Origin of the sequence: Rhodanobacter sp. MP7CTX1 (assembly GCF_014205795.1) — a bacterium.
Lineage (GTDB): Bacteria > Pseudomonadota > Gammaproteobacteria > Xanthomonadales > Rhodanobacteraceae > Rhodanobacter.
In genome coordinates, this window is the sequence record NZ_JACHCN010000007.1 from 115,343 (window position 1) to 223,768 (window position 108,426).

83 protein-coding genes, 1 tRNA gene and 1 pseudogene (1 of these 85 running past the window's edge) are annotated in these 108,426 nt (G+C 60.1%); 50 read left to right on the forward strand and 35 right to left on the reverse strand.

What is annotated here, in order from left to right:
- From HDE77_RS20670 to HDE77_RS10970, 6 genes are all read right to left on the reverse strand, one after another.
- Window positions 1-1,902: the 5' portion of a pyridoxamine 5'-phosphate oxidase family protein gene (locus tag HDE77_RS20670; RefSeq protein WP_184417357.1), read on the reverse strand. Its footprint begins 162 nt before the window's first position; 1,902 of the gene's 2,064 nt are visible here — the first part of the coding sequence; its start codon is at window positions 1,900-1,902; the stop codon falls past the left edge of the window.
- 122 nt (window positions 1,903-2,024) lie between these two features.
- Window positions 2,025-3,734, reverse strand: a complete 1,710-nt coding sequence (locus HDE77_RS10950) for a thiamine pyrophosphate-dependent enzyme (RefSeq protein ID WP_184417358.1) — start codon at window positions 3,732-3,734, stop codon at window positions 2,025-2,027.
- Between the two features lie 42 nt (window positions 3,735-3,776).
- On the reverse strand, window positions 3,777-5,198 hold the full coding sequence (locus HDE77_RS10955; RefSeq protein ID WP_255482660.1) for a TolC family protein: 1,422 nt from the start codon (window positions 5,196-5,198) through the stop codon (window positions 3,777-3,779).
- Window positions 5,179-7,113, reverse strand: a complete 1,935-nt coding sequence (locus tag HDE77_RS10960; RefSeq protein ID WP_184417360.1) for an FUSC family protein — start codon at window positions 7,111-7,113, stop codon at window positions 5,179-5,181. Before HDE77_RS10960 ends, HDE77_RS10955 begins: the two co-directional genes overlap by 20 nt.
- On the reverse strand, window positions 7,110-8,123 hold the full coding sequence (locus HDE77_RS10965; RefSeq protein WP_184417361.1) for an HlyD family efflux transporter periplasmic adaptor subunit: 1,014 nt from the start codon (window positions 8,121-8,123) through the stop codon (window positions 7,110-7,112). Before HDE77_RS10965 ends, HDE77_RS10960 begins: the two co-directional genes overlap by 4 nt.
- A 14-nt stretch (window positions 8,124-8,137) precedes the next feature.
- A complete protein-coding gene (locus tag HDE77_RS10970) occupies window positions 8,138-8,446 on the reverse strand; it encodes a YtcA family lipoprotein (RefSeq protein ID WP_184417362.1) in 309 nt (102 codons plus the stop codon).
- Window positions 8,447-8,813: 367 nt separating this feature from the next.
- On the opposite strand from HDE77_RS10970, the gene HDE77_RS10975 reads away from it, so the two are divergent.
- From HDE77_RS10975 to fdhE, 5 genes are all read left to right on the forward strand, one after another.
- A complete protein-coding gene (locus tag HDE77_RS10975; RefSeq protein WP_184417363.1) occupies window positions 8,814-9,002 on the forward strand; it encodes a hypothetical protein in 189 nt (62 codons plus the stop codon).
- A 400-nt stretch (window positions 9,003-9,402) separates the two neighbouring features.
- A complete protein-coding gene (gene fdnG, locus HDE77_RS10980; protein WP_184417364.1) occupies window positions 9,403-12,474 on the forward strand; it encodes a formate dehydrogenase-N subunit alpha in 3,072 nt (1,023 codons plus the stop codon).
- Window positions 12,475-12,485: 11 nt separating this feature from the next.
- Window positions 12,486-13,403: a formate dehydrogenase subunit beta gene (gene fdxH / locus HDE77_RS10985; RefSeq protein ID WP_184417365.1), complete on the forward strand. Its 918-nt coding sequence runs from the start codon at window positions 12,486-12,488 to the stop codon at window positions 13,401-13,403.
- Window positions 13,400-14,059: a formate dehydrogenase subunit gamma gene (locus tag HDE77_RS10990; protein WP_184417366.1), complete on the forward strand. Its 660-nt coding sequence runs from the start codon at window positions 13,400-13,402 to the stop codon at window positions 14,057-14,059. The genes fdxH and HDE77_RS10990 overlap by 4 nt, the downstream gene beginning before the upstream one ends.
- On the forward strand, window positions 14,056-15,006 hold the full coding sequence (gene fdhE, locus HDE77_RS10995; RefSeq protein WP_343206095.1) for a formate dehydrogenase accessory protein FdhE: 951 nt from the start codon (window positions 14,056-14,058) through the stop codon (window positions 15,004-15,006). The genes HDE77_RS10990 and fdhE overlap by 4 nt, the downstream gene beginning before the upstream one ends.
- A 133-nt stretch (window positions 15,007-15,139) precedes the next feature.
- Here the strand turns inward: fdhE and HDE77_RS11000 are convergent, their stop codons facing one another.
- On the reverse strand, window positions 15,140-16,162 hold the full coding sequence (locus tag HDE77_RS11000; protein WP_221444232.1) for a permease: 1,023 nt from the start codon (window positions 16,160-16,162) through the stop codon (window positions 15,140-15,142).
- A gap of 325 nt (window positions 16,163-16,487) precedes the next feature.
- Here HDE77_RS11000 and selA point away from each other — a divergent pair, with 325 nt between their 5' ends.
- The 3 genes from selA to HDE77_RS11015 all read left to right on the forward strand — a co-directional run bounded on the left by selA (window position 16,488) and on the right by HDE77_RS11015 (window position 19,958).
- Entirely contained in the window at window positions 16,488-17,912 is a 1,425-nt protein-coding gene (gene selA / locus HDE77_RS11005; RefSeq protein WP_184417369.1) for an L-seryl-tRNA(Sec) selenium transferase, read from the forward strand.
- Window positions 17,909-19,843, forward strand: a complete 1,935-nt coding sequence (gene selB / locus HDE77_RS11010) for a selenocysteine-specific translation elongation factor (protein ID WP_184417370.1) — start codon at window positions 17,909-17,911, stop codon at window positions 19,841-19,843. Before selA ends, selB begins: the two co-directional genes overlap by 4 nt.
- Before the next feature lie 18 nt (window positions 19,844-19,861).
- Window positions 19,862-19,958: transfer RNA gene (locus HDE77_RS11015), tRNA-Sec, on the forward strand.
- 17 nt (window positions 19,959-19,975) lie between these two features.
- On the opposite strand, the gene selD is transcribed toward HDE77_RS11015, so the two are convergent.
- The 5 genes from selD to HDE77_RS11040 form a co-directional block, all read right to left on the reverse strand.
- Entirely contained in the window at window positions 19,976-21,016 is a 1,041-nt protein-coding gene (selD, locus tag HDE77_RS11020; RefSeq protein ID WP_184417371.1) for a selenide, water dikinase SelD, read from the reverse strand.
- Window positions 21,017-21,232: 216 nt separating this feature from the next.
- Window positions 21,233-22,930 (reverse strand): PQQ-dependent sugar dehydrogenase, encoded by a 1,698-nt coding sequence (locus tag HDE77_RS11025; protein WP_221444233.1) that lies wholly within the window; start codon window positions 22,928-22,930, stop codon window positions 21,233-21,235.
- A 372-nt stretch (window positions 22,931-23,302) separates the two neighbouring features.
- Window positions 23,303-24,073, reverse strand: coding sequence for an SDR family NAD(P)-dependent oxidoreductase (locus HDE77_RS11030; protein WP_184417372.1), 771 nt, complete (start codon window positions 24,071-24,073; stop codon window positions 23,303-23,305).
- Between the two features lie 60 nt (window positions 24,074-24,133).
- Window positions 24,134-25,333: an arabinose transporter gene (locus HDE77_RS11035; RefSeq protein ID WP_343206096.1), complete on the reverse strand. Its 1,200-nt coding sequence runs from the start codon at window positions 25,331-25,333 to the stop codon at window positions 24,134-24,136.
- Window positions 25,334-25,401: 68 nt separating this feature from the next.
- On the reverse strand, window positions 25,402-26,754 hold the full coding sequence (locus tag HDE77_RS11040) for an amidohydrolase family protein (protein WP_184417374.1): 1,353 nt from the start codon (window positions 26,752-26,754) through the stop codon (window positions 25,402-25,404).
- Between the two features lie 180 nt (window positions 26,755-26,934).
- Between HDE77_RS11040 and HDE77_RS11045 the strand changes: the two genes are divergently transcribed.
- Complete coding sequence (locus tag HDE77_RS11045) at window positions 26,935-27,837, forward strand: LysR family transcriptional regulator (RefSeq protein ID WP_184417375.1); 903 nt, start codon at window positions 26,935-26,937, stop codon at window positions 27,835-27,837.
- Between the two features lie 103 nt (window positions 27,838-27,940).
- Here HDE77_RS11045 and HDE77_RS11050 read toward each other — a convergent pair whose 3' ends face one another.
- Window positions 27,941-28,930 (reverse strand): aldo/keto reductase, encoded by a 990-nt coding sequence (locus HDE77_RS11050; protein WP_184417376.1) that lies wholly within the window; start codon window positions 28,928-28,930, stop codon window positions 27,941-27,943.
- 247 nt (window positions 28,931-29,177) lie between these two features.
- Here HDE77_RS11050 and HDE77_RS11055 point away from each other — a divergent pair, with 247 nt between their 5' ends.
- The 8 genes from HDE77_RS11055 (at window position 29,178) to HDE77_RS11095 (ending at window position 36,492) form a co-directional block, all read left to right on the forward strand.
- Window positions 29,178-30,431 (forward strand): acyl-CoA dehydrogenase family protein, encoded by a 1,254-nt coding sequence (locus HDE77_RS11055; RefSeq protein ID WP_184417377.1) that lies wholly within the window; start codon window positions 29,178-29,180, stop codon window positions 30,429-30,431.
- Complete coding sequence (locus tag HDE77_RS11060) at window positions 30,428-31,498, forward strand: phosphotransferase family protein (RefSeq protein ID WP_184417378.1); 1,071 nt, start codon at window positions 30,428-30,430, stop codon at window positions 31,496-31,498. Before HDE77_RS11055 ends, HDE77_RS11060 begins: the two co-directional genes overlap by 4 nt.
- Before the next feature lie 2 nt (window positions 31,499-31,500).
- Window positions 31,501-32,190, forward strand: a complete 690-nt coding sequence (locus tag HDE77_RS11065) for a histidine phosphatase family protein (RefSeq protein WP_184417379.1) — start codon at window positions 31,501-31,503, stop codon at window positions 32,188-32,190.
- A 494-nt stretch (window positions 32,191-32,684) separates the two neighbouring features.
- On the forward strand, window positions 32,685-33,182 hold the full coding sequence (locus HDE77_RS11070; protein ID WP_184417380.1) for a hypothetical protein: 498 nt from the start codon (window positions 32,685-32,687) through the stop codon (window positions 33,180-33,182).
- Window positions 33,163-33,786 carry an MBL fold metallo-hydrolase gene (locus HDE77_RS11075; RefSeq protein ID WP_343206098.1) on the forward strand — a complete coding sequence of 208 codons (624 nt, stop codon included), beginning with the start codon at window positions 33,163-33,165 and terminating at the stop codon, window positions 33,784-33,786. The genes HDE77_RS11070 and HDE77_RS11075 overlap by 20 nt, the downstream gene beginning before the upstream one ends.
- A 40-nt stretch (window positions 33,787-33,826) precedes the next feature.
- Window positions 33,827-34,447, forward strand: coding sequence for a hypothetical protein (locus tag HDE77_RS11080; protein ID WP_184417382.1), 621 nt, complete (start codon window positions 33,827-33,829; stop codon window positions 34,445-34,447).
- Between the two features lie 986 nt (window positions 34,448-35,433).
- Window positions 35,434-35,847: a response regulator transcription factor gene (locus tag HDE77_RS20675; protein WP_184417384.1), complete on the forward strand. Its 414-nt coding sequence runs from the start codon at window positions 35,434-35,436 to the stop codon at window positions 35,845-35,847.
- A 108-nt stretch (window positions 35,848-35,955) separates the two neighbouring features.
- Window positions 35,956-36,492 (forward strand): DUF4199 domain-containing protein, encoded by a 537-nt coding sequence (locus tag HDE77_RS11095; protein ID WP_184417385.1) that lies wholly within the window; start codon window positions 35,956-35,958, stop codon window positions 36,490-36,492.
- Between the two features lie 152 nt (window positions 36,493-36,644).
- Here HDE77_RS11095 and HDE77_RS11100 read toward each other — a convergent pair whose 3' ends face one another.
- Complete coding sequence (locus HDE77_RS11100; RefSeq protein ID WP_184417386.1) at window positions 36,645-36,938, reverse strand: hypothetical protein; 294 nt, start codon at window positions 36,936-36,938, stop codon at window positions 36,645-36,647.
- Window positions 36,939-37,194: 256 nt separating this feature from the next.
- Between HDE77_RS11100 and HDE77_RS11105 the strand changes: the two genes are divergently transcribed.
- Window positions 37,195-38,853, forward strand: a complete 1,659-nt coding sequence (locus tag HDE77_RS11105) for a hypothetical protein (RefSeq protein ID WP_184417387.1) — start codon at window positions 37,195-37,197, stop codon at window positions 38,851-38,853.
- A gap of 144 nt (window positions 38,854-38,997) precedes the next feature.
- Here HDE77_RS11105 and HDE77_RS11110 read toward each other — a convergent pair whose 3' ends face one another.
- Both HDE77_RS11110 and HDE77_RS11115 read right to left on the reverse strand, forming a co-directional pair.
- Window positions 38,998-40,707 (reverse strand): NAD-dependent malic enzyme, encoded by a 1,710-nt coding sequence (locus HDE77_RS11110; RefSeq protein ID WP_184417388.1) that lies wholly within the window; start codon window positions 40,705-40,707, stop codon window positions 38,998-39,000.
- Between the two features lie 147 nt (window positions 40,708-40,854).
- A complete protein-coding gene (locus HDE77_RS11115; RefSeq protein ID WP_184417389.1) occupies window positions 40,855-42,324 on the reverse strand; it encodes an MFS transporter in 1,470 nt (489 codons plus the stop codon).
- A 355-nt stretch (window positions 42,325-42,679) separates the two neighbouring features.
- Here HDE77_RS11115 and HDE77_RS11120 point away from each other — a divergent pair, with 355 nt between their 5' ends.
- From HDE77_RS11120 to HDE77_RS11140, 5 genes are all read left to right on the forward strand, one after another.
- Complete coding sequence (locus tag HDE77_RS11120; RefSeq protein ID WP_184417390.1) at window positions 42,680-43,693, forward strand: LacI family DNA-binding transcriptional regulator; 1,014 nt, start codon at window positions 42,680-42,682, stop codon at window positions 43,691-43,693.
- 166 nt (window positions 43,694-43,859) lie between these two features.
- Window positions 43,860-46,382, forward strand: a complete 2,523-nt coding sequence (locus HDE77_RS11125) for a glycoside hydrolase family 3 protein (protein WP_184417391.1) — start codon at window positions 43,860-43,862, stop codon at window positions 46,380-46,382.
- The gene (locus tag HDE77_RS11130; protein ID WP_184417392.1) at window positions 46,379-46,645 is read left to right on the forward strand and encodes a hypothetical protein; all 267 of its coding nucleotides are present in this window, start codon (window positions 46,379-46,381) and stop codon (window positions 46,643-46,645) included. Before HDE77_RS11125 ends, HDE77_RS11130 begins: the two co-directional genes overlap by 4 nt.
- A gap of 187 nt (window positions 46,646-46,832) precedes the next feature.
- Window positions 46,833-49,265, forward strand: coding sequence for a TonB-dependent receptor (locus tag HDE77_RS11135; protein WP_184417393.1), 2,433 nt, complete (start codon window positions 46,833-46,835; stop codon window positions 49,263-49,265).
- Between the two features lie 258 nt (window positions 49,266-49,523).
- Entirely contained in the window at window positions 49,524-51,119 is a 1,596-nt protein-coding gene (locus HDE77_RS11140) for a tryptophan halogenase family protein (protein ID WP_184417394.1), read from the forward strand.
- Between the two features lie 348 nt (window positions 51,120-51,467).
- On the opposite strand, the gene HDE77_RS11145 is transcribed toward HDE77_RS11140, so the two are convergent.
- Entirely contained in the window at window positions 51,468-51,830 is a 363-nt protein-coding gene (locus tag HDE77_RS11145; protein WP_221444234.1) for a cupredoxin family copper-binding protein, read from the reverse strand.
- Window positions 51,831-51,864: 34 nt separating this feature from the next.
- Window positions 51,865-52,827, reverse strand: a complete 963-nt coding sequence (locus tag HDE77_RS11150; protein WP_184417395.1) for a metallophosphoesterase — start codon at window positions 52,825-52,827, stop codon at window positions 51,865-51,867.
- 942 nt (window positions 52,828-53,769) lie between these two features.
- On the opposite strand from HDE77_RS11150, the gene HDE77_RS11160 reads away from it, so the two are divergent.
- The 3 genes from HDE77_RS11160 (at window position 53,770) to HDE77_RS11170 (ending at window position 55,876) form a co-directional block, all read left to right on the forward strand.
- Entirely contained in the window at window positions 53,770-54,081 is a 312-nt protein-coding gene (locus tag HDE77_RS11160; RefSeq protein WP_184417396.1) for a hypothetical protein, read from the forward strand.
- A gap of 147 nt (window positions 54,082-54,228) precedes the next feature.
- Window positions 54,229-55,515, forward strand: a complete 1,287-nt coding sequence (locus HDE77_RS11165) for a molybdopterin-dependent oxidoreductase (protein WP_255482663.1) — start codon at window positions 54,229-54,231, stop codon at window positions 55,513-55,515.
- A gap of 10 nt (window positions 55,516-55,525) precedes the next feature.
- Window positions 55,526-55,876, forward strand: coding sequence for a cytochrome c (locus HDE77_RS11170; protein ID WP_184417397.1), 351 nt, complete (start codon window positions 55,526-55,528; stop codon window positions 55,874-55,876).
- A 52-nt stretch (window positions 55,877-55,928) separates the two neighbouring features.
- On the opposite strand, the gene HDE77_RS11175 is transcribed toward HDE77_RS11170, so the two are convergent.
- Complete coding sequence (locus HDE77_RS11175; RefSeq protein ID WP_184417398.1) at window positions 55,929-56,273, reverse strand: hypothetical protein; 345 nt, start codon at window positions 56,271-56,273, stop codon at window positions 55,929-55,931.
- 297 nt (window positions 56,274-56,570) lie between these two features.
- Window positions 56,571-57,023: a hypothetical protein gene (locus HDE77_RS11180; protein WP_184417399.1), complete on the reverse strand. Its 453-nt coding sequence runs from the start codon at window positions 57,021-57,023 to the stop codon at window positions 56,571-56,573.
- Between the two features lie 519 nt (window positions 57,024-57,542).
- On the opposite strand from HDE77_RS11180, the gene HDE77_RS11185 reads away from it, so the two are divergent.
- From HDE77_RS11185 to HDE77_RS11220, 8 genes are read left to right on the forward strand one after another with little or no spacing between them, the layout of a single operon-like run.
- A complete protein-coding gene (locus tag HDE77_RS11185; protein WP_184417400.1) occupies window positions 57,543-59,162 on the forward strand; it encodes a methyl-accepting chemotaxis protein in 1,620 nt (539 codons plus the stop codon).
- 60 nt (window positions 59,163-59,222) lie between these two features.
- Window positions 59,223-59,681, forward strand: coding sequence for a chemotaxis protein CheW (locus tag HDE77_RS11190; protein WP_184417401.1), 459 nt, complete (start codon window positions 59,223-59,225; stop codon window positions 59,679-59,681).
- Entirely contained in the window at window positions 59,681-60,922 is a 1,242-nt protein-coding gene (locus HDE77_RS11195) for a CheR family methyltransferase (RefSeq protein ID WP_184417402.1), read from the forward strand. The genes HDE77_RS11190 and HDE77_RS11195 overlap by 1 nt, the downstream gene beginning before the upstream one ends.
- 1 nt (window position 60,923) lies before the next feature.
- Window positions 60,924-61,514, forward strand: a complete 591-nt coding sequence (locus HDE77_RS11200; RefSeq protein ID WP_184417403.1) for a chemotaxis protein CheW — start codon at window positions 60,924-60,926, stop codon at window positions 61,512-61,514.
- Between the two features lie 44 nt (window positions 61,515-61,558).
- Entirely contained in the window at window positions 61,559-63,733 is a 2,175-nt protein-coding gene (locus HDE77_RS11205) for a hybrid sensor histidine kinase/response regulator (RefSeq protein ID WP_343206099.1), read from the forward strand.
- Window positions 63,730-64,749, forward strand: coding sequence for a chemotaxis response regulator protein-glutamate methylesterase (locus HDE77_RS11210; protein WP_184417405.1), 1,020 nt, complete (start codon window positions 63,730-63,732; stop codon window positions 64,747-64,749). Before HDE77_RS11205 ends, HDE77_RS11210 begins: the two co-directional genes overlap by 4 nt.
- A 44-nt stretch (window positions 64,750-64,793) precedes the next feature.
- Entirely contained in the window at window positions 64,794-65,771 is a 978-nt protein-coding gene (locus HDE77_RS11215) for a diguanylate cyclase (RefSeq protein ID WP_343206097.1), read from the forward strand.
- Window positions 65,772-65,811: 40 nt separating this feature from the next.
- Window positions 65,812-65,955 (forward strand): hypothetical protein, encoded by a 144-nt coding sequence (locus tag HDE77_RS11220; RefSeq protein WP_184417407.1) that lies wholly within the window; start codon window positions 65,812-65,814, stop codon window positions 65,953-65,955.
- A 1,644-nt stretch (window positions 65,956-67,599) separates the two neighbouring features.
- Here the strand turns inward: HDE77_RS11220 and HDE77_RS11225 are convergent.
- Together HDE77_RS11225 and HDE77_RS11230 are read right to left on the reverse strand one after the other, a co-directional pair.
- Window positions 67,600-67,797 (reverse strand): hypothetical protein, encoded by a 198-nt coding sequence (locus HDE77_RS11225; protein WP_184417408.1) that lies wholly within the window; start codon window positions 67,795-67,797, stop codon window positions 67,600-67,602.
- A 346-nt stretch (window positions 67,798-68,143) separates the two neighbouring features.
- The gene (locus HDE77_RS11230; protein ID WP_184417409.1) at window positions 68,144-68,338 is read right to left on the reverse strand and encodes a hypothetical protein; all 195 of its coding nucleotides are present in this window, start codon (window positions 68,336-68,338) and stop codon (window positions 68,144-68,146) included.
- Window positions 68,339-68,616: 278 nt separating this feature from the next.
- On the opposite strand from HDE77_RS11230, the gene fumC reads away from it, so the two are divergent.
- The 5 genes from fumC to HDE77_RS11255 all read left to right on the forward strand — a co-directional run bounded on the left by fumC (window position 68,617) and on the right by HDE77_RS11255 (window position 74,748).
- Window positions 68,617-70,074, forward strand: a complete 1,458-nt coding sequence (gene fumC / locus HDE77_RS11235; RefSeq protein WP_184417410.1) for a class II fumarate hydratase — start codon at window positions 68,617-68,619, stop codon at window positions 70,072-70,074.
- 58 nt (window positions 70,075-70,132) lie between these two features.
- The gene (locus HDE77_RS11240) at window positions 70,133-70,531 is read left to right on the forward strand and encodes a hypothetical protein (protein WP_184417411.1); all 399 of its coding nucleotides are present in this window, start codon (window positions 70,133-70,135) and stop codon (window positions 70,529-70,531) included.
- A 29-nt stretch (window positions 70,532-70,560) separates the two neighbouring features.
- Window positions 70,561-72,096 carry a malate dehydrogenase (quinone) gene (gene mqo / locus HDE77_RS11245; RefSeq protein ID WP_184417412.1) on the forward strand — a complete coding sequence of 512 codons (1,536 nt, stop codon included), beginning with the start codon at window positions 70,561-70,563 and terminating at the stop codon, window positions 72,094-72,096.
- Between the two features lie 144 nt (window positions 72,097-72,240).
- On the forward strand, window positions 72,241-73,494 hold the full coding sequence (locus HDE77_RS11250; protein WP_184417413.1) for a threonine/serine exporter family protein: 1,254 nt from the start codon (window positions 72,241-72,243) through the stop codon (window positions 73,492-73,494).
- A 591-nt stretch (window positions 73,495-74,085) separates the two neighbouring features.
- On the forward strand, window positions 74,086-74,748 hold the full coding sequence (locus HDE77_RS11255) for a TIGR02466 family protein (protein WP_255482664.1): 663 nt from the start codon (window positions 74,086-74,088) through the stop codon (window positions 74,746-74,748).
- Between the two features lie 128 nt (window positions 74,749-74,876).
- Here the strand turns inward: HDE77_RS11255 and HDE77_RS11260 are convergent, their stop codons facing one another.
- The 4 genes from HDE77_RS11260 to HDE77_RS11275 form a co-directional block, all read right to left on the reverse strand.
- Window positions 74,877-76,406 carry a CehA/McbA family metallohydrolase gene (locus tag HDE77_RS11260; protein ID WP_184417414.1) on the reverse strand — a complete coding sequence of 510 codons (1,530 nt, stop codon included), beginning with the start codon at window positions 76,404-76,406 and terminating at the stop codon, window positions 74,877-74,879.
- 18 nt (window positions 76,407-76,424) lie between these two features.
- Entirely contained in the window at window positions 76,425-79,229 is a 2,805-nt protein-coding gene (locus tag HDE77_RS11265) for a TonB-dependent receptor (protein ID WP_184417415.1), read from the reverse strand.
- A gap of 130 nt (window positions 79,230-79,359) precedes the next feature.
- Complete coding sequence (locus HDE77_RS11270; RefSeq protein ID WP_184417416.1) at window positions 79,360-80,499, reverse strand: FecR domain-containing protein; 1,140 nt, start codon at window positions 80,497-80,499, stop codon at window positions 79,360-79,362.
- Window positions 80,492-81,007, reverse strand: a complete 516-nt coding sequence (locus HDE77_RS11275) for an RNA polymerase sigma factor (RefSeq protein WP_184417417.1) — start codon at window positions 81,005-81,007, stop codon at window positions 80,492-80,494. Before HDE77_RS11275 ends, HDE77_RS11270 begins: the two co-directional genes overlap by 8 nt.
- A gap of 972 nt (window positions 81,008-81,979) precedes the next feature.
- Here HDE77_RS11275 and HDE77_RS11280 point away from each other — a divergent pair.
- Complete coding sequence (locus HDE77_RS11280) at window positions 81,980-82,192, forward strand: AbrB/MazE/SpoVT family DNA-binding domain-containing protein (protein WP_184417418.1); 213 nt, start codon at window positions 81,980-81,982, stop codon at window positions 82,190-82,192.
- A gap of 34 nt (window positions 82,193-82,226) precedes the next feature.
- Window positions 82,227-83,177 carry a D-2-hydroxyacid dehydrogenase family protein gene (locus tag HDE77_RS11285; protein WP_184417419.1) on the forward strand — a complete coding sequence of 317 codons (951 nt, stop codon included), beginning with the start codon at window positions 82,227-82,229 and terminating at the stop codon, window positions 83,175-83,177.
- Window positions 83,178-83,488: 311 nt separating this feature from the next.
- Here HDE77_RS11285 and HDE77_RS11290 read toward each other — a convergent pair whose 3' ends face one another.
- The 3 genes from HDE77_RS11290 to HDE77_RS11300 all read right to left on the reverse strand — a co-directional run bounded on the left by HDE77_RS11290 (window position 83,489) and on the right by HDE77_RS11300 (window position 85,895).
- A complete protein-coding gene (locus HDE77_RS11290; protein WP_221444235.1) occupies window positions 83,489-83,920 on the reverse strand; it encodes a chloride channel protein in 432 nt (143 codons plus the stop codon).
- Between the two features lie 146 nt (window positions 83,921-84,066).
- Window positions 84,067-84,903, reverse strand: coding sequence for a plasmid replication/partition related protein (locus HDE77_RS11295; RefSeq protein ID WP_184417420.1), 837 nt, complete (start codon window positions 84,901-84,903; stop codon window positions 84,067-84,069).
- A gap of 314 nt (window positions 84,904-85,217) precedes the next feature.
- Complete coding sequence (locus HDE77_RS11300) at window positions 85,218-85,895, reverse strand: zinc-binding alcohol dehydrogenase family protein (RefSeq protein WP_184417421.1); 678 nt, start codon at window positions 85,893-85,895, stop codon at window positions 85,218-85,220.
- A 9-nt stretch (window positions 85,896-85,904) separates the two neighbouring features.
- On the opposite strand from HDE77_RS11300, the gene HDE77_RS11305 reads away from it, so the two are divergent.
- From HDE77_RS11305 to HDE77_RS20530, 3 genes and pseudogenes are all read left to right on the forward strand, one after another.
- Window positions 85,905-86,399, forward strand: coding sequence for a hypothetical protein (locus HDE77_RS11305; RefSeq protein WP_184417422.1), 495 nt, complete (start codon window positions 85,905-85,907; stop codon window positions 86,397-86,399).
- 176 nt (window positions 86,400-86,575) lie between these two features.
- On the forward strand, window positions 86,576-86,992 hold the full coding sequence (locus HDE77_RS11310) for a hypothetical protein (protein WP_184417423.1): 417 nt from the start codon (window positions 86,576-86,578) through the stop codon (window positions 86,990-86,992).
- 306 nt (window positions 86,993-87,298) lie between these two features.
- Window positions 87,299-87,925 (forward strand): annotated as a pseudogene (locus tag HDE77_RS20530) (YoaK family protein); the annotation flags it as partial.
- A 30-nt stretch (window positions 87,926-87,955) separates the two neighbouring features.
- On the opposite strand, the gene HDE77_RS20295 reads toward HDE77_RS20530, so the two are convergent.
- The 4 genes from HDE77_RS20295 to HDE77_RS20300 all read right to left on the reverse strand — a co-directional run bounded on the left by HDE77_RS20295 (window position 87,956) and on the right by HDE77_RS20300 (window position 91,155).
- A complete protein-coding gene (locus HDE77_RS20295; RefSeq protein ID WP_221444236.1) occupies window positions 87,956-88,993 on the reverse strand; it encodes an FUSC family protein in 1,038 nt (345 codons plus the stop codon).
- A 234-nt stretch (window positions 88,994-89,227) separates the two neighbouring features.
- A complete protein-coding gene (locus tag HDE77_RS11320; protein ID WP_184417424.1) occupies window positions 89,228-90,004 on the reverse strand; it encodes an alpha/beta hydrolase in 777 nt (258 codons plus the stop codon).
- A 173-nt stretch (window positions 90,005-90,177) separates the two neighbouring features.
- Entirely contained in the window at window positions 90,178-90,744 is a 567-nt protein-coding gene (locus HDE77_RS11325) for a cysteine hydrolase (RefSeq protein ID WP_184417425.1), read from the reverse strand.
- Window positions 90,745-90,984: 240 nt separating this feature from the next.
- Window positions 90,985-91,155 (reverse strand): hypothetical protein, encoded by a 171-nt coding sequence (locus HDE77_RS20300; protein ID WP_221444237.1) that lies wholly within the window; start codon window positions 91,153-91,155, stop codon window positions 90,985-90,987.
- Between the two features lie 34 nt (window positions 91,156-91,189).
- Here HDE77_RS20300 and HDE77_RS11330 point away from each other — a divergent pair, with 34 nt between their 5' ends.
- Together HDE77_RS11330 and HDE77_RS11335 are read left to right on the forward strand one after the other, a co-directional pair.
- Window positions 91,190-91,999 carry an isocitrate lyase/phosphoenolpyruvate mutase family protein gene (locus HDE77_RS11330; RefSeq protein ID WP_221444238.1) on the forward strand — a complete coding sequence of 270 codons (810 nt, stop codon included), beginning with the start codon at window positions 91,190-91,192 and terminating at the stop codon, window positions 91,997-91,999.
- Window positions 92,000-92,038: 39 nt separating this feature from the next.
- Entirely contained in the window at window positions 92,039-92,632 is a 594-nt protein-coding gene (locus HDE77_RS11335; protein WP_184417426.1) for an isochorismatase family cysteine hydrolase, read from the forward strand.
- A 986-nt stretch (window positions 92,633-93,618) separates the two neighbouring features.
- Here the strand turns inward: HDE77_RS11335 and HDE77_RS11340 are convergent.
- Together HDE77_RS11340 and HDE77_RS11345 are read right to left on the reverse strand one after the other, a co-directional pair.
- Complete coding sequence (locus HDE77_RS11340) at window positions 93,619-94,257, reverse strand: response regulator transcription factor (protein WP_184417427.1); 639 nt, start codon at window positions 94,255-94,257, stop codon at window positions 93,619-93,621.
- Window positions 94,254-97,256 (reverse strand): sensor histidine kinase, encoded by a 3,003-nt coding sequence (locus HDE77_RS11345; RefSeq protein ID WP_184417428.1) that lies wholly within the window; start codon window positions 97,254-97,256, stop codon window positions 94,254-94,256. The genes HDE77_RS11340 and HDE77_RS11345 overlap by 4 nt, the downstream gene beginning before the upstream one ends.
- A 476-nt stretch (window positions 97,257-97,732) precedes the next feature.
- Between HDE77_RS11345 and HDE77_RS11350 the strand changes: the two genes are divergently transcribed.
- The 4 genes from HDE77_RS11350 to HDE77_RS11365 form a co-directional block, all read left to right on the forward strand.
- Window positions 97,733-100,627, forward strand: a complete 2,895-nt coding sequence (locus HDE77_RS11350; RefSeq protein ID WP_184417429.1) for a TonB-dependent receptor — start codon at window positions 97,733-97,735, stop codon at window positions 100,625-100,627.
- A 203-nt stretch (window positions 100,628-100,830) separates the two neighbouring features.
- Window positions 100,831-101,127, forward strand: a complete 297-nt coding sequence (locus HDE77_RS11355; RefSeq protein ID WP_184417430.1) for a hypothetical protein — start codon at window positions 100,831-100,833, stop codon at window positions 101,125-101,127.
- Window positions 101,128-101,812: 685 nt separating this feature from the next.
- Window positions 101,813-103,696, forward strand: coding sequence for a protease pro-enzyme activation domain-containing protein (locus HDE77_RS11360; protein ID WP_184417431.1), 1,884 nt, complete (start codon window positions 101,813-101,815; stop codon window positions 103,694-103,696).
- A 92-nt stretch (window positions 103,697-103,788) separates the two neighbouring features.
- Window positions 103,789-108,426: hypothetical protein (locus tag HDE77_RS11365; protein WP_184417432.1), on the forward strand; the 4,638-nt coding region annotated here is incomplete at its 3' end.

The window sequence follows — 108,426 nt, forward strand, 5'->3', positions numbered from 1 at the left end:
GTATTCGGGTGACAGGCCCTGAGACTCGGCCAACTCCAGCAGTGAGCCACTGTCCGGTGTCCACTGCGCGTCTTTTCCCGATTTCATAAAAACGACGGCGACATCCTTGTCGGAAGGAGGAGGATATTCGACTCGTGGCCTGCCCAGGTCCGCCGTGCGGCGCAGGCTGACGGGGCCGAACGCCTCTGCAAAGATCCGGTCGTCGGCGATACGCAGCGCGCGTAGTTGGTCGTACAAGGATTGTATGAATTCGGGTGGGCCGCAGAGATAGAAGTCGTAGTCGTCGAACGGCAGAACATGTTTCAAGACTTTGATGTCGATACGACCGGAAAAATCGTAGTCTCGGCCTGGTTGCGCGTCGCTGCCAGGATCGCTCAGCACACGGACAAGAATGGCTTTTCCGTTGGCAGCTTTGATCAGCTCGGCAAGCTCCGCGTCAAAGGGGCGTTGCTTCAGCGTGCGGGAGCCGTGAATGAAGTAGATAGGCCGAAAGTGTCGGGTCCGCATGCCTTCGTACACAATGTGTCGAAACATCGCCAACATGGGGGTAATGCCAACACCCGCTGAAATCAGGACGGCAGGGCGGTGTGCGGATGCATCAATCGTGAATTGACCATCCGGCGCACGAACTTCAAGAGTGTCTCCTTCTTTCAAATGGTCGTGGAGATACGACGACACCGTACCTTGCCGTCTGACGGATATCCGATACACCGCATCGGAGGGCGCAGACGAAAGCGTGTATGTCCTGATCGTGGGCGCGGCTTCTTCGTTTAGTCGCAATCGGATCGGCAAGTGCTGTCCCGCCCCGTGTGGCATCAAACCCAGGCCATCATCGGGTGTCAGGTGAAAACTTCGGACGGTGGAGCTCTCATCAACGATCCGTTTGACTCGGAAAGTCCGCCACTCACGACTCCTGGCTACGGCCTGAAGACGTGCTGCAGCCTCCGTCCAGGATCCTGTCAGAAGTGAGTTTGGCGAGTAATCCAGGAAAGCGAAGTGCGTCTGAATCGCCGATCTCCGGCGTATCATTTTCCGAACCCTCAACGTGAATAGGCGTTCGGCGCCCTGGAAGGCAGATATCTCATCGGAATCAAAATCGATCGCGGTGTCCCCGATAAGTTGGAGAACATCGCCTCGGCTGAAGTCGACGAACAACAGCCCCGCACGGCGAGTCTCGATGAGATTGCCCAACGTGTTGAAGTGCAGGTTGCCTGCAAAGTCCGGGATGGTGAGCAAGTCATCCTCGACTCGGATAAACCCGCTCCGTCCCCCACGATGCGACACATCCACCTGTCGTCGTGACTTCTGGTCATCCGGATCCGTATAGCTCGCGATAAAAAATGTGTCGGCGCTTGTTATGGTGGCCGTAGCTTCTTCGTCAAGACTTTCTCTGATTTCGGGCGCAACAGGTGGCGATGCGGCGCCACCCCCGGCAACCACGTCGCGAGTCTGGATATATTGCGGGCAGTTGCCGAACGAATGCTCGACCGCCACCGCGAAGCCATCGCCAAACACTCGTGTGACCTGGCCATTCATTCGATTGCGGCGCCGGGTTTGAAACTCCAGTCCGAGTAACCCTACCGGCGTACCGGGTGAAAGCAAGCCGCTTGCCGGATCGCCTTGGGCGGGCAGCGCACGAATTTCCAGCAGCCGTGGGTCGGGCGATACAGCGAAGCCGGGTGGCCCTTCCAGCATGGTCGCCCACGGCCAACCATCCTCATCGACGACGCCCATGAGCAAGGTGGGAAGTTGTGCATAGAAGTCACGGTGTTGGTCCGGCATAAAGTCGCGGATGACCTTTCGGCCGATGGCTTCCATGCGCTCGGCAATGCCCAGACGCTTCTGGATCTCCCGCTCTCCCCAGTTCCAGGGGGATGGCTTGCTTTGATGGTTCTGTGACATGGAGCTTCGTTCCAGAGGCAGAGTGTTGGCTCGCGCGGCACGCTGCCAAGCTCGCAGCGATTCGCTACATCAGGATAGACCCTGGAATGGCCTCTGGCTCCTGGCACCCCAGCTTCGAAAGCTCAGATGTTTTCGCGGATCATTTCCACGATGTCAGCTCCGCGCCCATGAAGTACGGCTCGAGTGGTATACAAAGCCATGCCGATAACGGGTTTTAGCTCCATAAACGGCGGCTTGGTCAACTCAAGCGGATTGACCCTCACGTTGAGCAGGGCAGGGCCGGGCTGGGAGAGCCACTCGTCGATGGCGGCATCCAGCTCAGATGCCTTGTTGACCGTTTTTCCCCACAGGCCAATGGCCTGGGCCACGTGCCCAAAGTCGGGATTCTTCAGGCGCGTAAACGTGTCGAGCATGCCTTCTGCCATCTGTTCTATTTCGACAAAGCCAAGTTTGCTGTTGTCATAGACCACAATCTTGACGGGTATGTCTTCTTGTATGGTCGTCAGCAGCTCACCAAGCAGCATCGACAGGCCGCCGTCTCCGCAGAGCGCGATGACTTGACGTTCGGGCGCGGCCTTTTTTATTCCAAGCGAACCCGCAAGTGCTGTCGCCATCGTGCCGTGAAGCAGGCTTCCAAAAACGCGTCGCTTTCCGTTCGTGTCGATGCAGCGGGTAGCCCAAAAAATCGGCGTACCGTCATCGCCGGTAAAAAGCGCATCGTCAGCGGCGCGCTGGCTTATGACAGAGGTGAGATACGATCCCGGAATGGTGTCGTCATGGCCCGGGGCTAGATGCTTTTTCCAGGATGCCACGTGCTCGTGATAACGGTCGACATAGGTTTTCTGGAAGGCACCGTCACTCTTCTGTTCTAAAAAAGGAAGCAATGAGCGCAGGCTGGGCTTGATATCGCCGACGGCACCCAGCGTCACATGATGACGTCGGCCAAGGTGGGTGGGGTCGAGGTCGATCTGTACGATTTTGGCGTGGTCAGGGTAGAACTGACGCCAGGCGAAGTCGGCTCCCAGCAGGAGCAGGGTGTCGCAGTCCAGCACGGCTTTGTAGCCCGCCTCGTTTCCCAGAATACCCGTCATGCCAACGTTGTACGGGTTGTCGTGTTCAAGGAAGCTCTTCCCTCGTGACGTATGGGCGACAGGTGCTTTGAGGCGTTCGGCGACAGCAACGATTTCGTTCAGCGCATCTTCGCAACCTGATCCGGCGTAGATGGTGACTTTCTTTCCGGCATTGAGGATCTTGGCGATTTCCGCGATTTCATCGTCGTTGGGACGAATGGTCGGACGCGGAAAATGAACGCGATAAGGGAAGTCTTCGTGGACTTCACCATGCGATATGTCGACGGGAACGATCAGCACGGCAACGCCGCGCTTGGCGATGGCAGCCTGGCAGGCCATGACCGTTTTCTTGCGGGCTTGGTCCGCGGTAAGAATCATGTCGCAGAAGATCGAGCAATCTTTAAACACTGATTTGAAATCGACCTCCTGGATAAACTCAAATCCCATTTCGCTCAGCAGGATGCTGCTGGCAATCAGCACAACGGGTGAGCGATTGCGGTTGGCCTCGTACAACCCATTGATGAAATGCAGGCTGCCCGGGCCACAGCTACCGGCGCACGCGGTCAACTGGCCAGTAAAGGCCGCTTCGCAGCCAGCGGCGAAAGCACCTGCTTCTTCATGCCGAACATGCACCCACTCAATCGAGCTTTTTTCGAGATGTTCGGCGATCAGATTCAGGGTGTCGCCGACGATGCCGTAGCAGCGCTTGACACCCGCTTGTTCGAGGACTTCCACGATGATTTCAGCGACTTTCTTGCTCATGGCACACTCCACTGATTAAGTGAGTACGGCGAAAGCGAAACGTTATGGCGACACAGGCTGATGACCGAGTGCGAGATCAAGCGCGGCCCTGGCAATTTGGACGTCGGCATCGGCGTCCTCCTGGTCAGCCTGTGCCTGCGCGAGAACTGCCTCGTTGTTCGTGAGATCCGTGATGCTGCTGAGACCGTGTCGATACGAGTCCAATGTCGCTTGATAGGCGATATCGGAAGCCTTCGTGTAGGTCATCGCCTGGGTGCGATTGTCGAGGCTCGTTTTGAGACGGTTGTAGGCCTGCACGACTTGCAGGGAAGAGCCGTTCCTGGCGACTGCCAGCGAATCCTCCGCGGCCGACTTTTCCGAGAGCGCGAGCGACACGTTGGTCGCTCGCGCGCCGCCGTCGGACAGGGCCCATTCGAACGAGACGAACAGCGCATTGCCGGTACGGTCGATCGACGAATAGGGGCTGCCGTCACTGCTGATTTCGCCGACGTTCTGAAACACCTGCGCAGATAGACTAATCGTGGGGCGATACGCGGCCCTCGCCGTGTCGATTTTGGCTTCCGATGCAGCCACCTTGTCCTTGGCAGCGAGAATGTCCGGTCGCGATTCGAGCGCTTCATCGATCAACGCTTTCAGCGTTTGCAGGGGTGCTTGGGGGGCGATGTCCTCCGGGGCGGCGATTTCAAAGTGGCTCTCGGGCGGCAAACCGACCGTTGCGACCAAGCCTGCAAACGCAATGTCTGCGGCGCCGGAAACTTTGGTCAATGCCAAATGCATGGCGGCGGTCTGACGCTGGGCTTCGGCCACCTGGACCGACGTGGCGCGGCCATGATGGCTTTGATCGAGGACGGCCTGCTCGGTGAGTCCGGCGGCGTCGAGTGCCTTTTCCGCGGCTCGAATGCGGCCTTGCATCGAGACAGTCTCAAAGTAGGCGTCCGAGACATCGTAGATCAGCTTTTCCTGCGCGCCCATGACCGCCGACTGCGCGGCATCGGCGTTGTGTTGCGCCTCTTCGACGGCGCCTTTGCGTCGGCCGAAATCGGCCAGCAGCCATTTCATTTCCAGGGTGGGGAAGATCTCACGCGTCGACGAAACGAAGTAACCCTTCGGCGCGACCGTCGGCGGAATGGCCAGAGGCGTTCGCTGGATGCCGCCCAGCGCCTTGATACTGACCTGAGGTGCGTATTGGCTCCTGGCCAGCCGCGTCGCCAGGTTTGCCTGGTAGGCCTGTTCTTCGGTTTCCCGTGTTTGCGGGTTGATCGACAATGCCAGCTTCAACAATTCAGGCAACGAATAGATTCGATCTTCGATGGCGGGCGCATCTACGGCGGTCAGTGCGGTGGATGTTTGCGCCCCCGCCCACGAAACGGGCGCGTCGTTCGCGATGGCGGGTGTGAGTTGCCCCCAAAGCGCAATGGCGACGCTGCACCCGCCAAACAGCGATTTATAGGAGGTGCGACGCATGATCGATCTCTTCGTTTAGGCGTAATCGTGCTCGGCCGACAAGAGGCGTTGGATCCGGCATGTCAAGGTCCGGCGAATCGGGCGCCGCTCCCTTGGAAAGCGCGAGCAAGCGTTGCGACGTGTGGATATCGGCGACAGCGGGGAAGGGAACCGGAGAGTGGAGGCGCTGGAGAATAAATGCCGAGTAGGCCAATCGTTCCATGGCGGCAGCCTGGAGTTCAGCTGAGTGGGCTGGTCGCTGGGTCGAGACCAGCTGCCGTTCAAATGCCGAACGCGACTTCAACAAGGCAGCTTGTTGGGTTTTGGTGTTGACCGCCAGCCGGAGGTCGGCGGCGGCGTGTGCCGTCGGCGCGACGAGGAGCTCACCGAGTTTTTCAAGCGAAGACGACCAAAGATTGCGCGCTTGCTGAAGTGCACTGACGGGCCAAAGGCTCGTGAAAAAGACACTGATCCAGACGTTGCCGATGACGATACCGACAACTCGATCCCTGAGTACCGTCAAGTCGCTTGCTGGTGCGTAACCCTGCAACACTCCAAGAAAAAACGCGAAGGCCATCTGCATGCCGGCGTAAGCAATATTCTCGCTACTCGTGGAGACCCAGGCGAAAAGCGCTGAGACGGCGCCGACGAGCAGACAAAGTTGACCAATATCGGTGAGCGACGGAATGACGAAGACAAGGCACAAACCGGCCAGGACGCCTCCCATCAATGCTCCCGAAATTCGCAGGGTCAGCTTATGAGCGCTCTCGCCGAAGGTGGTCAGCGAAACAAAGAAGCAGGTTGTAACGGCGGTGCGAATGCCTGGCCAAGCCAGCAGGGTGTAGGTGGCGTAGGAGGCTAGAACGGCGAGAGTCACTTTGAGCGCGTAGCGCACGTGCGCCGGATTGCGGAAAGCATCCGGCACAAAGAGTTGCCGGGGCGTGGTGGTGCCGGCATCTGGAGCGCCGGCATTGGAGTTTCCGCTGGCTTCATTGTGCAAGTCACGCAGTGCCAGACGGAGGGCCTCGCAGGCGGGTTCGGGCTCTGTTTCCATGCCGTCTTGAACTGTCGGAACGATCGCAACGTCGATGCCTCTTCGCTCGAGAAAGAGCGCTCGGCTTTGGCGAATGCTCAAGGCCAATGCATGTCTGGAGGTCGCCGCCAGCTGCGGCGTCAAGGCGCGGGCGATCTGGAGTATCTCGAGCATGAGCCCAAACAGCCGCTGGTCTTCTTGCGCGAACACCTTGAGCCTTTTTTCCCAGAGGAAGGCTTTCCCCTTTAGCTGGTTAAGCGCCACGAGCTTTTCGCGCAGCAGGGACGGATTTTGGGAGAGTGGTAGTTCGATATAGTCCGCGACGGCTTCCATCAAGGCCGCAGCTCGTTGGCGGGAAAGTGCAACTGGGCTCTCTCCGGTAAGCACATTGATCATAATGACAGTGAAGACGGGCGTTGCCACCACAAGCCAAAGCCAAAGTACGGCGTGTGTAAGCACCTCGGTGTTCGGTATGTCATCGATGAGTGTCTGCGACAGGACCAGGACGAAGCCCGAGAGAAAGGCGATAGGCCCTAGCGTGCTGGTGCGCGAAAGGTAGGAGCCTATGAACGTGCTCAGAGCCAGCAACGGAATCCGCAGCGCGGGTTCCGACGCGTCGAAGACGTAGAACAGGAGTGAAAGCGCGATCGCTAGCGTTGCGGCAACCAACCCACCAATCGAGCTGACAAGCGTCGAAGCGGTGTCTTCCTGGCTAAGCAGAAAGATCAGATACGCCACGTAAGCAGGCAGCGGAATTTGAAATACCATGGCCACTGCCACCGCGATGGCCGTTCCTGTAACGATGCGCGCGATGGAGCGAATCCGCCGCGTATCAAGCTGGAGCTCGCGACGCAGTAGCGCGGTCAGTGCTCCCGAGGTCGTGCTGTCGCTCGCAAGGGTCATTTCACCACCTTGACCGAAGCGGTGGCGCCGATGCGCAAGAAGCCCGCATCGTGACGATCCAGGCGCACCCATACGGGGAAGCGTTGCGCCACCACGACCCAATTGAGATTTCGATCGACCATGGGCAATCCAGGGCCCGACTGTCCCTCTGGCTGAACACCGGATCCAAGGCTTTCCACCACGCCTTGCAGCGGATGCTCGTCGTGACCCATCACCCAGACGGTGGCGCGATCGCCTGGCTGGAGATGCCGCAGATCCGTTTCCCGGAAATTGGCGATGGCGTACCAATGAGTGTTGTCGATCAGCGTAAAGAGCGGGTGGCCCTCCACAGCGAATGAGCCGATCGACAGATTGAAGCCAGCGATACGTCCATCGACCGGCGCCCGAATCACCGTCTCGCGAACGTCACGCGCGGCCAGGGATTGGACCGCTTGCGCGCCGAGCAGCTGCGCCTTGAGACTGTCCACGTCGCCGATGGCTTCCTTGGCTTGCGAGGCTTGTTGAACGGCGGCCGCCAACTGTGCATTGGCCGTCCGCTCGTTCGTGCGCGCTTCGTCCATTTGCTGGGCCGTCACAAAATTCTTTGCGAGCAGAGGCGCCATGCGTTCGACCGTGTTGTGCGCCAGCGCAAGTTGTTGGCGTGCGCGATCGACTTCGCGAGCCGCCGCCTGCGCGCCCGAGCCCTGCGCGGTCACTTGACGGCCGGTCAGGTCGATCTCGGCCTGTAACGCAGCGACCTGTGCATTGGCCTGACGAAGCTTCAGGTCAAACGGCTCGGGATCTATGCGTAGCAGCACGTCGCCTTTGTGGACAAACTGATCGTTCTGAATGCTGGACTCGACGACGCGTCCGCTTACCTCGGGAGTGATGCCTGCGCTGTAGGCAAAGACATAGGCATCATGAGTGCGAGGGCGCTGGTCCAGGACAATCATCGTGGTGATCAGCATGACCATCGCGCCAACGATCGCCACGACCGCGATGATTCGACCCAGAGTGTTGTTCTCGGACATGCGCGGTGTCTCCTTCATCCCAGCCATAGCAGCCAGATCGCCAGGGTCACGGCCAACCACGTACAGAGGTAGACGACCACCGGCATGGGAAGCGTCGCGTCAACGCCGGTCTTTCCGAGCACGACGCGCAGAATCACGACACCGACCAGACCTAACAATGCGCAGATCATCCAGGTCGGAAAATAAGATCCCAAAATGTTCCGTGAGGGTGACGCGCTACATGCCGTCAATACGGCAACCGAGGTCAGGATCAGCGCGACACGCAGCGAACCTCCTGCCTGCGCGAACAAAAGCCGGAACTTCGGGCATCGACGTGAATTCATGACGCGTTATTTCCTGGTGTTAGCCACATGGCGCGAGGGTCATCGACAGGTTTGGCCACCCATGATTGAGCAGGCACTTTTTCGCCAACTTGCGACTTGTCCGACGTCCAAAGTCGTTTGTTGGATTGCCCAGTGGGGCCTGACAAAGCGCACGATATCCGCAGTGTTCTGGTCTGACACACGATCGGCGATAGGATGCGTCGTGAACTGCGTGGAAGCCCGCGAGGTACTGGAACTGATGCCTCCTGTCGGCACGACATGGACGAACGACATGGGCTCGTGGTCGAGGACCACCGGGTTGCCGGCCACCGCGGGAAAGACGTAGACCGGTTTCACCGCAAGCATGAAATTTGCAGAATGTGCTTGCATGTCCACGCCAGTCACGCGCGCGCAGGAGCGGGAGGGCTTTGCCGGATGGAGTGCGTCGCCGTTGCCATGGGTAGTCACCTCTGCGCCACGCGAGCTTTCCTGGGGTTTCCTTCGACCGGGGCACGGCAATATCTACGCGCAGCATAACGAGGATGTACTGCGCTGGCTTCAGCAAAACATGGAATAAGTGACAGTAGAAATACTGATGAAACGGAGCTCCACGGCCCAATCCCGTTAGAAAAGGGTCTGCCAAGCAAGGTCGCCATCCTGTAACGGGTTCCCGCCGTTGTCATCTTGCCGATTTTTGTAGGGCCCGGGTCCGCGGAGGGCGAACGCCGCAAGTTCTTTCTTGCGAAAGGCTATTTTTGGCGTTACGGCGCCTTTGGGGGGAGTGCCTGGCCCCCAGTCCGAGGCCATGGCATGTCGGACGGGAAATGCAAAAGCGTGACCGATCCCGCGCTGAATTCATGCTACATTTCGGAGCAGGCAGCGGGGTCATTCCCGTCGTCTGCACGGAGATTTTCGAGCCACGTTCACGCCCCTTCAGCGGGCGGTATGTTTAGCCAGATTTCCCGGGAGCGCTAGCGATGGAAATGACTCGCCGCGAGTTCATCAAGTTCACAGGCGTAGGCTTGGCAGCATCGAGCCTTGGCCTGCTCGGCTTCGGGGCCTCAGGCGAGGCACAAGCCGCAGCTGTACGCCCCTTCAAGCTCACGCACGCGACTGAAACGCGCAACACCTGCACGTATTGCTCAGTCGCCTGCGGCATTCTGATTTACAGCATGGGCGACCGAGCCAAGAATGCGCGCTCGAACATCATCCACATCGAGGGTGATCCGGATCATCCGGTGAACCGCGGCACCTTGTGCCCGAAGGGTTCGGCGCTACTGGACATCGTGCACGCGCCCACTAGGCTGCGGGCGCCACGTTATCGGTCGCCGGGCGGTACCGAGTTCAAGGAAGTTTCCTGGGACTTCGCCCTGGATCGCATCGCCCGACTGATGAAGGACGATCGTGACAAGAATTTCATCGCGAAGAATAAAACCGGCGACACGGTAAATCGTTGGACCAGCGTCGGCATGTTGGCGGCCTCGGCGTCGTCCAGTGAAACGTCCTATCTCACGTGGAAGGCTGTCCGCTCGATGGGCATGGTGGTGTTCGACAACCAGGCGCGCGTCTGACACGGACCGACGGTGGCCAGTCTGGCCCCATCATTCGGTCGCGGTGCAATGACCAACACCTGGCAGGACATCAAGAACGCCAACGTCGTTATTGTCATGGGTGGCAACGCCGCCGAAGCGCACCCGTGCGGCTTCAAATGGGTAATCGAGGCGAAGATCGAAAACGGCGCCAAGCTCGTCGTGGTCGACCCGCGCTTCACCCGTACAGCCTCGGTGGCCGACTACTACGCACCGATTCGTCCGGGAACGGACATCGCGTTCCTCAGCGGCGTGATCCGCTATCTGCTGGAGAAGGACGCCATCCAGCACGAATACGTGCGTGCATATACCAACGCCAGCCTGATCGTGAAAGACGATTTCACGTTCAAAGACGGCTTGTTCAGCGGCTACAACGAGGACACCCACAGCTACGACAAATCGAGCTGGGACTACGAGCTGGGCAATGACGGTTTTGCCACGTTCGACGACACCTGGCAGAACCCACGTTGCGTCATCAACCTGCTCAAGGATCACGTTTCCCGTTACACGCCGCAGATGGTGTCGCGCATCTGCGGCACGCCGCAGGACAAGTTTCTGCATGTGTGCGAGCTCATCGCCAGCACGTCCGCGCCAGACAAGGCCATGACCAGCCTCTTCGCGCTGGGCTGGACGCAGCACTCGGTAGGCGCACAGAACATCCGCAACATGGCGATGATCCAGCTGCTGCTGGGCAACATCGGCGTGGCCGGTGGCGGCATGAATGCCTTGCGTGGGCACTCCAACATCCAGGGACTGACCGACGTCGGCCTGCTTTCCAATCAGATGCCGGGCTACATGAACCTGCCCACCGACAAGGAAACCGACTTCGACATTTACATGTCGACCAGGCAGTTCAAGCCGTTGCGTCCCGGCCAGATCAGCTACTACCAGAACACGCGCAAGCTCTTCGTGAGCCTGATGAAGGCGCTGTATGGCGATGCCGCCACGCAGGAGAACAACTGGGCCTTCGACTGGTTGCCCAAGCTCGACATACCGCTGTACGACATCATCAAGGCGTTCGAGATGATGAACAACGATCAGATGACGGGTTACATCTGCCAAGGGTTCAATCCGCTGCAGGCGTTCCCGGATCGCGGCAAGATTCGTCGGGGTTTGAGCAAGCTGAAGTTCCTGGTCACCATGGATCCGCTGGATACCGAGACCTCGCGTTTCTGGCAGGACTTTGGCCCGCAAAACCCAGCCAACTCCGCGCAGATCCAGACCGAAGTATTCCAATTGCCCACGACGTGCTTCGCCGAGGAAAACGGCTCGCTGGTCAATTCGGCGCGCTGGCTGCAATGGCATTGGAAGGCCGCGGACGCGCCCGGCATTGCGATGTCTGACATCTGGATCATGAGCGGCATCTTCCATCGCGTGCGCGAGCTCTATCGCAAGGAAGGCGGCGTCTTCCCCGATCCCATACTCAACCTCACGTGGAAGTACACCGACCCCATCAGCCCCGATCCGGAAGACCTGGCCAAGGAAATGAACGGCCGCGCGCTGGCCGATCTCACCGATGCGGCTAGCGGTGGGGTAACCAAGGCCGGTACGCTGCTGGACGGCTTTGCGCAATTGCGTGACGACGGCACCACGTCGTCCGGGTGCTGGATTTTCTCGGGCTCGTTCACCGAGAAGGGCAACCAGATGGCGCGCCGCGACGCCACCGATCCACGCGAGCAGGGCATTGCCCCGAACTGGGCGTGGGCATGGCCGGCCAACCGGCGCATCTTGTACAACCGCGCCAGCGCCGATCCGTCCGGCAAGCCGTGGAACCCGGCCAAGCCAGTCATTTCATGGAACGGCACGCGCTGGGTGGGTATCGATGTGCCCGACTACACGCCTACCTTGAATCCATCGGCGGGCGCGAGTCCCTTCATCATGAACGACGAAGGTCTGGGCCGCCTGTTCGCCCGCAAGCTGATGGTGGAAGGGCCGTTCCCGGAGCACTACGAGCCGCTGGAGTCCCCGGTGGAAAACGTGCTGCATCCCAAGGTGCCCAATAACCCGGTGGCACGCGTGTTCGCCGATGATCGCGCGGCGTTTGGCAGTCCAAAGAACTTCCCGTACGTGGCGACCACCTATCGTCTCACCGAGCACTTCCACTTCTGGACCAAGCATGCGCTGATCAACGCGATTCTCCAGCCGGAGGAGTTCGTCGAGGTTGGTGAGGTCCTGGCCAAAGAGAAAGGCATCAAGCAAGGAGGCTGGGTGAAGGTGTCCTCCAAGCGTGGCGAAGTGATATGCAAGGCCTATGTGACCAAGCGCATCACGCCACTCACGGTCGACGGCAAGCCGACCCACGTCATCGGCGTGCCCCTGCACTGGGGCTTCACCGGCCAAGCGAGGAAGGGCTACGGCGCCAACACGCTGACGCCGTCCGTTGGCGACGCCAACACCCAGACGCCCGAGTTCAAGGCGTTTCTGGTCAACATTGAAAAGACCACTGCACCGGCAACCTGAGGACAACAGTCATGTCAGATTTGCAATCGCAAGACTATGTCCGCCGCTCCGCGTCGACGATGACGCCGCCCATGGCGCGCAGCCATGAGGATCAGGTCGCCAAGCTGATCGACGTCACCCGTTGCATTGGCTGCAAGGCTTGCCAATCGGCGTGCATGGAGTGGAACGACCTGCGGCCGGAAATCGGTCACTTCGAAGGGTCCTACGAAAATCCCATGGACCTGGGTCCCAGCGTATGGACCCTGATGAAATTCGCCGAGTACGAGAACGAGCAGGGCAACCTCGAGTGGCTGATCCGCAAAGACGGCTGCATGCACTGCGAGGATCCGGGCTGCCTGAAAGCGTGTCCTGCGCCGGGCGCCATCGTGCAGTACGCGAACGGCATCGTCGACTTCATCAGCGACAAGTGCATCGGATGCGGCTACTGCGTGAAGGGTTGCCCGTTCGATATCCCGCGGATCAGCAAGAAGGATCACAAGTCATATAAATGCACGCTGTGTTCCGATCGCGTATCGGTCGGGCTGGAGCCTGCTTGCGTCAAGGCATGCCCCACCGGAGCGATCATGTTCGGCACCAAGACCGACATGAAGGACTGGGCGCAGGAGCGCATCGTCGATCTGAAATCCCGCGGCTTCGAAAAGGCCGGCCTGTACGACCCGCCGGAAGTGGGCGGCACTCACGTGATGTACGTGCTGCATCACGCGGACAAGCCCTCGCTGTACTCGGGGCTGCCCGACAAGCCGCACATCAGCGCGGTCGTCGAGGCGTGGAAGGGCTTCATCAAGCCGCTGGCCCTGTTTGGTATCGCCGCCGCCGCCCTTGCCGGTTTCTTCCACGCGATCACCATTGGCCCGAACGAGGTCACTGAAGCGGATGAGATCGAGGGCGCGCGCGTCTTGCGTGAATCGGAATCGGAGAAGTCACCATGACCCGCCCGAACACCGTGATCATCCGTTACACCATGGCGAACCGTGTCAATCACTGGATCACCGCGATCTGCTTCGTGTTGCTGGTGTTGTCAGGCCTGTCGATGTTCCATCCGATGCTGTTTTTTCTGTCCGGCTTGTTCGGTGGCGGGCAGTGGACGCGGGCGGTGCATCCGTGGATCGGTTGCGTGCTGCTGATCAGTTATCTCGGCCTGATCATTCAGTTCTGGCGCGCGAACCTCGTGAACAGGGACGACGCCGCCTGGATGAAGTCGATCAAGGAGGTGTTGGTCAACGACGAAGATCACGTGCCACCGGTAGGCCGAAACAATGCCGGCCAGAAATTCGTGTTCTGGTCGATGACCTTGCTGATTCCGGTGTTGTTCTTCACTGGCCTGGTGATATGGGAGGTGTACTTTGGCGAAGCCACCTCGATCCCGGTGCAGCGTGTCGCCGTGTTGATCCACAGCATGGCGGCGATTGCGGCGATCCTGGTCTGGATTACGCATGTATACGCGGCCATCTGGGTTCGCAACTCGGTACGTGGCATGACGCAGGGTTATGTCACTCCGGGCTGGGCCTGGCGCCATCACCGCAAATGGCTGTCGGAACTGGCTTCCGGCCAGCACGGCAAGACCACCATCAGGAAGCGTCCGTGAAGCAAGCCGAAGCACCACCCGACGCCAAATGGACCGGACCGTCACACGCCGGCGTCAAGGCGCCCGAACCCATCCTGCTGGCCGATCCGGCCAAGCGTTTCGCCGCCACCGCGCAACGCCTGGAACGCCTCGCCGAAGGGCATCCGCTGGATGCATGGCTACGCTTCATGGCCAAGCTGTCCCGGGCTCAGCACACCGTGGCAACCACGCTCGCACCTGCCGTCACGCTCAATGCGGACATCGTGGCTCAGGCTACCGAGGCGCGCTTGCCGCCGTTGGCGGCCGATGGTCATCACCGCGAAACGTCCTGGCGCGAAGGGCTCAGCTTGCTGCTCGACCGTATCGATACTGGCGAGCTGCCGCCAGCTGCGTTGCAGGCGATGGAGCAATTGCGGCGCTGCGATGCCATCGCACTGGAGCAACTGGCTGACGATTTCCTGCGTGGCGAGGTGGCATCCGTCGATGCGGGCGCGGCCGTCTATGTGGCCGCTGCCCTGCAGGTCTATTTCACCGGCTCGGCGGCGCAGCTCAAGGCCGAGGACTTGCGGCTGCTCGAAGAACGATCGCTATGCCCATGCTGCGGCTCGCCTTCGGTATCCGGCGTGATCACGGCCACCGGACTGACACCCGGCAGCCGTTACCTCTATTGCTCGCTGTGTTCCACCGCATGGAACCACGTGCGCGCCGTGTGCATCACTTGCGGTGGCACGCGTCGGCTATCCCTGCAAGGTATCGAAGGTGACCCTGGCGTGGTCAAGGCCGAGACCTGCGGTGACTGCCACACGTACGCCAAGCAGCTCTATCAGATGCTCGACATGCAGGTCGATCCGTATGCAGACGATTTCGCCTCGCTGGGGCTGGACATACTGGTAGCCGAAGCGGGCTTCGCTCGGCACGCGCCGAATCCGTTGCTGCTGGTTGGCGATGGCGAAACCGTGGTCGAGTAGATGCGAGAGGCATCGGGTGTAGGAGCACACCCTGTGCGCGATCAATGCTTGCGATAAAGCAAATCGCGCACAGGGCGCGCTCCTACAAGAGAAATTCGCGCACAGCCGGCAGGCGGGTCAGGGTGCAAGCGGATCAGTGCAATCCCAGCAACGACGCAAGCGCTCCCGCGAGAACTCCGAAGCCAACCACCGCCGCGGCAATTGCCACCAGCAAACGAGCAGGAAACGAACGCCAAAGCATCGCCAGCGACGGCAGGCTCACCGGGGGCAAGGTCATCAGCAAGGCAGCAGCAGGGCCGCCACCCAACCCCAAGGCGAGCATGGCCTGCACGATCGGTACTTCGCCCGCCGTCGGAATCACGAACAGCATTCCCGCCAGCGACAAGGCCACGATCCAGAACCACGGGTCACCCATCGCTGGTCCGATGTGGGGGAACATCCATGCACGCACCGCACCCAGCAGCAAGACGATCACCACGTATTCGGGAATCAGACGCACCGTCATCCGCACGAAGATCTGTGCCCAGCGCTTACCCACCTCAGCCAGTGAGCGCGGCTCGGGCTCGGTCGGTAGCAACTCCGTCGGCACCCGTGGGCTTGATGTCGTCATGCGGTTGGCCAGATAGCCCAGTCCGAACACCATCGGCACACTCAACAGCACGCGTAGCAGTGTCCAGTTCCAGCCCAGCACGAAGCCGGTGAATATCAAGGTCGCAGGATTCAACATCGTATTGCCCAGCCAGAACGCGACCGAAGCCCCTGGTGAGGCTTGGTGTTTGCGCAAGCCCACGACGACGGGTGCCGCGCAGCAGGTGCACATCATGCCCGGCAGGGCAAACAGGCCGCCGGCCATCACGCTGCCGAAGCCGCGACCGCCCAGTACGCGCTGCACCCAGTTCACCGGAAGCAGGGCCTGGACGCCCGAACCGAGCAACAAGCCCAGCACCATCGCCTTCCAGATGGCGTTGCCGTAAGCCAACGCATAGCCAAGCGCGGCACTCCAGGACGGCGCCGGCGCGCTTGCCTGGTCACCCATCAGGATCGAATGGCCAATGGAGTGCGACGAAGCAGCCACGAAAGCCCGTCCGTAGTACGGATACCACTTCACATAGAACAAGCCGGCGACGGCCAGCAACACGAAAATGAACCAGCGCATGTGGCGCGAGCTTTGCGAAGCGGCGGGCATAGATACCCCTGCGGACAGTTCGGGACATTAAGGCCCTACAGGGCACGATGTTGCCGCCGAATGCCGTAGGCCTGCTGCGCTGCGGAGGGGCAAGACTGTCGAATGGCTGCAAGTGCAGCTGCGTCGCGAAGCATGCTACGGCGTTCGGCCAAAGTCACTAGGGTTGGCGACAGGGTGCTTCCGTTCGCCTTGACCCCAATCGGTCCGCACCGCAGCATAAGGACAACTCCGAGCCTTCGCCGCCGCGCTCTCGAATCCAAGCCCGAGTGTTCGGCGACGTCACTGGATAAGCGCCATGGCCGAACCCGAGGCAATGTCTCTGCGTCAGCTCCCTGCGGTTGCCACCGTGCTGGCGACGGCTGAGGCAACCTTGCTGCTTGAGCGCCACGGGCGCGTCGCCACCACCGATGCCATCCGACAGGCTATCGACGAAGCGCGTGAAGTACTGCGCGCAGCTCCCGCGACGGCGCCGAGCGCTACCGAATTAGCCCAGCTGGCCAGGGAACGGTTGGAGGCACGCACGCCCGGTCTTCGTCCGGTGTTCAATCTCACTGGCACCGTGCTGCACACCAATCTCGGTCGTGCTGTGCTGGCGGAAGCGGCGATCGATGCCGCGGTGGAAGCGATGCGCCACCCGGTAGCGCTGGAATACGACCTGGACGACGGCGCGCGCGGAGAACGCGACGATCACTTGCGTTCTCTGCTGCGCGAATTGACAGGCGCGGAAGATGCCACCGTGGTCAACAACAACGCCGCCGCCGTGCTGCTTTGCCTCAACACGTTCGCGCTCGGGCGCGAGGTGGTGGTGTCGCGCGGCGAGTTGATCGAGATCGGCGGTGCCTTCCGCATGCCCGACATCATGGCGCGGGCCGGCGCACGCATGGTCGAAGTGGGCACCACCAACCGCACCCATCCAGCCGACTACCGCAACGCTCTCAACGAATACAGCGGCCTCGTGCTCAAGGTGCATACCTCGAACTACCGTATCCAGGGCTTTACCGCGGAAGTCGGCGCGCGTGAGCTGGCTGCGATCGCCGATGCCGCCGGTGTGCCGCTGTTGAACGATCTGGGCTCCGGCAGCCTCGTCGATCTGTCCCGCTACGGGCTCGCCAAAGAACCCACCGTGCGGCAAGCGGTGGGCGAGGGCGCACGGCTGGTCACCTTTTCCGGCGACAAGCTTCTTGGCGGTCCGCAGGCGGGCTTCATCGTCGGGGATAGCACGCTCATTGAACAGATCAATCGCAATCCGCTAAAGCGCGCGCTGCGCGTGGACAAGCTTCGCCTGGCTGCGATCGAGGCCACGCTGAAGCTGTATCGCGATCCCGACCGTCTCGCTGAACGACTGCCCACGTTGCGCTTCCTGGCCCGGGGCAAGGCAGACATCGAGGCTCAGGCGCGCCGATTGCAGCCCGCGGTGGCCGAGCGGATCGGCGACGCCTTCGTGGTCGAGGTCGGCGACTGCCTCAGTCAGGTCGGCTCCGGCGCACTGCCACTGGATACCCTCGGCAGCGCCGCACTGATCATTCGCCCGCGCGGTAGCCAGAGCGGCTTGGAGCGGCTGGCTGCGGCGCTGCGTGCGTTGGCGCGTCCCATCATTGGCCGCATTGCCGATGGTGCTCTGCGCCTGGATTTGCGCTGCCTGGCCGAAGCCGACGAAACGCTGTTCCTGGCGGCTCTGGCCCAGCTCGACGCCACCGGCCTGGCCGCGCGCACCCCATGATCGTTGGCACCGCCGGCCATATCGACCACGGCAAGACTTCGCTGGTCAGGGCTTTGACCGGCGTCGACTGCGACCGCCTGAAAGAAGAAAAAGTCCGCGGTATTACCATCGATCTGGGCTTCGCCTTCCTGCCATGGGACGACAACCTCACCCTCGGCTTCATTGACGTGCCCGGTCATGAGCGTTTCGTGCACACCATGGTGGCCGGTGCCAGCGGCATCGACATCGCCTTGTTGGTGGTGGCGGCCGACGATGGCGTGATGCCGCAGACGCTGGAGCATTTGGCGATCCTGGATTTGCTGGGCATCGGGCGAGGCTTGATCGCGCTCACCAAGGCTGACCTGGTAACGCCCGAACGGCTGGCCGAAGTGAGCACGCAGATCCGCGCAGTCACCGCGGGCACCGTGCTCGAAGACGCCGCTATCCTGCCGGTTTCCGCAACCACCGGTCTGGGCATCGACGCGTTGCGCGATAGGCTCGCCGCCGAGGCACGCACGCTGGGCGATCGCGCCGCCGACGGTCGCTTCCGCCTTGCTGTCGATCGTGTATTCATCCTGCCCGGCATCGGTGTAGTGGTGACCGGCACCTTGCTGTCCGGCGTGGTGCGCGTGAAGGACCAGGTCCTGCTCAGCCCTTCGGGGCTGAGCGCGCGAGTGCGCTCCCTGCATGCGCAGAACCAAGAGGTAGAAAGTGGAAGGGCGGGTGACCGCTGCGCACTCAACCTCGCCGGCGAGGGCATTGCCAAGGATGCGATCCATCGCGGTGACATGGTCGTCGATCCATTCCTGCACGCGCCAACCGACCGTATAGACGCACGCTTGCATCTCTTGCTCGGCGAACCCAAACCCATCGGCCAATGGTTCTCGGCTCGACTGCACCATGGCGCCGTCGAGGTCGGCGCCCGTGTCATATTGCTCGAAGGCGAGCAATTGCTGCCCGGCTGCACAGCCGACGTTCAACTGGTGCTGAGCCGGCCGATCGCCGCCGCTGCACTTGATCGCTTCGTGCTGCGCGACGTCTCTGCTCAGCGCACGATCGGCGGCGGCCAGTTTTTCGATCTGCGCGCGCCTTCGCGCCAGCGCCGCACCGTCGAGCGCGAGGCGGTACGCGCGGCGCTAGCCCTCGCCGATTCACAGGATGCCTTCGCCGCGTTGCTCGAGATACCTCCATTCGCTTGGGATCTCTCGGCCCTCGCGCGGGATCGGGCACTGTCCGCCGAGAAGCTCGCTGGCATCATCAGCGCGCTCTCGCCGGTGGTCTTTCACGTTGGCGAGGAACGCATCGCGGTCAGCCAGAAGCATTGGCAATCCTTGGTTACCAGTCTGATCGAGTGTCTTGAGAGCTTCCACGCGACGTATCCAGATTTGCAAGGCATGGGCCGGGAGAAACTGCGGTTGGCATTGCAACCCAGGCTGTCTGCTGCCGCCTTCGCGCTGGCACTTCACCATGCGGACTTTGCTGGCCGTGTGGTGCGCGATGGGGCCTTTGTGCGGTTGGCCAGCCACTCACTGCAGTTGAGCCCGGAACGCGAGGCGTTATGGCAAACGATCGCACCGCTGCTGGGCGGCGATGCCCGTTTTCGCCCGCCGCGAGTGCGCGACATCGCCGGGGTGCTTGCACGTTCGGAGCAGAACATCAGGCAGTTGATGATATTCGCGGCGCGACTGGGCCTGGTCGACGAAGTGGCGCACGATCATTTCTTTCTGCGCACGACGATGCACGAGATGGTGCTGATCGTCGCCGACATCGCCGCACAGGCGGCGGACGGCCGGTTTACCGCCGCACAGTTTCGCGATCGAATCGACAGCGGTCGAAAAGTAGCGATCCAGATACTAGAATTCTTCGACCGGCAAGGCGTCACGCTCAATCGCGGCACCTTGCGCCGGATTCAGGCACGTTACCTCGACTTGTTCGAATCCACTCCGCGCTGAATGGAAGAGAATCGTTTTGGAAGAGAATCGTCTCCGGTGGGGCGTCCGGACTTCAAATCCGGGTGAGGCAGATAAGACTGTCTCGGGTGGGTTCGACTCCCATTCTCTTCCGCCACGTCACTGGCGGCTTTGTCAGATGACCTCGATGCCTGGAGCGCCCGCCGTTACCGCGCCGATGACGCTCGCGCGGGGATAGCCTGCGGCTTCGATCATCGCCCGAATCGCCTCGGCCCGTTCCGCTTTGCATGCGACCAGCAAGCCGCCAGACGTCTGTGGATCGGTCAACAAGTCGCGGCGCCATGGAGGGAGGTCAGCGGGCAGGGCAATGCCATCGCTGTAGCTGTTCCAGTTTCGCTTGGACGCGCCCGTGACGTAACCAGCTTGGGCCAAAGCCTCAGCCTGGGAAAAAAAGGGAACGCGTACCTGTTCAATCCTGAGTCGCAGACCACTGCCGCGAGCCAACTCCAGGCCGTGCCCCAACAGGCCAAAACCGGTGACATCCGTAATCGCATGCACGTCCTCATCCTTGGCCAGCTCGTGGCCGATGCGGTTGAGCTGCGTTGTCGAGGCCAGCATCTCCGCATACGCATTCGCCGGTAGGGCCTGCTTCTTGAATGCCGCCGAATAGATGCCTACACCGATGCCCTTGGTCAGGATCAGCGCGTCACCTGCTTGCGCCGTGGAGTTGCGGCGTACATCGGCGGGCGCGCAAAGCCCGATCACTGCGAGACCATAGATCGGCTCGGCCGAATCAATCGAATGGCCGCCGGCAACGGGAATCCCCGCCTGCGCACAGACCGCTTCGCCCCCGGCAAGGATCGCGCGCACCGTCTCCACGTCCAGTTTGTCCAGCGGCATCCCCAGGATCGCCAGGGCCATGATCGGCTTGCCGCCCATGGCGTACACGTCTGACAGCGCATTGGCCGCGGCAATGCAGCCGAAATCATAAGGATCGTCGACCACCGGCATGAAGAAGTCAGTCGTAGCGATCAGGCAGGTGCGCTCATCCACCTGCCACACGGCCGCATCGTCGCTGGACTCTGTACCAACCAATAGCTGCGCGAATGGCATCGCTGCCGGCTTGTTGGCGAGCAATTGCTGCAGCACGGAGGGCGCGAGCTTGCAGCCACAACCTCCACCGTGGGCGAGGTCGGTCAAACGAACGGAGGTCATATCAGATCCTGCGAAAGTCCCGATAGAGCAGCGGCCAGTTCCGCGCAGCATAGCGGCAAGACCGCGGGATTGAGTAAAAGGGGACGGGTGGTTGACGAGACTTTACTTGCTCCGTTCCGGCCTCGTTCCCGCTCAATCACTAAGCCACTTGATGTCGCTTGCACCATCCACGTGCCACACCCATCACCGTGCATGGATGGCTACATCCGCCCGTGCTCACGGTTTCTGGTAGCTCACGCGCCAGATGCTGTTTGAGCCGTCGTCACTCACGAGCAGCGAACCATCGCTGGCCGCGGTGATACCGACGGGGCGCCCCCACACCTGACCGCTGGGCAGCACGAAACCGGTGAGGAAGTCCTGATACTCGCCGGTAGCGCGGTTGCTGTCGTGACGTGGGACGCGTATCACTTCGTAGCCTACGCGCGCTGAACGGTTCCATGAGCCGTGCTCTGACGCGAAGATGTCGCCGTGATATTCCGCTGGGAATTGCTCGCCCGTATAGAACATGAGCTGCAGCGACGCATTGTGGGGATTAAGCAGCACGTCGGGCACGATCGCCTTGCTCGCCAATTCCGGATGCTTGTCGGCGTGGCGTGGATCCTGGTGAGCGCCCATGTACCACCAGGGCCAGCCATAGAAGCCGCCTTCTTGCACATGCGTGATGTAGTCGGGCACGAGGTTGTCGCCGAGTCCGTCGCGCTCGTTCACCGAGCACCAGAGCTCGCCGGTTTTCGGATCGATGGCTAAGCCAACAGCGTTGCGTATCCCATAGGCGTACACCTGCATGTCGGAGCCATCCGGGCGAAACACCAGAATATCGGCACGATTTTTCTCTCCCGGTGTCGTATCGGGATCGTCGACGTTGGAAGCGGAGCCCACCGACACGTACATGCGCTTGCCATCGGGAGAGAAGCTTACGTCGCGCGTGGAGTGTCCATCGTTGCTATGTGGCAGGTCGGCGACGTGCTCTGGTTTCGCTTCCGCCTGCAGATCGCCATTCTTGTAGGGAATGCGCACAACCTGGTCGGTATTGCCGATATAGATCCACTGCGGGTACGGCCCTGCTGGATAGAAAGCGATGCCGAACGGCTTGTTGAGGCCGCTGGCGAAGACGTGGGTTTCCTTGGGACGGCCATCGGCTGTCATGCCACGGAACATGGTGATGCGTCCTGCACGCGTTTCCGCCACGAAGACATCGCCATTGGGTGCGGTACGCAGCAATCGCGGGTTCTCTAGACCGTTGGCAAACAGTTCCACCTTGAAGCCGGGCGGTGCCTTGGGCCATGCATCGGGGGGACGCGCCACGAGTTGCGGAGCATTGCCGGCGGACGCCGTGGCGTAAGGCGCGGGTAGATCGGCCACAACGATTTTGCGGCTGGTGCCGGGCGATTCGTAGCGGAAATCGGTGAACGGTGCCTTGGGCTTCGGCCAATTCCCGGGTGTCATGGACGCGGTTGCCGCTGGAGCAGCTGGGGTGCTGGACGCGGCACCTAGCGATTGTACGAAGCTCACCAGATTCCAGCGTTGTTGCTCGGGCAGGGTGTTCCAGGCGGGCATGCCGTCGTTGATGTCGCCCTTGCTGATAAACCAGAAGAGGGCACCAGGGGAGGCGTGCTTGACCTTGGCGCCCGTCAGGGCCGGCACATTGCCAGTACCCTGTGCGGATGCGCCGTGGCACGCCGCGCAATGCGTGGCATAAAGCGCCCTGCCTGCATTGACCGCGTTTGCCTGAGTGGCGAAAGGGTTGTGAACGTCGTCGACGGACAAGGGTGCGTGATGAAAGCGTGAGGTGTCGTCCTGTGCGAGTGCATGCAAGGGAAAGCCTCCACCGGTGACTGCACCAAGCACAGCCATGCAGGTCGTGAGCTTTGCGGCAGGGAAGCGTCGGATCAATACGTACGAGAGGCGATTCATGTCGTTCTTCTCTGGACATTCATGGGTGTGGCGTACGTTACACCTTGCCCGCAGCGGAGACCTTCGGATCAGGCATTAGGCAAAGTCGGACCGCTGCCGGCGCCGCTGCAATATCAATTGTTCATATTGATAGGCTGTGAGGTATTTGGTTGGTCGACGCGAAAAAGTGAGTCGGTAAAAAGGGTGATTTGAAAAAAGTGCAAGGTTGCGGGCTTTCCGTGCGGGGGGCTGGTCGGATTGGAGAAAAGCCCGCAACATGCCAGCCCTCGCAGCAGATCGTCTCAATACCCTTGTTCGGTGACGAGGCGAAGTGGGCAGCGGGCTTCTGAAAAGCGTCAGACTCCATTATTTCAAGAATGACATCGTCAGAGTTCAAGTTGGCAGCGTTACGCCTGAAATTTCAGCGCAAATGGCCAGAAGGCGATTTTGCAACACCGTGTCATGGGCCTGTGGGTTCGGCTTCATCCGCTTGAGGTGATAGAAGTATTTCCCTGTGACTCGCGCCTCAGGATTGTCGTTTGCTGCTAGCCAAGCCTGGGTGCGGTGCGCTTCGTCGATGTCGTCAGGCGCACCAGGTCCGCCCATCTGGGTCGGCACCCAGCCTGGCTCTAAGGCATTCGAAAGAACATGCGTCCAGCGCCGTGCGACAGCGAAGGCAAGCATCACATCGTGGAGCTTGCTTTCGGCATAGGCGGAAGAGCCATTCCAGCGACGCTGCCTCCAGAGGATGTCGTCCAGCTGAGCATCGACATGATGATGCATGCCAGAGCCGAGATAGACGAGGCGTTTCGGACGCTCAATCAATGCAGTGAGTAGGTAGGCTGATAAGGTGTTGACCGCGAAGACATGCGGCAAGCCATCGGAGGTCATGCAGTATCCCTCACGGTACCCCACGGCCGCGTTGTGGATGACCGCATCGAAGCGCCCGAGTGCGTTGACTTGCGTTGCAACGTCCGTCGCGCCTGCCATGGTTTCAAGGTCACCGATGACGATGGCCTCTGCCTCAGGCAGGGAACATGCAGCATCCTCGGCGCGATTGGCATTGCGCGCGTGGATGACGACCTTGTGGCCTTCGCCTGAAAGCAGTTCGGCCGTCATCAAGCCAAGGCCGGTTGACGAACCTGAAATAAAGATGCGCGACATGTTTGTTTCTCCTGGGACCGACACCAGCTAGCGGTGGCTTGCTGGCCCGGCATTAATGTTTCAACGTTGCGGCGTGCGAGCGGTGAGCACGAGCCCCGCGCCAGTCAGCGCGCAGGCCGCACCGAAGAGATAGACGGCGGCATAACCGAAATGTCCGGCGACGATGCCCGCCGTAGGACCGGATATCCCATAAGCGATGTCGAGAAAGGCGACGAAAGCGCCCATGGCGCTGCCACGATTGGCCGGCAGCACTCGCTTGAGCGTTTCCACGCCAAGCGCCGGAAATACGAGGGCGCAGCCGAGGCCAGTGACTAGCGCTCCGGCGAGGGCGACGACTTCATAAGGAGCAATCCACAGCATGGTCTGACCGATCATCTCGACGACCAACGACCAGAACGCGACACGATAGCCGCTCATTTTGTCCGGCAAGTGCCCGAGTACGAGGCGCACGAAAATGAAGCCGATGCCGAAAGCCGTCATGACCCAACCAGCATTGCTCCAGGTTCGCGCCGCGAAATAAAGGGATGCGAAGGCGGTGAGACCCGACAAGCCAACGCCCTGGAGCATGAGGCCCAACCCTTCTCGCCAGATCTGGCCGACAACCCGATAGAACGGCAGGCGCTGGCCAGCCGAGCTTGAATAGGATCGCTCGCGAAACGCAATCACTGCAGCGGTGAGCGGCGCGACGATACATGCAATCATCGCAGTTTGAAGCCCATAGTTTTGATACAGCGCCATGCCGATCGGTGCACCGATAGCGAGCGCCGCAAACATCGCGATGCCGGTCCAGGACATGGACATCCCGGCGCGCTGGGGACCCACCGATGCGATCGACCAGGAGACGCATCCGGTGACGAACTGACTCTCGCCGAACCCAGCGACCAGACGTCCAACGATGACCACGGCAAGACTGGTCGCCGGCGACAGACCCCGCATCGCTGCAATGAGATAAAGAAGCCCGCCGAGTGCGCACACTACCGCGCCCTGGAGAGCGGATCGCTTGCCGCCGTAGTGATCGGTCAGTCGACCGGCATAACCCCGCGTCAGTACGGCAGCGAGGAACTGGATGCCGATGACGAGCCCGACGATGAAATTACTGAAGTCGAGCTTCTCGTGAATGAAAAGCGGCATGACCGGCAACGGTAGACCGACAGATAGATAGCCACAGAACAATGCAGCAATGATGCCGGGTGCGGGGCGAGACAGATGAGTCGGCGCTCCCTGAGGCCGGCTCATATCAGTTAAAGCGGGCGCTGACATAACAGCCTCCACGATCTCGGTTGATGAAGATCGAGGCGTCGCCAGTTTCCTTGGGCGACGCCTTCGAATCAGGCCGGAACTTCACTGTTCAAGGCGGACGTACGCAAGAGCTCGGGGCGATACCCACTCGCTTTGAGCAAATAGTTCCGGGAAGCAACGACATCAGCCGACAGTTGCGCCAGATCGACGCCCACCAACTTGCCTGCACGCTTACGGATCTTGCCTGCGACCATCACGGTGTCGACGTCCGAGCGCTCGACGGCTTGTACGACGGTGCCGATCGCGTTCGTGGCCGGGAATACCGCAGCACCGTCCGTTCGAATCATGATGATGTCGGCCTGTTTGCCGGGTGTCAGCGTGCCGATCGAGCCTTCAAGACCCGCGGCCCGTGCGCCATTGACCGTTGCCGCTTCCAGCACCGCATTCACCGAGATCGGAGCCGGCACGTTGGCCTCCTCGCGGAAGCGTCGATAACGCATGGCCGAGCGCTGCTGTCCGAAAAGAGCGTGCATTTCGCCGAACAGATCGCTGCCGAAGGCAGTGTCCAGATCAATGCCAAGCGCAGGCCTCAGGCCGTAGTCGATGGCCTTCTGATAAGCGAATGTCTCGTCATCGAAGCCAAACAGCGCATCCGAACGTGGATTGACGGTGATGTTGACGCCCGCTTCTGCGAACAGCTTCCATGTCTCTTCCGGTACGCGCGTGCAATGGTTGAAGATGTTGTGCGGACCAAGCACGCCAGGTCGTGCGAACTCCGGTGAAAGCTTGGCAAGGTCACCGATGAACTCGCTCAGAATGCGCATGTCGAGTTCGCGCGCGACCTTCCACCAGTCGAGATTGAATTGCCCGAACAAGCCAACCCGGACGAGACCATCACCATAGTTCCAATTCAGTGCGAGACGTTCGAGATCGTGCGGCAAGTGCGCCGTCGAGGCCTGCTTGTCCATGGCGGCGCCCACCATATGCAACGCTCGGATGCCCGCGTTCTCAAGCGCATCCAGGGCCGCGTCAGTGTGCTCGGGGGTGCGCGAACTGTGGCAGGCGTCGATGATGGTGGTGATGCCTGCGTCGAGGGACGCGGTGGCCGTCAGCTTCGTGCTCAGATACATGTCCAGCGGGCGGTAGTGCGCGCCCAGCTTCTCGGCAACGACGTCGATGTAAGCGAAGAGATCATCAACGTCGGGCATGAGCCGACGCATCACGCCGAGCCATGCATGATGATGCGCATCGATCAGGCCCGGAAGGACAATACTGCCCGACGCTTCAATGATCTCCGCATCGTCGGCTCGAATGTCAGGGCCAATGGCTGCGATGCGGTCTCCATGGACCAGGACGTCGCCGATTGCCAGGTTGGAAACCTTGGCATCCATCGTCAGGATGGTGCCGCCTTTGAAAAGGGTAGTGCGTGCTGGACCAGACATAGGAAGGTCTCCCCTTTGTCGATGAGTGAATCAATCAATGCGCCGTAGCGGTAACGGCCTGGAGTCCTTGTCAGTCCTCCCCCTGGCGTACCGTTGGGCGCAAAGATAGGATGTGGCTCATCTTTGATAAAGATAGAGTCACTCAAATTATTTTTGCTTAAAATCACAAATGGAGGCGCCATGAGCTTCGATGGGCGGTTGCTTTCCGGGATGAGCGTTTTGGCTGCGGTCGTAGAGGCTGGCAGCTTTAGTCGTGCTGGCGAGATTCTTGGGCTATCGGCGTCCGGGGTTAGCCGGTCGGTTGCGAGGCTCGAAGAGCGACTGGGCGTACGCCTGTTGAATCGCACAACGCGCAGGCTGCACCTTACGGATGAGGGGCTTCGCCTGTACGAGCGCGCTGCACCGCATCTTGAAGGCATCGAGGAAGCCGCCAATTTTGCTTCTGGGGCCGCCGCGACAGTGCGAGGTGCGCTACGGGTAAGTCTCAATCCCATCTTTGCGCGCCATGTACTCGCGCCGAAGCTGCCTCTTTTGCGAGAGCGCTACCCAGGACTCGAACTGACGATTTTTCAGCACCCGGATGTCGGCGATCTGATCTCCGAAGGCATTGACGTTGCGGTGCGCTTCGGGCCGCAACCGCCTTCTACGATGTCGTCGCGGCTGTTGCTCGAAACGCGAGTCCTGACGGTTGCGTCGCCCGCCTACATCGCCCGGCATGGACAACCCAAAACACCCACCAAACTCCTGGAGCACGATTGCATTCAGTACATCGATCCTCGACATGGCAAGCCATTCCACTGGGAGTTTCAACGGGGCCGTGAGGTGCTCCCCGTCGAAACAAAAGGTCACCTGACGCTCACGGATGTCGACACGATGGTGCAAGCGTGTGTGGCCGGAGCTGGCATAGCGCAGCTGCTATACCTGGGTATCGAACATTTGATCTCCAGCGGCGCACTCGTCGAATTGTTCCCCGATTGGCCGGGAGAGACGTTTCCGCTTTATATCGTTCGACCATCGCGCCGCTTGGCCCCAGCGGCAGTCGAAGCATTCCTGGAATTTTGTCGAGAAATCTGTGCGGAATAGCGCGAACGACCGGCGATAGTCATATGCCGCTTAATCGTGTCAGCGCTGCCTTGAAGTTGGCAGTGGTATGCCTCGATTCATCCACGACAGCAAATTTGGTACGTCAACGATCGATCAACCCCATCATCTTTTCGTTGTAGCGCGGGCCAGAAATTTTTTCGGGTGCCAAGGCGTCGTCGAGCGCCTTCATCTTTGCGTCATCGAGAGTTATGGCGGCGGCGGCCACGTTCTCTTCCAGATATTTCCGGCGCTTGGTACCGGGGATCGGCACCACGTGATCGCCTTTGTGGAGTAACCACGCAAGCGCTATCTGTCCGGGTGTGGCGTGGAGTCCCAGTGCTATGTCACGTACCGCCTGTGCGGCTTTCACATTGGCATCGTAATTTGCGCCCTGATAGCGCGGATCGTTGCGTCGGAAATCATCCTCCGGGTATTCCTCTGCACGCTTGACCTCGCCTGTAAGGAAGCCGCGCCCGAGGGGCGAGAAGGGCACCAGTCCGATCTTGAGTTCGTGCAGTACGGGAATCACGTCACGTTCCAGGTTGCGTTCCCACAGCGAGTATTCGCTCTGGAGTGCCGAGACCGGATGAACGGCATGAGCGCGACGGATGTTGGTCACGCTTGCCTCGGAGAGACCAAAAAACCTCACCTTGCCTTGCTTTACCAGATCACTGACTGTGCCAGCCACGTCTTCGATGGGTACATGGCGATCGACGCGGTGTTGGTAAAGCAGATCAATGTGGTCGGTACGCAACCGCTTGAGGGAGGCATCGATAGCCTCACGAATGTGTTCAGGTCGGCTGTTGGTGCCGTGGCTCTTGCCTCCCTCGAAGTTGAATCCGAACTTCGTCGCGATCATGACCTGATCGCGCTTGCCGGCCAGGGCGCGACCGAGCAGATCTTCGTTGGTGAAGGGGCCGTAGACTTCGGCGGTGTCGAGGAAAGTGCAACCGAGCTCGATCGCTCGATGCAGTGTCGCGATGGATTCGGCTTCGTCAGCGGGACCGTAGGATTGGCTCATCCCCATGCAGCCCAAGCCCATAGCCGACACCTCGAGTCCTTGTTGGCCGAGTTTTCGTGTGCGTAGTGTCATGAAGATGTCCTCATATGACTTGCAGTGCTGGCTTCTTCAGCCGCCCACTGGCACTGGAATGAGTTGCTATTGCATTTGGATGCCTGCTCACGACCGGGACGATTCTTGATGGGGTCGAGAGATATCCAGGCATGCTGCGTTGTACTAGTCGGTATATTAACGTGGCTGATAAGTTATTCGTGTCACTGACGGATACCGACCGAAGCACGCTTCGGCGATACTCACGCACATTGGCAGGAGATGCTAGATGGATTTCGCACATTCCGAGCGTTCACGCGCGCTGGCCGAGACACTCAATCGCTTCATGCGAGATGAGGTCGACCCAGCCGAAAGTATCGTCGCCGCTGAGCTGACCGGCAGTAGAGACTGGCGTACGTGGCATCAGCCCGCTGTGATGGAGATGCTCAAGGCCAAGGCGAAAGAGGCTGGCCTGTGGAACCTGTTTCTGTCCGAGCCCGAGTACGGCGCGGGCCTCAGCAACGTCGACTACGCGCCGCTGGCCGAGATCATGGGCCACTCGTTCATCGCGCCGGAAATCTTCAACTGCAGTGCACCGGATACCGGCAATATGGAGGTGCTGCTGCGCTACGGCTCGGACATGCACAAGTCGCGCTGGCTGAAGCCATTGCTGGACGGTGAAATCCGCTCCGCGTTTTGCATGACCGAGCCAGATGTGGCGTCGTCCGATGCCACCAATATGCAGGCGACGGCGACGGTTGACGGCGACCACATCGTACTCAACGGACGTAAATGGTGGTCCACCGGTATCGGTCATCCGCACTGCCGCGTGGTCATTTTCATGGGCCTCAGTCATCCCGATGCGCTACCGCATCAGCGCCATACGATGGTGGTATGCCCGCTCGATGCGCCTGGCGTGAAGGTCGAGCGCATGCTGCCGGTGTTCCATGCGTACGACGAGCCGTCAGGCCACGGTGAGGTCAGCTTCACGAATGTACGGCTACCGCTCGATCACGTAATTGTTGGTACCGGCCGGGGTTTCGAGATCGCACAGGGTCGCCTTGGACCGGGCCGAATCCACCACTGCATGCGCGCGATCGGCGCGTCCGAGCGTGCACTTTCGCTGTTGTGCGAGCGTGCCAGCGCGCGCGTGGCGTTTGGTAAGCCGTTGATCGAGCTGGGCGGCAACAAGGACATCGTGTCCGAACTTCGCATGGCGATTGAACAAGCGCGACTGCTGACGCTAAAAGCCGCGTGGCTGATCGATACGCAAGGCGTCAAAGCGGCGATGAGCGAAATATCCCAAATCAAGGTGATCGTGCCGAACCTGGCGCAGAAGGCCGCCGATGCCGCCATCCAGATCCACGGTGCGGCCGGTCTGTCGGACGATTTCCCGATCATCGCACTGTTCGCCAGCGCGCGTATCCTGCGCCTCGCCGATGGGCCCGACGAAGTGCACCGCAGCCTGATCGCCAAGCTGGAAATGCGCGCGCAGAGTGCAGCGCTTGCCAGAACGGATTCATCATTGGGGAGCAGGGCATGACGGCGGCGGTCGATGAGGCACGCAGCGTTCGCGATGAAGACCAGCTGGATATCGGCAAGGTCGACGCGTTTCTCAAGCAGCACGTCGACGGCCTGCGCGGCGAGCCGACAATCTCGCAGTTTCCCGGTGGCGCGTCCAACCTCACCTATCTCATCAAGTACGGTGAGCGTGAGCTCGTGTTGCGCCGCCCGCCGGCGGGCGTGAAAGCAAAATCAGCGCACGACATGCTGCGCGAGGCACGCGTCATGGCGGCGCTTAAACCGCATTATTCGCGAGTACCGACGATCCTGGCGATCAGTGATGATCAGGCAACACTGGGCTACGATTTCTATGTGATGGAACGCCTGCGCGGCATCATCCTGCGCCGCGATCTGCCGCCCGATCTCGGGCTGGATACCGATGGCGTGCGCCAGCTGTGCAAAGGCTTTATCGATCGGCTGGTGGAGCTGCATCAGGTCGACGCCTCACTACCGGAACTGGCCAGCCAGGGGAAGGGCGAGGGCTATATCGCGCGGCAGATCAGCGGCTGGAGTGACCGCTGGCGCAAGGCGCTGAACGACGACACCGACCCCTGCGAAGACGTGCTAGCCTGGCTCGCCGAAAAGCAGCCCATGCGCGAAACCGCCATTTGCGTCATCCACAACGATTACCGTTTCGACAACGTCGTGCTCGATCCCGAACATCCGCTGGATATCGTCGGGGTGCTGGACTGGGAGCTGAGCACGCTGGGCGACCCACTGATGGATCTGGGCGGTTCGCTGGGTTACTGGATACAGGCTGACGACGACCCGGTGTTCCAGTCTTTCCGGCGTCAGCCCACCAACGCGCCTGGCATGCTGACGCGGCGCGAACTGGTGGAGTGCTACGGCGAGCGCACCGGCTGGAACGTTGACAATTTCGAATATTACGAGGTATTCGGGCTATTTCGCGTCATGGTGATCATCCAGCAGATCTACCGCCGTTTCGTACTGGGCCAAACCACGAACCCACAGTTTGCCAGCTTCGGCCAGGCCGTTGCCTATATGGGCAACCGCTGCCGCAAGCTCATCGCTGCATCGAGCCTCTGAGCATGGCGAGTGTGCTGCTTATCCGTCACGGCCAGGCCAGCTTCGGCACCGCCGATTACGATCGGCTGTCGCCGTTGGGCGAAGAACAGTCGCGCCGTTTGGGCCGTTGGCTGAAGCAGACCGGCAGCGCGCCCGATCTCGTGGTGGTGGGGCCACGGCATCGGCACGCACACACGGCCGATCTTTGCGTCGAGGCAGCCGGTGTTACCGCGCCACGTATCACGATCGCCGGTCTGGACGAGTTCGACCACGAAGAAGTGCTGGCGCGCTATCGCCCAGATTTAGCTTCGCACGACGCGCTGATGGCGGAGCTGGAACGACTTGAACACCCACATCGCGCGTTTCAGCTCATGTTTTCCGAGGCTGTCGCGCGCTGGACCAGTAATAGGTTCGATCGGGAGTATTCGCGAAGCTGGACTGTGTTTCGCGCGGCCGTGATGGAGGGCGTTCAAGCACTGGCTGCGCAGGAAGCGCGCAGCATCTGGGCGTTTACCTCAGGCGGTCCGATCGCGGTGATAACCAACGCGCTGGTCGGCGCGCCGATCGCCGATGCGTTCACGCTGAGCTGGCCGTTGGTCAATACCTCGACCACCCGCGTCTCGATCGGAGCCCAGCGCAAGAGCCTGATCAGCTATAACGGTTGGCCGCATATCGAAGGTGCCGATTCCACAGATCTGGTCACCTATCGATAGTCGCATCAGATATTTAAATGGACGTCTAAACAACCAATCGTGTATTTCAACCGAGAGGACACCTGCTCAGGAGTGCAACCGAGCTGTTCGACCTCTCAGTACAGCAATTCGCTGGCCGCCAGATTTGGCGCTGTTCGATGCGGAGATCGATAATCAGGTCCTGCGTGAAGGGAGCAAGCGAAACTTCTAAGTGCGGATGCGATATTGAACGCCGGATTCAACGCGTCCTACAATTCAACCGTAGGGCGATCAGTTGAGCTTGTGACTGGCGTTGTTGACGGAAGGGGCTGCCTTTGGCCGGGCTGCTGTGTACAGATCGGAATGTTGTACAGGTCGCGAAGCTGATCTGTGCCGCGCGAGCAATATCCGGGGAAGCCAATCGCGGGCTGGTTTCGTCAAGTTCGATTCTGATGAGACTTCACAGCGCATCGCCTTGCTTGCCGGTCGGCCGTTTGGCAAGCTGATTCACGATCGCGCGTTTCTGGGGAGGCGCTGTGACTATCTCTTTTCAAGACCATTTGCGCGCACTTCGTCGGCCTGCAGCTCCATCGCTTGCTACCCGTAGGCTGTTCAAATCCACCCTCATTTTCAGTGAGATCAGCGGTGGCGCGGGTCATGGAATGACGGATCCCTTTCCCTACGACGATGCTTACTTGGTGGCGGTGCGCCTGGTCGAGGGTAAGCACGCCCGGGTGTTTTATGAGGGCAAGGAGGCCAAACGTTACGACCTTCGGCGTGGCGCAATGCATATCCACGATCTTCGTCGTCGCCCGCAGGTTGAGGTGTTGGATTCCTTTCATACACTTAACGCCTACGTACCACGAGCGTTCTTTGTCGCGTACTCTGAGGAACATGGTCGGACTTTCAGCGACTTTCCAACTGACCACCGCGCCGGCGCGATCGACGCCACCGTAGAATCATTGCTACGCTCACTGCAGCGAAGCTTGGCTGCCGCGTTGCAAGAAGGTTTCGCTGAAAGGCTTCAGAACTGACACCGCTCTTCACTCACGGCACCACCGTTCGGCATGGCATAAACATAGCTACGCGTCGCCGAACGAGCGCGACTTCTTCGATTTTACTCTCGCGGCTGGAGGCAGGCCCACCGAGATACTCACCAAGGAGCGCACCTATCATATCGATGGCGAAACCATCTTCGTGAAGCCGATCGCGCCTGCGCACACCGATGGCGACATCATTGTTTATTTCAAGAATGCCGATGTGCTCGTGCACGGTGACACGTTCTGGAACGGGATCTATCCTTTCATTGACAATGCGCGCGGCGGCAGCATCGACGGCGCCATCGCCGCCGCCAACGAAGCGCTGGGCATGTGCACAGATCGCACCGTCGTCGTGCCTGGGCACGGGCCCACTGGCGATCGCGCGCACCTTACCGCCTTCCGCGACATGCTCGTCGGAGTGCGCAAGAATGTTGCAGCGCTCAAGAAGCAGGGCAAATCTCTCGATGAGGTTTTGGCGGCCAAGCCGAGCGCAGAATACGATCCGACGTGGGGCCAATTCGTCATTGACCCAGCGCTTTTTGATCGCCTTGTCTATCAAGGACTGGGGCGTCACAGCAGCGGCCAATCCAGCCATTGACTTGGTTGACATCGGTTGGCCCGCGACTGGGAACAGGTAGATGCCGCCAGGTGAAAGAGAGCCGAAAGATTGGCGCCGCACCCGACGGATGGCGAAATATTTACGCCGTCGCACGATTTCGCTATGGCACTTTTACACGGTCCTGGCGCAGCATGCCGCATCCGCTCCGTGGAGCGACGACAGGCACGATGCCGTGAGCATATTGTTAGTTCATGGGCCACACACTACAAGCACGTCTCTCACCCAAGAATTACAGCGAGAGCTTCAGCAACAAGCCGACGCAGGTGGACGCACGCTGGAATTGCGCGCATGCGATGATCTTCATGATCTTGTTGTTAAAGTCTGCGCGGCCAAATCCGACGCCACTGAATTCGTACTGCTTGACCCAGGCAATTTGGTGGAGCAAGTGCGCGCGCACCCCGAAGCTGGTTTCGCCGAAGCACTCGACAAGCTAGACGCCCCATACATCGAGGTTTACGAAGAATTTGGCGCAAAACTAGCACACGACGCTGGCTTTCATAGTGCCCCGATCGCCACTGTCATCATCAATGGCAACATCGGCAGCGGCTACCGGATAGGTCTTGGCATTGCCCTGCGGCAGTTGGATGCGGAACGTCGGCGTGCCGACTTCACATCAGCACGCCACATCAATGCCAGGTAGCGCTAGCGGCTCGAATGTCACAGTCGCGCTTCTTGTCCGTCGCTGAGCAACCGTCGTCGTCATCGATACATATGGTGCACCGAACAAAACCTTCAACGATGTGACTAAGCTCCAGGATGACCAAGCATCGAGGCGAAACGATGGCTCTCGTCTGCACTTGCTCTAGGCCTATCAAACCAACGGCCTCGACCGCGAGATTTCCGGCGCGATTTATTGGACCTCAATCGGCTCGAGAAGACCTCGCTGCACTGCCTTGAGCGTCGCAGCCGCCCTGGTGGTGCAGCCGAGCTTTCTGAAGATGCTTTCAACATGGGTGCGCACTGTACTGGTGCTAATCGACAGCTTAAGCGCGACGGCCTTGTTGCTTGCCCCCAGACTAATGCAACGCAGGACCTGCCTTTCGCGCTCTGTAAGTAGGTTGGGGCATGTGCCGACAGCATGTGGTTGAATTGAAGCGCGCCGCGCGTCCAGAGGAAAGAGTGCTCGGACGGCGACACTGTCGAAACGCCCCCTTCGTGACTCTTCAAACAGGATCTCACGCACTCCATCGGCAGGCAATGCGCCACGCAAAGGCCGAGGCCGGGAGCGCGCCGCCTTGGCGATAGCTGCGGACAATACTCGCGCCGCGAGAGGGATCTCGTCCGCGGTCAGTCCCCGGTAGTAGCCCGAACCATCCGACCGCTCATACGCATGAGAGGCGAGGCTGATTTCGCTTTGAAGGGAACGCAGTAGCCCGCTGGTCCGACTGGTCCAGTAAGGCACCAAGCGCACGCGCTCCCAAGCGGATTCGGATATCCGTGCGTGCCTGTCGCCTGCTGTTTCCCGTGTCACCCTCCATTGTCAAAAGGGCCCGCGACAGGGCGGCATCTGCAGCAAATTGTCAAAATTCTGAGCTGCACCGGGGCCGCCCGGTGTCGCATCGAGCGGTCTTATTCGTGCCGCCCGGGCGCTAAGATGACCTGGTACAGGGGTGAGTGGAGGCGGTGATGTGGAAGCGGGCGGTCGGCTACGGGGCGCTGCTGGCGACGGGAACGCTCGCTTTGCAGTGGCTCGACTACCAGCGCATGGCGCGGATGCATTCGGGCGACATCTACGCGTTCCTGGTCGCGGCCGCCTTCCTGGTACTTGGCATCGTCCTGGGCGTGCGGGTCTTCGCCACACCGGTGCCGCCCGCCTTCGACGGCAACCCCAAAGCGCAGGCGGCGCTGGGCCTGAGCGGGCGTGAGCTGGAGGTGCTGCAGGAACTGGCAGCCGGCCACTCCAACAAGGAAATCGCGGCGCACCTCCACATTTCGCCGAACACGGTCAAGACGCACGTGGCGCGGCTGTTCGAGAAGCTGGGCGCGAAGCGGCGCACCGAGGCGATCCGCCGGGCGCGCGAGCTGGGAATCGTGCCCTGATGCGGGATTATTCCGGATGAATATGCCCAAATCATCCATTTGTACGATTGCCAGGCAGCGTCGGATGGCGGTCAATGGCGGCTCCATCCATCACTAAGGGGTAACACCATGTTGCGGACCATCCTGAAATACGGCGTGATCGCCGGCTTGGTCGTCGGCGGATTCGAGCTCCTCACCTTTGTCGCGTTCTCCGGAATGCCGCCGCTGAAATACGGCATGGTGATCGGCTATACGACGATGCTGATCGCATTGAGCGCGGTGTTCGTGGGGATCAAACGGCACCGGGACGTGGATCGGGGCGGGGTGATCGGCTTCTGGCCGGCGCTCGGGGTCGGTGTGGGAGTCAGCTTCATCGCAGGGATCTTCTACGTGGCCGCGTGGGAAGCGGTGCAGGCGATGACGCACATGGATTTCGCCAGCTCCTATGCGCACGCGATCATCGCGAGCGAGAAAGCGAAGGGTGCGAGCGCCGAGACACTAGCGAAGCTGAGCGCTGACATGGAGACGTTCAAGGTCCAGTACGCGAACCCGATGTACCGTCTGCCGATGACGTTCGTGGAGATCTTCCCGGTCGGCGTGCTGGTGTCGCTGGTCTCGGCGGGACTGCTGCGCAACAGCCGATTTTTGGCCGCCCGGCGGGGTTGAAGAGCTTTGTGACCGTCGGTGAGCCGCGCCAGCCGGTCCCTCAGCTCCCACTGTGCGCAATGTTGGTGACCGCGGTTGGTGATCGCGGCAGGGGGTTTTCCAGCGACGAACTAAAGCGCTGCTTCCTGAGCAAACGGCCGCGCCTCCAGCAGTTATCGAATACTGCTGATGGTTTTGCCCTGCACCAGCGTGCCGACCACAGCCCCGGTCGCCTGATTGATCCCGAGCAGTCGCACAATCACCGCGTCGCCCTGAATAGGTCCATTTGAACCATAAGGGCGAGGGACAATGGCATTGACACCGCATTCGAGCAGGGCATGCCATCCGCTGCCGGCGGGTGTCAGCGAAGTCAGCACAGCAGGGTAGATCTGGCCGACGGTGAGCTGGGAAGGTATGGACTGTTTGATGGGCTGGGCCGGTTTGATTGACCTGTGAGTATGCGCCAAATGGAAAATCCGCGTCCTGCTGCGACGCCAGCTGACACGAATCCGATTCCAGCGTAAGAACAGACGGTTTAGAGCGTTTGCCGGACGTGCAGAGTAAAAACCAGATCGTCATCTCTGCCTGCGAGCGTGCCGCGTCAGCAATGGGTAATCGTTGTACCCGGCCACTTTGCTGTCCGAACATTCAGCGATAGATTTAAGAAACCATCCAACACGCCTGCCGAGCTTGGCTGGCCACGCCGGGGGAGGGGAGACTTTCATGCCGTTGATCGTCGACGCGTCCGAAGAGGCATTGGCGGCGCTTCTGGAGAAGCGAATGCTCCGGCGCGCGGCCAGCCGGGCGGCCACCGATCTCCAGGCACTCGTTGATCAGCGCGTAAAACTGCGCACGGGAACTGCAAGCATTGTGTTGCAGGGCGCCGAAGCCGCCGGCGTGTTGACCGATTTGATTGGCTTTGTCGAAGGCACGCTTCATAGGTGGGCGGGAACCTACGCACCTGTGCATTGGCTGTGGCTGTTGCGCCGAATCCAGCCCGCCGTGTTCGAGGGCGCACTGCCGACAACCCTGGCCTATGACTCGGCGTTGGCCGCCGTGCTCACCGGTGCGTCGCCGGTACGGGGACGCTTCCGTTTTCAGGAGCGTCAGCTCACCTATCCCCTCAGCGACTCCGACGGGGAGCGGGTGTGGCGCTTTTGCGCGGGCGTCCGGTTTCTCTCACATCTGCACCAAACTTACCGATGGGCCAGCAAGGGGGCTCCGATTCGGTTCCAACGTCGCGGTCCCATTCGGCCCGAACCATCAGAAGCTCTTCGAATCGCGGCCGAACGCTACGACGAGCGCGTGGCCACTGAGACCTCTTTTCTGTCGCACTCCGGAACCATTTTGCTTCCTGAAGTCGGGGCTCGCGAAAGCTCAATTACCGGAGTTCTCCAAATTGATCCCACCTTGATACCGATACCTGATCTGCCTGGGGTGCCCATCCAGGGGGCGCAGGTCTCGGCGCGATATATTCCCCATACCGTCGATCTGGACTCGTTGCTTGAACTGCTTCTCCAGGAGGAACCATCAAGCCCGACGCCTGCCGCGACGAATACCGCGGCCCTCGTCTGCTTGTTGGCGGCCTTCCACGACATCGTTTTGCAGCACGGTATGCTCAGCGGGGTACTTCAGCGCGGCTATTTGCTTTGGGGGCGTGAGCGGCTCTTTCAGACCCTGGCCGACGCATTTACCCGCCTGCCTCCCATCTTCCAGAAGCTCGCTAATTCCTCAGGCATAACGTCGCCAGACGACTGGACTCGCGCGTTGCAGACTATGGACGGAACAGCTTGGCCTCTAGTCCCTGGGCCCGTTTTGCGCATCGATGGCGAGGCAGCTGTGCTTGACCTGTACTTCGCGACGATGCGTCTGAACGCGCTTATAAGCGAAACGGCGCAGCGGGGGGCTGCTGCGAACGCGCGTGCAACGCAGTTCGAGTGGCGCGTTCAGTCGGCGATCGATAACTCGTCCTGGAGACCGGACACACCGTTACGGGATCTTCGGGGGCGACCGTTGCGCAGGGCAGGGAAAGCCGTAACCGACATCGACGCATTGGGGGTCCGCGGCACGAGCCTGCTGCTGGTGTCATGCAAGAGCACCCTGTACTCGCCTCAATACGATACGGACGACCATGCGGTTGTCCGAAACCGCGCGGACTTGTTGTCGCGTGCAATTGCAGAATGGGATCAGAAAGTCGCGTCCTTTCGGAGCCATCCCCTCGGAGATAACTTCGACTTCTCACCGTTCAAAGAGATCTGGGGGGTCGTTTGTACGCCGATGCCGGTCTTTGCGCCGACCGAACCACGTACTTCGATGGCCCCGGCGATGCTTGGCGCGGGATGTAGCTTTCATGAATTGGAGAGTTGGCTCGCCAGGATCTAGGCCCTGAAGGGCGTCGATCACTGCAGTGTTTTGAGAACTACGAAGCTCACCAGGTTTCTCGGTAGCCGCCAAGATCAAGACCTGCACGTTCCCCGAGGGTCAACGGAAGCTCCGCCGAGACTGGTTGTATTTGCTCCCGTGTGGTTACGTTTTTTCCCTGATTTTATAGGGCTGATAGTGGGGCTCCCAGAAGAGGGCTCTGATGCGCTCCGATAAGGTTGCTTCATCGCAAGGGTCGGCCACTCCGTCGGCCTGGGCCTGGCGAGCGACAACCTTGGCGACGGCGATGGATACCTCACGCAGCTGAGCTACAGGAGGTAAAAGTCGGCCGTTTTTGTCATTTACGGTGGGCGACATCGCTGCGACGGCCTTGCCCGCGACCATGAACATCGCATCAGTGACCCGGCGCGCACCCGCGGCGAGTACACCCAGGCCAACACCTGGGAATATGTAGGAGTTATTGGTCTGGTTTATCGGAATCATCTTCCCGTCCCATGCCACCGGTTCGAATGGACTGCCCGTGCCGATCAGTGCGCGGCCATTTGTCCAGGCGAGCAAATGCTCCGGTGTCGCTTCGGAGCGAGAGGTGGGATTGGATAGCGGAAAAATGACCGGGCGCTCGGCATGCTCCGCCATCGTGCGAATGACTGTTTCGGTGAATGCACCGCGCTGCCCAGACACACCCACCAAGACGGTCGGTTTGGCATTACGCATGATATCGAGCAGCGATATCTCGCTCGGGCTTTCCAGCACCCATGGAGTAACCGCCTCGCGCCTCTGTAAAAAGGGCGCTTGCGCGGTCGTGATGTCCGGCATGCCTTCGACGAGCAAACCGTTGCGGTCAACCAGGAAGAAGCACTGACGTGCTTGCGCTTCGCTGGCACCCGCATCGAGCATGGCTTGCAGCAACAATGACGCGATGCCACAGCCTGCCGAACCCGCACCGAGAATGGCGATACGCTGATCGGTCAATTTCACTCCGGTCACGTTGATGGCCGCCAAGAGGCTGGCCGTGGCAACCGCGGCGGTGCCCTGGATATCGTCGTTGAACGTGCACAACCGGTCCCGATAGCGCCCCAACATGCGGCTGGCATTGGAGCCCGCGAAATCCTCCCATTGGAGAAGAACGTTCGGCCAGCGTTCGGTCACGGCACTAATGAATTCCTCGACGAAGTCGTCGTAGTCCTGTCCGGTCACGCGTTCATGCTGCCAACCAATATAAATCGGGTCGGCAAGGCGCTCCTGATTGTTGGTGCCGACATCGAGCAGGATGGGCAAGGTCAGCTCGGGGTGAATGCCTGCGCAACCGGTGTAAAGCGATAGCTTGCCGATCGGAATGCCCATGCCGCCAGCGCCTTGATCGCCCAGTCCCAGTATTCGCTCACCATCGCTCACCACAATCACGCGAACCCGGTCAAAACGTGGATCAGCCAAAATCTCGCGGATGCGCTGCCTGTTCGGATAGCTCAGGAACAAGCCCCGCGGTTTACGCCAGATCTCGCTGAAGCGCTGGCAGCCTTCGCCTACCGTTGGCGTGTACACCAGGGGCAATAGTTCAGCGAGGTTGCGCACCAACAGCGCGTAAAAGAGGGTTTCGTTGGTGTCCTGCAAGTCGCGCAGAAAGGCATAACGTTCGAAATCCGTATTGAACGCACGCAAGACTTTCAAGCGACGCGCCACTTGCACATCGAGCGTGCCGATATGAGGAGGCAGTAACCCGTGAAGACGAAAGCGATCGCGTTCGTCGTCGGTGAAGGCAGTCCCCTTATTCAGCATCGACGTATTGATGAGATCGAAACCGGTGAGGTTGGTCTCGATCGGGGTGTCCAGTTGATATGCAGGGAACTCTGTCACGGCACATTGGCTCCTTTTGTCTCGGCGCCCGTTGTCAATTATGTCACTCAATGTCGTCAGGCTGCGAGAGGACGGATAACAGCGAAGCCATGCCCGTACCGCTACGGGTGGAACATGGCGCCGAGCCGCTTCCGCAAGCGTGTCTGGTCAGGCGTAGCCCTCAGGCTCGGGTACGCGCAGCGTGCACAGACCTGCGATGAGCAGGCTGGCGCCGCCCATGCCCAGGGCCCAGATGGGCTGGTTGTGGAAGCACAGCCGCAGCAGTAGACCGAGCACGCTGGCGGCGAGCAGTTGGGGGATCACGATGAAGAAATTGAAGATGCCCATGTAGACGCCCATCTTCGCCGTGGGCAGGTTGTCGGACAGCAGCGCATAGGGCAGTGACAGAATCGAGGCCCAGGCAAAGCCGACGCCGACCATCGAGGCGAGCAGCCAGTGCGGATTGCGGATGTACAGGAACGACAGCAGGCAGCCACCCCCAAGGCACAGGTTCACCACGTGGCTGATGCGCAGGCCCCATCGGTGCACCATCAGCGGGATAACCACCGCGGCCAATGCTCCAAAACCGTTGTATGCGGCAAACAGCACGCCGACCCAGTTGGCACCCTCGTTGTAGGCGGACGAGCCGGTATCGGTGGTGGCGTAGATCGTCTGCGTCACGGCGGCGGTGGTGTAGATCCACATCGCGAACAGCGCGAACCAGGAGAAGAGCTGCACCCAGGCCAGTCGCCGCATCGAGTTGGGCATGCCGTAGAGGTCGCCCATCACCTCGCGCAGCATCCCATGGCTACGGGTGCGGCTCAGCCATGCGAACAGCAGGCCGAACACGATCAGGCCGCCGGCCAGCAGGTAGACCTCTTTCTCCAGCACGAAATGCCTGATCGCGAACAGTACCGCGATACCGACCAGCAGCAGCATCACGCCCGGTCGCCAGGCGCGCGATGCATCCACTGCGGGCTCATCCGCCACGTTGTCGGTAAACGATTGCAACTGCGCAGGTGGATATTCGCGCGTGGTCAGGATGGTCCAGAGCACCGCGCCCAGCAGTACCGCCCCGCCACTGTAGAACGCGTACTTCACTGTATCGGGGATGCCGCCGTCCGGCGCCACGTTGGTCACACCGAACTGCGCCAGGATCCAGGGCAGCATGGAGGCGATCAGCGCGCCGGCGCCGATGAAAAAACTCTGCATCGCATAACCGGCGGGTCGCTGTTGCGTGGGCAGTTGATCGCCGGCGAAGGCGCGGAACGGTTCCATCGATACATTGATCGACGCATCCAGGATCCACAGCAGGCCGGCGGCCACCCATAGCATCGGCGCGTTCGGCATCCACAGCAGCGCCAGCGAAGCGAACACCGCGCCGACCAGGAAGTACGGCCGGCGTCGGCCCAGGCGGTTCCAGGTGCGGTCGGAGTAATGACCGATGATCGGTTGCACGATCAGCCCGGTCAGTGGCGCAGCGATCCATAGGGCAGGGATGTCGTTGACGTTCGCGCCCAGCGTCTGGAGGATCCGACTGACGTTCGCGTTCTGCAGCGCAAGCCCGAACTGGAGGCCGAGAAAGCCGAAGCACATGTTCCAGATCTGCCAGAACGACAGTGCGGGTTTCGGCCTCATGGGTGCCTACCCTTATGGCAGGTAATGTCGTGCGGCGCGGTCGCGTTCGCTGGCGGCGTGCTCAGCACGTGCGCACCGTGGGGTCTTCGCTATGGTTGATCCGGGTCATTAACACCTCCTCTGCGGCAACAGTTATGTCATGGCGTGGCGCATCCCGCATGTTGCGGGCGCAGCATCGGCGCAGCTTTTTGCCGGCGACATCCTTGCATGGCAGGCAGCGTCGCGGTGCAGCAACCAGCGCCACGTACATATTCATGGCTACCGCCGGCACGCCGGCCGCAACGCCGATCGTCCTTGTAAAGCGGAGGGCTCTGGCGGCATAGTCGATCAACAGTGTGACGACAGCGGAGAATCCATGCGGGTACGCCTCGAAGATGTGGCGCGCGCAGCGAGCGTATCGCCCAAGACGGTATCGCGCGTGCTCAATGACGAGGCGAACGTGACGGATGCCACGCGTCAGCGCGTGCGCGCGGCCATGGAGGCGATGGACTATCGCCCGCATCCGTCGGCGCGCAGTCTGGCGGGCAATCGCTCGTTCCTGGTGGCTATGTTGTACGACAACAACGACAACCCGGCCTCGACCTATCTGGCCGAGATCCAGGATGGTGTGCTCGAGGCCTGCGACGCGCATCGCTACAGCATGATGGTGCGCCCGCTGCGCATGAGCGGAGGTGATTTCATCCGTCGCTTCGATGCGCTGATATCCGACCACCACCCCGACGGCGTCGTGCTGACGCCGCCGATCACCGACTATGCACCGCTGCTGAAACGTCTGCGTGAGCGCAACGTGCCCTATGCCAGTGTGTCGCCACTGCGGCGCGGCAAAATCATCGGCGTGACGATGGACGAGCAACGGGCCTCGCGGGCAATCGTGGAGCACCTGCTGGAGCTGGGCCACCGGCGGATCGCTCACGTGATCGGTATCGCCGACCACGGTGCCAGCCGGTGGCGACTGGCCGGCTATCGCGAGGCGATGGCCGCCGCAGGTCTACCCGAGGATCCGGCTCTGGTAGTGCAGGGCGCCTTCACCTTCGGCTCTGGCGTGGCGGCTGCGCGGCAGCTGTTTTCACTGGCCGAGCGGCCGACGGCGGTGTTCGCTGCCAACGATGACATGGCCACCGGTGTGATGTGGGCGGCGGGCGAGTACGGTTTGAAGGTGCCGCACGACCTGTCGGTCTGCGGCTTCGACGATACGCCGCTATCGCGCCAGCTGTGGCCAGCACTCACTACGGTCCAGCAACCGAGCCGTGAGATGGGCAAGATCGCAGCCGAGCAATTGCTAGGCGTGTTGCGCGGTCACGGCGCCGGCCACCTGGTGCAGGTGCCGTTCTCCCTGCAGATCCGCGGCTCTACTGCCGCCGTACCCTGAGGTCGTTTCGCTCCGCCGGGTGGCGCGGGAGTCATGCTGCATAGCAAATTGACAGCGCTGTCATTCCTGTCATTGTGCGACCCAGACGCGTACCTCCGGTGCGCCAGCCTGGAGCCATGACGTGCCATTGCTGCCCCCATCGAGCCCGTTCCTGCGACGGGTTTCCATGTCCGTATCACTCGCTGGCGTATTGCTCATGACCGTTCCCGCCATGGCCGGCGACGCGACCACCGTCCACCCCGAACTTTGGCCGAAAGGCAGCTCGCCGTTGCCGACTGATCCACTGATCGAGTCACGAATCCAGGCATTGCTGGCGAAGATGTCGGTGGCAGACAAGGTCGGACAGATGGTCCAGGCTGACATCAAATACGTGACGCCGGACGATGTGCGCGAGTACCGCCTGGGCTCGATACTGGCCGGTGGCAACTCCAAGCCGCCGGGACAGCCGTACCCCACTGCATCGCATTGGCAGGCGCTGTCCGACGCGTTTTACCGCGCGTCGATGGATACCTCCGCAGGAGGGCAGGCGATCCCGGTGCTGTTTGGCATCGACGCCGTGCATGGCCACAACAACCTTGTCGGCAGCACGCTTTTTCCGCAGAACTCTGCGCTGGGCGCCACGCGCGATCCGCAACTGATCCACGACATCGGCGAAGTCACCGCGCGGGAACTGCGTGCCAGCGGCATCAACTGGACTTTCGCGCCCACGCTCACGGTGCCGCAAGACGTGCGCTGGGGCCGATCCTACGAAGGTTATTCGCAGAATCCCGCGCTGGTGGCGCAATACGCCGCCGCCATGATCGGTGGACTGGAAGGCAAGCTGGGTACCCCGCAGTTCCTGGATGCGGAGCACGTGATCGCCACCGCCAAGCATTTCGTCGGCGACGGCGGTACCCGCGACGGCAAGGACCAAGGCGACGCCCAGATCAGCGAGGCGGTATTGCGTGACGTACACGCGGCCGGCTATCCGCCAGCAATCAAGGCCGGTGTGCAGGTGGTGATGGTCTCGTTCTCCAGCTGGAACGGGGTGAAGATGGCAGGCAACAAGGCGCTGATCACCGACGTGCTAAAGGGACGCATGGGCTTCGACGGGATCGTGTTGGGCGACTGGAACGCGCATGGCCAAGTGCCCGGCTGTACCAACGAAGATTGCCCTGCGGCGTATAACGCCGGACTGGATATGCTGGAGGCACCCGATTCCTGGAAGGGTCTCTACAAGAACACTCTGGCCGAGGTGAAGGCTGGGGTGATCCCGATGAGCCGCGTTGACGATGCAGTGACTCGCATCTTGCGGGTGAAGATGCGCCTGGGCATGTTTGAGGCCGGGTTGCCGTCGGCCAACCCGCTCGTGGTCCGGTCGGCGCAAGTGATCGGGAGTCTCGCGCATCGCGCGCTAGCGCGTCGGGCGGTACGCGAGTCGCTAGTGCTGCTAAAGAACAACCACAGCGTGCTGCCGATCGATCCGCGCAAGCACATCCTGGTCGCCGGCGATGGCGCCGACAACATCTCCAAGCAGAACGGCGGCTGGACGCTGACCTGGCAGGGCACCGGTCTGACCAATGCGAATTTCCCGGGGGCCACTTCGATCTGGGCCGGTCTCCAGGCGCAGGTGCAGGCGGCCGGCGGCAGCGCCGAGCTGTCGGTGGATGGCGACTACAAGCAGAAGCCCGACGTCGCCATCGTGGTGTTCGGCGAAGATTCCTACGCCGAATTCCAGGGTGACCTGCCGAACCTGGCATATCGTCCAGGCAACGATCACGACCTCGAACTGCTGCGCCGCCTGCGCGGGCAGGGCGTGCCGGTGGTGGCGGTGTTCCTGACCGGACGGCCGCTGTGGATGAATCGCGAGATCAATGCCGCTGACGCCTTCGTGGTGGCATGGCTGCCGGGCAGCGAAGGGGAGGGCATCGCCGACGTGTTGCTGCGTACCCGCGATGGTCGCATCGCGAACGACTTCCACGGCAAGCTGGCGTATGCGTGGCCGCGTAGCGCGGTACAGGTACCCGTCGCCGCCCTTGCACGAGGCGAGCATCCGCAGTTCCCCTATGGCTTCGGCCTGACCTATGCCGATAGCGGTAACACTGGCCCCTTGTCCGAGGATGCCGGGATCGCACTAAGCGCCGCGCGGGCCGGTGTTTATTTCACCCATGGCAAACCGGCGCAGGGTTTCGCGCTGCACCTGACCGGCGCGAACGGCGCGGCCATGAATGTCGTCGCCGCCCCGGCCGCCACGGCGGACGGCAGCCTGCACATCAGCGCGCTCGACTACAAGGCGCAGGAAGACGCGCGCAACCTGAGCTGGTCCGGTAGCGGTGGGGCAGGTGTCGCGCTGGTGGCGCCCGAACCGCTCGACGTGGAGCGCGAAACCAATGGCGATGTGCTGCTGGTGACCACGTTGAGGGTCGATGCCGTGTCGCCCGGTGGCACGTCGATCGGTGTCCGCTGCGGTGTCGGCTGCAGTGGCCAGGTGCCGGTCGGCCAACAGCTCGCCGCGCTGCCTCACGGGCAGTGGCTGCGTGTGGGCATTCCGCTGAAATGTTTCCGCGACGCCGGCGCCCACATGAGCAGGCTGGACCAGCCATTCGAATGGTCCAGTCATTCAGGCGAACAGATCGCCATCACCGACGTGTCGCTCGGCACCGTCGCGGACCGGACGCTGACGTGCACGCCTCACGGGGACAAGCCATGAATGTCGAGCTGCTGTTCACGGTGGCGATGCTGCTGGCGTTGGTCGTTGGCTTCGTGAAGTCGGCTGGGACGTTGCGCCAGCGCGACCTCGCCATCGGCGGCGCCACGTTCTTCCACACGTTGACCGAACGCGGGTTTCACGGAGCGCGGGGCGGCACGCGGACCCGCGCGCGTGAGATTGGACGCCAAGGCGTCCATTTGCTTTGCACCATTATCAAGCTGCCGGGAGGCTCGGCAAGCGGCGCGAGGGGTTGTGCAGCATGAGTTTTTGAATGCTTTGATGACTTGTTGCCATGCGGCAAGCATTCATCGCAAGGGCGCTCTATTATCCAACAATGACAGCGCTGTCATTTTGGGGTCAACGGCGTGCCAGTGGGAGCTGGGAAATCTTTGTCATCGCCGGAGCGTGCGGCGGACAACAATCATCCGAACGATTTAGAGGGAGAGCTAAATGAATCTGCATCACAAATTGTTGTATGTCGCCATGGCACTCGTGCTCGCTCCGGGCGCGCTGCGTGCGGCGGATCAAGACGCGACACCACCAAACCCGGCATCCCAGAATCCCATAGCCGCTGACAAGAAAGCCAAGAATCTGGACACCGTTTCGGTTACTGCGACCAAGCGCGAGACGCCGCTGCAGAAAACACCGGTGGCCGTCACGGCGATCACGGCGGACACGCTCGACAAGGAGCGCGTGATGACCGTGCAGGATCTGACCAAACTGGTGCCAGGCCTGCAGGGTACGTCGGAGGGCGATCATGACGTGGTGACGCTGACCATGCGCGGTATCGGCAACGACAGCGCCAAGACCGAATACGCCGACCCTGAAGTCGCGACCTTCGTCGACGGCGTGTATGCGGCTCGTGCCGAAGCTGCGTCGGGTCTGTTGCTTGACATGGATGGTGTGGAAGCGCTGCGCGGTCCACAGGGCACGCTGTGGGGCCGCAACTCCACCGCTGGCGCCATCAGCTTCCAGACCGCCAAGCCCGATATCAACGGCGGCTTCTATGGCAATGGGCAGATCGAGGCTGGCAGCTACAACCAGGTGGGCTCGCGTGCCGCGATCAACCTGCCTATCAGCAGCACCTTCGCGATGCGTATGGCGGTGGTGCACGAGCAGCATGATGGCTACGTCGACTACCAGAACCCGTCCAGCGAGCTACCGTCAGTGGCGCAGCAGAAGACGACCTATCTCGCCTCGGGCGGCAGTCTGGCGAGTTTCCAGCCGATCAACCTCAACCAGTTCGTTCAGGGCGGTCAGAAATACGACGCGCAGGATCAGTCCGCCGCTCGCGTGAGTGCAGTGTGGCAACCCACCGACACGTTCAAGTGGAATCTGTCGTACGAATATTTTGTCGATCGCGGCACCCCCAGCCTGAGCCTGATGCAGCAGCCACGCGCGGGTCAGGATTTCTGGTCGGCGTTGATCACCACCGCGCCGTATCTGGATCGAACCTCGAAGACCGTGCGTAGTCGCATGGACTGGGATGTCAGCAGCGATATGGAGCTGAGCTATATCGCCGGCTACAACCGTTACTCGGGCAGCAGCGACTTCGACCAGGATGTCGGCGTAGCCGTACCCACCAGCTTCACCACGGGCGGCGTGCAGCAGGAAGACCGCACCAACTATTCGAACTACACAAGCTACAGCAGTGAAATTGATCTGAAGTCGAAGGGCCCGCAAACGATCGACTGGATCCTCGGCGCGTACTACGAGCACGAAGACAACAACATCCGCTTCGACATCCCCATCTTGAATGGTACTGACCAGGGTTCCATCAATTGGCAGGGTTCGTTCATCCAGCCGAAGGAAACGGTGGAGTCCAAAGCGATATTCGGCCAGGCCACCTGGCATATGTCCGATCACTGGCGTCTGACGACCGGCGCTCGCTGGTCGCATGACAACAAGGACAATGACGGCGGTATCAACTGGGATTGGAATGGTGATCCTACCGTGCCGCAGATACCGATTTCGCCGGGCGTCCAGCCAAGTCCTGCGAACGGCTTCAGCGCAGGTCAGTACAACACGGCGCAGTACAGCAAGAGCGATGTCACCTGGTTGGCGCGTGTAGACACTGACGTCGGTGAGCATGGTCTGCTTTACGCCAGCGTCTCCACCGGCTACAAGTCCGGCGGAACCCAGGATGGCGGCGCGTTGTACAAGCCGGAGACACTCACCAACTATGAAATCGGCACGAAGTTCTCTTTCTTCGGCGGGCATCTGACCTGGAACAGCGCGGTCTATTACGAAGACTTCAAGAACTTCCAGCTGTCCGCGCCAATCACCTACGCCAACGGCGCCCACGGCCTTGGCTTCTCGAACGTGCAGGGCGACACGGAAGTGTTGGGCTTCGAGTCGGAACTGGCATTGCAGCAGCAGGATGACCGCCTCAACCTGATCTTCTCAGCGATTCCAAAGAAGAAGCTCGGTACGCTGATGTATGCGGGCAGCAACGATTATGCAGGTTTCCCGACGTGCCCGGCGGGGGCGCCTCTGGGCGTCGGCAATTGCCTGAACGTCACGGGCAACGATTTGCCACACGCGCCCAATTTCTCGTTGACCACAATTTACGAGCATGATTTCCACCTGGGTAACGGTGGCCGTCTGACACCACGTTTGAGTGCCCAGTACCAGAGTGCACAGTGGCTTAGCTGGTTCAATCTGGGTGCGCCCGATGAGCAGAAAGCGTATGTGCGCGGTGACGTGTCGCTGCGTTACAGCGAGCCGGGTGATCGCTGGTACGTCAACCTGTATGTGCAGAACGTCAGCGATGATCGCATCAGGACCAGTGCGGGAAGCAGCGAGGTCAACGGCAGCCTGCTTTACTACTCGCAGTACCTGCCGCCGCGTACCTACGGTGTCCAGTTTGGCTTCTGGTTCTAATAATCGAGTTGTGATGATCGAGTCCTGATGATCGAGTCCGCGTCGCTTGTGATGCAACACTATTGCCGTTCTCTGCAGGCATCCCCGACGAGGATGCCTTCAACCCTCCCTTGAATGGCACTTTGGCCGGACCCTTCTGGGTCCGGCCTTTCTTTCGAGAGCGCGGTGGGAGCATGTGGTTGCGGTGAACACCGACCATGCTTTTACCGAGTACCAAACCAGTGGTGACGTTGGCACCGCCCGTGTAAGGAATAAGACATGTCGCGATTGAAAAAAGTGCTTGTAGTGGGTGGTGGGACGGCCGGCTGGCTGGCGGCATGCTATCTGGCGAAGGCCATGAATTCGGTTCATCCGGACAGTGTCCAAGTGCATTTGGTCGAGTCGGACAATATCGGCCTGCTCGGAGTGGGGGAGGCCACGTTCCCTTCGATCCGCGGCACGTTGTCGGCCATCGGGCTGGACGAGCGGCGGTTCCTGGTGGGGGCCACGGCAACCTACAAGCAGGGTATCCACTATCGCCATTGGGTCAGGCCGCCTGGCACGCCCGGCAGCGACCATTTTTTTCACCCATTCAGCCAGCCGAGCCAACGGCCGGGTGGCCCCGAATTATTGCCTTACTGGCTATTGGGCGCGGCCCCCGACGGCATGCCGTTCGCCGATGCAGTGACCATGCAAAGCACCTTGGTCGATCATGGACGCGCACCGAAGCGACCGACGGATGCTGATTATCAGGGGCCGATGAATCACGCGTTCCATTTCGACGCGGCCTGTTTTGCAAAAGTGTTGGCCGAGCACGGTCAGCAAACGCTGGGGGTGAAGCGGCACGTCGCGACAGTCGAGCGCGCCGTGTTGGACGAGCAGGGCGCCATCGCATGCGTAGTGACCAAAGAACTTGGGGAGCTGACCGCCGACCTCTACGTGGATTGCACCGGTCTGCGCAGCGCCTTGATCGGCGGCATCATGCAGTCGCCGTTTCGCAGCCGCCGGGATGTCCTGTTCGCCGACCGCGCCGTGGCGATGCAGGTACCTTATGCGAAGCCGGATGCGCCGATCCCGCCTTACACTATTTCCACCGCGCAGGAGGCTGGCTGGATCTGGGACATCGGTTTGCAGAAGCGCCGCGGTGTCGGTTACGTGTACTCCTCGCGACACACGGATGCCGAACGTGCTGAGGAAGTGTTTCGCCGTTACCTGGGCCCGGCCGGCGAAGGGCTGACGCCCATGCACATCAAGTTTGAAACCGGTTACCGGCCCGAGCACTGGCGCAAGAACTGCGTTGCAGTCGGCCTCGCCGGTGGCTTCGTGGAACCACTGGAGTCGACCGGAATTGCATTGATCGAACTGGCTACCTATCTGCTTACTCATCTGTTGCCAGGTGACACCGACAACATGGAAAGTGCCGCGCGTCATTTCAACGAGATGATGGTTGCACGCTACGACCGCATCATCGACTTCATCAAGATGCACTACTGCCTGAGCCAGCGGCGTGACTCAAAGTTCTGGATCGACAACTCCGACGCCGCCAGCATTCCGCAAACCCTCCAGGAAAAACTCGCGAAGTGGAAGCAGCGCCCGCCGCATCGGCTGGATTTCGTCGGTGACCTGGAAATGTTCACGACCGCTAGCTGGCAGTACGTGCTGTACGGCATGGAGTTCCAGACCAGCCTCGAGTCCATGCGCAACGCCTATCCGCACACGGAAGCTGCGCGCCGCGAATTCGCAATGATCCGGCAGGCGGCCACTCGCGCACTCGACGATCTGCCGGATCACCGTGCGCTGGTAGAACAACTGTGCCGCGAACATATGCAGCGCGTGCGGCCTGATGCGGATATGGCTGCAGTGGCCGGCGCTTGAATTGTAGATAGCCGCTGCCGTGTTCCCGCATTGAAACGTGTTTAAACCTGACACATGTGGCCACCTGTCCGGGGACACGGTGTGCACATTCAAACTACGCACGGGTCATGAAAGAGAAGCCGACCGGTGCCGTGACTTCCCTGCCAGTCGGGACATCACCGTGCGGCTGGGTAAGGTAGCGCGTCACAAATTTCACGATAGGAGAGCTCCTTGATTTCGCGCAACGTCAAGATTTCGCGAAATTCGCTCGGCACCCCCCCATCTAGATGACTAACCGCCAAATCACCAATAACGCTTTATTGGTTCGAGGTGGCCATGGCTCACGGTCTTTCGCGCAGCACCATTGGACTACTTGCGGACATGCACCACCCCAATCATGAATGGATGAACGGTGCAAAAGTAGACGTAGTCACCCGGCTGGGTGAATGTGTAGGAATAACTGTCCCCGGTATCGAGGCCTTGGGACGTAAGTACGCCGCCCTTGTCTTTGCTCGTCACAGTATGAGGAATTTGATCACGGTTGGTCCATGTCACTTTGGTGCCTGGCTTCACTGTCATATCGCCGGGACGGAAAGCCATTTTGCTGATATCGACCCCTTGCGTGGGCGTCGATGCCTGAACCGAAAAAGTAGCGCTGAGTAACCATAGGCAAGCAGTCATGCACGACATGCCATATCGCCGTATGTTCGGCAGAGTCATGGTTTTTTTCATGATTGTCTCGTTGAATTAGTGAGGTGTTATGCAGTCAATGGTCGAGCGGGGTATCGATGAGCGCCAGGCGTTGTTGCCCGCGGACAACCGACACTTGGCGCGTGCCAAGCAGTTTGCCCAGCTCTCCAGGAGCTACGGTCATGGGACTCGGCTCGCCAAATCCGGCCTGCCCCGGAGTCGGCAGTGGATAGGCAAGCGATGCGGCGGTATGTAGCGCGACGTGACCTTCCACTTTCTGCATCACCTGGTGAATGTGGCCGTTGAGAACGGTCACCGAACCGAAGGGACGCAGTAGGGCAAGTGCTATATCAGAATCGGATGTACCCCAGCCCCAGGGAGCCCAGATGGTCCACATCGGAATGTGCGCAAAGACCACGATCGGGGTGGAATGCGATACGTTGGCGAGATCGGTTTTCAGCCACTCCAGCTGTTCGTCACCCAACGCGGCCATCGTGCCCATCTTGAAGTTCTGGACGTTGTTCAGGCCTATGAAGTGCACGCCGCCTTGGTTGTAGCTGTACCAGGCGCGACCGTGTCCATCCGTGTCGAAGAACTTTAGATAGCCATTCACTCCGTCATCGATCGCATCATGTTCTCCGGGAACTGTATGCATGCGGTCGACATGAATCTCCTTGAATATCTCGCGTGCCTGGCCAAACTGCTCCGCCCGCGATAGATGACTTATGTCACCGGTATGCACGACGAAGGCGGGGCGTTGCGGCAAGGCATTGATGTCCGCTATGGCGCGCCGCAAACTGCCGACAACGTCAGGATTGGCTTGTTTGTTGAAGCCGAGGTGTGTATCGCTAATCTGCACAAAGGTCAGGGAATTGGCAGGTGCGGACTGAAGGGTGCCATCTGATGTCATCCCTAAGGCCCTAGGGACGCCGCCCGTGACGTTCCAAAGAACCGCGGCTCCTGTCCAGGCCGCCAAACAGCCCAGTGCCTTTCGCCGACTTGCATCATGTCCAGAACCGTTGTGATCAAACTCGCTCATGACATTCTTCCTGATGGGGGACTCAGGTACTTGATCACTCAGGACAGACTTTTATTCCCGACGCCCCGTCAGGAGTTTCCGAATCATTGGCTCGGGCGCCATGACGCCGTAAGGTTGGCGGACGCGCAAGCGGACGGAGTCTATCGTTGAGGTTCTGCTGTGGGCCTCGTGACCGAGCGTGAGCGTGACAGTCAAGCAGCAACATTTCTTGGATCTCAACCCAGCTGGAGCAGTCCGTTCGTATGTTCCCTCGGTAGAAACCTTCTATCAGCAACCTCCTTACTACAACGCTGATCGATCCCACGATCTGCCAGCGGCAAAGCGCGTGTATGCTTCAGGCTGAAATAGGGGGTTCGATGGATTCGTCGTTAAGGATTGCATTAGGGATTGTGTGCGCCGCACTGATCTTGCTTTTCGGGTAAATCGCGTACCACGAGTTTGAGCGTCAACGTGATATCGATGAAGCTCAAACGATCATCCAGACGTTTGCTGGCGGCAACGCGTCTGCTTCTCAGCAATCGCAAGACCAGCTTACTCAGCAACGTGCTCAGCAAGCGTTCGACCTTCGCCAGCGCCAGCTGGCGGCGTATTCAGACCAGCAGCGTCATTTGCTTGCCACGAACCAGCGCTGTGTCGGCGGCGTTGTTGTGGAGGTTAACGGCACTTCGTATACGGGCGCACCGCGTTCACGTGTACGCCCTGCGGTCCGAGTCCCTTGGCGAGGCCGATCGTTAGCGTATCGACGGCACCATTTCATAGAAAAATTGGCGCGCGTTGGTCGGCATAGTCTCGGTTGCTTGATGACCGCAATACAAACAAGTCAGCGTGACTCAGGCCAACTCAATCCATTGCACACAATAGAGACGCGTTCTCTCCCTCGGTGGCTTTTTGTCGTTGCGTCTGCCAAATAGGTTGAGCCACTCGCTTAAGGAGTCGTGAGACTTGGGCGTAATCTCCGAGGATCATCTGGAAAAGGTAGCGGGGTACGCTTCCATTTTGCTGGCCGTCCATGAGCGCTCCAAGAATCATAAGATCGCGCTGGCAAAAGTCCTTGAAATTCCGACACAGGCATTCGGATTCAAGCAGATTGGCGACGAAACACTGAAGTCAGGATCATCAGACTGGCCCTCGTGGGCAGCCGCCATGGGCACGCGAACGCTTGCGAAGGCGAAGCGAAACCAGACGCTCAAATATTTTGCGCGGGCCTCGCCACTCAATCATTTCATTGCCGAGGGCGTGATCAATGTCCCGTAATTGATTGTGCGCCCTGTTGCGCGCAACCACCGCAATTGTTCCATCAGGCGTCCTTTCCCGCTGGCATTGATCTTGCTGTGCGAACTTGAGGAACTTATCGAGTGCTATTATCAAGATGTTCGTTGCTAGACATCCATGCGGCAATGCATGGCCTGGATTTCAGGGCCTCGCCAATTCCGAGGGGTAAGAGTCATGAGCAGGGAAGGGAGCGCTATCGAGCCGTCGCGGCGGCACTTTTTGCAGGCTGCCGGCCTCTTCGGTTCCATCGGGCTGATCGGAGGAGCCCGCGCACTGGGCGCGACGGCGAAGTCGGTTCGATTGCCGTTCGTCAACGGAGAGCGCGAATTGACGAATGCCTTTCCGCAGAAAGGCGAAATGATCCTCTTGCGCACGCGCCCGCCTTTATTGGAAACCCCATTCGATGTATTCGATCACGGCGTATTTACACCCAATAATCGTTTCTTCGTGCGCTGGCACCTGGCTTATATCCCCACCCAGATCGACGCAGAGGCCTTTCGTCTGACGGTACGGGGCCATATCGGCAAGCCCCTGTCACTAACTCTTCACCAACTGATGACCGAGTTCGCGCCAGTCGAGCTTGCTGCGGTAAATCAGTGCTCGGGCAATTCCCGCGGCCTGTTCAATCCAAGAGTCGCTGGTGGCCAATGGGCCAATGGTGCCATGGGTTGCGCACGCTGGACCGGTGTGCGACTGAAAGATGTGCTGGACAGGGCAGGGGTGAGTGCGGGGGCGGTCCAAGTTCGCTTCAATGGGCTGGACACAGGCCTAATTAGCGGTACGCCTGATTTTCTGAAGTCCCTCGACATCGATCACGCACGGGACGGCGAGGTGATGATTGCCTACGGCATGAATGGTGAGCAGTTGCCGCTGTTGAACGGCTTTCCATTGCGGCTCATCGTGCCCGGTTGGTATTCCACCTATTGGGTGAAAATGCTCAACGACATTGAGGTGCTGGACAGGGTAGACGACAACTATTGGATGGCGAAGGCGTACCTCGTGCCGGACACGCCATACGCCAGCGTCAAGCCGGGCCAGAGCGATTTCAAGAGCGTGCCAATCAGCCACATGCCGCCGCGCTCGTTCATCACCAATCTACGCGACGGTGATCGAGTGCTCGTCGGGCATGCGGTGCATACTCGAGGGATCGCATTTGGCGGGGACGCAGGAGTGTCCAAAGTGTTCTGGTCGAGCGATGGTGGCGCGCATTGGATGGATGCGATGCTGGAAGAGGATCATGGCAAATACAGTTTCAGGCGCTGGAATGCCCACTACACGCCAAGTTCCCGTGGTGAAAACACCCTGATGGTCAAAGCGATCAATAGCAACGGCGTCGAGCAGCCAGCCGTCCCGAACTGGAATTCTGGCGGATTCATGCGCAACGTTGTCGAGTCGATCAAGGTCACTGTTGCCTGAGTCTGCCCCCATGAAATGCATCTCTGCACTCACTGTTGCGATCACGTTGGCACCTCTCATTTTTGGCTTTTCAGTGGTGCAGGCGGGACCACCGGCTCCGATCGCCATCCATTCGGTTTCCGTAGAACTGCCGGTCAGTCGTACTGAGTTTCCGCCTGGGCCGGGTTCTGATCTTTCCGGCAAGTGCCTGATCTGCCATTCGGCCAGCATGGTGCTGAAGCAGCCAGCCTTGTCACGGGCTCAGTGGACGGCCGAGATCAACAAGATGCGCCACACCTATGGCGCGCCGATCGATGATGACGAGGTCGACAAACTGAGCCTGTATCTGGCCAAGATCAATGCTGATCAACAAACCCACTGACGCCTCCATGAGGAGTCGCAGGATTCCTCACGAATGTCCGCGTTGGCAGCGGCTACACGATTTTCCGCCGCCGCAATATTGGGCCTTCGCTCAAGCAATTCCGAGGGAAGGTTAACCGTGATGGCCGGTGGATCGATATCAAGCGGCCCTCGGGCAGCGAAAGGTTGGATGGCGGAGCGCCGGTAAGGATCGCGATGGCGTGTTCCAGGTTTGCGCGCTTTAACCGCATTTCGGTGGCCTGCGTTCGCGCGCCATCCAGCTGTGCCTGCGCCGTCGAAACATCGCCTTTTCGGGCGTACCCGACCTGCACGCGGGCCTGAGTCAGATCCAGGAATTTTTGACCGTTCAGGACGGTGTCGTCGAGGATCTCCTGCTCAAGGTCGTAGCCGCTGAGCACGAAGTAATCGATGGCCAGTTCGGTGTGGATGCGAAGATTGATCGTGGCGAAATCGTCGGCGGAGGCCTCCGCGCGAAGTTGAGATCAAAGCCCGCTTCATACTGCTTGAACGGCGAAATTCCCGGTGTCGAAGAAGTGAATCTGCGCCTCTGGAATGTCGCGCTTGAACGCTTCGGTGCCCGGCGGCAGGAAGAACGGATCGTTCTTGCCCCCAGATCGCCAGGAACGGTGGGCGATGATTACGGAAACAAGCCCGGAAGGTGGGGTGGAGCGCTTCTGCTACGGCCTTTCGTTGACTCACCGGATCTGACGCTGCCAGATGCCGAAGCCAATGCCGCATAGGGCAACCAGTCCCAGAAAAGTGAATCCATCCTGCGCGCTGAGGAAAGCCGCTTGGGAAGAAATTCCCTGGCCGATCTTCGCGAGGGCTATGCCCTTGCTCTCGTCGAGCGAGTGTCCGAGTGCCATGAGTGATCGGGTCAGGGCATCGATTGTGGTCTGGTAAACCGGATTGAATGGATTGACTGACTCTGCCAGGCGGCTGTAGTGAAGCGCATTCCTGTGCTGCAGGAGAATGATGGTGGTGGCTGTTGCGAACGAATAGGTCAGCTGCCTGACAATGTTCTTGAAGCGGTAGCCATGGCTATAGCTGTCAATCGCGAAAACACTGAAGGTGACGTTGGCCACGGGTAGAAGCATCGGCAACAGCAGGCTGCCACGCATCAGCAGTGCAGGTACCAACCATGACATGCTGACATCGTCGTGACCCTCGACAATCCGCCCGTCAATGCACTGGGCGTCCCACTACCCACGTGTGCCGGCGCATACGGAAATCGCTGCCGTACAAAACACCTTCGCTTCCGGCGAAGACGATCAGACTCGGCAGCGCCGCAGTACATGAGGAAAGCGCAGTGTCGAAATTGAAGCGTTGCAGATCCGCAAGGATCGATGCGGGTTCATGCACTTCTGCGTCGTGCTCTACGTAGCGCCCGCAGGTTAGTACATCAAATTTTGTCGGCTCGAGCTCTACATTCGCGATCCGCTCCTTACACGGCTTCGTCCAACAATGGGTAATCGGTATACCCGGTTTCGCCATCGCTGTAGATGGTTTCGGTATTCACGGCGTTGAGCCGCCATGTCGTCTTGCAACAGATTCGACAGCGAATCCGACAGCACTATTGCGAATCCACGGCCAGCGGGGTGAACTCGTCCTACACATCTAATATGTTAAGCAGGGTGCTGACGTCGGGGAAGCCCGGAGCCCCAGCTATGAACATCACGATCCGTCAGCGGATTCTTCTGAGCTTTGCGGTGATCCTCGCAGTGATGCTGGTGATGGGTGGTGTTGCCATCCAGCGGCTGCTTCGCATCGAGGCGGACGGTGCTGTCCTGCAAGGAGACGCTCTCCCCGGGATGTATGCTGCCGACCAACTGCAATCCGCTTGGGCAGCGAATCAGTCGCTGCTGCAAGCGCACATGCTCGCCGCCGATGCGGTCACGATGACCCGAATCGAAGATGAGCTGCGCACCAATGGCGCCGCCTTCGACGCGCAGCTTGGTCGCTACGAGGCGACCGTCTTCACGGCTGACGAGCGCAAAGACTTCGAGGCATTGAAGCGCGCCAGCGTGCCATATCTCGCCGCGCTGCCCGAGGCGATTCGGCTGAGCAGGGCACATAGCGATGCAGCTCGGGACTTCCTGCGAGTTCGCATGGACCCGACGTTCGAGCAGGCCAACACGGTGATCGTGCGGATCGAAGAGCACAACCACAGTGATGCCTTTGCCGTCACGGGAGATATCGCCAAGGCTGCCGCGGCCGCGAAAACCGGCATCTGGGTGACCTTCCTCGGCGCGCTCGCGCTGGCGGTCCTGACCGGTTTTTACCTGCTCAAGGCCATCAGCCAGCCGCTGCACCTGCTCACTCGGGCAGTGGAAGTGATGGCGAAGGGCGACCTGAGCGGGCGGCTGGCATTGGCGCGCACAGACGAATTTGGTGTGCTTGCGCAGGGCTACGACCGCATGGGCAACGACCTGTCGGCGTTGGTGGGGCAGGTCCAGACCTCCGGCATTCAGGTCAACTCGTCGATTAACGAGATTGCCGCGACGCTGCGTGAGCAGCAGGCCACCGCCACCGAGATTGCCGCCACTACCACCGAGATCGGCGCGACTTCACGCGAAATCTCGGCTACCTCCAAGGAGTTGGTTCGCACGATGAGTACGGTGGCGTCCGGCGCGGAACAGACCGCCGCGCTCGCCAGCGACGGCCAGTCCGGGCTGGTGCAGATGGGGGAGATCATGGGCAGAGTCATGGAAGCCACCGCGTCGATCAACGCCAAGTTCGCCGTGCTCACCGAAAAGGCCGGCAACATCAGCCAGGTCGTTACCGCCATCACCAAGGTGGCCGACCAGACCAACCTGCTCTCGCTCAATGCCGCGATCGAAGCGGAGAAGGCCGGCGAATACGGTCGCGGCTTTTCGGTGGTGGCCACGGAAATCCGTCGTCTGGCCGATCAGACCGCGGTGTCGACGCTCGACATCGAGCAGATGGTGCGCGAGATCCAGTCGGCGGTGTCAGCCGGCGTCATGGGCATGGACAAGTTTTCCGAAGAGGTCCGTCGTGGCACCAGCGACGTGCGCCGAGTCGGCGAACAACTGTCGCAAGTGATCCAGCACGTGCAGGCGATGGTGCCGCGCTTCGAGTCCGTCAACGAAGGCGTGCAGGCGCAAGCCACCGGCGCTGAGCAAATCACTCAGGCGCTAGCGCAATTGAGCGAAGCCGCGCAGCAGACAGTCGATGCCTTGCGACAGTCGAACCAGGCGGTCGACGAACTGCATCATGTCAGCGCAGGGCTGCGCGACGGTGTCTCGAAGTTCAAGCTGCAGGCGTAGAGGAAGCAATAAGGGTCCGGACACTGCCGGGATGAAGGCGGCACCATAGAGAGCGACGGCATGCTGTTCCTGCTATTCCAACTGGGCGAGGATCGTTACGCGATCGAGGCGGCGAAGGTCGCCGCTGTGCTGCCGCTCGTGGTTCCCAAGGCCATCCCGGGCGCGCCCGCGGCGGTGGCCGGTGCCTTCGACTATCACGGCACTCTGGTACCGCTGATCGACTTGAGCCAATTGGCGCTCGGCCGGTCGGCACAGCCGCGGCGAAGCACACGGATCATCATGGTGGAGTACCTGGTGGACGGCGACACAAAGCCGCTCGGGCTGATCGCGGAGAACGCGTCGGAAACGCTGGTGCGCGACCCCGCCGAATTCGTACCGAGCGGTGTGCGCAGCGACGGTGCGCCGTACTTGGGTCCGATCGTTTCGGATTCGCGCGGCATCGTGCAGTGGGTGCAGACCGATCACCTGCTCCCGGACGGGGTGCGCGATCTCCTGTTCAAGCAGCCGGTCGTCAGCTGATGCCTTGGACCGACTTCAAGGTGTGGCTCAAGGAAACGATGGGGCTGGATTCGGCGACTATCGGGCCAGCAGCTGTCGAGCGTGCAGTCAAAATCCGTATGGCCGTCTGCGCGCTGCATGACATCGCAGGCTATTGGAACTTTGTACAGGCCTCTGCAGTCGAGCAACAGGAGCTCATTGAGGCGGTGATCGTGCCGGAGACCTGGTTCTTCCGCGATCGCGATGCGTTCGCGGCGCTGGCCCGGGTGTTCAATGGCGATTGGCTCGCCGCGCAGCCCAAGAACATCCAGCTCCGGTTGCTGAGCCTACCCTGCTGCTCGGGGGAGGAGCCCTACTCGATGGCAATGGCCTTGCTGGATGCGGGGTTTCCCGCGGCGCGCCTGCGCGTGGATGCCATCGATATCAGCGAACAGGCGCTCGCCAAGGCGCGACGTGGACTGTACGGCAGCAACTCATTCCGCGGCCACGACCTGCAGTTCCGCGAGCGTCATTTTGAATCCATCGCTGGCAAGTGGCAGCTGTCGGAGGTGGTGCGCAAGCATGTGCGCTTCGAATGGGGCAACGTCCTCGCTCTCGATGCGCTGAAAGGCGAAGCGGTTTACGACGCCATTTTTTGCCGGAACCTGCTGATCTATTTCGACGAAGACACCCAGGTCCGCGCCGTCGGCGTGTTGTCAGGTTTGCTGCGCGCCGAAGGAGTGCTCTTTGTCGGCCCAGCCGAAACGGGCCTGATGTTGAACCTGGGCTTTGCTTCGGCGCAGATGCCCATGGCGTTCGCGTTTCGCAAGCCCGAGACCAAGCGACCGAGTCAGCCGGCACCGCGCGCCGCACCGCCTGCGCGATCAGTGGTCGCACGCTTGGAGACGGCTGCCGCCGCCGTGCCCAGCCGTGCTGTTCACCACACGACGATTTCCGTCCCGCCGCCCGTGGTCGAATCCGATCTTGAGGCTGTGCAAAGACTCGCTGACGCCGGCCACTTTGCCGACGCGGCCACAGCCGGCGAGGCGCATCTCAATGCACACGGCCCGTCGGCGCAGGCGCTTTACTTACTGGGTTTGATCCACGGCGCAACAGGGCATCGTGCACGTGCAGAGGACCATTTCCGCAAGGCGCTGTATTTGCAACCCGACCACTTGGAGTCCTTGGTGCACCTGGCATCGCTGCTGGAGACCAAGGGCGATGTAGCCGGCAGCCAGCGAATGCGTCTGCGCGCGCGGCGCTGTGGCGAAGCGGCGAGCTGACATGACCGACCCGCGACCTACAGGCAGCGTTGCATCCCTCGTCGCCGAGTTGCTCGATCGCGCTCTCGACGATGCCGAGTTGCGTGAAGCGACGAAGCATGTCGCGCGAACAGCGGCCAGCCGTGAGTTGCTCACCCGTTCGACCTTCATCTTTCGACTGGGCCCGGAGTGGCTCGGATTGCCCTCTTCGGTGATCGGCGAGGTCGTGGAAACAAGGGCGATTCACACGTTGCCGCATCGACGCGAAGGCGCGATGCGGGGCCTTGTGAACGTGCGAGGACAACTAACGATTTGCCTCGCCCTGGAGCCGCTGTTCCAGCCCGGCACGCCCGCCACCCCGGGGGGCGCTCGCCAAAACCCGGTAAGCCGGCGGCTGGTGGTCGTGGCGATGCAAGGTCAGCGCCTGGCCTTCGAGGCCGACGAGGTGCACGGCAGCCACCGTTTCGACCCGGATATCCTGCGCAGCGTGCCCGCTACGATCGCCAAATCGGTGGCCAGTTTCACCACGGAACTGCTGCCTTGGGATGATCACACGGTAGGGTTGCTCGATGCCGAGCTGCTGTTCCACGCACTGGGGCGTCGGCTGGGATGAGTACGGGCAACCTCAGCAACTATTCGATGCATGACCTGTTCCGTATGGAAACGGAGGGGCAGGGGCAAGTCTTGACGGACGGGTTGCTCGCGCTGGAGCGCGCGCCCACTTCCGCCGTCGATCTCGAAGCCTGCATGCGCGCCGCGCACTCGCTCAAGGGCGCGGCGCGCATCGTCGGGCTGGTGGCTGCCGTCGTCGTTGCCCATGCGATGGAGGATTGTCTGGTCGAAGCCCAACTGGGCCGCCTCACGCTACGCCATGGTGTCATCGATGTGCTTCTGCGCGGCGTCGATCTGATTGGCCGCATCGCCGACACGCCCGCAGAGGACGGCGAGCGATGGACACAGGCGGCATCGCCGGAAGCGGAAGCGTTTCGGGCTGCGCTCGCGTCTGCGTTGGCTTCCAACACCGACACGGAGGGATCGACCGCGCCCCGAGCTTCGCTCCCGGCCGATGCCGCCGGCGTCGCTGGCGACGAAATCGCTGAACGCGTGCTGCGGGTCACCGCGAGCAACCTCAACCGCATGCTCGCACTGGCTGGTGAATCACTGGTCGCGTCGCGTTGGCTCGAGCCTTTCATTCGCTCACTGACGCGGCTCAAGCAGCTTCAGCGCGACACCGCGACTGCACTCGACCGTCTCAATGACTCCGGGTCGACCGACCCGGGCGCTGCGGAAATCCTGGCGGAAGCACGCGGCAAGATCGACGAATGCCAGCGGGTCCTTGCCGACCGGGTGACGCAGCTGGATATGTTCGATCGGCGCTGTGCAAGTGTCGCGCACCGGCTCAACGACGAGGCCCTGGCTAGCCACATGCGACCGTTCGCCGACGGCATCCAGGAATTCCGGCGAATGGTTCGGGATCTGGCGCGTGAGCTGGGCAAGGAGGCGCACCTCGAAATCGTCGGCGACACGGCCCAGGTCGACCGCGACGTGCTGGATAAGCTCAAGGCGCCACTCACGCATCTGCTGCGTAACGCCATCGACCACGGCATCGAGTCACCATTGGAACGGCTGGCGGCCGGCAAACCCGCTGAAGGCCACGTGCGCCTCGATGCCCACCACATCGCCGGGTTGCTGGAGATCAGTGTCTCCGACGACGGCCAGGGCATCGCCATCGAACGTGTGCGCCGGGCGATCGTCGCGCGCGGCCTGGCCGACGAGCAGACTGCGCAACGCTTCACTGAGGCTGAGCTGCTGGAGTTCCTGTTTCTACCCGGCTTTACGGTCAAGGACACCGTGTCGGAGATCTCCGGCCGGGGCGTTGGCCTGGATGTCGTGCAGAACATGGTCAAAAGGGTGCGCGGAAGCGTGACTCTGTCATCCCGGGCCGGACAAGGCTCGCGCTTCCAGTTGCGTCTGCCGCTGACGACCTCGGTCGTCAAGGCCCTGGTCACTGAGATTGGGGGTGAACCCTACGCGTTCCCACTGGCAAATATTGTTTGCACGGCGACGGTGCTGCGCGCCGAGGTGGAGCTGCTGGAGGGGCGCCAGCACTTCCAGTTGAGAGGCCGCCAGGTCGGTTTGGTTGCTGCCCGGCAGGTGCTGGAAGGTACCGAGTCGAAAATCGCTCCTGACCAGCTATCGGTCATTGTGGTCGGTGACCGCCGCCACGAGTACGGGCTGGCGGTGGATGGCTTCCGCGGGGTATTCGAGCTCGTCGTCCAGCCGCTGGACCCGCGCTTGGGCAAGATCAAGGACATCAGCGCCGGCGCGTTGCTCGACGATGGATCGCCGTTGCTCATCGTCGACGTGGACGACCTGATCCAGTCGGTCGAACGGCTGGTAACGACCGGGCATTTGGCGAGCGTGCGCTACGACGAAGGCGTCGACGAAGTAGCACGCAAGCGTGTGCTGGTGGTGGACGACTCGCTTACCGTGCGCGAGTTGCAACGCAAGCTGATCGAGAACGGCGGTTACGTCGTCGAGGTCGCGGTCGACGGCGTGGACGGATGGAACGCGGTGCGCCTGGGTCAGTTCGACCTCGTCGTCACCGACATCGACATGCCGCGCATGGACGGCATCGAGCTGACCGGCCTCATCAAGAATGATGCCCGCTTGCGTGATGTGCCGGTCATGGTGGTGTCGTACAAGGACCGCGACGAGGATAGGCGACGCGGGCTGGATGCCGGCGCCGACTTCTACCTTACCAAGGGCAGCTTCCATGAGGACGACTTGTTGCAGGCGGTGGTCGACCTGATCGGTGAGGCGACGGCATGAAGATCGGCATCGTCAATGACCTGGTCATTGCGCTGGAAGCGCTGCGGCGCGCGTTGGCGCAACGACCCGAGCACACGATCCTGTGGTCGGCGACAGATGGCGAGGAAGCTGTCGCGCGCTGCGCCCAGAACCGGCCCGACCTGGTGCTGATGGATTTGCTGATGCCCGGCATGGACGGGGTCGAGGCCACTCGGCAGATCATGGCCCACACGCCTTGCGCCGTGCTGATTGTGACTGCCAGCGTCAGGGACAATGCGCCGCTGGTGTTCGAGGCCGTGGGCTACGGCGCCATCGACGCCACCGACATGCCGATGCTTGGCGACGGCGCGGGCAACGCCGCGCCACTGCTCGCAAAAATCGACATGATCGGCAGGTTGATCGGCGTCCAGCCAGCCAGGACGGCACGAAAATCTGCCGACTGCCCACCTGCTGCAAATCGGCTGGTTGCGATCGGTGCTTCGGCGGGGGGGCCGCTTGCGGTGGCGAAAGTGCTCGGGGGGTTGCCAGCGACATTTCCGGCAGGGATCGTGGTGATCCAACACATCGACGAGCAATTCACGCAGGGCATGGCGGATTGGCTCAGCCGCTCCTCCACTTGGCCAGTTCGCCTTGCGCGGCCTGGCGACTGCCCGGCAGCGGGAACGGTGTTGTTGGCACGTGCCCACAAACACCTGGTTGTGAACGCCAATGGCTGCTTGGACTACACCCGTGAGCCGGCCGAACTGTCCTATTGCCCCTCTGTCGATGTGTTCTTTGAAAGCATCAACGCGTCGTGGCCGGGAGAGGCGATCGGTGTGCTGCTCACGGGCATGGGACGCGATGGCGCCGCTGGCCTCAAAGAGTTGCGGTTGAGGGGCCACCACACGATCGCCCAGGACAAGGCGAGCAGCGCCGTTTACGGAATGCCGAAGGCCGCTGCGGAACTCGGCGCTGCGGTCGACATCCTGCCGATCGAAAAGATCGCGCCCAGGCTGCAGGACGTCTTTGCAGTCAACTCGAGGAGCACGCCCAAATGATCTCACGAGGTTCAATCGCCCTTCCTGCAACCCTCGAAACATCCGTGAGCGAGGCTCGGATTGTCGTATTTCTGGTTGATGACCAGGCCATCATCGGCGAGGCAGTTCGCCGGGCGGTCGAGAACGAACCGGATATCGAATTCCACTACTGCAGCGTAGGCGCAGAGGCCATCGGAATGGCCGCGGCGTTGAGACCCACGGTGATCATGCAGGACCTGATCATGCCCGATGTCGACGGCATGACCCAGATCCATCTCTACCAGATGCATCCGGCGCTCCGGCATGTTCCGATCATCGTGCTGTCCAGCAAGGAAGACGCCGCAGTAAAGAGCCTGGCGTTCGCGACTGGCGCGGTCGACTATCTGGTCAAGCTCCCGGACAGCATCGAACTGATCGCGCGCATCCGTCATCACTCGCGGGCCTATACGAATCAGCTGCAGCGCGACGCGGCTTACCGTGCTTTGCGCGAAAACCAGCAGCAACTGATGCAGTTGAACGAAACGTTGCGTCGACTGAGCGACGTCGATGGCCTCACGGGACTCAGCAATCGGCGCAATCTGGACGCGTACCTGGAAAGCGAGTGGCGTCGCGCCGTTCGCGATCGCGAAGACTTCTCGATTCTCATGATCGATGTCGACAACTTCAAGCTGTACAACGACACCTACGGCCACCTCGCCGGGGACGAAGTGTTGAAGCAGGTCGCCAAGGTGATGCAGGAATGCGCGCACCGTCCGGCCGATCTCGTGGCCCGATACGGCGGCGAAGAGTTCGCCATGGTGCTGCCCTCAACATTGCAGGCAGGTGCTAAGCGAGTTGCTGAGCGGATCTGCGCAAATATTCGCGGCCTTTCGATCACGTCTGACGCCTCCGAAGGGATGTGCGTCACCGTCAGCATCGGCGGAGCGACGGCGGTGCCTAGCCGTGGCGAGTCCTACACCCCGCTCCTGGAAGCCGCCGACGCTGCCCTGTATGAAGCCAAGCGAGCCGGCAAGAATCGCGTAGTGAGCCACGAATTAGATTGACGCCGCCCATTCGTGACTGAAGCGCAATGACTGAGAAGCGATGACGATGACAACCCCCGGCAACTCATCTGCCAATCGCATCACTGTGCAGATTCCGACGGCGTCGGGCGACATGATCGACGAGTGGGTTTACCCGCCCGAGAGCAGTGGCCAGGCTGAGGCTGAGGAAATTCATCCAACCTAACCGCCCAAGAGGTCATCTACCCACTTTTCGCCCGCTCCACGTATGGCGATTAGCAGCTCCTCTGGAAATGAAGCTGGCATCTCTGTAGGACGAAGCGACCACGGTGTAGCCTGTCTCGTCAGGTTGCACATCCACGGCACTTTCTATGAACCTGCCGCTTTGACTCTCAGCGAAGGTGGCGATCAGCCCGCCCGCCTCGTCGACGGCGCCTCGGTCGCGCAGAGCGACGAGCGCATGTTGCATGCCGAGAACGGCGCAGTCGTGCGTCACTACATTGGTGGTCAACCCGCGCAAAGCTCCATGGCGCTCCATACTCATGTCAGTCATTGAGGCAGGTGAGTCAGGCACGACAGAGCCATATCACATGCGGAGATTGCGTTAGGTTCGAGCAATCCGCGCAGGGATCGTTAAAGACGGGCTTCCCTCATGGCATAACAATGAGGTACACCCGGACGCAAGAAAAGATTGAGTAGGCATGTCGCCGCTCACGCATACGGAAGCGCCAAGCCGGGTCTCTCATTCGTGGGTACCGTGGAGGCCCGATATGGCTCGTCATGTACTACTCACTTCGGCTGCCGGAGTGCTTACTCTTCATCTCGCGCTAGCACATGCATCTGATCAGATCGAGTCCGCGAACAGTCTCACCTTTGGCAACCCGGGCACGTTATTTGTCGGAGACTGGAAAGGAAGCCACATCTACGCACTGACTGTACCCGTGGCCAAGTCTGCAGCGACGCAACCGTTCAACCTGAGAGATGTTCAGGGCCCAATATGTGTGACTGTCGTATACACACTTGCTTGATCCCCGGTGAACGCATCAAAGCGGATGGTGGTGTGACCCCTCGGAGGACTTGATCTTGTTACTCACACGGGCACAGATCACATGGACACCGATTCGACAGAAGTTGGCGTCGCTGGAGACGTTGAAGCCCGTGTTGGTAAAGGATCATGAAGACCGAGGGGCTTGCTCTGCGCGCCCTTGCTTCCTCGAGGAACGAGCATGAACTCCCGCATCGTTCCTCCGCGTCACATAGCGACCAATGAAGGCAGGCATAGGTATTCGCAAACGTACGGCTACTTCCCTGACCTAGCTTCGGCACCGCGACAGCCTGATATGAGCTTGCCTTGTTCGTGCACTGTGCTGTGCGCGCCTCGGTGTGCCGGCGAGTGCGGTTGCGCAGCCTGCAACCTCCAGTTCGCAATATGGGCCGATGAGGCAGGCCATTCGGGGTCGGAAGAGCTGCGCTCGGAGGAGGGGCAGTTCAAGCTTTATCGTGGCGAGGTTTGATGACCAGAGGAGGAGACCCAACAAGCCCGGGACGAGTCACCTTTTAGCCTTGCTTGACCTGCCGTATATCAGATATGCGCGACAGTCCAGGCTAATCGAGAGGCAAAACGTATGGCGGTTACGCGGCAGCACATCCAGCGGAAGCTGGATCTACTTAGGGTGTCGATCCCCAAGACGATTCGGGACTACGAGAACTCATCGGATTTCCGTTGCGCGCTTGTAGGTGAAGCGGGCAGCGTCATGGGCGGTGTTTCCGCAAAGGACTACCAGTGGACGCGCCTCCAGCTGTTCGCCTTGTTAAGTGACTGGGGGCTTAGACCACCAGCGATGTTTTTGCCCAAGCAGGACAAGGTTGGTCACGTTGTGTTCCAAAGATTGACTTCGGCCTTTCGACGACTCAACAGTCCGGTGCTATCGACCAGGCGGCCGTTGATGGTCTCCTTCGTCCATCGCATGAGCTGCGTGGGAACCGATGCGTAGTCACCGGCATTGAGCAAGCGCAGCAGGGTAGAGGTCAGGAAGGCAAGCTCTCCCTCGTTGAATACGGAGAACATTCGACGAACCCGACGGCGGTGGTAGAGCTTTAGAGGTCGATTGCGAGATCAGCTCAAACTTAGGTGCAGACATTGCACAAACCAGCTTCCGCTTGTGCTCAAACTTAGCTGCCGAAGTCACCGCGGGGGCCACAATCAGGAACCATGCCAGCACTGTTGGATTTCGCATTCTTGGTACTTCCGGATGGGTGTTGCGTCGTCAAGCCCGGTCAGACGTTGAGTTTGTTCGCCGGATAGCCAAATTTCCCGTTGCGTCCGGGGCAGGGCACCCTTTGTTGCGCCGTGGTCGGTCGGGCGGCGCAACACTTTTATGAACAAATCGTGGTTCGCCTGTCAGCCAGGCGTCTTAGTGTTGCGTGAGGGCTTTGAGCGCTTCTGCCACTTCCTCCTTGAGCGCCTGTACAGAGGCGATGGGCGCGTTCATCGCTATGGTGAGAACGGGCACAAGCAAGATGGCATTGACATATATGTGATTGGATCGTTCGGCAGGCATACTTTCCAATGCAAACGAGTCGAAAGATTCGGTGCGCAAAGAGTCCATGCGGCCGTTGCAGCGCAGGCGTATCAACCCAGCGCGTTATTGACGCTTGGGAGGAGCAAGTTCTCAGCCACAGTGAACTCGATCACCCATGTTTCGCTCACGAGAAGATCACAAGGAGACCTGTAAGCTAATGGCCCCCTGAGCGGGCGTCGCTTCGACGGGATGCGATGAGTGCAACTCGCTATCAACGATAAACACACCTTGGCGGCCTGCCGTCACCGTCTGTCTGGTGTGCTTCCAATCCTGACTCGCACGTCTAGCGACTTAAGGAGCAACGTGTGACTGACGCCAATCAGCCCCCGACTTTGCGCGACCTCCCTATTGGTTTAAGCGCGGCCGGGTTGCGCAAGGAATTTGACAGCATGGGCACGGTTGAAGTGCCTGCAGACCGCTATTGGGGAGCCCAAACGCAGCGCTCATTACTGCATTTTTCAATCGGTGACGATCTGATGCCGAAGGCCGTCTACCACGCCTACGGCTACGTCAAAAAGGCCTGCGCTCTGGTGAATAGCGCAGCCGGCCGCCTTCCCGATTGGAAGAAGGAGGCGATCGTTCGAGCAGCCGACGAAACCATCTCGGGCAAACTCGACGAGCACTACCCTTTGTTTGTGTGGCAGACCGGCTCCGGTACGCAATCCAACATGAACGTCAACGAGGTTATTTCCAACCGGGCGATCCAGCTGGTTGGTGGAGTTCTTGGATCACAACAGCCTGTAGGTCCGAACGATGACGTCAACATGGGGCAGTCTTCCAACGATACGTTTCCCACTGCCATGCACATCGCCGCGGTGGATGCGATTGACGCGACGCTGCTGCCACAGGTAACCAAGCTCGCTGAGACGATCGAAAAAAAAGCTGGTGGCTGGATGGACGTGGTCAAGATCGGCCGCACCCATCTTGAAGATGCCGTGCCAATGACGGTTGGCCAAGAGTGGTCTGGATGGTCTGGCCAGATCCGGGCATGCATCGAGGACATCGAGTCGAGTCGAAAAGGTCTCTACGACCTCGCCGTTGGGGGCACTGCCGTCGGCACGGGGTTGAATGCGCCGAAGGGCTTCTCCAAGGACGTTGCCGACAAGATTGCCGAGCTCACCGGAAAGCCCTTCGTTACGGCGCCGAACAAATTCGTTGTCCAGGGATCGCTTGATGCGATGGTCCGTGCACATGCGGCGTTGCGCGGGCTCGCTGTCGCGTTGATGAAAATTGCGAACGATATGCGTTGGCTGGCTTCGGGTCCTCGCTGCGGCTTTGCGGAACTAAAGCTTCCGGACAATGAGCCGGGATCTTCGATCATGCCAGGCAAGGTCAATCCGACGCAGTGCGAGGCCATGGTGATGATCACCATTCAGGTCATCGGTAACGACACGGCGGTCGCGTTTTCCGGAAGCCAAGGGAATTTTGAGCTCAATGCCATGCGGCCGGTCATCATCAATAATTTCCTGAAATCGGCACGCATTCTTGCCGATGGATGCGGAAAGTTCCGCGAATTTTCCGTTGAGGGTACTGAACTTAACCGCGACAAGATTCGAGGATATGTCGAAGGTAGTGTGATGTTGGTGACCGCACTGTCCCCAGTGATCGGCTACCAGAACGCCGCTCACATTGCCGAAAAGGCAATCGCCGACGGGTCGACCCTGAGAGAAGCCGCGCTTGCGTCCGGCAAGGTCACCCAGGAGCAGTTCGACAAGATCGTTAATCCGTTGACCATGATCGGAGACGGGCTCGGCGGCGCTTGAGCCGAGGGCCGCACCCTGCCGGCTTCTGACTAGACCACTTATCCAGAAGGAAGACACGATGATTCGTTGCATCCGCCTGTGGACTGGAGACGACGGCAATTCCTACTTTGAGGAAGGGTCTATCGATCTACCCAAGGGCGAGCGGGGCGACGTGCTCAGTGGAACCGCCGGCGTTTCGACCATATCGTTTCGTGAGACCAAGGCCGGTGGAGTGTTTCAATGGCACGACGCACCCATCCGCCAGTTTGTCATCACCCTTAGCGGAACGCTGGATTTTCAGACACGCACGGGCGAGCACTTCATCTTGCGCCCGGGCGACATTTTGCTCGCCGAAGACACGACGGGCAGTGGCCACAGTTGGAAGCTGGTGGATGATCAGCCGTGGAGGCGCGCCTACGTCATTCTGGCGCAGGGTGTTGATCCGCTCTTTGTCGCCCAAGGCGCCAAAGTCCAGTGACTTGATCGCCTATTCACTTGGAGACAACCATGTCGCAGGATAAATCTACAGGCGCGGTCGACGTTCTGCTCATTGGCGCCGGAATCATGAGTGCAACATTGGGCACCTTCCTGAAGGAGCTGGAGCCATCACTCACCGTTTCCCTGTACGAGACGCTACACGATTGCGCACTGGAGAGTTCGGAGGGATGGAACAACGCAGGTACTGGCCACGCCGCCAATTGCGAGTTGAACTACACCCCAGAGCGCGCGGATGGAAGCATCGATATCTCCGAAGCGCTTCAGGTCAATGTCGAGTTCGACCTGTCGCGACAGCTGTGGACCTACCTGGTACGAAAGGGCGCCATTGCGGATCCACAAGCCTTCATCAACGCCTGCCCGCACATGAGCTTTGTCTGGGGCGAAGAGAATGTGGAGTTTCTTCGAGCACGCTTCAAAGCCATGTCTGCCAACCACTGCTACGAAGGCATGGAATACAGCGAAGACAGCCAGCAAATTGCGCAATGGGCTCCGCTGATCATCGAGGGTCGACAGACGGGGCAAACCATCGCCGCCACACGGATGATTACCGGCGCGGATGTCGACTACGGCGCGCTCACGCATCTGCTGGTCAATCAGCTGAGTGCTCAGGCTGGCTTCTCCGTTCACTACAAGCATCGCGTAGTCGGTTTGCATCGGGAGGCCGACGGCAGATGGCGTGTTGAGGTCAAGGATATTGAAAGCGGGAAGACTCACGCCACCTTGGCGAAGTTTGTTTTCATCGGTGCCGGCGGCGGTGCCATTGAACTCTTGCAGAAGTCCGGCATTCCTGGGGGCCATGGATTCGGTGGCTTTCCGGTCAGCGGCATTTGGTTGCGTTGTGATGTCGACGCCGTGAGCAAGCGCCATCACGCAAAGGTCTATGGCAAGGCCGGGCATGGTTCTCCTCCGATGTCCGTGCCGCATCTCGATACGCGGATCATTGGAGGCAAGAAGTCGTTGTTATTCGGACCATATGCCGGATTTTCGACCAAGTTTCTGAAGTACGGTTCATATGCGGACCTATTCGAATCCATCCGGCCAGGCAACCTCCTTCCGCTGCTTGAGGTTGCCAAGGACAATTGGCCACTCAGCGAGTATCTCATTGGCCAAGTCCTTCAGTCGTCAGGTCACATGTTTTCCCTGCTTCAGCAATTTTTCCCCAACGCAAAGAAGCATGACTGGCGTGAGGCAGTCGCGGGACAGCGTGTGCAGATCATCAAGCCGGATCCTCAAAAGAGAGGTGTGCTCGAGTTCGGTACCGAGCTTGTCGCCGCAGAGGACAATTCGCTTGTCGCCTTGCTGGGCGCATCCCCCGGCGCGTCGACGGCCGCGTTCATTGCGATCGAAGTTCTGCAAAAATGTTTTGCGCCAAAGTTAACCCCCGGCGGTTGGCTGCCAAAACTCAAGGAAATGATCCCTACCTATGGGGTTGATCTGAAGCAGGATGCCGATGCTTGTCGAGAGACGCGTGCCGTCACGGCATCAATCCTCAAGCTTGAAAACATACCAAACTCAAAGCCGGCCAAGCCAAGAGTAAAGAAGTGAGCCATAGTTGACGGTACCGAGAGCGTCGACAATGCCCCCGCAAGTCATGGTCCCGCATCGGTTGAGCAGGATGAGCTGCCCCAGGCGCTTCGACCAGTTCTATAAATCGTAAGTGCCCAGGCGCATGGATCTGGATGAAGCCTGATGACCTCCAATGAGCGTCGCAATCTCGTCCTCATTTTCGCGCGGACACTTTTCATCAACGGCCAGGCCACCGATCAGACCGTGGCGGCGGCTGAGCGTCTTGCCCGTGCACTTGGCTTACGTGCGAACGTCACCGCACGCTGGGGAGAACTTCAACTGCGCTCCGATAGCACGGGGGACAGTTTAATCACCCAACTATCGGCTGATCCCGCTGGGGTCGATATGGGGCGCGTAGCATCGACGATGCAGGCGATAGAGGATGTGGAGTCCGGGCGGCTCGCGCCAGATACCGCAACGAAAGTGATCAGCTTGATATCGCGTGCGCCCCCCGCACCAACGTGGCTCTTCGCGCTTGCTGCGGCGGCAGGTGCCGTAGCGCTATCCGTGATTTTTGGCGGCGGCCATCTCGTTTCCACGATCCTGATATTCGTGAGCGCCGGATCTGGAGCCTTCTTACGCCGAGCTCTCTCACATCTCAGTACCAACGAATTTCTGCAACCATTTTGCGCAGCCATACTGGCAGGCGTTATCGGCGCGTTGGCGGTTCGATTCGGTCTGAGCTCATCACTGCGCCTTGTCGCAGTTTGTCCGTGCATGGTCCTGGTGCCAGGACCACACTTCCTCAATAGTGCCATGGATCTTATAAGCGGCCGTGTCCATCTTGGCGCAGCGCGATTGGTCTATGCCGGCCTCATCGTCGTTGCAATCTCGACGGGGTTGCTTCTGGGCCTGGCTCTGCTTGGCCTTGATCTCCCAGTCGATCCACCGGGACGTACTGTTGCTTTATGGCAGGATGTGATTGCCGCCGGCATTGCGGTTGCTTCATACAGCACCTTCTTTTCCATGCCGTTGAACATGCTGCACTGGCCGGTGGCGGTGGGCATGCTGGCCCATGCCCTGCGCTGGGTTGCACTTATCGTGTTCGGCTTTGGTGCCGCCGCCGGCGCACTTGTCGCTTGCATCGTCGTCGGATTGATACTCACTCCAGTTTCTCGCCGCTCGCATATGCCGTTTGCAGCCATCGGCTTCGCTGCCGTCGTGTCGATGATTCCCGGCGTCTATCTTTTCAGGATGATGAGTGGGCTTGTGCAGATTGCCGGTGGTGCACAGCCAACGCTGTCGTTGATAGGGGGAGCGATCTCTGACGGTATGACTGCCTCGACCATCACTCTCGCGATGAGCCTCGGTCTCGTCATTCCAAAAATAATCATTGACCGATTCAGCAATCCATCAACACCAGCGGAAAAGTCCTGACATTGAAAGCGATGTCGATGCTCGCCAGGAGGTCTGGCGCGGTAGCTACGGCTATACCTGGGCTAGGGCGCACCACGGAGGTCGCGCATGCCAGGGCGCCCCATGGCCGCCTTGGATAACTTGCCCCTGTCGTCGGTAACGGTGAGGAAATAGCCGCAACTAGCCGAGCAAGCGTCGGAAAGACGATCAGGGCAAGTTATCAGGGCAGAGGAGGGCGATCTCGCCGCGATTCTTCGGTCAGATCCAGGGAGTCCGAGTTCGTTCGCTCTGAAACCAATTCAGCTGAATCCGATCAGGGGAGCAGCTCCTGCGACTTATGTAGCGAATCCGCCACCTGCAGACCGTCCATCTATCAAACGATATCGCATATCAGGGTGCTTGAACTCTGACGCCGCCGGGCTTGCGGCATTGCCTATTTAATTGATGCAACGCATGGCCTTGTCCGCGAGCGGGCCTGGCGTAGCGGAGGGCCAAGCGGCCATCGCGGGAGGTCCGCTTCCGACTGGGGGGGAGGAAGTCTCTTTCTACGCGCCCCATTTTCTGGAGAACATTGCGAGTAACAGCGGAGTCTGATTCAATCGCTCGAATGAATTGTTCAAGGTCGTTCGTGTAATGGGATGGAGTCACAACGTCACGGTGAGTGGGCGCACCGCAGCCTCGCAAGAAGGCATGCCGCCGGCGAAGCCTTTCGATCTGTTTCCGACTCGCATTTGGCAGGTTTCGTTGAACCGGTTTTCGTCGCGTTTCGCTGAATGGTTAGCGACAATCGAAGCCTTGCGGGCAGCTGCTCCGATTCCTGCAGGAAGGACCAATCGCGGAGGCTGGAATAGTACGGATAACGCCGTCCTGCATCAGCCCATCTTCGGCGAGTTGCACAAAACCATACGCGACTATTGCCTGCAGGCGTTCAACGAAATGGGGTTGGCCTCGCCTGCGTTCGAATTGCAGTCATGGGCGAATATCCATGATCGAGGTGGGTTCAACTTTCAGCATATGCACGAAGGGGCGCTGCTCTGCGGAACATTCTATCTGCAGGTTCCAGAAGGCTCCGGCGCGCTGGTATTCAAGGACCCGCGACCCGGCGTGCACAATTCCTATGCCAAGGGTTCCGGAGCAAACGCATTCAAGGACATCCAGCTGCATCCCTCAGCCGGACTGCTTGTTCTGTTCCCTCATTGGTTCGAGCACTTCGTTGAGCCGCATGGCAACGATACGCCGCGCATCTGCATCCCGTTCAACGCGCTGCCGCCTTGAGCCGCGCGCACACCAATGGGCGCGACGGCACTGCCTGCTCATCTAGCGGAGGCTTTTTGTGGAGAAGCTTCAGTCCTCCACACCGCCCACCTTTCGCATAGCGCAATCGGCATACACGGCAACCGTCTTCAGCCGTTGATGTAAATGGGATTGCCTACCATCAGCAGTTCGCCACCAGTGCCAAGCACGTTGGCACGGACCCAGTGGCGCTTGCCGTCGCTGCTCCAATCGAATGACGCCGACTGCTGCGCGCCATGGATGGCCAGATCGGCATTGGGCTGTATCGTCTTGCCATCGGCAATGATTTCGATATGGTCACCAGCCAGTGCTGATGTCGTGACTGTGATTTTCACGGTGCTTCCCGCTGAAGCGGATAGCGCATCGCCCATCTCGGCTGTCTGGTCGCCTGCGCGCGCGGTCAGGTCGAGCATGCGATCGCGAGTGCCTTGCACGTCGATGAAGACGTGCCCCGCACGAATGCCATCCAGGATGGCCGGCATGGAAAGTTCGCGCGCATGTACCACCGTGGTCGGTGTTCCGATCGGGATGCTGCTGCCCGGAAGGTATACCACCGATTTGGCATCATGGTTGTCGCTGCCACCGATCGCTGTGAGGCGATAGCCTTTGCTGATCTGATTCTGCCAGAACGGGATCCCCGATAGCGCTGGACGTATGGCATCCGGACCGTTGACCGCTTCGATAGCCTGGACGAGATGCATGTCCACAGGATCTTTGGGCGCCCAACCACAACCCATGCATGTCTCGTCATCGGGGCGTCTCGCATGGTTGATCGAGATCACTCCATGCAAGGTCGAGACGTTGCGCAACAGAGCATTCCAATCCGGTACCGATGCACTACCCACCCGAAAATCGACGGGCTGGGATGCGCCGAACAGATTGGCGTGGCCGCTGAACGTGGTCAGCTCGCGCGCCGGCATCAGCAGAAGGCGGTCGAAGTACGGCTGCAGCTCCCGGATATCATTGAACTGCGACACCGTGTTGTGATCGCTCAGCGCGATGAAGTCCAATCCACGATTCACCGCCGCTTCAACAGTCAGGAACAACGGGCAGGGAACACGTTGCGCTCTGCTCTGGTTGGTACAGCTGCCATCGCTGTGTGCCCCGTGCATATGCAGGTCGCCGCGGTACCAGCCGGCTTCCTTTCGCAGTGGCGGGTTCAAGACATCCGGGCCCCATGCTGTTGCGGCGTCATGAGCAAACCAGACGCGTGCGGTGTAACTCGCATGCGCGTTGTTTCGAATATTGGGAATGCCCAAGAGCAGCGTCCAGCGACCGGGGCGAATTGCCCCCGGAAGATACGACGGCGTGGCGTCGGTGGCCGATACAGTGAAGACGTGTTTGCTACCGCCGCTCCAACCTCGAAAACCATCCTGGCCCCGAAACCCATCCGGACCCAGCAGCCCGAGATCGACGGTGGTGTGCTGCTCTATGCCGGTGTAGTCGAAGGCGACCGTGATGCGCGTGACACCAGGGGGCACATCGAACGGCACACTGCGATAGGTCTCGTTGTCTCGCCCGTCGATGTCGCCGTGCAAGATGCGATCCTGTGCCATGGCACAGAAGCTGGCCGCCACCAACGTGGATCCCAGGAAGAGTCGCAGGAGGCGACGCCTTGTTGCATGGAAGGTTGCAGACATGTCCGATACCATCACGATTTAAAAGCGATACATGACGGAAGCGCGCAACGAGCGTCCCAACAACGGGCGCGCGATGAACACCGTAGCCCCTGCATCGCTGCTCTTCAATTCGCCGGAGCGCGGATTGCCCTCGGTCAAGCCAAGCGAGTTGTTGAGGTTGTCGGCATACAGGAATACCGATAGATCTTGCGTCGCTTGATAACGAGCGCTGAAGCCAATCGTGTGGTACTGCGGCAAAACGACTGAATTGGCGGTATCGGTATAACGCCTGCCTTCGTACTCGAAGGACATCTGCAAGCGGATCTTGTTTTGAAGCAAGTTCAGGCCGGGCACGATGCGCGCACTAACCTTGGGTACGCGGATCAACTGATTATCGTCATAGTCCAGCAATACAGGCGCACCGGCAACGACCGTCGTATAGCTCAGGCCCTTGTACTTGGGATCTTCCAGCGTGGCGTCGTACTGCACATCGAATAGCGATGAAGGATAGAAGGTACCTTCGAGCTCCAGGCCATAGGTTTCCGTATTTGCATAACCGGTCTCCGCAGTCGAAGCGCCAGTATTGATGTTGAATGCGTAGTTGCTGAAGTTGACGTCGTTATATTTTGTATAGAAAACCGTCGCGTAGGCATCGAGATAGCGGTTGCTGAATTTGTACCCGATCTCGGGCAGGACCATGGTCTGCGTAATCGGCGTGGCAGTCGGTGTGGTGATGTATGAACTTAGATTGGGCAGGCGAAAGGTCGATGTATAGCGTGCAAACAACCCCTGGTGATTGTCGAACTGGTAGTTCGCACCAAGAGTCCAGCCAAGCTTGTCGAAGCTATGGTTGTAATCCACGAACTGACCACTGCCAGTGAGGATGTTCGAGCTCCAGGGCGTGCCGAGATTCACCGTCTCCGGGCTTTCAGTCCAGCCCTGCGTATTCACCTTCTCCCAGCGTGCGCCCGCGTCTATGCGTAGCTTGTCCGTGACCTGCGATTCGTCGGAAAAGTAGAACGCATTGGTCGCTGATGTACCGCTTGCGTGTGCCCATTCGTAGCCGTTCGCGTAGATGCCGTTGTCAGTCAGCATGCCAATGGGGGTGCCGTTGGCGTTTACCGCAGCCAGATTCAATAGGCGCGCGTTATCGGATGCATCCATCAATACGGATGAGGAATACCGATCAAAACTCTGGTCGAAATGCGCATAGTAATAGCCGAACGTGACATCGTGCGTCTGGTCGCCAAATTCGAATTTTCGCATCAGACGCGTGTCGCTGGTGATTTCGTTCATCGGCATGGTGATGCCCCGCAAGCCGCCGAGCACGACCAGGCCGTTACCGTTCTGATTCGCGTTATTGAACACTTGATTCGGCGCATTGACGTACTGAAGCTGCATGCCACTGGCCGCAGGATAGTACTCGGCCAGCCGAGACTGCGCTGAAGCCAGGAAGGTCGCTGCTGTCTCTACGGCATTCGGATAAACGCCATTACGCTGGGTGTCGGTATCGCTGTAGCGCAGACCCTCGGCGACCTTCCAATCATCACCGAGGTTGTAGTCAAACTTGAAGGTGAGTTGGGTACGCTTCACTTGCGTGCCGAGGCTGTTATCGAAGTTGTAGTCGCTTCCGTTGCCCTGTTGCAACTGCATGTGCTCAGTCTCGGGGCCGGCCAGCGTACCGTAATTACCGTTCACGCCTGGCACCGCCACGAGATCTCCACTCGGGTTCCTATACATGGGAATGCCAAGGTCAAGCGCCACCTTGTCGTCCATGTGCTTCACGTCGAAGCTGACATCACCGTTTTCGAACGTACGCGAAAGCGTCGCACGCAATTGGCCGCCCTTGTCGTTATTGAAGCCGGGATCGCGAATGCCGTCATCGACCCGATAGAAACCGCCGGTACTCAACTTCCAGCCATCTCCAAGCGGCGTGCCGTACCAGAAATCCACGCGATTCAGGTCATAGTTGCCGACCGTATATTTAATGAGCCCTTCGGCCACGTCATCTACCTGGCGCGGAATAAAGTTGATCGCGCCCGCCGGTGCGTTGGAGTAGAAAATTGACGATGGGCCGCCGCGCACGACTTCGATGCGATCGATGGTTTCGTCGAGACGAAAGGCCTGATCCGCATTGAGGTACCCCAGAGCGGGATCGTGCTGCACAGGAATGCCGTCTTCGAGCAGGTTTACCGAACCGAAGCCGTCGACCGGGATGCCCCGTGCCCGAATGTTGCCGCTGGCCTCACCGCCGGAATCCTCCACCCAAAATCCCGGCACGGACTTCACGGCGTCGGTGACGCTCGTTGGGGCTTCCATGCGCAACCGGTCTTCATCGATGGTGGTGATCGAGTAGCTCGTCTCCGCTTTCGTGCGGACGCCCACACCGGATCGCGCGGTGACGACCACCTGATCGAGTTCCTTGGTGTTGTTGCTTGCAGTGGGCGTACCGCCACCGTTGGGGCCGGAAGGGTTACTACCTGTTGTCGTCGGGGCAGGGGCGGCTGGCAACACGGCACTCGACGACACGTTTCCCGGGACGATCGTCACCGTACCGGGCGTGATGAAGCGATAGGTAAGTCCAGTGCCTTTCAACAGCTGTTGCAACTGCTGCACCGACGCTAGTCCCGCTGCTGCACCGGGGCTGCGCACGCTATCGGCAATCTTCGATCCATAGACGATCTGCATGCCCGTTTCATGAGCGAAGCGATCCAGTGCCTGCGCGAGCGGCATGGCCGCGATGGCTGCGGTGTGCTGTGTCGGCACGGGCGTTTCGGCGAAAGCAAGCCACGGCGAGTTGCTGGCGAGCACAAGGGCTATTTGAAGGGCAAGACGATTGCGCATTTTTGGCGAGACCTTTGAAGGGATCGGGAAGTTGGCCGACACAGGCACTCAATGCGCTGTGTTCTGACCGATACCTATCTAAGAGTCTCCGGCGCGGCGATCGGGTACCGCCCGTTTCGTGAATTTTTTCTTACAGCGATCCAGCCTTGGTATCGCCAGCGCCCGACGAGGCGATTACGCGTACCCGATCGCTGTCGTGCACTACGCGCACGCCAGGCAACGTCGCCAGATACGCACTGAAAGCCTGCGGATCATTCGCGTGAAATACACCGCTGATCTGCATATCAGCGATTCGCGCATCCTCAATGACCAGCGGCGTGGATGTGTACGCGTTGAAACGCTGTGCGACATCACTGATTGTTTCGTGCTGGAAGCGGATGTCCCTGGGTAGCCATGCTGTCGCCTGTTCGACTTGCCCTGGCCGGATCGTCCCGATGCCGGATGAGCTCAGTTGAATTTGCTCGCCCGCCGTTAGATCCGCGATCTTGTCGCCGCTTCTTTGCACTTGGGGGACGTCAATCTTTATCTCGCCGGCCCCTTCCCGCGGAGCATTCCACACACGGACGCGGCCGCTTATCACCGTCAGCGAATCGCTGTCCGCATCGCGCTTGACGTCAAAGACGGTGCCGATGTCCTGCAAGATATGTCCATCGACGCGCACCAGCATGGGCCGGCTCGGATCCTTGCCGACCGCGAACAATGCGTTGCCGCGAATGACCTCGACTTGGCGATAGCGGGCATCGAAACGTACTTGGATCTGGCTGTTTCGGGCGAGCTGGATCAGGCTTCCGTCTGGAAGTCGAACGTCACGAATGGAATCCGCGTCTGCTGCATAGCTTTCCCGAAGATTGCCCGCTGTCATCCGCCACTGCCAACCGGCCAGCAACACCAACGCCACGATCGCGGCGCATGCAACGGCTTGCGCGAGCGTGCGGCGCCATGGATGGCGATATTGCGGCGAAGCCAGGCTTTCGCGTGCCATGTCGGCCACAACAAGGGGAAATACCACGACAGGATTCTCGCGCCTTGCCTGCTCCACCAAGTCGGCGGCCGCCATCGTTTCCATCGATGCGGCAGCCTTGAGGTCGCCATGCATCTGCGCGATAGCCAGGTATTCAGCCACATGCGCAGGCGAAACGTGCAACCAGGCCAGGAACGCGGCGCGCTGGCGTTCGCTGGGATGATCCTGCTGTTCGAGATACCAGGCCACCGCCTGCTCGCTTATCCGGCGTGCGCGACGCCCAGCCTCAAAGTTCGTGGTCTTACTCATAATCGGCCATCCTTTGGCGACATGCAGCCAATCCTTTGACGATGTATTTCTTCACCATATTTGTCGAAATCGCGAGCCGCCCGGCAATTTCACGATAGGACAGCTCATCGCGATAGTGCATCACGAGAACAGCCCTGCACTTGGGCGAAAGACGCTGGATGAGCACACCTAGTCGCTGCTGGCGCAACTCGCGATCCATGTCCGCCTCGGCGCTGCAAGGCGTGCTGAGTTGCTCGATGACCTCTTCCAACCCCTCACTGCTAAGCGGAGATTGCTGGCGCATCACCGCACGCTCCTTGATCAGATTGGCGGCAATGGTAAAGAGATACGCCTCGGGGTTACGGATACTGGCCGCATCGGCCGGATCGATACGCAACAGGCGCAGATACACCTCCTGCGCCAGATCCTGCGCGTCCCAGCGATGGGCCACGCGGCGCAAAAGGTAGCTATGCAGCGAAGCGCCTTTCTCCGCAAACAGCTTCGACCATGTCTTGTGCTTATCGAACATTGAGCCCTTGCGACCATTGAGACCGGGCAGGGAGAGCCAGTTCGACAGACTCCCGGAGCTTATCCAGCACTTATGACGATTTCGTGAATTTCAGAATGGTCATGGCACAACACAACGGGTGTCTGTCCTGCAAACAGCCCTGCGCCGGTTTGCAGGACTCAGTCACCACCGGTTTGCTTCGGACCACTGCGCGGTTTGTCCTTGTTATCTCGGGTAGTTGCGCCTGCACCCCTTCGATAAGCTATCAGTGAGCCTGTGCGTGGCGGCGAAAGCGCCCTGACCAATCCATTCGTGGCGACCGGAATTCGGCAATCACGTCATTCGGCGAATGCGGATGGATCACAATTTCCCCATCGACTAGTTCATCGCAGAAGCGTCCGCCACGAGGGGGTTCGATGGCGTAACGGCTGGTATGCGGATCTCCGTGCACAAGGTGCGCAGTCAAGACGCACTCGTGGGGTTCATGCACGCGCGCTATCAGGCGATGCGGCTCGAATCGGATTTCTGTGTAAACGCCATGAGGACCCCTGGCGTGGAGAACCCCTCCAAAGAGAGGGCTCACAGGGATGGGAGCACATAGTGCTGTGGAGCTGATACCCAGAAGCAGAACGATCACCCACGTCTTGGATTTAAAGCACGCGCCGAGCGCACCGCAAGCGAAGCGAAGCGCTGTCAGGGGAGGGTGGTTGGGGATAAGGTTGGGCAGGGGATCCATCGATAGATCTCAAAAATCGGCTGCTGATTGAAGCACCCGCGAGTCGCACGTGTTGAGACCTACCCTGCATCGTCGGATACCGCGTGCACGCGGGGACGTACATCCTGCGGTGCGTGCAGCGGGTGCTTTGATCGCGGATTGCGAGCCGGCCCAAGCGATGATGCGTATGCACGGCACACTGAAGAGCGACTTAACAAGCCCACCCAGTCGCGTTTCGACGACGCCGCTGTCAACGCGAGGGAAGGGCACGAGTCACCTTGTGGAGAGACCTGCTGCAACACCTCGGTATCAAGCCAGGGGAGCGGATCGAGCTGGATTTGCTGCCCGATGGCAGCGCAGAATTGAGGGCAGCCCGGTCTACCGGATCGATGGTTGGCTTTATCGGCCTACTGGCCGGCCGGACAGCCAAGGTCGCCACCATCGAAGAAATCAACGAGGCTAAGGCACTGGTCTCGGACAGTCGCAAGTGAAGGTACTCAACACACTCAGTTCGGGAGCAATACCATGGCCACCTCATCGCTTGCAAAGATCGCGATTCTGGACGATTACCAGAGCGTCGCGCTCGATATGGCAGACTGGTCGCCACTTGAGGGACGCGCAGAGATCACGGTGTTCCATGATCATTTGATGGAGGTGGACCGTCTTGTCGATCGCTTGAAACCATTCGACGTGGTGAGCGTGATGCGCGAGCGCACGCCGCTGAGTCGTACCATCATCGAACGCCTTCCCCGTCTCAAGCTGATCGCATCGACAGGCGCCGGCAATGCGTCGATCGATCTGGACGCGGCGGCAGAGCGAGGGATCAAGGTCATGAACACCGGGTACTCATCTACGCCGGCCATCGAATTGGCATGGGCCCTGATTCTGGCCATGGCCAGAAATATATCTTCCGAGAATCAATCCCTGCGTGAAGGCGGCTGGCAGACGGCCCTTGGAACTGAGCTAGCGGGCAAGACCCTCGGCATTCTAGGCCTTGGCCACATCGGATCGGCGGTTGGCGTGATCGGACGCGCATTCAGGATGAACGTGATCGCCTGGAGCCAGAATCTGACCAACGAGCGTGCGGAATCAAAGGGCATACTGCGGGTGGAGAAGGATGTGCTGTTCTCGACCTCTGACTTCCTGTCGATCCATGTCCGCCTGAGCGAGCGCACACACGGCCTGGTCGGTGCGGCGGAACTTGCTCAAATGAAACCAACCAGTCGCATTGTCAACACGTCACGCGGCCCGATCGTCGACACAGCGGCACTGATTGACGCACTCCAGAGTGGCCAGATCGCGGGTGCGGGCATCGATGTTTACGACACTGAGCCGCTAGAACTGACCCACCCGTTGCGCACGCTCAGGAACGTATTGGCCACGCCCCATATTGGCTATGTAACACGCGAGATGTACCAGACATTCTATGGCGATACCGTGCGCAACATCGTTGAGTGGCTTGATAACCAGCTGTAACCAGCCGTGGCGACAGAGCCGGGTGTCTCTTCGTCAATAGGGCCGTGGGCGATCACGCAGCTGCACCGCTTGCAATCAACTGGAGTCAAGTTTGTTGGTGGGATTCACGCGCCGCTCGCTTGGGCCGGTCGCAAATAAATGTGTTATGTGCTTTTAGAATCGGTCGGTGCTCGGGCGAAGTAACACTCTTACTTTGCGGGACGTAACAGAAAAAGTAGTTCCGGGATTGGCCCGCTGATCGAGTGATCGGCATCGACATGACTTCTGGTCTCTTGCGCGAAGTATCGAACAGGGGGTTGCCGTTCGCAGCCTTACGGCGATCCTGCCGACGTCGGTGGTAGTGGTGCGGTCGCGATTCCCGTGTACACCAGTGGCGCTACTACATCCGGGGCTGCGTCGTGAATCGGTATGGTGCGGAAGTGCTCAACCAGCATCGCCATCCCGCCCGAGCCGGCGACTGCTAACAGCATGGGAACCAGAAACGCCTGGTTTACCCGTGTGAATTCGAGCAACAGTACGATCGCCTTCAAGGGCATTCGCATTGACGTCGCGAGAAATGCAGCGGCACCAACGATCGCGAAGCTGCCCAAGGGAACGGCAGGAAACCAATGATTCCATGCGCCGCCCAATGTGATCGCAAAGAGCGCACCATTGCTGAGTCCCGGCGTTAGTAACCCGCCCATCGCGCCAACGCGGCGGGTGGTTTCGGTGCGTTGTCTGGTCAGACGAATCGCCGATTCCACCGGTTAGGCGCCTTGACGTTTGGTTTCGGCAATCGGATGGCTCGCCGGAGGTTCATGAAGCAGGTTCGTCTGATTCTAGCGGCAGACGTCAAAATCGTTTGGCTGCCGCCTTCGCGGTCGCCGTCAACGGATGTGGTCGCGCCAAGTTAGGTCAGCGCTGCCTGCAAATCCGCGATTTCCTCGCGCAGCGTCGCGTTTTCTTCTTGAAGCTCGGCCACTTGCTTGCGGAGCCGCGCAAGTTCGTCTATGCCGTCATTGAAGTCTGTCTCGGGTGGAGGTGCGATCGACTCTTTGGCGGCGGCTTCCCGCGGTTTGCGCTTGGATTCGCGCACTCGCTTGGCCGCTTCCTTGAGTTTTTTGCTTCCTGCCAATGCGGCCTCTCGCTGCTCGTCTTCCGGAAGGCTCGCGACGGCGGCCGCAGCATTGATGGAGATCGTGCCCGAACGTATGGCTGCCACGACTTCGGCTGTCGCATGCTTCTGGATCTTTTCGATGAGTGCCACTTGATTGCCGCTGAGCTTGGCCTCGCGTGCGAGCGCCTCTCGGCTAGGTGGCCGCTCGCTGGGGGCTGTGGTGGCAGAGGCTGGTTCGCCGATGGGGGCTGCCACGTCCTCGTGATCGGTCGTGGGCGCCGTGGATGCAGATGCCTGGGCGGCGGATCGCTGTGCCAGGATCTCGCGCTTGCGCAGCGCCAGAACGCCACGCTGGAAATCCGACACACTGCGCCGGCCCAGGTGTTGCTCGATCATCCACAGATGCACGTCTTCGATCGACTTGAAGTACGGGTTTTGCACCGTCTGGAACGGCAACCCATGCTTCTGGCAGATGCCGTAGCGATTGTGGCCATCCACCAATACGCCGCCCCACAACACCAAGGCATCGCGGCAGCCCTCTACAAGAAGGCTGCGCTCCAGCGACTCGTATTCCTCCGGTGTCAGAGGATCAATATAGGCCTTGAGTTCTTCGTTGACGACAATATCCATCAAAGTCAGCGCGGTCCGATAACAGAGAAAAAGTCGCGCATTGTAGTGCCTGTGGCCGGAATCGGAACACGATGTCCGCCAAGTGCTCGTTGGATTGCGCCAGAAGGCTTCAATGCCTTGGTCGGCGTGGTGGACGACGCGAAAACGGGTAGCGTCGAGGTAGGGCGGTTAGGGCAGGCTATCGGGGGTAGGGCGGACTGAGGTGTCGATCTTCCATGCGTGCCACTTGCACTACGTGCCGCGGTTTTCTCCTTTCGTGCGACGGGCTACGGCTAGTAGTGCATATCGGCCGACATGACCTTCAGAGCGTGCTCTCACTCCATGGCCCCCTGAACGATGACTTGGCGGCCACCTTCACCGCGGGCCACTCGCTGGTAGGCGTCGACGGCGTGGATCAAGGGAATGGTGTTCTGCACCTGCGGAGCCTGCAGAGTCCCATCGTCAAACAGCGGCGCTACCTCATCAAGAAGCCGTGCCGTCTGAGCACCGTCGAGCTTGAGCGAGTCGGCTCCGAACAGCTGCGATTCATTGTGATAGAAGTCGCGAACATCGAAGCTTACGCGGCTGGCTCCTGTCGCACTGATCTCCACCAGCCGGCATCGATGAGCAAGACAGCGCAGCGCCGCTTCAAACATCACGCCACCCACCGCATCGTAGACGACGTCCGCGCCCCTGCCTTCGGTTAACTGCCGAAGGCGTTCGGGCAGGTCAGCGTCAGATAGTAAGGTGCCGTCGAATAGGGCTGCGTCGGAAGCTGACAACGGTTCCCGGGTTATGCCGATGACTCGACTCCCACGCCAGCGTGCGAGCTGGGTCACTGCCTGACCCACGCTGCCGGCAGTGCCGATCACGGCAACCGTCTCGCCATGGCCGGTGCGGGCATATTCAATCAGGCCCTGCCAGGCTACGGTGTAAGCCACGCCAACGCTGGCTGCCTGGACAAAGCTGAGGCATGCCGGTTTCTGCGACAACGCTTCTAGAGGCACGCGCATGAATTCGGCGTGCGCTCCATCGATGGTAAAGCCGAACTGCCCACCGCTGCCCCATACCTCTTTGCCAAGCCATTCGGACGGCCCCTCGACAACGATGCCAGCGAAGTCGCGCCCTGGAACACGGGGGAGGGTGGTCTGGCTCATCGCCCCGGCGAGGTTCTTGACGTCGCTCGGATTGATCGCGGCGGCGCGGACTTCGACGATGGCGCTGTCGCTGTCAGCGCGCTATTCCAAGTCCCCAATACTTCCAATACCCTTCGGGAAGCGGTCCATCTGAGCGCGTTCGATACTCTGGTAGTGCGCCAGGTGCATCTAGCGGAGACGCTGCTTACCGAATTGGGCGAGCGACACCGAGCAGCAAAGTGGATGGCTTCCCATCATCGGTCCTTTGATGGTCGAACTGCCTACCAGGTCCTCGCTGACATGGAAGAGGCCCTTCTTTGGAATGCGCTGGAACGGCGGGGTTATAATGAGTCCGATTCAGAAAGTGTCTTCAAGAGTTAAGGATTTTCGCGCTGATTTGACGCATGTTGAACAATTGAAGGACAAATGGCGAAGCACAACAGTTAAGGCCCTGGTAGGTCGTCCGTAGTCTCGAAACACCATTATGGCCTTCGAGGTCGAAAGAGGAGGAAGTCTCCTTTTACTCGTTACGCATAATTCGGAATCGGGAGGTCGCAATGGCAAAAGTACAGTCTGAGGTGTCCGCAGACAAATTGGCACTCTTCGACAAGCTGGTTGCTACTTTTCCAGAAGTGCAGCTGAAGGGCGCAACCGTGCCGTATACATCTCTCAACGGACATATGTTCAGCTACCTCTCGAAGACGGGAACATTGGCGCTTCGCCTTCCCGAAGGTGTCCGCGAATCGTTCCTCAAGAAGTACAAGGCACGGCTCTGTGAACAATACGGTGTTGTCCAGAAGGAGTATGTCGAGGTTCCAGATGCCCTTCTAAGGAACACTTCAGCGCTGAGTAAGTATTTCGCGCTGAGTCTTGCCCACGTTGGCGCGCTGAAGCCTAAGTCGGCCAGCAAGAATGAGTCCGGCGACACTCACGCTACCAGCAATGCGCAGGCGATGCCCCGGGGCCAACGCTAGACCAGCCGCGACCGGTTTTGGCCGAAGTCGGATAGTCGACTAACTTAGTCAGCGTTCCTGACAAGCTTGGTCAAATTCGCTGGCTAAGCTAGTCAGTTGGGGCGGCGAACATGGGCGGCTGACGTTTTTCACTGATCAAAGCCACCCACGAGGCGCCGCGAAAAAAGTGGTGACCGCATCGGCACGACGACTGCTGGTGCGGCAGATGATTACCGGTTCCTGCGCGCTATAGAGTAAGTGGAAACGGGAACTGGGAAGATTGTCGAGCCCTGAAGCTAAATGGCACCACCAGCATGGGTGATCGCTATGAAATTTGAAGATGGCAAGCGGAGCCTGAGCGTCGCCATCTTGCTCACGCTTTCAGGAGGATTCCTCGACGCGTTCGCTTATGTCGGTCACGGCCACGTATTCGCCAACACGATGACCGGCAATGTCGCCTTGCTCGGCATGAACATCGCTGCGCTCGACTGGATCCAGGCATCGCGTCACCTGCCGCCGCTGGTGGCATTTATTTGTGCAGTATTCGTGGTGCATTTGCTGGGACTGGAGCCTGGTCGCCGCTGGGTCAGGCATCCGGCTGTCGCGTGTTTGGTCTTGGAGATCATCTTCCTGGTGGTCGCGGCGAGCCGGGTCATCCGCATCGATGATTTCTGGCTCATTCCCGGTATCTCCTTCGTGGCGACCCTGCAGACACTGTCCTTTACGCATGTCGAAGATGTCGCCTACACGTCGGTCATGACCACGGGTAACTTGCGCCGAGCCACTCAGAATCTCCTTGCAGGATTGATCCCCCGCCATGACGTCGTGTCGCTCCATGATGCATGGCTTTTGGGGCTCATAAGCCTGAGCTTCCTCACGGGTGCCGTGCTCGGCGGCTATATGACAGCGCACATGCATGACAGTGCTCTCTGGGTCGTCACCGCCTTACTCGCCGTGGCCCTGTTCGGGATTTTCAGAAAGGCCTTAGGGCGAGCGCCTGACGATACGGGATGCGGTAGCGTGGGTTGCCAGCACGAAGGCCATGCCGATCATGCAACCCAACGCCACGTTTTCCAGCCGTTGTGCTGCGGCGATACTGGATTGCCCAGCAACCACGAATAGAACAGCTGCACAGGCGCAGCGGGTAGCAACACCCACCGGGTAGCTGCGAAATATGACCAGGGTCATGACCGCCGCGACAGCCGCGAGCTCCAGGACGAAACGGTCGTGGGGCAGGGCCATTCCAAGGATCACACCGGCCGGTACGCCAATGGCCGCGCCGACGAGCCGATCACGCAGTTTGGTGCGCGCGCTTACCATGTCACCGGTAACCACGCTTGCGGCCGACCAGATGACCCACTGTCCGTAGTTCATGTGGTACCCCTCCACGATCGCCGCCGCCACAGCCACCGAGAGCGTGACGGCGATGATGGATTCCCAGTAATGAACAAGTTGAGCGGATCCAGAGCGTTGCAGGATTTTGGAAAAATGCCGCAAATAGGGAAAGTCTGCGCGCGCAGCAAGATGATGTTGGATGCACGACATCAACAGCACAGGCACCATGCCCATCGCCAAGTAAGGAAGGAAGGCAAGACCGCGTTGCAGGAGTACACCGGACATAGTGGTCCTCTCCGCAATTTCACAGGCCAGATACAACGCGGGAATAAAAGTGAAGCTGCCTAGCGCCCGAAGCTCTTTACCGTAAGCGGTCACCCAGATCGATGCCATCGCCATGATTGCGGCAAACAACACGAACAGCGCCGGAATAGCGAGGGAGAGCAGAAGGCTGAGAAAGCCGGCGGCAATGGCAAAGCCATGGATAACGACGCCGAGGGGCGCCAGGTCTGAGCGCTTCAGGGCGATGTAACTGGAAATCGTGACAAGCGAGGCTTGTAGCCAAACCTCTCGTTCCGAAACGAAGGCGCCCAAGACCAGCGGAGCCAGGACCAGCGAGGATTCCGCCAATGCCTCGGTGTCAAATAGCCGGGCGAACTTGGCCGCCATTGTCGTGAACATGTTCATCGTACGGGCGCCGTATCGCGCTATTCAAATCAGATTCAACGGGCGCGCCATGGCCTGCCCGAATGGTTGGGCCTGTGCTTCCAGTCGGTCACTCGAACACTGTCCTTGTCGCGCGCTGACTTCAGAGGGTCCGTAACATGTCGATGGGAAGGTTGTGCCGCGGCGCAGCCTTCCGATCGATAGAGTATGGCCGTGATTCTTGTATCGCGGAGGAAACTTATTCCCGGATCATCTCTACTTGCCATCCAGCGCGTGGTTTGCCGCATCTTCGATCAGCGCAGCAATCTCCTTCGGATGCGACTCGTAGACAGAATGGCTGGCCCCTGTCACTTCGATGGTATGGCTATGAGCGCGCTTGGCATACATCCGTTCAAGATCGGGGTTGATCATGCGATCCAACTTAGCAACGGCATACCAGCTCGGCTTGGTCCTCCAGGCGGGCTGGCCCTCCGGCACAGTGAATACCGACGATGCGGTGAAAACCTGCGCACGCGCCTCAAAATCCGCCTGGCTGGCAGGAAGATCTGCCGCAAAGTCGGCAGGGAAGAGAGTGGGGTCTAAATAGCTGAAGCCATCGGGCAATTTTCTGAGGGCCTTCGAGGCATTCGGGAACAGCTTGCCGTTGCCGACCTCAGTTTCTCCCTGATCCAGCGCGTGCGCTGCGACGTAGACCAGCCCTACAACGTGCGAGTCATTGCCCGAGTCCGTGATGATCGCGCCGCCATAGCTGTGTCCAACGAGGATCGTCGGTCCGTCCTGCATCGCAATCACACGATTGACTGCAGCAACATCGTCGCTAAAGGAAGTCAAAGGGTGCTGCGCCACGGTCACGTGATAACCATCTTTTACTAAAATATTGTAGACGGGCTCCCATCCTGCTCCAGTGACCCATGCGCCATGGACGAGGACGATGTTGTGAACTGGAGCTGCCTGAACTTGGCCGGTCGCAGCAAGCGCCACGAAGAGCAAGGATGCAGCTGCGGAAAATGAGCGTGCTTTGTGAAACTTCATGAAAATCTCCAGTTAAGTATGATTCGGTGAATAGGTTCGCTGTTACTTCATCCTCGGATGCCAAGAAGTCACCTCTTCCAGGCAAGAACAAACTTTTACTCAGTCCATGTCCTTCGTTGAGGTCGATATCCGCACCGCTGAGGTACAAGATCCGTGCCGGTAGCAATAGACGACTATCCCTTTGCCGGAAGGGAGGCAATCCATTGATCGACAGTAAGAACGTTCGCCGAACGAGGAAACAAGTTCGTCATCAGTTCCTCATGCAAGGTTGCCTTGGGATCAGCACATGCGTCTGAGAGAATCGTTATGCCGTAGTCTTCATCTGTTGCCAGCGTGAATGTCGAGAGGATGACGCCGCTGGTTGCAACACCCGCCATCACCAGATGCTTGATGCCTCCTGCGCGCAGGACCTCCTTCAGGTCATTGCCGTTGAAGGCGCAGTACCTATTCTTGTCCACAACAATCTCATCGCGTCCGGGCTCCAGGATCGAGATCATTTTGCTGGCATCGGGCGGGAACAGGTTCTTCATCTTGATGAGTGCAAATGCTTTGTTGCTGTCCGCAACGTCTCGGTATCCCGGACGAAACTTCACTTTGCAGAACACTACCGGCAGACCGGCTGCGCGTCCGGCCTGAAGTGCGACAGCGGCGCGTTGCGCAGCGCTCTCCGCATAGGGCTGGTCACCAATACCAATCTGAAAGTCCAGGATAAGAAGGGCAGTATCTGAAGTCTGGGGCATAGTCAGGGTCTCCTTTCACGTTGCCGCATGCCCCGCCGAGGCAATTGCGGCGATAAGTCCGGAACGCACAATCGCTCCGGGAGATACTGTCGGGGCAGTTCAAGAATGCTGTGTCTCAATGTTCATCACGATTGGTCGTAACCATCCGGCCGCCGGGCCAATCAACCGACTTTCAGAACTGCGCTCCTCGCTACATCGCACTTACCAGCTACGCAGGGTCGGCTCAACCGCAGCTCGCGGCTATTCGAGGGGCGACCGTACGGATGGGGTGAGCAGCGTCATCAATTCGGAAATGTCGTCGAGGCTCTCGATGTCGAGAACGGCCTTTTCGATAGCGCTCTGCCGGTCTGCAGAGATCACGGAGCGAGTGAGGCTCCGGTACTTGTCGACAATATCGGTGTTGGTGAGCACTCGGTCGCCGGTGCCGCGCGGGTGGGCAACCGTTTTGTCACGTGTACCGAACGCGCTCGCCGCGCGGATCGTCGAGGATCTGGGCTTCGAGGCGATCTACCTCACCGGCGCCGGATTCACCAACATGAGCCTGGGCCTGCCGGATATGGGCTTCATGGATCTGAGCCAGGTGGCCGCAGCCACCATGGCGATCCGCAACGTGACTGAACTGCCGCTCGTCGTCGACGCCGATACCGGGTTCGGCAACGCCGTCAACGTCACCCAAACAGTGCGCATGCTTGAGCGTGCAGGGGCCAGCGCCATCCAGCTCGAGGACCAGGCATCGCCCAAGCGCTGCGGCCATTTCGAGGGCAAGGAGCTGGTTCCGGCCGCGGAAATGGTCGCCAAGATAAAGGCCGCAGTCGATGCGCGGCGCGAAGGCATGGTCGTCATCGCGCGCACGGATGCGCGGGCCGTCGAAGGCTTCGAGGCGGCGCTCGACCGAAGCCGGCGCTATATCGAGGCCGGCGCCGACATGACTTTCCTGGAGGCGCCGCAATCCCTGGACGAAGTGCGCCAGGTGCCGCGAGCCTTGGGCGTGCCGCAGCTGCTGAACATCGTCGTCGGTGGCAAGACCCCGGTCATCGACAAGGCCCAGGCGGCGGAGATGGGCTTCAGCCTGCTGCTTTACGCCAATGCCGCGCTCCAGGGCGCCGTTCTCGGCATGCAACATGCGCTCGTCGCTCTGCGCGACCGAGGCGCCGTCGACGAGGCGGGCGGGCTGCTCGCCACCTTCGCCGAGCGTCAGCGCCTGGTCGACAAGCCGGGCTTCGACGCCCTGGAACGGAAATACGCTGCCCACTGAGACGCGACCCCATTCACCCCACCATTAAAGGAAACAGACATGAACACGGCCTTCATCGGATTGGACTACATCGTTGACATCACCCATGAGGAGGGCAAGCTGGCCAAGGGTAGTGCCCACGTCCTCGACGAGACGCAAATCGGTCGGGTCAACCAGACGCTTGCCCTCGCACGCTCCAAGGACTGGCTCACCGTCCTGGTCAAGGTCGGTTTTGCCGCCGGCTACGTGAACCAGCCGAAGAACTCGCCCTTCTTCGGCGGCGCCCATACGGCCGGGGCCCTGGCGCTCGGCACCCCAGGCACCGATTTCCACCCCGGCATCCGGGCCGATCTCGCCGATCTGGTGGTGGTCAAGCCGCGGGTCAGCCCGTTCTACGGCACGGAACTGGAAGCGGCGCTCCGAGCGCGCCGGATCGAGCGCGTCATTTTGGGCGGTGTCAGCACAGCCTGGGCCGTGCAGGCGGCAGCGCGTGATGCCCATGACCGCGACTATCAGGTCGTGGTGGTCGAGGATCTCTGCGCCGCAGCGACCGAGGCGCAGCATGAATCCTCCCTGGAACTGCTGCGCCTCATCGCATCGGTCGTGAAGGCGGAGGAACTCGGAACATATGAACGCTCTCTTCCGCAGGACTGACTGCGTGGCAAACGCCCGTGCCCCGGCACGGGCCCTGCTACTGGCGCCGCCCCCGCGCCTCGGCTAAAGCCAAATATAAAAATTTGATCCCCTAGATTGCAGTTCTCGATGAGCCACTCATAGGCTTGGATCACTTCGGCGTCGAGACCGTAGCGGCGCAGCGCTCAATGCTGATGATGCAATGCTCCAAGTGCGCGCCGTTCGGCGCGGCGCCATCGAAACCTCAGCCCAGGAGGCGTTCCTGCGGGCTTGGCCTCTGCCATCACTCGGAGGCTATATTTCGTAGAAAATCAGCAATCGAACGCAGGGCCTAGCGCCATTCTCGAAGATCGAAGAAGACTTCAGCACAGTCACGCACATCCGCCATGTGCCGAGGCGCACCGGCCGCTCCAACTCAGGTTTCTCTTGGCCCAAGGCAGTGGGCTGACAGCGATAAGCGTCGCTTATCGTGGGTAGCGTGCTAGCCCCGTTCCACGCGTCTGAACCCCGGTGCACTCCGGTGTGATCAGGGACATGCGCTGCGGGCCGTCGGGAGCGGATCGCGCGCAGTCTGCGGTAATTCGGGCGCCACGCCCGCCTGATATTGCGCACGGTGGCAAGCACTGAGCCAAAGCACTTCATTTTGGGTATGAATTTAGGTATGAATTGATTCTTTCATTGCGACATATGTCTTCATATCAATAGCTTGATGAGAGTTTTTGGTCTACCTCTTGAACCATTTGATGGTTTCAGGACCTCATTGCGTGAGGCATGCTGAGCTCCCATGACCCCATCTTTTTTGTGCCTGAGAAATCCCGCGCCGCCCAGGAACTGAGTGGGGCAGCCGACATTGTGGCCAACGTCGCATGGAGGGCGAAGGTGATCGAACGACTTCGTGCCCCCTTGAAGGGACCCAAACTTAGAGCCCGACTATGAAGCCGTGGTCTATACGTAGTCGGGGGGAAAGACGAATCTTGTCTGCGACGCGGCCTAAATCAACGGGCAGGCTACATGTCTTCGAGCTGCACCAAACCAGACTTGAGACTCAGCGCAACCGCCTTACTTCGTGAAGCCACACCCAGCTTGCCGAGGATGTTTCCCACGTGGGTTTTGACGGTTTCTTCGGTAACCGCAAGTTTCTTAGCAACCTGAGCATTGCTGAGCCCCCGGACCAGGCAACGGAGCACTTCCAACTCGCGGGCAGTCAAATCAGGATGGCCGGCGGTCCTGTCGAGCCGGTTACCCACCGCGGGTGATAAATACCGGCCGCCGCGGGATACCGTGCGAATCGTGGTCAGCAGCTCATCGGACGTTGCATCCTTGAACAAGTAGGCATGTGCACCTGCCTGAAGCGCTTTGGAAATGTCGCTGCTGCCCAAGTTCGCAGTGAGAACTACAAATTTCGCGACGGGCGACTTGGCGCGAAGAGTCGCAATAACTTCGACGCCGCTGCGATCGGGTAATGACAGGTCCACCAGGGAGATATCCGGCGAATGCGCCTCAAACAGCGCGATTGCTTCAGCAGCTGTCGCCGCCTCTCCAACGAGTTCAAGATCACGTTGAGAACTAACGATAGCGCCGAGCCCGGTGCGCACCACTGGATGGTCGTCCACTACCAGCACTTTGATTTTCGGTTGCACGTTCATCCGTCAATTCTCGCTGTGCTGTCACCGCGCAAATGTCGCCATAGCCGCGCCAATGCTCCAAGTCGAGGGACATAAAGCGATACCTTTGTACCTCTTCCATCCTCGCTCGTCACCTCAAGCTTAGCTCCCAGACATTTCGAACGATGGCGCATGTTCTTCAAGCCAAAACCGCGCCCGGGTTGTTCGGAGATATTCGAATGGATACCGCTTCCGTCATCAACCACCTGGACCAGCAACGAGTCCGGCTTATAGTCCAGTTTGATTGATATCCTACTTGGGCTGCCGTGCTGGACGGCGTTCGATAGCGCCTCCTGTACAATAAGTGCCATATGATGCTGCGCTTCTGGTTGCATGAGCCACGCCTTTCCGGACGAATGGATGTCCAGCTCATCCACACGCCCCCCAGTAAGTTGTCGCGCCATCACCGAGAGCTGCTCCAGCAGGCTTTTCTGATCCAGGGCTGGGGGGCTGAGGTTCCAAATCGAGGAACGCGCTTCTTGTAGGCTGCTCCTGGCAAGATCGCGAGCCGACTTCACATGGCCTACTGTCGTGCTATGCGTGCGCTTCATGCGCAGTAACGCGGCCTCTGTCTGGAAAATGATGCCGCTAAAGCCTTGAGCCAGGCTATCGTGAATTTCGCCAGCCATTCGATGTCGCTCTTCCAGGACCGCAGCTCTTGCGTGCAGCCAATTGACCCGTAGTCGATAGAATCCCAACAGCACCATAATCACCGCCAGAGCACCTAGCAAGCGAACCCACCAAGTCTGATAAAACTGTGGAAGCACCACGAAGCGCAGGGTGCTCTCCTGCGTGCCCCAACGGCCAGTATCGGCGCTCGCGCTGACATGAAATGTGTAGCGCCCGGGCGACAAATTGGTGTACTGCGCCACACGCTGGATACTGCCGGGTGTCCATTGCTCGTCAAAGCCGTCCAATCGATAGCGAAACCGCGTTCGTTCGGGTGATGAAAGATTGGGAGCGGTGTAACGAATCTCCAGACGACGTGTTCCGGGCGCAAGCCGCGCCGGTGCCGCGAGATTGACCTCGGCCTCGTCCGCAAGCATTTGCTCCACTCGAGCGGTCGGTTGCCGATCACTCAAGAAAAGTCGCGTGGGATCGACGACGACCACACCTCGGATGGTCGGAAACCATAGTCGTCCGTCGCGCGCACGCCAACCGGCAGGTTGCGAGCCGGCATTGGTTTCACTGCTCTTCATTCCGTCGGCTTTGCCAAAGAGGATGGGATGCACTGTTTTGCTGGTGCCGGCGGCTACGGCATCCAGGTCAAGGCGGCTGATGCGGAAGACGCCCTTGTTCGATCCAAACCATAGGTTGGCGGTGGAGTCCTCCAGAATGTTATTGATCGTATCGTCCGGGAGGCCCTCGTGGGTGGTGTATCGCGTGAAGCGGCCATTTTCGAGTCGGAACAGGCCCCGCCCGAAAGTGCCGATCCATAGCGTGTTCTTTGCATCCACATGCAATGCGAGCGCCTCCGCGTCGGACAGGCCGTTGGTTGCATAGCTCAGGATACGGCCATCCTGAATGCTATTGAGGCCGTCGCTGGTGCCGACCCATAGGGTGCCTGCCTTGCCTTCTGCTACGGCGTAGATGAAATTGGCCAACAACCCATCTGTTCTGGAATACAAGCGGCTGCGACCATCGCTGTAGCGCACTAGTCCACCGCCCCTCGTTGAAATCCAGAGCTGATCGGCGCCGTCCACGAGAATCCCCCCGACCATGTAGGCAGGCACGTCATTGCGGGCCGGAAGCGCTGGGGTAAAGCGCCCCTGTGACATCCGAGCTAGTCCGCCATCCGATGTCCCCACCCAGAGATTTTTCGCATGATCTTCCCACAACGACCAGGTGCTGTTGGTCGGCAGCCCGTCGGCGGTGGTGAACACGCGGACTTGATTTCCCCGCAGCCGATTGAGCCCGGCCGCTGTCGTCACCCAGATATCACCGGCGTGGTCCTGGATCACCGAATAGGTCTGATCGTCTGCCAGTCCTTCCTCCTTGGCGTAGGTCGTAAAGCTTCCGTCATGGAAGCGGTCGAGGCCGCCTTCATTCGTGCCGACCCAGATGTCCCCGTCACGGTCTTCGTACAGGCTGGTCACCAGGTCGCTGCTCAAGCCATCCTTCGTCGTGAATCGACTGACTTGCTGGCCATTAATCCGAAGCAGCCCTTCAGTCGCCGTGGAAATCCACATATTTCCATCGCGATCCTCAAGCATGCCAACCGTGTGGCCAGCCATGCCTTGAATTTTCCAGGGCTCGAAGCGGCCGTGTATTAGGCGCACGATTTCGGAGTTCTGCGCCTGTGCCCACAAGGTGTCGTCAGCACCGAAATGCAAATTGGCCACATCATTGCGAGGCAGCCCATCCTTGGTTGAGTAAGCCTCCATCTTGCCGTTGATCAGGTGATTCAATCCGTGAGCGGTGGCGATCCAAAGAGACTTGTCTTTATCCGTGACTAGTTGCCTGACTGGATCACCAGACAATCCATTGGCGGCCGTATAGGTTTTGATAACTTTCCCGTTGTTGAAGAGCGTCACACCGCCATAGCCGCCTATCCACACACTGCCATCGAGGTCGGCGGCAAGAGCCATCCCACCGCGTGCGCCGATCGCATCTACATGGGTAAAGATGCCATCGTGAAAAGACGTGACACCACCATTTGAGGTCGCGATCCATAGTGTTCCTTGGCGGTCCTCGACAAGGTCTACGATGTAATCGTCGTGAAACGCGGGAGTATTGGTGTGATCGAAGACAGCAAAGTGCACTCCGTCAAATCGAGCAATGCCCGCTTGCGTGCCGACCCAAAGATAGCCGTCCGTCGTCTGAAGGATCTTGTTGACTGAATTTTCGGGAAGCCCTTCGTCTGTTCGCCAAACGGTGTGCACGTATTGGGTGATGGCTTTGGTCGGATCAAGCGCGATCGCAGACTGAAATGGGATGGCGACCCAGAGTAATCCAAGCATCAGTCTTGCTAGTCGGCTCACTACTGTCTCCACGAAACTCTTGGGCCAAGTTTTTCGATGCTAGGGAATGCGCAGCGCTTACCGAGCAGCATGCCAGCGCACAGTGCTCAATCTACTCCACTCGATGCGAGTCAGCGTCGTGCGCAACCTGAATTCTCGCCGCGTGTCGTTGACGTTCTCTGCACGTCGCTCTCGATCGCCATAGGACTGCTGATGCTTTTGCCTACGGCGGCCTCCACGCCTATCCCTCTTTCGAGGGATACCAGATAGCTCGAACGACCGTCGTGCAAATTTGCCCCATACGCCAGAGTCGCCACACGGAAGCTTGAGCACAGTTGCCAAGGAGCAAGGGAGCCGGATTTGCGGCTGCCCTTTCGTGCGAAGTGCGTCGTGTCGACCATCGCGCGCGGAGCGCAAGTCATGCCTTTAGCTATCGGCACAATCCCAGTGTGGGTTGCGCCCTTCGATGATCAATAACGTTGCAGGGGAACAAGTTAATGTTGAAATCCAAGCTTGCGGCTGCCATTTTGGCAGCCTTGGTGGTGGGCTCTATCTCGAACGCACACGCGCAATCCACAACGGCCATATCGACCACTGCCAGCCAGGGTTCTCTTGATCAGAGTCAGCCCACTCAGGATCAATCGCAGGGCGCCAGCCAGTCTTCCGATACGACCACAGCTGAAGAAAAGAAAGCCAAACGCCTCGATACCGTGCTGGTCAGCGGAACGCTGATCAACAACGCGCAGATCCAGACCGCCACGCCCACCTATACGATCACCGCCGAGGACATCAAGGCGCGCGGGTTCAATAGCGTGCAAGAAGTGCTGCAGAATGCCGTGCAGGCCACCGGTTCGGTGCAGGGTCCGCAACAGAGCGGTGGCTTCACCCAGGGCGCGCAGGCTGTGAGCCTGTACGGCCTGAACCCGGAGTACACGCTCACCCTGATCGACGGCAAGCCGATCACCCAGTTCGGTCAGCTTTACAACGGCGATAGCAACTTCACCAACATATCCAACATCCCGCTGTCGATGATCGATCACATTGATATCGTCCCGGGCGGCGGTTCGTCGATCTATGGTTCCGCCGCTATTGCGGGTGTGATCAACATTGTCACTAAGCAGCACATGGATGGTTACGAAGTGACCGCGCGTGCCGGCAGCTACGACGGCGGCGGCGGTTCGAACCAGCGTTTCGCGTTCGCGTTCGGCCATGACTTCGGCAAGCTTGACGTGCTGGGCTCGGTGGAGTTCGACAACCAGGCTCCGATCTGGGGTTACCAGCGTTCGTTCACGGCACTGTCGCCCACACCCTCGCCGGTCGCGCTCATCGGCAACTACGGCAACATCAATACCTACACCGGCGCCGAACAGGGTTATATCAGCCCAACGGACGGTTGCGCTGCCATGAGCGGTCTGTTCAACGGCTCCACCACCAATGACAAGTCCAGTACGGTTGCCAGCCGCACGGGCACTTATTGCGGCTCGCGTCAGGTACTGGGCTACACCACGCTGCAGAACCAGAGTCGTAGCTACGATGGCATGTTGAAGCTGAAGTACAACGTCAATGAAAACGTGCGCTTGTACAGCGACATCCTGCTCGACTGGCAGGGGCAGAAATATACGCCAGGTTCCAATTTCAACTGGTGGGGACCGATCGATTATCCGGAAGGCCTGATCGAGGATGCCAGCACCGGCAATATCCTCAATGCCGAACGCATCTTTGGGCCGGAAGAAGTCGGCAACAACTACTACAACCAGTTGGGCCGCCAGGATGACCTGATGTACCAGGCCGATGTCGGTGCCAACGGCATCTTTGGGCAGTCCAATTGGGACTGGGATGTATATTTCCTGCGTTCGGGCGACCGCACCACCACCAGTTCTCCTGAGCGTCTCGCCTCGGCGGTGGACGGCTATTTCAACAACATACTCGGGCCCAATCTCGGCAGCGACCCCAACACCGGGCTGAACACGTACAACCCGAACTACCAGGCGTTCTACACCCCGCTGACACCGCAGCAGCTCGGCAGCTTCATGCAGAACATCAATGGTTCCAGCAATACGTGGATCAACAACACCCGCGCCACGGTAAGTAACGACAGCCTGTTCGCGTTGCCCGGCGGTAATGCCGGGTTCGCATTCCTGGTCGAGGGTGGCAACCAGGCGTGGTACGAGCCGATCAACCCGTTGATTGAGAATGGTGACATCTGGGGCCTCACCGGCACATCCGGCGGTGGTACGCGCAGCCACTACGGGACGGCCTTCGAGGTGAACCTTCCGGTGTTCAAGCAGCTGACTATTGATCTGTCCGGTCGTTACGACCATTACAGCGTCAATGATGGTGGCACCAATAGCAAATTCACCTACAAGGCCGGTATCGAATACCGCCCGTTCGAGACCTTGCTGCTGCGCGGCAACTACGCGACCTCGTTCCTGGCACCGGACATGTCGGCCCTGTTCCTCGGGCCCAGTGGCAACTATCAGGATGTGACTGACTATTACCTTTGCGCTACCCAGGGCGGCAACCAGAACTGTGGTGCGAATTTCTCCGAGCAGGTAAGTGGCGCGCTGCTCTCTAATCGGCAGCTGCAACCCACCACAGCACAGAGCTGGACCGGAGGTCTGGTCTGGGCACCGATCGATCATCTGAGTCTGAGTGCAGACTTTCTGCATATCGCCATCCAGAATGAAGTGGCGCCGCAGTCGACGGATCTGCTGATGAAGCAGGACGCGCAGTGCCTGCTTGGCCAGCTTCCCTCGGGCTCCGCTGAGTGCACGGCAGTACTGGGGACGAATGGCAACAACGGGCAGGTCGTGCGTGATTCGTTCACCGACCAGGTCACCAACATCACCCAATACTACGTCAACATTTCCAATGAGGTAACCGACTCGGTGACTGCCGAAGCCAAGTACATGTTCGAGCCGACGCGCATCGGAGTGTTCGGTCTGCAGTTCGACTACAACGACATGCTCAAGCACTCCTACCAGATCTATCCGGGTAGCCTGCCAATCAATCAGTTGACGAACCCGCTATACAGCTCGGAGTTCAAGAGCGTCGGCACCGGTGCGCTCAACTGGTCGCTGCACGACACCTGGTCCAGCACGCTATACGTGCACCGCTATGGCCCCACGCCGAACTACACCGCGATGGTGGACGGAGCGGGGTACCCAGGCGCGGGTCGCGTAGCACCGTGGATCACGTGGAACTGGAGCCTCAGCTACACCCCGCTTCCGGGGCTCGATCTGTCGCTACTGGTCAACAACGTGCTCAACAAGATGCCGCCGAACGATTCGAGCTTCACCTCGTTCCCGTACTTCAACCCAGACAACTACAACGCTTACGGTCGCGAAGTGATGTTGCAGCTTGACTGGAAATTTGGCGGCGCAGCGCACTGAAACCAAGGCGATTCGGCAAGACAACACCGGGCCCATGTGGCCCGGTTTTCATGGGGTCGTCTGTTTGCCATGCTGCCGAAGTTGATCATCCAGGAGCCGATACCCCGGCTCAAACGATGCGTAGACAAGGCGGCGGACGATCAAAGCGCGTACTGCGCACGTCACCGTGAATCAATCAGCAACCAGCAGTCGGAGGTGGGTGCATGGATACCATATACGACGTAGGGCATATCGAGTCGGGTGTGCCGTTGCCCCAACGCACGGGTGCTGCGCTCACTCCCGGCCAGCAACGCGTGCTCGAACTGAACGATGGCGATAGCTTCGTGCTACATGCGACGCGGATCGCCGACGACAATGGCGTCATCTTGAGGGGGCGCTTCAACCATGTCTCCGATATTGCGGCCCGTCTTTCGAGCTGGGCGCGGGGCCGGCGTGTGCGACTTGCGTATCGCGTGATCGACAAGGACACCGCCCGGATCTGGCGGCTCGGTGCGATCTAAATGGGTCGGCATGGAGGCCACCGTCTTTGGGGGTATGCGGTCGGCAACATCAAGCGTGGTATCCCGCTTCCAGCCACAGGCGAGAAGTCACTTTCCATCGAGCAGATGCAGCTTCTGCAACTGAAAGACGGGGAGGGCCTTGTGCTCGCGGTGCACTTCGTTGCATTCCTGGCCGATAACGCCAAGCGGCCTATGCCGCACGATTGAAGGAGATTCACGGCCCATCATCACCCACGCCGGGTGCATTGTGGTTGGTCGTGAGGGTGGTCAGTGTGCCCACACACGTATCCCTCTTTCGAGTGATACGAAGTAGCTCGAACGACCGTCGTGCGAAGTTTATCCATGTGACAGAGTCACTACAGGGAAGCTTGAGCACAGTTGCCAGGGAAACCAGGGAACCGATTACGCAGCACCCTCTCGCGGGCGATGCATCGTCTCGATAGGTCGGCATAACCGGGTGCCACCAGCATGGATGCTTGGTGTCAGTTGCGGATGATTCTCCCTCGATATCGTCTTACGTCAGCTCCTGGCGAGTTGATTCGTGCCGGCGTTACTAGCCCAGGTATTCAGTTGCCATGCACCGCGCCGCAGCAGCGCAAGGATTTTTGTTCGCCATAGCAGTGCGCCGCGTTCCCGGAGTTCTCCGGGTTGCTTCATCACCCATTTTTGTACGGGACCCATGACCATGAAGACGCTTTATAACTCTCGGCTCACGGCATTGGCCATGACCGTATCGCTGGCACTCGCCGCAGTTACCGTCATGTCAGTTCACGCGGATGCTGTCCCTAACGGTATGGGTGCCGCGGTGGCCCGCACTACGGCGCTGGGTCAGGGCGATGCTTTTGCGGGAGTGTTGCCGCATACGCTACCCATGCACATCGTGGTCGCACTCAAGTTGCGCAACAGTGACCAGCTCAATAGTCTCATTGCCGCGCATCAGACGCTGACGCCAGCACAGTTCTCGGCGCTACATGCACCGACGCAGCTACAGGCCCAGGCGGTCGCGACGTACCTGACCCAGCTGGGTTTCACGAACGTGGTGATCGCGCCAAATCGCCTGTTGGTGTCGGCGGACGGCACAGCCGATAGCGCGCAGGCAGCTTTCCAGACTTCGTTCGCGCGAGTGCAGACCCACGATGGCCGTGCGGCTTTCGCGAACACCAGTGATGCGCACATGCCGCCCTCCCTACAGGATGGCGTGTTGACGGTGATGGGCCTGCAGAATGTGCATCTAGCGCATGGTTTCGCCGTACGCGCGCAACCCAAGGCGAGCGCCGCGGCGAGTGAGATGGGTTACGACCCGGTCGATTTCCCCTCCATCTACAACGGCACCGGGCTGCCGACCGCGGCAGGCGTCACCATCGGCATCATTGCCGTGGGCGAGCAGAGCCAGACCCTCGCCGATCTCAACACCTTTACTGACGCCAACAATCTGGCACGGGTCACGACGCAGATCGTCGCCACCGGCGCCACCGCACCCAACGCGGATCTGGGCGAATTCGACCTGGATAGCCAAGACATCGTGGGCATGAGCGGTGGCCAGGTGGGCAAGCTCATCTTCTACACTGACCCGGATTTTTCGTTCGCCAGTCTGGTCGCCAACTTCAATACGGCGGTGACGGCGAACGTGGCCAAGATCATCAACGTCTCGATCGGCGGATGCGAACTAGATGCGCAGGCCGACGGCGCCGCCGCCGCCGGGGATGAAATCTTCCAGGTAGCAGTCGCGCAGGGCCAGACCTTCTCGATTTCCGCTGGCGACGCCGGCGCCAACGAATGCACCGGCGAAGGCACCGGCGCCGAGTGGCCGGCCTCTTCGCCGTACGTAGTTTCGGTGGGTGGCTCCACGCTAACGGCTACGACGACCACATGGGGCAACGAGGTCGTCTGGAACTGGGGTGGGGGAGGGACCTTCTTTGCCACCGGCGGCAGTCCAAGTGCGTTCGAACCCATGCCAAGCTGGCAGACCGGTTTCGACCCGGCGGCCACGCGCGGCGTGGCAGATATTGCCATGGACGCGGACCCGGACACCGGTGCGATCATCGTCATTGATGGCAGCTACGCACAATGGGGTGGCACCAGCCTGGCTTCCCCGCTCTTCGTCGGCTTTTGGGCGCGCGTGATCGCGGGCAGAGGCACCGCCGTCGGCTTCGCGGCCCCGTGGTTGTATCAGCTACCGGCGACGGACTTCCACGATATTACCGTGGGCAACAACAGCGGCTACCAGGCCAAGGTGGGTTACGACTTTCCGACCGGTCGTGGCACCTTGATCATGAGCAACGCCTACAGCGATATCGATAGCGGCAGTCCGCCGCCACCACCACCTATCGTCCCGGTCGCCAACTTCAGCGCGACCTCAAGCGGGCTGATCGCCAAATTCACCGACAGCTCCACCGAAAGTGGCGGCACGATCACCGCGCATGCGTGGACCTTCGGTGACGGTGGCACGTCCAAGCTTGCCGACCCCAGCCATGCCTATCTCAAGGCGGCCATCTACACCGTCAAGGAGACGGTCACCGACAACCACGGTGCGGCCGCGATCAAGACCGCGTCGGTGACGATCAAGTAGCGACGCGCGCGCATCGAGGAAGGTCAGCCGCGATCCTGGGAGGCGGGACGCGGCATCCACGGTTTTCAAAAACTTAAGGGGTTGGGTAAGTCATGAATGCAAACACGAATGGCCGTCTAAACAAGACGCGTCACACTCCGAACCTCGCGGTCGCGCCGGTCACCCGCGCCATTCGTTCGGCCCTGGCTATTTCGGCCACGTTGTTGGCTTTGGGAGGGAGCGGTGCCGCGATCGCGCAGGGCACCTGCACCTTCACGACACCGACCACGGTGTCCTGCGATGGCGCCTTCACGACTACGGTGCCGGGTACTTTCTTTACACCTATCGATGATCTCACCCTGGTGCTGGGCGACACCGCGCCAACCAGTGTGACCCCCGCGGCTGGCCTGATGGGGATTGATGCCAACTGGAGCGGTAGCGTGGGGGTGACCAGCTACGCCGATATCACCACCGTGGGCGCCAGCGGCATCCTTGCCTACGGCTCGACCTCGGCGACGGTGTTCAACGAAGGCAGCATCACCACCAACGTCACGGCGCCTGGGGCCAAGGCGATGGACATCAGCAGCACCTACGGCGATGTGACGGTGCTCAATAGCGGCGCGATCAATGCCTACGGCACCGGTGCTTACGACGTAACCGCGGTCAGTGCTACTGCGATGCATGGTGGTCTGCTCTTGGTCGCGAATTACGGCACGATCACTGCGACCGCCCAGGATGGCAATGCCATCGCGGTCGATGCGTCGGCCTATGGAGGTGGGGCGGCCCAAGTCGGCAACGTGGGCGCGATCTCCGCCAGTTCGGTCGACGGCATTGCCATTGGTGTTCTGGTGCAGTCCGACAGCTACCTTGCCTTCGTCGACAATTTAGGCAGCATTACAGCAACATCCCTCTATGGTCAGGCCGTGGGCGTACTCGCCTCCGGGATAACCGCCGAAGTTAGGAACGGCTATAGCGGGGCCGTCTCCTCGATCTTGGTGACCAGCGGCCAGGATGCGGCAATCGGTGTGGAAGCATATGGCCAAGCCGGCGTGATCGTCCAAAACTTCGCCAGCGGTTCCATCACGGCCACCTCGAACGGCGGCACGGCCACGGGAGTCCTGGCCCAAACCTTAAATGGCAGCGCCAGCGTCATCAACGGCGGTAGCATCCAGGCCACATCCCTCAACTACAGTCCGGCCGTGGGCGTGGAAGCCGATAGCCTTATGTATGGTGCAGCGTACGTCGGCAATACCGGCAGCATCTCGGCGACCGCGGTGAGCGGAAACGCCACGGCCATCCTGGCGCAAGCGCAGATCGGCAGGACGAAGGTCGTCAATGCTGGCGACCTCACGGCGGTAGCCGGCAGCGGGACCTACTACCAACACAATCATGCCATTGGCATTGTGGCCTCCAGTGGCGCTGGCTACTCGCCGGGCATCACCGAGGTCATCAACTCAGGCAGCATTACGGCTACCGGCGCCTCGTTGGGCGAAGGTATCGAGGGCTCTGCCCGCAATGGCGAACTATTGATCACCAATACCGCCAGCGGCACGATCACGGCCTCCAGCCCGATTGAGGCCATCGGCATCGGTACCGGCCAGGACGGCCACAATGGCTTCGGTCGTTACATCGATGAGCACACCTACAACGCGGTGATCAATAACGCCGGCACCATCTCCGCGAACGCGGACGGCACCAACTGCGTCAGCACCTGTAGCTATCTGCATGCCACCGGCATCCAGGTCTTTCTCAACTACGGCAATGACGTGACGGTCACCAACTCGGGTGCCATCGCCGTATCCGTCCTGGGAGGAGCCTCCGGCCACTATCTCGGGGGAGAGGGCATCGATGCAGTCACCTACCGGGGCGACATCGCGATCAACAACTCCGGCCGCATCAACGTCGCCGTCAGTACCCCCAACACCCTTGGCGCCGGAACCTATGACTATGCCAACTGGGGCATCAACGCAAGCACCATTTTCGGTGAAGTCTCTGTCGTCAACTCTGGCGACATCAGCGTCACCAGCCCCAGCGGTGCTAACGGTGCATTACTGTCGGGCATCAATGTTTATTCCCAGCGTGGCCTAGGCGTCAACTCTGTCGTCAACTCCGGCAATATTTCTGTCACCGGCGACTCCGTCGGCCAGGTGAGCGGCATCCACGTGTTGACCTTTTCTGGGTCGGTTGCGATCAGCAACTCCGGTGACATCGTTGTTGACGGTGGTTCTGACGGAGCCGCCTGGGGCATCTTTGCACGGGCCGCAGAGATATATAGCAATGCGACGGTCACCAACTCTGGCCGCATCACGGTCGACTCTACCCTCCCCGAGAGTGATTACGGCATCCAGATCGACGAGGCGACGGGCCACGATGTTGTCGACAATTCCGGCAGCATCACCGTCACGAATGCCGCCGTCGATGCGAGCAACGTTATGGGCATACACGTGATGTTCGGTAACGGCACGAACACCCCTGACTCGATCACCAATTCAGGCGACATTTCTGTCTTCGGTGAGAGCGGCAACACCTTCGGTGTGTATGGACAATACCAGCCCGGGAACGCCTACCACCATCTCAACCTGACACTCAACAACAGCGGCTCGATCAGCGCCAGCTTTTTCGACGGCAACCAGGCCAGCAGTCCATATATCGATGTGGCTGGCGTCGTGATACGAAACAGTAACAGCGCTACGATTGTCAGCAATTCCGGCTCCATCACTGCGAACGCGTCCGTCGACCCCCTTGCAGGGCCGTATGCCAGTGGGAGTGCTATTGGACTGGATGTTGACGACTTCCAGGGTGTAAACCTCCTGCAGTATTCCGCGGACGGCACCATTGCCATCACCAATACCGGTTCGATCGCGGCGTCGGTCACCTCCAATGGTGCGACCGCCTTTTTCCGCCCCGACGACGCCATGGGTATCCGCACGTGGTCCACCTATGGGGCGGCGAGCGTGACTAACTCAGGCAGCATCACTGCCACTGCGCAAACCGATGCTTCCACGACAAGCGCGTTCGCCCTCCCATTCTCTGCTGTCGGTGTCTCCATGAGCACGTTTCCCTATCTGGGAGGAGGGAGCTTCTCGCTGGCGGACATGACGGTGAGCAATGGCGACACCGGTTCGATCACGGCGTCATCGACGTCCAACTATGGTAACGTCTCTACCAAAGCCACCGGCATCAGTGCGACCCTCGGACTTTCCGCCTCGTCTCTCGTCAACGCTAATGCGGGTATCGCCGTCAACAACGCTGGCCTGCTCTCGGCGACTGCTACCGTCGGCGGTGCAGATACCTTGGGCGCGGCAACGGCGACAGGAGTCTCGGCATTCAGCTGGTCCGACGGTTTCGTCAACGTGACCAATACCGGCACGGTGCTCGCCACGGCGACGGCGCCCGGCGTCGCGACCGCCACCGGCATCTCGGCTACCGGCTACAGCGTCGCCATGGCCATCAACGCGGGTGGCATCGTCAACGCCACGGCCACCGGTGCCAGCGGTACGGCGACCGGTTTGTCACTGACCAACACCGGTACCGGTGCGTTGACCGCGAACAATGACGGCGTGCTCTCAGCCACTTTCGTTGGTGCCGGCGGCGAAGCCTACGGCGCGATGATTACTTCGGCTGGCGACGTGACCCTCAATAACACTGGCCACATCCTCGCGAGCAATGCGACGTCAGCGGTGGGCGTGGATTTCAACAGCCCGACCAATATCACGCTGATCAACAGAGGCACGATCACCGCGGACTCGGCAGCGGCCGGCAGCGTGGCCGTGCTGAGCACTGGCGCGTCGAACGCCACCCTCAACAACAGCGGCACGATCACCGGCGCGATCCAGACCGGTACGGGTAATGACAGCTTGACCAACGCTGTCGGCGGCATCTGGAACGCAGTGGGTGCGTCGGACTTCGGCGCCGGTGACGACACCGTCAGCAACGCCGGCACGATCAATCTGAGTAACACGACGATCAGTCTAGGCAGCGATCCGACCGGCAATCAGTTCACCAATACCGGCACGATCACCGTGCTGGGCAGCAACACGATCACCATGGACACCGGCACCCAGGTCAATCCCAACCCGTTCACCAACAACGGTACGATCAACTTTCAGAACGGTGCCGCAAACAACGTGCTGACGATCGCCGGCAACTTCGCCGGTAACGGTCAGCTCGACATGGATGTGAACGGCGCGAGCGGCACTGGCGATCAGCTGAAGATCACCGGCAATGTCGCGACCGGCAGCGTGAGCACGGTCAACGTGAACCTGCTGACCGATCCGACCACCGCCTCCAGCATGATTCCGCTGGTGCAGGTGGGCGGCACCGCCGCTGCCGGAGCGTTTGTGCTGGGCACGTTTACCCAGCCCAAGAGTTTCCTGGGCCTGAGCGAGGCGCTGGTGAGCACGCCGAACCTGACCTCGCTGGGCCTGACGGTCGCCGCGGCCGCACCGCCACCGCCGGTCACACCACCACCGACGACACCACCGCCGGTCACGCCGCCGCCCTCCAGCATCGGCGTCGGCGTGACCGTGAGCGGCCTGAGTCAGCTGGGTACGCTGGCGGCCTCCGCTGCACCGGGCGTGCAGAGCCTGATGAACAGTCAGATCGGTACGCTGGAAGATCGGATGGGCGCGGTCACGCAGACGATCAAGGGTGGCCTGAGCTTGTGGACCCGCGCCTTCGCCGACAGCGGTACGGTGTCGCCGGATCACTCGGCCGGTAACTTCGGCCAGAACGGTAACTTCGGGTTTGAC

Excerpts from the sequence above, each read along its gene's own strand:
- HDE77_RS10950 (WP_184417358.1), bottom strand. The coding sequence starts at position 3,734 with ATGAGCAAGAAAGTCGCTGAAATCATCGTGGAAGTCCTCGAACAAGCG.
- HDE77_RS10955 (WP_255482660.1), bottom strand. The coding sequence starts at position 5,198 with ATGCGTCGCACCTCCTATAAATCGCTGTTTGGCGGGTGCAGCGTCGCC.
- HDE77_RS10960 (WP_184417360.1), bottom strand. The coding sequence starts at position 7,113 with ATGACCCTTGCGAGCGACAGCACGACCTCGGGAGCACTGACCGCGCTA.
- HDE77_RS10965 (WP_184417361.1), bottom strand. The coding sequence starts at position 8,123 with ATGTCCGAGAACAACACTCTGGGTCGAATCATCGCGGTCGTGGCGATC.
- HDE77_RS10970 (WP_184417362.1), bottom strand. The coding sequence starts at position 8,446 with ATGAATTCACGTCGATGCCCGAAGTTCCGGCTTTTGTTCGCGCAGGCA.
- HDE77_RS10975 (WP_184417363.1), top strand. The coding sequence starts at position 8,814 with ATGTCCACGCCAGTCACGCGCGCGCAGGAGCGGGAGGGCTTTGCCGGA.
- fdxH (WP_184417365.1), top strand. The coding sequence starts at position 12,486 with ATGTCAGATTTGCAATCGCAAGACTATGTCCGCCGCTCCGCGTCGACG.
- HDE77_RS10990 (WP_184417366.1), top strand. The coding sequence starts at position 13,400 with ATGACCCGCCCGAACACCGTGATCATCCGTTACACCATGGCGAACCGT.
- HDE77_RS11000 (WP_221444232.1), bottom strand. The coding sequence starts at position 16,162 with ATGCGCTGGTTCATTTTCGTGTTGCTGGCCGTCGCCGGCTTGTTCTAT.
- selA (WP_184417369.1), top strand. The coding sequence starts at position 16,488 with ATGGCCGAACCCGAGGCAATGTCTCTGCGTCAGCTCCCTGCGGTTGCC.
- selB (WP_184417370.1), top strand. The coding sequence starts at position 17,909 with ATGATCGTTGGCACCGCCGGCCATATCGACCACGGCAAGACTTCGCTG.
- selD (WP_184417371.1), bottom strand. The coding sequence starts at position 21,016 with ATGACCTCCGTTCGTTTGACCGACCTCGCCCACGGTGGAGGTTGTGGC.
- HDE77_RS11025 (WP_221444233.1), bottom strand. The coding sequence starts at position 22,930 with ATGAATCGCCTCTCGTACGTATTGATCCGACGCTTCCCTGCCGCAAAG.
- HDE77_RS11030 (WP_184417372.1), bottom strand. The coding sequence starts at position 24,073 with ATGTCGCGCATCTTTATTTCAGGTTCGTCAACCGGCCTTGGCTTGATG.
- HDE77_RS11035 (WP_343206096.1), bottom strand. The coding sequence starts at position 25,333 with ATGTCAGCGCCCGCTTTAACTGATATGAGCCGGCCTCAGGGAGCGCCG.
- HDE77_RS11040 (WP_184417374.1), bottom strand. The coding sequence starts at position 26,754 with ATGTCTGGTCCAGCACGCACTACCCTTTTCAAAGGCGGCACCATCCTG.
- HDE77_RS11045 (WP_184417375.1), top strand. The coding sequence starts at position 26,935 with ATGAGCTTCGATGGGCGGTTGCTTTCCGGGATGAGCGTTTTGGCTGCG.
- HDE77_RS11050 (WP_184417376.1), bottom strand. The coding sequence starts at position 28,930 with ATGACACTACGCACACGAAAACTCGGCCAACAAGGACTCGAGGTGTCG.
- HDE77_RS11055 (WP_184417377.1), top strand. The coding sequence starts at position 29,178 with ATGGATTTCGCACATTCCGAGCGTTCACGCGCGCTGGCCGAGACACTC.
- HDE77_RS11060 (WP_184417378.1), top strand. The coding sequence starts at position 30,428 with ATGACGGCGGCGGTCGATGAGGCACGCAGCGTTCGCGATGAAGACCAG.
- HDE77_RS11065 (WP_184417379.1), top strand. The coding sequence starts at position 31,501 with ATGGCGAGTGTGCTGCTTATCCGTCACGGCCAGGCCAGCTTCGGCACC.
- HDE77_RS11080 (WP_184417382.1), top strand. The coding sequence starts at position 33,827 with ATGCCGCCAGGTGAAAGAGAGCCGAAAGATTGGCGCCGCACCCGACGG.
- HDE77_RS20675 (WP_184417384.1), top strand. The coding sequence starts at position 35,434 with ATGTGGAAGCGGGCGGTCGGCTACGGGGCGCTGCTGGCGACGGGAACG.
- HDE77_RS11095 (WP_184417385.1), top strand. The coding sequence starts at position 35,956 with ATGTTGCGGACCATCCTGAAATACGGCGTGATCGCCGGCTTGGTCGTC.
- HDE77_RS11105 (WP_184417387.1), top strand. The coding sequence starts at position 37,195 with ATGCCGTTGATCGTCGACGCGTCCGAAGAGGCATTGGCGGCGCTTCTG.
- HDE77_RS11115 (WP_184417389.1), bottom strand. The coding sequence starts at position 42,324 with ATGAGGCCGAAACCCGCACTGTCGTTCTGGCAGATCTGGAACATGTGC.
- HDE77_RS11120 (WP_184417390.1), top strand. The coding sequence starts at position 42,680 with ATGCGGGTACGCCTCGAAGATGTGGCGCGCGCAGCGAGCGTATCGCCC.
- HDE77_RS11125 (WP_184417391.1), top strand. The coding sequence starts at position 43,860 with ATGTCCGTATCACTCGCTGGCGTATTGCTCATGACCGTTCCCGCCATG.
- HDE77_RS11130 (WP_184417392.1), top strand. The coding sequence starts at position 46,379 with ATGAATGTCGAGCTGCTGTTCACGGTGGCGATGCTGCTGGCGTTGGTC.
- HDE77_RS11135 (WP_184417393.1), top strand. The coding sequence starts at position 46,833 with ATGAATCTGCATCACAAATTGTTGTATGTCGCCATGGCACTCGTGCTC.
- HDE77_RS11140 (WP_184417394.1), top strand. The coding sequence starts at position 49,524 with ATGTCGCGATTGAAAAAAGTGCTTGTAGTGGGTGGTGGGACGGCCGGC.
- HDE77_RS11145 (WP_221444234.1), bottom strand. The coding sequence starts at position 51,830 with ATGAAAAAAACCATGACTCTGCCGAACATACGGCGATATGGCATGTCG.
- HDE77_RS11150 (WP_184417395.1), bottom strand. The coding sequence starts at position 52,827 with ATGAGCGAGTTTGATCACAACGGTTCTGGACATGATGCAAGTCGGCGA.
- HDE77_RS11165 (WP_255482663.1), top strand. The coding sequence starts at position 54,229 with ATGGCCTGGATTTCAGGGCCTCGCCAATTCCGAGGGGTAAGAGTCATG.
- HDE77_RS11170 (WP_184417397.1), top strand. The coding sequence starts at position 55,526 with ATGAAATGCATCTCTGCACTCACTGTTGCGATCACGTTGGCACCTCTC.
- HDE77_RS11180 (WP_184417399.1), bottom strand. The coding sequence starts at position 57,023 with ATGTCATGGTTGGTACCTGCACTGCTGATGCGTGGCAGCCTGCTGTTG.
- HDE77_RS11185 (WP_184417400.1), top strand. The coding sequence starts at position 57,543 with ATGAACATCACGATCCGTCAGCGGATTCTTCTGAGCTTTGCGGTGATC.
- HDE77_RS11190 (WP_184417401.1), top strand. The coding sequence starts at position 59,223 with ATGCTGTTCCTGCTATTCCAACTGGGCGAGGATCGTTACGCGATCGAG.
- HDE77_RS11195 (WP_184417402.1), top strand. The coding sequence starts at position 59,681 with ATGCCTTGGACCGACTTCAAGGTGTGGCTCAAGGAAACGATGGGGCTG.
- HDE77_RS11200 (WP_184417403.1), top strand. The coding sequence starts at position 60,924 with ATGACCGACCCGCGACCTACAGGCAGCGTTGCATCCCTCGTCGCCGAG.
- HDE77_RS11205 (WP_343206099.1), top strand. The coding sequence starts at position 61,559 with ATGGAAACGGAGGGGCAGGGGCAAGTCTTGACGGACGGGTTGCTCGCG.
- HDE77_RS11210 (WP_184417405.1), top strand. The coding sequence starts at position 63,730 with ATGAAGATCGGCATCGTCAATGACCTGGTCATTGCGCTGGAAGCGCTG.
- HDE77_RS11220 (WP_184417407.1), top strand. The coding sequence starts at position 65,812 with ATGACGATGACAACCCCCGGCAACTCATCTGCCAATCGCATCACTGTG.
- HDE77_RS11225 (WP_184417408.1), bottom strand. The coding sequence starts at position 67,797 with ATGTTCTCCGTATTCAACGAGGGAGAGCTTGCCTTCCTGACCTCTACC.
- HDE77_RS11230 (WP_184417409.1), bottom strand. The coding sequence starts at position 68,338 with ATGGACTCTTTGCGCACCGAATCTTTCGACTCGTTTGCATTGGAAAGT.
- HDE77_RS11240 (WP_184417411.1), top strand. The coding sequence starts at position 70,133 with ATGATTCGTTGCATCCGCCTGTGGACTGGAGACGACGGCAATTCCTAC.
- mqo (WP_184417412.1), top strand. The coding sequence starts at position 70,561 with ATGTCGCAGGATAAATCTACAGGCGCGGTCGACGTTCTGCTCATTGGC.
- HDE77_RS11250 (WP_184417413.1), top strand. The coding sequence starts at position 72,241 with ATGACCTCCAATGAGCGTCGCAATCTCGTCCTCATTTTCGCGCGGACA.
- HDE77_RS11260 (WP_184417414.1), bottom strand. The coding sequence starts at position 76,406 with ATGTCTGCAACCTTCCATGCAACAAGGCGTCGCCTCCTGCGACTCTTC.
- HDE77_RS11265 (WP_184417415.1), bottom strand. The coding sequence starts at position 79,229 with ATGCGCAATCGTCTTGCCCTTCAAATAGCCCTTGTGCTCGCCAGCAAC.
- HDE77_RS11270 (WP_184417416.1), bottom strand. The coding sequence starts at position 80,499 with ATGAGTAAGACCACGAACTTTGAGGCTGGGCGTCGCGCACGCCGGATA.
- HDE77_RS11275 (WP_184417417.1), bottom strand. The coding sequence starts at position 81,007 with ATGTTCGATAAGCACAAGACATGGTCGAAGCTGTTTGCGGAGAAAGGC.
- HDE77_RS11285 (WP_184417419.1), top strand. The coding sequence starts at position 82,227 with ATGGCCACCTCATCGCTTGCAAAGATCGCGATTCTGGACGATTACCAG.
- HDE77_RS11295 (WP_184417420.1), bottom strand. The coding sequence starts at position 84,903 with ATGGATATTGTCGTCAACGAAGAACTCAAGGCCTATATTGATCCTCTG.
- HDE77_RS11300 (WP_184417421.1), bottom strand. The coding sequence starts at position 85,895 with ATGCGCGTGCCTCTAGAAGCGTTGTCGCAGAAACCGGCATGCCTCAGC.
- HDE77_RS11310 (WP_184417423.1), top strand. The coding sequence starts at position 86,576 with ATGGCAAAAGTACAGTCTGAGGTGTCCGCAGACAAATTGGCACTCTTC.
- HDE77_RS20295 (WP_221444236.1), bottom strand. The coding sequence starts at position 88,993 with ATGAACATGTTCACGACAATGGCGGCCAAGTTCGCCCGGCTATTTGAC.
- HDE77_RS11320 (WP_184417424.1), bottom strand. The coding sequence starts at position 90,004 with ATGAAGTTTCACAAAGCACGCTCATTTTCCGCAGCTGCATCCTTGCTC.
- HDE77_RS11325 (WP_184417425.1), bottom strand. The coding sequence starts at position 90,744 with ATGCCCCAGACTTCAGATACTGCCCTTCTTATCCTGGACTTTCAGATT.
- HDE77_RS11335 (WP_184417426.1), top strand. The coding sequence starts at position 92,039 with ATGAACACGGCCTTCATCGGATTGGACTACATCGTTGACATCACCCAT.
- HDE77_RS11340 (WP_184417427.1), bottom strand. The coding sequence starts at position 94,257 with ATGAACGTGCAACCGAAAATCAAAGTGCTGGTAGTGGACGACCATCCA.
- HDE77_RS11350 (WP_184417429.1), top strand. The coding sequence starts at position 97,733 with ATGTTGAAATCCAAGCTTGCGGCTGCCATTTTGGCAGCCTTGGTGGTG.
- HDE77_RS11355 (WP_184417430.1), top strand. The coding sequence starts at position 100,831 with ATGGATACCATATACGACGTAGGGCATATCGAGTCGGGTGTGCCGTTG.
- HDE77_RS11360 (WP_184417431.1), top strand. The coding sequence starts at position 101,813 with ATGAAGACGCTTTATAACTCTCGGCTCACGGCATTGGCCATGACCGTA.